We start from the raw sequence: 115,343 nt of genomic DNA, 5'->3' as shown, positions 1-115,343 counted from the left end.
ACATTTCAATAAATCTCCAAGTGCAGGTAATGAGGCCATTGCAAGCGCCAAATGGCCATTTTTGGTTTTGTATATTCCATATGGTGCACCTAAATAGGCATTTGCATTATTTTTTAAAGATCGTTCTGGTAATGCACCACCATCGTTCATGAATGTGGTTATGGTTTCAAACTGAAAATCGTATGCAGATTCCATCATGCTTACTTGTATCAAAGCGCCTTCGTTTTTGATTGCCTTGCGATACAAACAGGCCAAAAGTCCTTGCGCTAAATGCGCACCGGCCAACATATCTACAATGGATAAGCCCATGGCCATTGGGCCAGTATCGGCGTTGCCTGATAATGAGGTTAATCCCGTTACAGATTGCAAGAGTAAATCTTGCCCAGGTTTATTTTTCCATTCGCCATTGTTGCCATACCCAGATATTTCGCCATAGATGATGGTTGGATTTAATGCCGAAACCGATGCATAATCAAAACCCAATCGATCCATCACGCCAGGGCGGAAATTATGAGTCATCACATCTGCTTTTTTTAGCAGTTCGCGCACCATTTCGCAATCTTCCTCATTTTTTAAATCGACTTCGAAACTTTCTTTATTGCGGTTTATGGCATGAAAAACAGAAGATTCGCCATTCATAATGAGGTTGGAAGTGTACAGCGTGCGACAAATATCACCTACTCCTTGCCTTTCAATTTTAATAACCCGAGCACCCATATCGGCGAGGCGTAAGCTTGCCGAGGGACCTGAAAGGAACTGACTGAAATCTATCACTAAATAATCTTCTAGCGGGCGCATTATTTTATTTCCTTTAAAATCATTTTCAATTTATTCCGAACTCTTGACTAATCTCCTGATTGTTGAAACCCAATTTTGGGGCGGGTTTGGGCGATGTTAACTTATTGCCGTTTAACCTAATCGGGCTCGCCGTTGTCTTCATCGATTTTCCATTACCTAAATCAATCTGTTGTTCTATATCTAAAGCTTTATAGGCCTTTAACTCGGTGGCTTGTTGATAATTTAAAACTTCCGCACACCAAATGCCATTCGGCTCCAAGATATTTAGCCAATAGGCCGTATTTTCTGTTTTAAATGTCTCTGCAAAACGCAAAATGAGCTGATCGCGATTGTCGAATGCTGCATTTGTATGCTTATACAAATCGGCAATGTTGCAGGCCATCAAACTGCTGATGCTTTCTAAATTGCCCATAGCCAAGGCTAGGTAGCCATTTTTGGTTTCGTACATGCCATAAGGGGCACTCAAATAGGCATGAGCGCTTCCCCTCGCCGAACTGCGTTCAGGTAATTTTCCTCCATCATTAAGATAGGTTGTAAGCACTTCAAATTGCACATCAAGAATGGATTCGAGCAAACTCACTTCTACCAAAACACTTTTTTGGGTTCTGGCTCTTTTAATCAATCCTGCCATTAGTCCTTGGGCCAAATGATTTCCGCACATGATATCAGAAACAGATAATCCAAACGGAACCGGACCATCTACATCAGCACCAGACAGATAGGTTAATCCAGAAACGGACTGAACAAGTAAATCTTGACCAGGTTTGTTTTTCCAAGGGCCTTTTGTGCCATAGCCCGTTACCATGCCATAAATGATCTGCGGATTTAGCGCTTTAACATTTTCATAATCCAAACCGATTTTTTCCATCACACCGGGTCTGAAATTATGGGTCATAATATCTGCCTTTGCAATCAGCTTTTTCAGCTTCGATAAATCCTCAGGATTTTTCAAATCGGCGGCATAACTTTCTTTATTTCTATTAATGGTGTGAAAGAGCAAGCTATCATCTTCTAAAAAGAGGTTTTTTATGGCCAATTGCCTACAGGCATCCCCGCCTTTTGGACGTTCAATTTTAATTACACGCGCACCCAAATCTGCAAGTTTTAGCCCTGCAGATGGCCCTGCCAAAAACTGGCAAAATTCTAAAACCAATACCCCTTCTAATGGTTTGCTCATGCTAAAATTAAACTTTTAGATTGTTTATATAATTTATTTAGATCTTCAAGAACTTCTTTTTCGCTGCCACCTTTCATCAAATAATCTCTCACCACATCGCCAGCATGATCCTGAAAAAACATAGATCCGTGGTAACGTGGGCGAAGGAAAGCCCTTTCTAATGCAGGTAATGTATTTGCAAAATAATTTTGACTTTGCCTATTCACTTCTTCATCTTTCCAAGCCACTAGGTGCCCTGGCTGTCCGCCACTTTCGAAAAACAGACCTTTTTGGCAACTTGCAGCGCCTACATATTCAGCGTATTGCACCGCAGTGTCCAATGCAGTGCATTTGGATGAAATGGCCAAACCCGTTCCACCCAAAGTACTTTTTAAATTGGTTTTGCCATCCAATGAAATCATATCGTGAAAGTGTAAGGCCTTGCGCGCGTAGCCATTTCTAGAATAATTAGAGTAGCCATAGGCGAAAGGGCAATATGCAATTTCGTCGCTTAAGGTCATGGCTTCATAAATCTGAATGGGGTTGCGATGAAAGTTTGCCTCGTCCATTTTGCTGGCCAGCTGGCGGTACATTTGAAGTGCTCTGACGCCAATTTGACTGGAAATTACAACTTCATTATCCTGACATGGATCTTCACCTAAAGAACAGCACAGCGTATAAAAATTCATTAAAACATCGATGGGGATGCCTGCAAAAGCGACTAAACCCTGATCGGATAAAGCGAGTAGATCCTCGAAAGATTTTGGGAGCGCTAAGCCTTTTTCCTCAAATAAATCTGGGCGGGAGGATGCTACCGGAGTGGCTGCATCAATTGGTAATGCCCATTGTTGATGATCGAAATGATAACTTTGGTAAGATGCGCCTACCGAATTTTCTTCTTGATCTTTCAGATAATCAGCCGATAAGTATTGATTTAAAGGAACAATTGAATTGGTTTTTGAAGCAAACCCTGCCCAAGGATGATCGATTACCAATAAATCAAACCGCTCAGCCAACTCTTGAATGGAAAAATCTGCGAATTGTTGCAAACTTCGTTTTTCCCAAGTGATTTGCACATGCGGGTTAATTTCGGAAAATCTTTGTGCGGTAGCCACCATGGGCACAAAGCCACGCGTGTGGTTCCAAGTAATTCCTTTTAAGTTAATTGTCTTCTTCAACGGATTAATTTTAATGTTTCATGTTAGTATTTCATTCCTTTAACTTTTGCAGTTATACCCGCGTTGTTACCCTCAAATGGGCATAAATAAAAACTATAGCTATAATTTTTTGATGGTATTTGATATTTTGGTAAGGGTGCGGCAACATCGCTCCAGCTGTCATTTCCACCAACGCCCATCTGAATTAAATCTACATTTACAGTTAGGTAACCTGCGTCTTTCAGCTTATTGGTATGCTTGGCCTGTTGAATGTTTTCTTCTGTGTAAGGCCATGCGCTCATACTCAACAATGCATCTGCAACAAATAGTAAACCTGCTTTTTTTGTGGGATTGGAAAAGTACATCCATCTTACATCGGTACGGTTGCCATTTTCTTGAGGTACAGCGTAATTTTCCATAAAATCAACAATTGGTTTGCTAAAAATCCCGACATCCGTACCGTAATTTTTATCGATGTAGTTTTCCATTGGTCCCCTTCCATACCAACTGACCTTATCTAAACTTCTCAAAATACCCATTTGCATGCCTACTTTAGGGATATTGGGTAAACCAGGCTTTACCGTTAATTCATAATCTACTTTAATGTTGCCGGTACTTGAAATTGTATATCGAACTTGGACGGTTGCACTATCTTGAACGAAGCTGTATTTACTAACGATGACTGTACCTGAGCCAATTGCATTATCCAATTTAACTACGGAGGTGCCTAAAAACTTCAAATCGTTTTGATACCATTGTTTTAATTTCTTGTTCGATTTCCAACCTCTTTTATCGTTATCGGTTAAAGGGCGAGTAAAATGTGGCAACAAGGGAGCGAAAACTTGTTCAACCCCTTTCCATTTATATGAGGTAAGCGCTCCATTTTCTTTACTAATTTTAATCTCGAAGCTTTGGCCAGAAAATACTTCGAATGCTGCATTGGATGTAGATTTGGGAGGTGATATTTTAGCGGAAGACTCACCCTGCACCAAGCCGGTTAAAACAAACTGATTACTGGCCAACTCGAAGCCTTTAGGAGCCCAAAGTTCATCTTTTGCCAATACAAAATGAATGTCAGCCAAATATTCTGAACCGCTTAGCATTTTTGGTAAATAAGACCCAATGTTCAATACGGTATCTTTCCCTGCCGGAAGATTAATTTTAGGTAGCGATTTTTTGCTGATTACCAATCCATCTTTACGTACAATTAAGTACACCTCGTAGTTGTTTAGGTTTTTAACGGAATGTCGATTGATCATCTGAATCATCCCCTTTTTTGCATCTGTTAATGTACTTTCGGCACCTTGATACACGCGTTTGCACTCATACATGGCACCTTTTGGTGTTCCATCAGAATTTACTACGCCTTTGATGGTGAAATTATCAAAATATTTTTCTCCAAAATCGCCGCCATAGGCATAAAATGGAATACCTGCGCTATCGGTTTTTAAAATGCCTTGATCTTTAAATTCCCAAATGGCCCCTCCAATTATTCGTGGTGTAGAGCGGAAAACATCCCAAAAGTCTTTCATATTCCCCACCGAATTGCCCATGGCATGTGCATATTCTACAAAGAATATTGGGCGATGATCTCCATTTGCTTGCTCTGCCAACATTTTTGGGGTGTAGATACTTGGGTACATTCGGCTCACAATATCGATATAGGGCTCATCTTGTGGGTTTTGCAAACGGTGAGAATGATCGTTTGGTTTTAGGTAAGCTGGATTACTCGGATCCATATATCCTTCTAAACGTGGATTTCCCATTGCAGGCTCATAATGTCCTGGGCGGGTAATATCGAAATCGTGGATCCAAGCCGACATGGCTGCATGGTTTGGCCCTCTTCCACTTTCGTTGCCCAAACTCCAAATGATGATGCTCGGATGGTTTTTATCACGCATCACCATTCGGCTGCTGCGTTCTAAATAAGCGGCTGTCCATGTTGGATCGTTGCTTAATTTGCCACCCAAACCATGCGTTTCTAAATTGGCTTCATCGATAACCAAAATGCCAAACTCATCGCATAAATCGTATAAGTAGGGATCCATCGGGTAATGACTGGTGCGGATGCAATTGAAATTGAAGCGCTTTATGGTCAAAATATCTTGCAGAATATCCTCACGACTTAGTGCCTTGCCTTTGGTTGGGTGATGATCTGGGCGGTTAATTCCATATAGGTAGGTTTCCTTTCCATTGATTAATAACTTTCCATTGGTTTTGGAAAACTCAATACTTCTAAAGCCCACTTTACAGGTTTTAACTTCTAAAGTTCTGCCTAAACTATCTTCTAAAGAAATGGTTAAAGTATAAAGATTTGGCACTTCATCACTCCATTTTAAAGGATTTTTAATTTTTGCTTCGAGCAAACCAAATTTAACGTTATCTAATCGTGGCCAAATCTCGTTTATGATGCTTTCGGCACTACGTTCCAATGGCTTTGCAAGAACGTCTTTCCCCGATTGATTAAACAATGAAGCCTTGATTTTATAGCCTTTAATTTCCTTACCTGTTAGGTTTTCAATTCGCGGGCGGATGCTTAGAGTAGCATCCTGATAATCATCATCTAATCTGGTTTGCACAAAAAAATCTGCAATCCGCAGTTTAGGCTCGGCCAAGAGCATTACTTCGCGGTGGATACCGCTCAAGCGCCAATGATCTTGATCTTCTAGGAAGCTTCCGTCCGTCCAACGCATTACCTGAACCGATAAAATATTTTCTCCGTCCTGTAAATATGGTGTAATGTTAAATTCAGAGGAGAGGAAACTATCTTCTGCATAACCCAAAAACTTACCGTTTAACCAAACTTTGTATCCCGAACTTACGCCGCCAAAATGCAGGGTGATGTTCAGGTCTTTCCATTGGTTTGGAATAGAAAAAGTACGTTGATAACTTCCAACGCCATTATAATCCATTGGTGGATTTGGCGGATTAACAGGACGAAAGGGATAAACGGCACTTTTATAAATGGGTTTATCGTAGCCTTTCATTTCCCAATTTGAGGGTACCTCAATCTTTTTCCATCCACTAACGCGTGCTTTGTAGAAATCTTTAGGCGCATCAGCAGGTTTGAGTGCAAAGGAGAAATCCCAATCGCCATTTAACGAAAGCATTCGTGTTGACAAGTCTCTATTACCTGTTTTTGCATTTTCGATGCTGGTGAAAGAATAAGCCGTTGCTCTGGATGCATCCCGATTAATGCCACTAACCAATGGATCTTCCCATGGTTCTTTGTGGTATATTTCTGGAACCTTTTGAACGGCTGTAGGCGTTTTATCTACCAGTTGGGCGGAAACATGTGTGCTGAACAAGAAAAATACAATCCCTAACGCCAAAAATTGAATAGGTTTAATGGCGATTGGGCGACCACTCCCCTCATTAGAAAACTGTTTAAGTTCCCTCGCTTTAGTTGCGCTATGAAAATTCAATCTCCTCATCATTTCTTTACGTTAATAATTATAGATGAGGAACTTAAACCTTTTGCGGTGGCTGTGAGCTTTATGGTGCCTTCTTTTTCTTTTGCTTGTACAATCGCCAAACACAGACCGTGGAAAGCCTTGCGATAATTCGCTTTGAATGGCTCTAAGCTCGCCTGAAAACCATTATCAACGCCAGCAATGAAACCACTTCCTTCTATCTTAAAATTAACTAATTGGTCGGCATTGGGCACAAGATTACCCACAGCATCTAATACCCGAACGGTAACAAAAGATAAATCCTTTCCATCTGCCTTAATGTGATTTCGATCGGCAATTAATTGAATTTTGGCTGCTGGGCCAGCGGTTTTCACTTCAGTAACCAAAACCTCTTTCCCACCTTTGCGAGAGATTGCTTTTACCGTTCCTGGTTCATAATTAACATCCCATTGAACATGTAAATCTTCTCCTTGCTTGCTTTTTTTACCGAGCGATTTTCCATTCAAATAGAGCTCTACTTCATCGGCATTGTTGTAATACGCCCAAACCTGAACGGTTTTACCTTTTTCCCAATTCCAGTGCGGCAAAATGTGCAACACCGGCTTGTTCGTCCATTCACTTTGATATAGATAATAAGAATCTTTCGGGAAACCCGCTAAATCGACAATACCAAAATAAGAACTTCTTGCAGGCCATGGATATGGCAAAGGTTCACCTAAATAATCAAATCCCGTCCAAACAAAAATTCCAGATACATGATTGTATTTTTTTGCTTCCTTTAAAGTTTCTTCATGTGTAGATCCCCAATAGGCAGAAACATTATCGTACGCTGAAGCCGACCATTCTGCGTTGCCTTCCACAAACTTGGTTTTTCCATCGCGAGGCCATTTTCTGATGGTATCGGCGGTATCATAGAAACCTCTCGTTTCCAACGCTGAAGTCGTTTCGGTGGCTAAGAACTTAACATCAGGATAGTTTTTTGGAAAGTCTTTATAAAGTTTGTGGTTATAGTTTAGTCCGTAAACGTCCAAAGCATTGGCCTGATAAATAAAGTTTTTCTTTGCATTGGTTTCTGTCAATGCCGAAATAACTGGTCGACTTTGATCTAGATTTTTCACAATCGAAACAAGTTGTTTGGTTAGGGCAATGCCTGTGCTGTCAAACTGTTCGCGGATTTCGTTCCCGATGCTCCATAAAATAATAGAAGGATGGTTGCGATCGCGCTTAACCATATCTTCCAAATCTCTCTTATGCCATTCGGCGAAAGCTAGGTGATAATCATTTTTGGTCTTCTTCTTCGCCCACATGTCAAAAGCTTCGTCCATAACCAAGAAACCCATTTTATCACATAAGTCTAAAAACTCTGGAGCGGGTGGGTTGTGTGCGGTTCTAATGGCATTAACGCCCATTCCCTTCATAATTTCGAGCTGACGTTCCATTGCCCTAACGTTAATTGCAGCGCCTAAAGCACCTAAATCGTGGTGGAGACAAACCCCTTGAATTTTTAAATGTTCATCGTTTAAATAGAAGCCATATTTCGCATTAAACTGGGCATCTCGAATGCCGAATAAAGTCTCCTTTTCATCGATAACAAGCTTATTTTGAACAATTTGGGTAATTAACTTATACTGAGTAGGATTCGCTACTGACCAGAGCTTGGCTTTATCGATATGAACATCAGCAAAAACTGTTTTACCGCTGGTGTCTAAATCAAATTGTGGTGATTCTTTTTTGAGCACCAATTTTCCCTTAGCATCGTAAATGGTATTTATTACGATTATCTTCTGATGGCTTGCCCTTGCATTCATCAATCTGTTGCTGATTGAAAGCATGGCCGTACCTGTTCCTTCAGCAATATTCATCACCGTTGACTGCACATTCGTACCCCATTGCGCAACTGCTATTTTGGCGGTGGAGGTTAACCAAACATTTCTATAAATGCCTGATCCAGAATACCAACGCGAATCGGGTTGAGCAGAATTATCCACCTTAACGGCGATGGTATTTTTTCCTTGCTTTAGGTATTTACTAACTTCGTAAGAAAAGGAACTATAGCCGTATGGTCTTTTACCCAAATAGTAGCCGTTTATCCAAACTTCGCTGTTCTTGTAAATGCCATCAAATTCGATGTGAATTAATCTATCTTTAAAGTTAGCGGGTGCGATGAAGTTCTTTCTGTACCATCCAATTCCGGTTGGCAAGCCGCCACCTTCTGGCTTGGCGGGATTCTTTTCATCAAATTTCCCTTCTATACTCCAATCGTGGGGCAAGGTTAATTTTCGCCAAGTCAAATCGTTAAATGCAGGTTTTTGTGCACCAGATTTCTCTCCTAAAAAGAATTTCCAATCTTTGTTGAAGCTTAATCTGGTTCTAGGCTCGGCAACATTAATGGCTTTAGGATTTCGCTTTGCGTGCAATGTATAGTCGAAAGTAACCATCTTAACTTTTCCAACTGCCACAATAAAGGGCGAAGCCAGAAACGCCAAAAGCGCCATAACCAGAATTTTATATATCAATTTGAATCTGTTCATTTATTTGCTGGTATCTGCTTTAAAAACTACTTTACTCTTGCCTAAATCTTTCGAGGTTGCCACGGCAATACCCCGCTGATCTTGCTTATTTACAGCACAATAGAAATGATAAACTATGCCGTTGTGCTTCAGCACGAATGATTTATGGGCATATAACTCATCGTATTTTTCGGATGATTCTATCAAACTTTCACCGTTCCAATCTGTCCAGTTAACCAAATCTTTGGAAACAGCAAAACGATTAAATGCACCCTTGCGGTCTTGCCAAAATGCACCAAAGTAAAACATTACATAGTTGCCGTTGATTTTTTGGATTACTGCATCACCTGTTATGCCGACCGGATGTTGAACAACAGGATTTTTTTGATAGCGCTTCCACTCTACCATATTATCTGATACGGCCATGCCTATGCGTTCGTACCATCTTGTTTTTTTATTGTTGACTAACGAATCGCCTACGGCATTGTAATACATCACAAAACGATGGCCTGTTAAATTTTCTTTGTCTTCTATTACTGTGCTTTTGAAAAGCTTGTTTCTATTTTCCCACCACCTTACATCGGCATCGGCTGACGTTAAAACAGGTTTTGGCAACCTTGTCCATTCTTGTACCGAAGAGGGCTCTTTTTTGGTGTATGCCATTCCGATGGATAAAGGTTCAGTTTCATACCCTTTTTCCTTGCCTCCAAAATAAGACATCCAATATTTCCCATCAAATTGAGCAAGCGCATAGTTACCGCCCCATTCTGTATTTTGTAGCGCATTGTATCCTGCTTTTTGATTATCGTCCCAAAGTCCTGCATCACTGAAGGATAGCAGCTTGCCCTGATTTACCCAATGCAATAGATCACTACTTTTAGCCAAGCATGTTTCGTAGCCACGTCCGCTGTAAACAAAGTAAGTCATATACCAAAATTTGCCTTTTCTGAAAACTGTTGGGCAATCCATTTTATGTTCAACATCCTCAGGTACCATCACCAAACCATATTTAAAAGGCGTTTTTACTTGCTCGTAAATCGCATTCATTTCTGCTTGAGGTACTGACTTGGCTTTTTGGGCACTTAGGTTTAATGTAAAACAGGAGAGTAAAATGCACAGGCCAATACATTTTTTTACGGGTGCTGTCAATAGTGTGGTATAGCCCTCCACTACTTGAAGAAAGTCGTTAAGCGGCTTGCCAAAGGTCAAATTTGAATGTATTATCCGCTTTCTCATTGGTATTGAACATTAAATTTGTAATAGCCAGAGCCGATGGACAATTTTGCCTTGCCATTTTCATTACCTAGCTTGGTGAAAGATGCATTTTGCGCTTCGGTGATTGTTCCTTTTGCAAGGGCTGGGAAATAAACTAGTGCGTTGGTATTTGCGGGAATATTAACTTCCAAAATAAAGACCTTACTGCCTTTCTGCCAAGTTGATGAAATTTCACCATAAGGCGAATCATAACGCACATTTGCAGATGTTAAATCGCCCACCACTTCTGGCTGGATGATGATTTGCTTAAAGGCAGTAGAATTATCTGCTTGACGAATGCCACCAACACCGCTGTAAAACCATTCCATTAAATGCCCGAGCATAAAATGATTGTTTGAAACGCTTGGCAGAGCCGCCCAACTTTCGGTTAATGCGGTTGCGCCTTTGGCAATTTGCATTCCATAACCTGGAACATCCGAACGGCTATTCATGTCGAAAATTACCTCAGAGTAACCTGCATCTTCCAATACCCGCAAAACATATCTATAGCCAATATCGCCAGCAGTTAAACCGTTATGGTTAGCGCTAATGTTCTTCACCAAATTCGCAATAACCTCATTTTTATCTTGTTCTGCTACTAAACCCATGTAAACGGCCATTGCATTGGCTGTTTGACTTCCTGTGGCATATTGTTTGGTTTTTTGGTCAAAGAATTTATCATTGAACGATTGCCGAACTTTAATGGCTAAGGTGGCATATTCCTGCGCATCAGCCTTTTTTCCCAATTGTAAGGCAATTTCTTCCATAATTTTTAAATCATAAAAATAGATTGCTGTGCCTGTTACACCCATTGGGGTAAGTTGAGAAACACCCGGTGCTTTCGGCCCTAAATCGTACCAGTCGCCCAATCCCTGTGTTAAAATATGGTTATTGGCTTTGGTTTTTAAATAGCTGATGTAGCGTTGCATCATGGGATAATAGGTCATGATTGCATCTTGATCGCCATACCATTGATACAAATACCAGGACATCAAAATACTGCTGCTGCCCCATTCTGGCGAATCTCGAAACATATCTCCACCCCATTCAAACTTCACATATTCTGGTGCAATTTCGGGGATTAAACCGCTTTCAGTTTGCGAGTTTTGCATATCACGCAGCACCTTTTTAAACAAAGGGGCCACATCATAATTGTACCTTACCGAACTGCCCATGAGGTGCAATTCTTCTAACCAACCGAGCTTTTCTCGGTGTGGGCAATCGGTAAACACGCTTACCATATTGCTTTTAATGGCCCAATTAATTAACGAGAAAGTTTTGTTGAATAATTCGCTTGAGCTGGTAAAGTTGCCTACTGTTTTTGCGGCGTTGCGCATGTGGAGGCTTCTGAGTTCTTGAATCACAGGGGAGTTGGAACTTTCCTGCCCCATTGGGACGGCTCCTTTTACTTGTAGATACCTAAAACCCGTGTACGTAAAACGTGGACGCCAGCTTTCTATCCCATTTCCTTTTAATATGTAGGTAAAGTATGATGGACTACCCATATTCTTCTGTGTTACGCTTCCATCTTCTTTCAGCAATTCTGCTGGTGTGATGCGAACGGTATCGCCTTTCTTTCCCTTAACGGATAAGGCCATAATTGCAGAAGCATTTTGGCCAAAGTCGTAAACCCAATCACCATTAGCCAATTTCCGAATCGCTTTTGGCTCAAAGTTTTCGAATATTTTAACCGGCTCGGCACTTTGTGCCTGTACCTTTGGACCATCCACTAGCAAGGCGGATTTCCAATGCTGATCGTTAAAACCTGACATGTTCCAACCATTTTGCTCTAAATTGCCATTGTAATCTTCACCACCATAAATACTTGAAAAAGTAATCGGTGATGGTGCCACTTTCCAGCTTTGATTACTCACAATGTTGGCCACTGAGCCGTCTTGATATTCTATCGCCAACCTGCAAATCATTTTTTGATAACCAAATGCAACCTTTAATTTCCGATAGCGACCCGTAACGGACGGAATGTTGTAAAATCCATTGCCAAGCATTACACCGATGGCGTTTGCTCCTTTTTTGATTTGCTTGGTTAAATCAAAAGCAACGTACAAGGCTTCTTTATCATATTTTGTCCAACCTGGATCTAAAAAATGATTACCGATTTTTTCGCCATTTAAACTCAATTCGAAATGCCCCAAGCCAGACATAAAAATAGTGGCCTTTTTTATCATTTTGGATACCCTAAACCCTTTTCTGAACATTGGCAAAATAGGGTTGTATTTATGTGTATCCTTCTGACCGTCAACAGGAAGGACATTGATGTTGGAATCGGCAATTTTTTCAAACGCTATCCATTTTGCACCCTTCCAATCTTCTTTATTTAATAAACCCATTTGCCAGAAAGAAATTTCGCTTTTGGCTGCAATTCCATGACTGCTCCAACTCTCTACCCGCCAATAATAGGTTTTAAGGGATGATAGTTTTGAACCTGAATATTTAATTTGAATGGATTGATCTGAATTAACTTTTTTCGAATCCCAAACCGTACCGAAACCTTTTTTTATGCTATTCAAATCGTCGGACACCAATATCCGATAGGCAGTTTGTACCACGTTGTTTTGATTGGATTGAATTTTCCAACTCAAAATTGGCGAAACATGATCGATGCCTATTGGGTTTGTTCTATAATCGCAGGTTAAATCAACAATTTTTAGTTGTTGCGCAAAAACAGGAATGCTCAAGAGGTAAAGCCCAAAGAAGATTACAAGTTTGCTCATTTTACACATAGCCTCAGGCTAATTAAATCGCTTTGCGATTATAGGTTAATTTTATACTTGGTTATTAGCACTTATAGTTAGAAACAAATGCATTTTATTTCTAAATTAAGCTTTCTTAGCGAAGCCAAGAAAACACACAAGCACTAATTCAAATATAAATGTTTTTTTTAAATATGAAAACTTTAATATTGCATTAATATTTGCGAGGGCTTCTAAACAAAAAATAAGAAAGCATTTTGTATGTTTGAATTTGTAAAAAAAACGATACAGCACCAACTAACCAAATGAAAGAAAAAGAATCAAAGTATCAAGCGCCTGCTTTAGATAAAGGCTTAGATATATTAGAGTATTTATCGGCCCAATCTATCCCTCTTTCGCAAACTGAAATTGCCATCGGAATTGATAAAAGTCCGAATGAAATTTACAGAATGTTGATGAGCTTAGAAAGTCGTGGATACATTTTAAGAGATGAAGTTTCTGGTAAGTATCGTTTATCGTTAAAGCTGTTTTATCTGTCGCACAGGCACTCCCCAATTGATGAGTTGCGTAAAGCAGCGCAATTTCCGTTGGAAGAGCTTGCAAACACCATTCGCCAATCTTGCCACCTCAGTATTTTGTACATGAATCAAGTAATGGTGATTATTCATGCAAAAAGTCCGGGGCCAATTGCGTTATCTATCGAGGAAGGCAATTTATTCCCTTTGCCCCTAACGGCGTCTGGTAAAGTTTTGCTTGCTTACATGCCAGAGAGTGAAAGAACCAATACCTTAAGAAACAACGCCATTTTTAAAAAATATTCCAAACCACAGCAAGACGATTTTTTAAGTTCATTAATTAACATACAACAAACAGGCGCCTATTTAAAAAATAGTGATTCAGTTTCTGGCGTAACAGATATCTCTGTACCGATTGGGATTGATAACAACAATGGAATCATCGCCTGTTTAACCATTTCTATGCTGAGCGCGCTAAATGTCAATGAGCCAATCGAAAACGATGTCATTTTAGCTGAAGCAAACAAATGCGTAAAGAAAATTGAACAACGTATTGGGGTTTAATGTACAGGCCCGATCAATTATAGTTTAACGTCTTCTGTATTCAAGATATAAATCAATACCAAAATAGGTTGTAGGCCCAAGTTTTTGAATCACTCTATACCATAAAGCGAAATCCCTTAAACCTTAGGCGGTGTATTTTATGCTATAATTTTTCCCTTTTTCAATTTTTACTTCATAAAAGCCTTTAGTAAGTGCTTTAATCTCTACACCTTTGGCAATAGGCTTGGTTTTGCTTTGAATTTTTAAAGTCCCTGTGCCTGTGGCAGATGACACTCTAATTTCCTTTTTACTGCAATAGATTGAAATGTCGCCATTGGAAGTGGGTACTTTACCTTCCATCCACTCTAAGCCGCCCAAATTGGGCTCTATGGTATAGCTTTCGTAGCCGGGCGCGGTAGGTTTTACGCCCAAATAATATTTACCCAAGAGGTAAATCGGGCTTGCACCCCAGGCATGGCAAAGGCTCTTGCCAAAAGGACGACCATACATAGCTAAATGTTCTGCCCCTTTCTTATCTGGATTGTATTCTTCCCAAAAAGAGGTGGCACCCAAGGCGAGCATTCCACCCCAATAAGTTTTCATTTCTTTTAGAACGTAGCTTTGTTCGCCCATGGCGCACAAGGCTTCTAACTCGTAAAAGCGCATGTAGGGCGTGGTAATTTTAGCGATGTTGTTGTTTAATAGCACATTCTTTTTTACGGCTAACTTTTGCTCTGGTGTAAAGTAATCGAAGAAAATCCCGAACATATTTGCATAACGCGTTACATTATCGGTTTGCTGGTTATTAATTCTACTGTGTACCAAGGCACTTTTATTCTGGTTCCAGTATAACTCAAAAATCTTGTCTTTTAATGCTTTGGCTTGCTGATTGTATTTGCTTGCCCCTTCTGCATCGTTAGCGAGTTTGGCACATAAAGCCATGGTTTCTAAACTGCGTGCGTACAGCAATTGCTCAAAACTTACCTCTCCATCTTTACTCAATTTATCCGCCCAATCAATAAAAATCCAATCTCCAGGCATCCATTCCAACAATCCATTCTTGTTTTTACGGCCATCGATGTAAGCCATGAGCGATTGCATTCTCGGATATATATCCTGCACAAATTTTTGGTCGCCAGTGTATTTGTAGTAGTCGTAAATCCCTAAAAACCAGTAGAAGGAATAATCCATTATGGTATTGATGTGTGCGGTTACCGGGTCTTTACCACGTTGGGCGAGTAAGGTTCTTTTAACCGTGGGTGCATCAAAAAACGAATAATAATTCATCAAATAGCTCTGGTAGGCATCTCCACTCCATACCCAACGATCGCGTTTTATGCCATCTATAAAAAACTCTCTGGTGTTCAGGTGGAAGGTATATTTTGCCACATCGTAAATTTTATTCAGCTCGGTGTCCGATGATCTAAAACTACCACGCTCGGTAACAGGTGCGTATTCATACAACATCGAGATGGAATCTGCCGAAACGCCATTTTCTGGCTGAAAATTTACATATCGGAATGCCTTGGAGAGTGGCATCACCGAATCTCTTTTGGCAGATAAGTCGATATCCAGCGCATCTAAAGTTTCGCACTTCTCAGTAGATAGCGCTTCTTCTCTTGATTCTCCGTAGTAAATATTCAATTTCCCTTTTCCTTTTAAACCATGAATTTTGATGAATCCGAAAGTTTCTTTCCCAAAATCGGAAAGGTAGCCATTGTTAATGTTCGCTTTATTAATGGCCGAAAGTGGCACCGTTGGTAGTTTAAATTGCGATGGCAAGATTTGAGGATCGGTCATATTCCAAGAACCTGCGGATAGGAATGTTGTGCCCGATTTATCAGAAGTTTTACCGCTGGCATCAATCCATTCTTTGTCTTCAAAAGTGCTTAGCCAAGTTTCATCCGAAACGATTGTTTTACCTTGAACAAAAATTGCCGGTACATGGGCTTGGTTATACACCTTTAAGCTTAATTTATGTTTTCCTGCTGGAATTTGAATGGTTTTGGGGAAGCCAGAAATGGCCTGTCCATCAATTTTAACATTGTATGTACCCTCAACAAACAGTTTAACCGCTTCGGCCTGAGCGAGATTAAATTCTTTATGAAAATCTACCAAAACATAGTGGCTATCCATCTTCCAGAAAACAGGAAAGAAAGATCCTCGCTCCGTTCGCCTATTTTGCATCACATTGCTCATGTAAATATCAAAGTCGCCAGGATACCAAATCCATGATGCCTTTTGGGCAAAAGTTGGAAATGCAGAATACAGGAAAACTGAGATTAAAAGTATTTTTTCTAGCTTTTTCATATTGATGGGTATGATTTAGTTATAATTGATGTGTAATGTCATCGATTGAACTTAGTTTATAAATTAATTTTAATGGCCATTGAAGATTAGGTAAAGCACAATCATCACCACTGCTAGCGCTATCCAAGAAACCCAAACCCTTGTTGTGGGCTTTTCAATGTTGGATTGATGTTCTTCGTTAATGGTGTAAATGCTTGGTGTTCTATCCAATACTGAAATAAGTACGGCAATAAGCATCAATACCGAAAAAATGATGAAAGAAAGTATTAAATAATGTGGCCAAAAAGGATAATTACTTGGTGCCAAAATCCACAGATAAGTTACACCTGTTCCTAAACTTAATATGGAGCCGATTGATAGCGTGAAGTTTACGGCCTTTCTGGTGGTTCTTTTCCAAAAAACAGTTAACAAAAATACAACTGAAAGCGGTGGTGCAATAAAGCCTAAAACGGATTGAAATACATCAAATAAATTTAAGCCTTTGATGTTATCGATCGCCAAAACAACGATTACTGCAAACACACAACCTGCTACAACAGCCCATCTGCCAATGCGTATAATTTGTTTGTTGCCGGCTTGTGGGTTAATTTTCTTCACATAAATATCCATTGTAAAAACGGTGCTTAATGAGTTTAGTGATGAACCGATTGTACCAACCAAAACTGCAATGAGTACAACGATAACCAAACCATTCATTCCTGGCGGAAATAGGCTGGTAACCATCGTCATGTAGGCTTCATTAGGGTCTTTCAAATTTGGAAAAAGCACGTAGCAAATAATTCCTGTACCGATAAACAAGGGCAGGGAAAGTATTTTTAACCAGCCAATAAAGCTTACACCCAATTGACCTTGCTCTAAATTCTTAGCCCCTAAAACGGACTGAACCATAGATTGATCGGTACAGAAAAAGGCAACTGCGGCAACAGGATAGCCCAATAATATGGCGTACCACGGGTATTTTGGATCGCTGGCGGGTTGAATTAAGTTCCAAAAATGAGGTGGTGTTTTGGCATACAGTGCAGAAATACCACCTACTTTATGCAAACCCAGAAACATCAGGGCGAGTGAAACGGCAATCAGCAAAATCATCTGAAAAACGTTTACCTTAGCTATGGTTTTTAAGCCACCGAAAAAAGTAAATAAACCTGCAAAGGCCACCAATACCGTTACCGATTGCCACATCGGGATGCCCAAGATTTGTCGAACTAAAAAGCCGCCTGCAAATAAACCTAAGGATAGCCAGGAGATTAAAATTTTGACCAAGGCATACCAAGCCAGAATGTTTTGAGTAGAGTCGCCGTAACGATTGCCCATAAATTCAGGCATCGTGCTTACTTTGGCAGCGAGGTATTTTGGTGCAAAAACAATTGCAAGCAAAAATAAAAATACGAAGGCATACCAATCAAAATTTACTGCGACAATACCAGTGCTGTAGCCAATGCTGGCAAAGGCCAGAAGCATTGACGGACCAACGTTTGTGCCCCACATGTTAAAGCCAATGCTCGACCAATTCAAAGATTTGTTTGCGAGAAACAAGCTCTCATCTTTATTCTTCTTGTTCGAAAAACTAGATCGGTAACCAATAATGACTAAAATGATGAGGTACGCGATTACGATGAGGTAATCTAATCCAGTTAATCGTTCTACAATGTTTCCCATTAATTTATTTGGTTAGTAATTTGTTGGCTAGATTGCCTTTATTATATTTTTTCCTTTTCCCTCTCACTGTTCTTCAACCCAGCTACCGTCAGTCCACACACCACACTTACGAAAGGCCGAAAGCCTTCAGTTGATGGTACGTGCGGACACGTACCATGGCCACAAAGTGAAGATCATCCGCCTCGGCACGTGTCACCACGTACCGAAAATCATGCTTAAACCACTGTTTGGTAACTCGCCTATCAACCAGCCGTTATAAGCCGATCGACTCCCTCGTGATGTTATTAACCTTCAAAATCTCATCAATTTTTACAGGTAAACCTGTTTCCATTGATTTATCCATTGCCTGTAAAAGTGCAACCGTACCAATTCCCTCTTTCAAATCTGGGTAAGCGGTAAATCTATTATTGATGCTATCGGCAAAATAATCCAGATAGTTTTGGTACTCGCCTGCATGGTGACTTTGCCCTTCGAAACGGAAATAATGTTTTAGTGTCGCATCGCCCCAAGTAATTATTTTCTCTTCGCCTGTTTTGGTGGTTACAGAATAACGCAATTCATGGTAATCGGCCTGACTGGCGCCTTCGGTTCCGCGGAGAATACAACTCATGCCACTATCTCGACTTGCAGGTTGGGTTGGTCCTGTATATGCGCCACTTACTCTAGCAATTTTGCCATCTTTAGCTTTGAAAATGAAATGCATGGTATCTTGATTTTTCAATCCGGCTTTTAAACCGTTGCTGCTTAACATCCCATAACCCATTACCTCTTCAATGTCAGGCATATACCAACGAACAAAATCAACAGGGTGACTTAAGCCGCCATACAACCATTTGAACGATTGTTTCAGCGACCAACCTTTTTCTAAAAACCAGCGATGATCGGCATGGTAATAACTTTCGATGGTAATCAGTTCACCAATCAAACCTTTATCAAAATCCTTTTTTTGGCGCATGGCAGGCTCAAAGAAGCGTGAGCTTTGACCCACGAAAATTTTTTTTCTCGATTTTTTTGCTAACTCAAGGAGTTCGTTTGCTTGCGCTAAATCATCGATAAAAGGTTTGGTACAAACCACATGTTTGCCATGTTGCAAAGCCAGTTTAATGTGTTCGAAATGCAAATGATCTGGTGTGTAAATCGCAATCATATCGATTTTATCACTCCTAAGCATATCTTCGTAATTGGTTGTCCAATTTTGGAAATCGAACTCCAAGGCACGTTCTTCACACAGCTTTTTATTGGCATCGCAAATTTGAATGAGCTTAAATTTCTTGCTCGCCAATGATGCAGAAATGGTGCTTCTGCCCTCTCCTAAACCTAAAATCCCTAATCTTAACATGATGTTATTTTTCTAAGCGTTATTGTTGTTGTTATGGAGCATTGCAGCGAAAAACTATTTTTATTTTCGGAATGCTGGATAACAGATTTTTTATCTATTCTATCGGTTTAAAGAACACCCAAACCTCGTCTTTTTTTGTGCCCTCAATCCCCTCTTGGTATTTTTTCATTATGGCATTCCAATCATCCACTCTTGGGTTATTCTGGGTGGTTTTTGGATTCAAATCATCCAACTTTTTTCCTTTAGGTATGCTGATAATCAACATCAATTGCCTGTCTTTCTTAAAAATGGCTAAACGCTGAAATTCTGCATTGCAAAAACCCTTTGAAATTTCGGGCCATTTTTCAAACTGTGTTGCATGGTACTCCAAATATTCTTGCTGCATTTTTTCATCTTTCACCAAATTGGCCGACAGTATGATGTTATCCCATTGCTCAACTGCTTTGTCTCCACAGATTTTCGCTCTATTGAAATCGTAAAAAATATGGTCGTAAAGCTTGATTTCAGATGCGTTAAAACGTTTCAACGTTTGCTGCAAGCTTTCTACTTTTAAGCCGGAGGTGTATATAACCAATCGATTGCTCCATATGTAGAGCTCACTTTTCAGGAGGTTATTTTCTTTTGCGAAACTTTCTAACACCTTGCTTTCTGGCAGATTATCTGATTTAAAAATCAATTCGAACACTACTGATTGATCCTTTGCCTGATTAATTGCTCGTTTGGAATGAACCGCCCTTTCGTTCAACAAATATTTAAAGCTCTTTTGCAGGCCAGCGTTTTCTTTAATTTTTAGATTAACCTTCGGACCATTATTCTCCCATAAATTATCAGGTCCATTGGCATTTTGAAGATACTTTTCTGCTGGTGTCCAATTGTTTTTGATGGTGAAATCAGACGATCCTTCATCGGTGTATAGATAAAACCAATGATCTGGAAGATGAGCAAACGGCGCCTTGTAAATGCTATCAATCGTATTTTCTGTTATAAAAGATGCTGGCTGTGCAGATAAGGTGTAAATACCCGCCACATCATACATGTGCTTACCGTAATGGTGAATTTTGTTTGCGCTGATGATATTGTTCTTCATCGCATTTTGTGTTTTGGTCCAGCCCCAACCCATACTGATGCCCGTGTAAGAAACATCACTAATTTCATTATGCAAAATTTTTATTCCCCTAACGTAGCCTGCACCTATGCCCACTGCTCCCCAATCTTCATTCGTAACATCGGTAATGAGGTTATTTTCAATCGCATTGTTGGAAGAGATTTCTCTTTCATCGGATGGATTGTAGGGTATGTGAACTTCAGTCGCTTCATCAGAGAAAGTGCCAATCAAAATGGCCGATCCGCCGATGTCTTTAAACAAGTTACCTTCAATTTGATTGTCAAATGTACCTTTGTGATAATCTAAACCCGTTGATGCAAGGTGCATAAAGCGGCAGGATTTGAATGAGGTGTAATTTGCGTAGTTTACTTCAACCGCCGAGGCCGGTCTGCCCACCCAAGCCTGATTTTCTAAGGTTGGTTTATCTGCTGTGCCTGGGCTTGTTAATTTATAGGCATCGAGCATATACATGCCCGCTTGGTGAGGCACATGGCCCTGTTGAGCGGGTCGTAACCAAGTCGAATGCTCAAAAGCAAGCCCTTTAATGTTTACGTAAGCTACCTGACGATCGATTGTGCCTTCAATTTTTAATAGGTTTTCTAAAACCGGGGCAACCACATCAGCCTTCAACATGTTTTCTGTTGTCTTTGGCCAATAATAAAGTTTATGGTTTTGCAAATCTTCGTACCATTCTCCTGCCTCGTTTAAGAATTGAATGGCATTGGTGAGATAAAAAGCCGAATTACCTGTTTTTTCAGATATCCATGGTGCTGGCCAAGGGTGTTCTGATTGGATTCTACTTTCGGGCTGCATGAAAGCGAGTTCAGCTGTGTTTCCAACAACTTTAACCGATTTAACACGCAGATTGGCAATTGCCCACCATTGATGGATGAGCATTTCCATACCTTTAATCTTTTCCAAATTGATATTTTGTTGGAGCGGTATTTTACAAGTTTGCTTTGCACTATTCCATGCAATAATCCGCCCCATCGCATCGCCATTATAATTTTTTGCCCTTGTTGCCTTGTTTCCATTAATCCAAAGCTGGCGGAATACCAAATCACGCCCATCAAAGTTTGGCACATCTGCAACCCAAACTTTCCCAATTGCGTTTTTGGGCAAGCCAGGTATAGCACGGGTGAGTTTCCTCCATCTTTTAATTTGCACACCACCACTTAAAATTACATTCTCCCTAGCGATAATTTCTGTAGGGCTATCTTTCGTACCAGAATCTTCTGGCCGAAGCACAACAGATTCATTCAATTGATAAACACCTTGTGCCATAAATATCTTAATTCCACCTTTTATAGATGGATCGTTCAAACGCCTTAACTCTCTGGCTTTTCTAATGGCAGAATGGAGTGTGGCCAAAGGCTTTTCTTTTGTGCCTATGTTCTGGTCTGAACCTTTTAAGGATACATAAATATCTACTGCAGAAGCATGAAAATAAAATAAGCACAAAAAAACGACCAGTGATGAAATGGCTTTAAACTTTCTAAATGGTGAGGCGTGTTTCTTATTGTTTCGTGGGGACATGAACCAAGGCAAGGGAACAACGAACCAAGCCAACGGAAACACGAACCAAGGCAATGATAAAAATTGAACCAATAGTGAAACTGGTCTAAACTTGTTGAATTGTTCGGACGTGAAGAAGTATGTCCTATGGTTTCGTGGGGACACGAACCAAGGCAAGGGAACGACAAACCAAGGCAAGGGAACAACGAACCAAGCCAACGGAAACACGAACCAAGGCAACGATAAAAATTGAACCAATAATGAAACTGGTCTAAACTTGTTGAATTGTTCGGACGTGAAGAAGTATGCCCTATCGCCTCGTGGAGATGCAATCCATGACAAGTAAGAAATCAACCAAGGCGAACGAAACATCTGCATATCAGAATAGTGCTTAAATCCAATCATCTTATTTGGCTTGAAAAACAGACTTTAAGTATGTTGTATTTGCACTAAAATTGTACTTTACATTGGTTGGCTGCTTTGCATCACGACTTCTTTCTACCACAAGCCATCCCTTCCACCCCATATCATCAAGCGTGTCTTTTACTTTGTTGAGATCTATTTTCGTGTCGTTTTGCAACCAAACGCCGTCCTCGTTCGTGGCGTGAATCTGAATGATGTTCTTCCTCCCCAAAATTCGAAGCTCTTGGTGCAAATCTCTACCATTTTTGATGGCGTTTGAAAAATTAAAATAACTTTTAACATGCTTACTACCAATATCTTCCAACAACTGGCGTTCAGCTGTGGCATCTAGGGCAGTTTCAATTCCTATGACAATACCCGCTTTAGCGGCCATTTTACCAACAACCTTTAATCTTTGTACAATTGGTTCGCGCAGTTCTGGGTTTTTAATCAAATCTCCTTGAACACCCAATGGTAGAAAAACAACTTTAACATTCATGGCTTTTGCCGTGTCTAAGCAATCTTGTACCATTTTTTGATAAGTTGGTCGTTTAGCAAACGATTGGGCATAAAAGCCGGTCATGGCCAGGGCGCAAATTTCGAGGTTTAACTCTTTTGCCTTATCCAAATATTCCTGCCGAACTTTTGGGTCGGCAAGTTTATTATCAAAAGTCTCTCGATCGCCCAATCCGCCCATATCAATTTCTAATCCATCGGCACCAATTTCCTTTGCAAGTGGTAAAGCACTAAGTTTCTGACGCTTTAAAATCATCAAATCAATCACCGCTACTTTGTATCGATTCGTCAATTCAGATGCCATAAGCAATTGATTTGGAATTATTAAAGCACCCGTTAAAAGCGCTGCGTTACCAATAAAGGTTCTTCGATTTTGTAGTTCCATATGGTTTATTTGCTTTTGCTTAAGGGAAACAACTTTTCCAAATTCTCAAATCCCATTAATGCATGTTTAGGTAATTTTTCCCCTTGATTTCCGAAAACATAAAGGGCATTTTCTTTTTCGATGGTTACTTTGCTTTCATCGTATTCACCAGTTTTATCCTTAACCGATGCGCCATTAAGCTTGAAGTTTTTAACCAGAAAATCATACAAAGCAATTCGTTTATTGATGCCAAAATCATGTTTATCTTCGGGAAGGTGGACGTTTTCGACCTTCGTTTTTGCACCGTAATAGCCATAAACTTTCTGAAGATAAGGGAAATCATGCTCGGGTGTTTGTGCAGTCCAATCGCTTCCATCAGAAACCAATAACTGCGGTCGAGGGGCAGTCATGGCCGCTAATTCTACATTGTCGGTTCCACCCACACACTGATGGATGGGCATACCGCTTTCGCACGGACAACCTCCATAAAAGTAAGATGACATGGCCACTACAGGTGCGCTTAACTTTATTCGATTGTCCATTGCAGTCATTAAAATACAATGACTTCCTGCTCCGGATCCACCACTGATCCCAACTCTGCTCGTATCTGTTTCTTTCAAAGAGGTGAAGTAATCTAAAATCCGTATTCCACCTAAAGTTTGAACCGTTTGGGCTAAACTGCGTCTGTGGTCTTCGTATTTAAATTGAAGCATCGATTCGCCCCAGGCAAATAAATCATAACTGAATGCCATTGCGCCCATTCTGGCAATTGTAGCACATCGTATTTGGCAATCTGGCCTGTAACGTTGTTTTTCCCAATGTCCATCAGGACTTAAAACAACAGGTATTTTACCTTTGATATTCAAGGGTTTATACAGCGAACCATTAATCCAAACACCTGGAAGAATTTCCAAAGCAATGTTTTCAACCGAATAGCCATCAAAAATTCTTTTGGCTGTTATTATGGGTTTTGCATTTGGTTTTGCAGGTAATGGCGACAGTAGCAATGCTTTGTATAACTCTGGTTTAATTTCAGCCTTCCGTTTTTCCCAGCTTTCTTGATCGTGGTATTTGGTCGCCAAAGCATCCAAATACGACCAACCGTCCTGAACATCCCAGCGGTAGTATTCGTACTCTTTAAGCTTGTACACCCCTGGCTTTTCCTTATTCACTTTCATGTCTAAGGGCATTAGTACATTGGTTAGCGTTTCATCTATTTTTGTCCTAAAGCGCCATTCTGCATAGTTTACCCATTTATCTTTTACCTGCGCATCAGTATATTTAATCTGTACTTTGTATCGATTCTGTATTTCTTTTAAAACATCGATCAAAGGCTTTTTGTAGAGGTCATCACTATTTTGATGTTGGGCAAATCCATTTTGGAAAAATACCATCAAACTCAAAATCATCAGGACTTTTTTTAATCTCCCGATAAACTCAATCTTTAAGACTGATGCAAGCAATTGGATTGATAAGTGATTTCGGCTCATGGTTCTTCGCTTTTAGTTTCGGTAAGGATTGGAGCCGTGTAGCCGTTTAATTTTGGCCAAACACCATTTTTAATACTCTTTAACTTTAATTTAGATGGATCTACAACCACGTGCTTAATTTTTTCCCTGCGCCAGGTGTAAATGAAATGGAGCATCCCATCAGCAGTTTGAATAACGGCCGGATAAGAATATTGGCTAATGGGCGAATCTTCTAGTATCAAGGCTGCATACCACTGTTTCCCATCTTTTGAAATGGCAACATTTAAGGGCGTTCTGGCACCTTTCGCCAAATCGCCGGAAGGTAAAACATGGTTGTACACCAATACGTGTCGACCATCTTTCATGGTTACAGCATCTGTACCCGAATTGTTATTGGGTAAAGTGGTTTTGGTTAATGGCGACCAAGTTTCTCCATTATCTTCTGACCAGGATTCTGCTAGTGCCCTGTTTGCGGTTCTGGCTAAAATTTGAAGTTTACCGTTTCCATGCTGTAAAATACTAGGTTGTATCGCTTTAATTCCATTTTCTGGCAAAGGCCCGATGGTCCGCCATGTTTTGCCATTATCGTTTGTTACTTCAAAATGAATTTTCCACCCATCGCCTTCTCTACTTGATGGCGCAAAGAGATTTCCATTGCTTAATAAAACAGGCTTATTTTTTACCGGCCCAATGTTGTCATTGGGCAATTTGTTGGCTTCAGACCACGTGATGCCGCCATCTTTAGAAGTTTTCATTAATCCCCACCACTCGGATGGTTTTGGCCCAACTTTATAAAACAGCAATAAATCTCCGTTGGGAACTTGGTACAAAACCGGATTCCATGTAGGCAATCGTTTACCATCCGGCTGAATTCCATTTGCCACAGAAACGGGGGCTAACCATTTCCCTTGAACAAATCGACTCAAGTAAATTTCTACATCTGGATTTCTTTCTTTGGTTCCTCCAAAAAATGCAGCTACTAAACCTGTTGGCGTTTCGGCAATGGTAGCAGAATGACACGACGGAAAAGGTGCTTGATCGTATAGAAATTCTTGCTTCACAATTCCCTTTTGCCATTTTTCTACCTGGGCATGGGCGTAAATTGTTACTGCTAAAACAAATCCTAAGGTGATGTATATTTTTCTCTTAAACATAATACTCAGTTAATCAATATCTTATAATTCTTTCACGGCAACGTATCCCTTAATGCTCCTCTACCAAAAAGGAATAATTCCCCGATCCTAGCTCATAAATGGCTCTATTATTTTCCATTTTTATAAATTTTAAATCTTTAACAGACCTTATTTTTTCGGAAACATCGCCCTTATTATTTGCGGGGATATAAACGATAGCGGTTGTATTTGGCGGAACTGTGATTTCCCAATTAAACTGCTTGAATGTTTTTGTATAACTGCTGCTTATGGTGCCGTAAACCGAGTTGTAACTCGCTCTTACGGCATTCAAACTGCTAATCATTTCAGGTTTCATGATGATTTGTTTGAAGGCATTGTTTTGGGATTTAATTCCGGCAAGATTTTCATAATACCAGATTAATAAATCGCCCAACATCATCACGTGATTTTGAGAATTCATTTTGGGGTCAGCAGTGTTTCCATTCCAAAGTTCCCAAATGGTAGTCGCCCCGTTTTCAATCATATAGCCCCAGCTTGGATAGCTTTTCTGAGTTGCAATGGTGTAAGCGAGGTCTGGTCTTCCGTAATCGTTTAAGCAACGCATTAGCCATTGAATGCCCACTAAACCATTGCTTAAATGCCCTTTATTGGTCACCTCAACCGTGTAGGTTATATTGTCGAAAACGGCTTTTACGTGATCTTTTGGCACCATTCCGAAGTACAGCGGAATAATATTATCGGTTAATGCATTGGAAGCATAATACCCTTTATCGTTATAATATTTCTCGTTGAAAGCCCCCTTAATTTTTTGTCCCAGCATTTCGTAGTTCTTCACATCCTCTTGATTACCAAGGGCTTCTGCAAACTGAATCATTAATTGGGTGAAGTGGTAGTAATATGCTGTAGATATGAGTTCTGATGGATATTTTTTATCGGCACTTTTACCTCTACCAAACTCAATCGTTATGGGCGGCATACACCAATCTCCGTAACTGTCTTTGGTTAAAATATAATCTTTCATGTAGCGATCTTGCATGTAAGCAAGCCACTTCTTCATAGCTGGATAATTGTCTTTAACGGCAGTAAGATTGCCAGTTTGCTTATAAACCATTTCTGTAACCAGAAGCATTGCACCTGGCCAAGTCATGTTATCGCTGTAATAACGCCAAAATGCTGGTGCAACATCAGGGATTGCCCCATCTTCTTTCTGAGCATTTCTAATGTCTTGTAACCACTTGGTGTAAAACCTAGCGTTATCAAATACGAAACTTTCGCCATAAGCAACGGCACCTCTATCGCCCAACCAAGGCATACGCTCGTTTCGCTGTGGGCAATCAATCGGAATACCTTTATAACTTCCGGCAATTCCCCACCAGGCATTTTTAAAAATTTGGTTGGTTAAAGCATCAGAAGTTTCGAACGTCCCGACGGTTTGGATGTTATCGTAAATCATTTTGCCTGTAAAATCGTTCAGACTTGGTTGATAGCTGTAGCCAGAAAGTTCTACATATCTAAATCCTCGGTATGCGAAGGTGGGTTCCCAAGTTTCTGTTTCGCCTCCCTTCAACGTGTATAAATCTGTACATTTCGCATTTCGAAGATTGGCTGTAAAAAGCTCACCATTGGCTTGAAGCGATTCTGCAAAACGCATTTTTATCTGTTTTCCTCGTACACCTTTTACCTTAATTTGTAGCCAACCAACCATATTTTGCCCCATATCCAGGATATATCGACCGCCAGATGCTTTTGTGATGCTTATCGGCTTGAGTGTTTTCATCACCCGCATATTCTCGTTCATTTGTGCCTCTATGGTACCTGCTGGTTCCTGAACATATTCTGCTTTAGCCCAAAGTTTGTCATCAAATCCAATTTTGTTCCAACCTAGTGCTTCTTTGGTGGCATCATATTCTTCACCATCATATTCGTTATTGGTTCTGATTGGACCATCGGCTGTGCCTTTCCAACTGTCATCTGTATCGATGTTGGCTGTTGATCCATCGCTATATACGAGGTGAATATTCATCAGCATTTTTGGAAAACCAAATGTTTTGATTTTATAAGGCTTTTCATTTTGGCGCATAGCGAAAAAGCGACCATTGCCTAAAACTGCGCCGACTGCATTTTTCCCGTTCTGAATATAGGCTGTCACATCATAAGTGTTGTATTTTACGTTCTTGGTATAATCGGTTGGTGATGGTGATAATACATCTTCTCCCACCTTTTTTCCGTTAAGATAAAGTTGGTACAAGCCTAAGCCGATGATAGATACCATTGCAGATTTTATGGTTTTAGTGCTTTGGAATTCCTTTCTAAAATATCTGGCCGATAAGCGTGAATCGGTTTTTATGTTATCCCAAGGAAATGCCCGATCAAATCCAATCCATCCTTTTGGCCAATCTTTGTAGTAGAGCAAACCCATTGAAAATGAGTTGTTTTCAGACCATTCGCTTTGTCCGGCGGTCGTCCAAACCTTCGTTTTCCAAAAAACTTGATCACGACTTGCCAATGCTTTTCCATTATACTCGATGTTGATAGACACATTAGAATTTACTTTTCCAGAATCCCAGAAATCTCCATTATTGGCGTCTAATTTCTCTAAAGATGAAGCAACCAACACCTGATAAGCAGTTTGCATTACATTTCGTTCTTCCGAAATAATATGCCACGACAAATGTGGTTTTTGCACATCTATCCCCACAGGATTTTCAAGCATCTCGCAAGTGGTTTTCTGCAAAGAAACTTGCGCCCCTGCCCGTGCAAAGCTCAATAGGCAAATGCAAATAATCGATATGTATATTTTAATGTTCATTCAATGCAATTATTTTACTCCTGTTCATAAATCCTAATCGTTTGCTAGGGATAATACTTCTTTTTCTATTTTCTCCCCCTCATCTCAATTATTCTGCTGACTATCAGTCAAACCTAAACCCTCATCTGTGTAAATCTGCGGGTAAATAATTCTTCCTATGCGCTCTCCATAATACCTAAACTATCCTCATCTGCGTAAATCTGCGGGCAAATACTGCTGTCTCCCCTTAGCAGCTTACCTATCCTCATCTGTGTCAATCTGCGGGTAAATACTGCTGTCTCCCCCTTACCAGCTAACTATCCTCATCTGCGTAAATCTGCGGGGAAATACTGCTGTCTCCCCTTAGCAGCTTAACTATCCTTCTCTGTGTAAATCTGCGGGTAAATACTGCTGTCTCCCCCTTACCAGCTAAACTATCCTCATCTGTGTCAATCTGCGGGTAAATACTGCTGTCTCCCCATGCTAGCTTACCTATCTTAATCTGCGTAAATCTGCGGAGAAATATTGCTGTCTCCCCCTTACCAGCTAAACTATCCTCATCTGTGTCAATCTGCGGGTAAATATTGTTATCGTCCACTTAGCAGCTTACCTATCCTCATCTGTGTAAATCTGCGGGTAAATAATTCTTCCTATGCGCTCTCCATAATAGCTTTACTATCCTAATCTGCGTAAATCTGCGGGGAAATATTGTTCTCTCCCCATGCTAGCTTACCTATCCTCATCTGTGTAAATCAGCGGGCAAATATTGGTCTCTCCCCACCTACCGCCCCGTAAAATCAAAATAAAGCGTCATTTGCAATGCCCTACTCGGTTCCTTTTCAAAATCATAAAACACATGCTTCATACCCATTGGGCCAGTTGTTTCTGGTTTCTGTGTTTTTGTTCCAATTGCAGAAATCCCATTCATAAATGAAATATCACCATCTGGAAAAGTAGGACTCATATTATCATATTCTGTATCTTTCGATTTTTTTGGGGTAAACAGTCTCAAAAAGACATCCTCCTGATCCGTCACCACTTTGAACGATTGTTGCTTACCGATAAATTCGCACCAATACAGGTTTGAGTAATAGCCTTTAAACTCGGGATATTGCCATGGTGGCTCGCCTGTTGCCGAGTTGTTATAATCCTTTTTCCAAATGCCGAATTGTGTGCCTTTCATTCTGTTTTTCCAAACCCGGTAAGGACCATTGCCCTTATATTCAACCGATTGTATTTCAGTTTCTGGATAAGAAAAATTCAAACCCACGAAGGTGGCGAAGTAGCTAGATGGAAAATATTTGACGTCCATTTTGAGCCAACCTGAAGGATAAATTGTCCACTGCAAAGCATTAAAGCTCTCTTTTTTATCAAATTTAGATTCAATAATTAAGTTATCGCCATCCATTTTAGTGGAGAAGTTTTTAAAATTATTTACACTTTCTTGTACAATTGGGCCATTTGAAAAAGGGATAATCCCCCTGAGGTTTCTAACCTGTTGCAACAAACCTGTTGTTCGATCAAATGTATAATCGATGCCATTTGCCGACACATGATAACCTTGAGCATCTTGCTTTAAAGTTACCTTTGACGAAGCTGTTTTTTTTACGAGCTTTTCAGCATCTTCTTTAGGCAGTTTGATGGGGAAAGTCCAGGTGTAAATCTCCCGCCCTTCGGGGCCTTTTGCACTTAAATAAAAAACATCAAAATTCCTCCAATCTGAAGGGAGGCTGATTTGCAATTTGCCCTTTTCAAAAGGTTTTATATTTGGAGCATCGGCTTTACCAGCTTTAAACTCATCATCTGCAGAACCATGTAATTTTTTGAGTTTCCATTCAAATGTACACTGATTAAGATTGGTAAAAGCATAGCGATTTTCCAATACAAATGAACCATCGAAGCCTGCGGTAAACTCTCTTTTCTCGATAAAAACAGGACTCCATACCTCTTTTATGGTAAAAAAACTGCCTTCTTTTTCATGGTATGGCCCAACAATTCCATCTGGCCCGTGATTTCCATCTGTATCTAATATTCCATTTTTATCGGTACGCACCACTGCCTGATCGGCAAAATCCCACAGAAAGCCGCCTGCCGATTGAGGGTTGTTCCACATGGCATTCCAGTAATCTTCAATGCCAGCCCCATGACCACCATCCCACATGCCATGCAAAAATTCAGTTGGCATTAATATGTTATGACCATGGTCGTAATTGCCGATGCCATAGTTAAATTCGCGGTAATGAGTGGTTTCAAATCCCCCGAAAACTTCCCAAGGATGAATTAATGGACGTTTCTGAATGTCTTCTTCCGAAAAAAGATGATCCAATTCTCGGTTATGACCACCCTCGTTTCCATTTGCCCAAAAGATAATCGATGGATGATTTTCATCATTGAGCATCATTTCTTTCATCAGTTTTATACCTATTGCGGTATCGTAGGTTCCATGCCAACCAGCCAATTCATCCATAACGAATAAGCCGATTGAATCGCAAACATCTAGAAAGTGCCCATCTGGGGGGTAATGCGACATCCGAACCGCATTCATATTCATTTCTTTCATCAGCAGCACATCTGCGATGCTAATTTTCTTGCTCGTCGTTCTACCAGAGGTGGGGTAAAAAGAATGGCGATTAACCCCTTTGAATTTTATTTTCACGCCATTTACATAAACGCCATCACGCTCTTTCACCTCTATAGTTCTGAAGCCAATGTTTTTGGAGATTTGATGTATTGCCTTACCATTTTTGATTAACGTAAAGCTTGCTTTGTAGAGATTTGGAAACTCTGAAGACCATAATTTTGGGCTGGTAAACTGATGGTTAAAGGCTAATTTTTGGTTGGATTTTTCAATTGGCGTGGTAATTTTTTTTCCTAATCGTTTCCCATTTGCGTCCAAAAGTTCAACCAATAATTGATCGGCATCGCCGGTGTAGGTAAGTTGAGCGTTGAATTTTCCGTCTGCTTTAGCATCAATTTGAATTCTATCGATATGAGTTTGAGGTAAAGATTCGAGATAAACCGGTCGGAAAATGCCCCCGAAAATCCAAAAATCCGCTTTCCTTTCCGCTTCATTAACTGATGGATTGGCAGAGTGTTTAGAAACTTGAACTTCAAGTAAGTTTTCTTCACCCAATGTAATCAGCTTAGAAATATCATACCGAAATACATAAAATGAACCCTGATGAATTTCACCTGCCAGTTTACCGTTAATTTTGACTTCGGTATCTGTCATCGACCCTTCGAAAACGATGTTAATTTTACGATTTTTCCAATCGGCGGGAACCTTAAATTTGTATTTGTACAGGCCCTGTTCCTTGCCCTTATTTACCTCTTTATCAAAGCCATAATTATATTTTCCGTATCTTTGCAATTCCCAATTTGAAGGCACAGGGATGGTTGACCATTTACCTGAATTTGCGCCTTCCGTGCAATAGAAATCCCAATTAACGGTGTCGTCGTTTCCAGTTCCGGATAGATATAATTTCTCCGTTTGCTGGGCTTTTAAGGCTCCAAACATCAACATTAAAGAAATAAAGCATGCGAATCTGATTTTCATTAATTGGCTTTAAATTGATTGGTTAAGGGATTATTGGTTCTAAAAGGCAGTGCTGGCAAACCGTTACTGTAAAAATTGCCTGATGGATTTTCCGTCCAATTGTATCGAACCGCTTTTGGATTCTTAATTTCCTTTGAAGAAACCAGAACTTTACCATCTTTTACAAAGGCATCTGCATTTACAAATTCCCCATCATCACCTGCAATGGTAAAGCCGGTTAGGGCGGATGAATTGGCCGATTGCAAATGATCGAAACTTAACCATGCTTTTCCATCTGTAAAGTTTACATTTCTATAAATCGGACCAGAATATTCGATTTTTTTATGATATGTTTTGGCTAATGCCCATAGCGCTAATCTTCTACCTACTTCCCATTTGTAAGTGGGGTGCAAATCCTCGTTTGAATCTGTCAAGTCGTTTGTAGAAATCATTCCTGTGTTGGGCATGCTTAAAATTTGTGCTTGTGCTTCCCAGAATTCAGGTTCTGTATTCGCATCTACCACAACTTTTCCTGTAGTTTTAGAGTAGTTAAACGGTGCGATTTGAACATAGTAGAAAGGCAAATCTTCTGCTTTCCATGCTTTTCTCCAGCCGTTAATTAATACCTTCATTTTATAGGAATAGCTAATTTTCTCGTTCAGAAAGCAATTTGTTTCGCCTTGATACCAAAGGAAACCACGAATTTTGAATTTGGTTAAGGGCTCAATCATGGTTGGATAAAACTTGCCCGGATCGTTGCTGATTTTCTGATTTTTGAAATAACTTTCCTGCGCGAATGATTCTTCGGCAATCCATGGCTCAATGGCACTTCCTGGAATGGCCGATGAAATGATACCGATTGGAATACCTAATTTTTCTTGAACTTCTTTAGCGAAGAAATAGCCCACAGCCGAGAATGATCGCAAAGCTGAATCTTCGGCAAGCGCCCAACTTTTATGGATGGAATCGGGCTTACTTAATTGTTTACGATTAACTAAGAAAATCCTGATTTGGTTATTTTTGGCGCTAAGCACCTCATTGGATGGAAAGCCTAGTTTTTCATTTTTAGGCTTAGGAATTTTTGCCAACTTCCGCATTGCATACTCCATGTTTGATTGACCAGAGCACAACCAAACTTCACCAACCAAAATATTGGTTAATTCTATTCTGTTTGAGCCTAGAATAACCATTTTTTGCGGCTTTGCAGATGTTTTTAGGGGTGACAAAACTACCAACCAATTACCCTTTTCATCGGTGAGGGTTTGTTTTTTTTGGCCGGCAAATGAAACCTCAATTTTCTCGTTTGGTGAGGCAAAGCCCCAGATGTTAATGGGCTTATCTCTTTGCAAAACCATATCATTTGATAGGATTTGTGGCAATAGAATCTTCGCACTGGCTGAAAATGCAAACCACGATGTGAGCGTAAATAAAAGTAAAGTAGATAAATAACTTACTTTCAACCCCTTAAAAAGAAACATTGTGTTTTCATCGATTACATCCCTCATCTTAAAAGCCCCCTGTTTTTAAATATTTAATTTCATAAATCGCTTCATTTTTCTCAGCTTCCCCGGCGTTTTTTAAATCATAGGTTTGGTCGGCTGGGGTATCTACATCGGGAAAACGGCGCACATCTCCCGTACGGAAAACAATCCTTGATACTTCAGCAACTGGCTGAAATGCTAAGCTGGTTAAAACGTCTTTACCATTTACGGTTATGGTGTAAAAGCGGGTAAATGCATCTAATTTAATTTTGATGTCGTAGTTTTTACCGGCTTCATATTTCATAAAGTTTTTGTAGCGGGCACCAGCCTTTGCACTCAAAGTAGCCGAGCTATCAAAAGTTAAACGTACTGTTGCCATTCCCTTTTCATCTTGCAATTCAATTTCTAGCAAGCCGAAATTATTCTGCCTTGGCCTTACCGAAAATGCTGTGATTGTTTTTCTACCCGCTGGAAAAATTCGTTCTGCTTTAGCATAATCAAATGGATCTTTATCTTTTAAAACTAAAGCCCCATTTTCTACTTTTACAGGTGCCCAAAGCGGACTGTAAATATTCCATAATTCAAGTGCTTTATCTTTCGGAAGTTGCTCAAAATCATCGTTTGCATGCTGGGTGGCTTTCTCATTAACCGGAGCAGGGATGGAGGAAACCCAAACATCTTCTTTGTTCATACTGTAGGTTACCCACAGCTTTCCGTCAGTTGGCTTTCCATTGCCTTCTTCAATGCCACGCACATATTGCGGGCCGTATGATTTATAATTGCCACCATAGCGCATGGGTGTAATTTCTCCATGCACCAGCAATAAATTGGTATAATCTAAACCGTTCTTGCTTGTTGAAATGGCGAGAGGCCATCTATATTCGGATGGATTATAAACGGTTGCGTAGTTTCCATCAGGTGTTCTTTGTCCCCAAATTTTTGCATTGCTATTTACAAAACCTGGTGCGCGGGCGGCGTTTTCTGGCCAGCTTTTACCATTATCTGCACTAATGGCGGTTAAGGCATTTTTCCATAATCCAACTACCCTTCCATCAGGTAAATGGTAATAACTGAAGGCTTTATATTGTTTCTGCAAGGTTATTAGAGGATCTTTTCTATCTGCCTCTTCATTCCATTGCTGTGTCATTAACTTATTGGCCAATAGTTCTTTACAAGCCTCAACAAATGCTTTGCTTTTACTTTTAGTGAAGTATGGGTATTTGGTATTTTTTTCTGAGTAGCCAGGATTATAATGAATGAAGTAGATTGGTCCATATTTTCCATCTGCCTGAATTTCGCGTACTGCCCTGCCAATTCCATGACCATCATTGGGATCATCTTTAGCATCAAAACTAATTGCATAAAAGCCTAAAACCAACAACACATTTTTGGTTGACACATAAAAACCCATGCGTTGGTGCATTACAGCATCTAAATCTTTGGCAACATCTGTTCTCCCCTCCTTGGTTGTTCCATCGGGTATTCTATACACAGGAAAAACAACACCGGGCTTGGTCCATGTGTAACCATCTGCAGAAGATTGAACTAGGGTTTGCCCTGGCGGAATGCTTTCCCCTACTTTATCGCTTAAATATTCGAGATAAAATTTATGATTCCAATAGGCCAACATAGGTGCATGGTTATACGTCCAGCCAAAGTTTTCGGCCCATTCTGGATGTTCACGATTTGCCCTGAACGTTTGTATGTTGTGCACACCGATTACTGGTGTAAGTTGCCCATGATGGTAATCGGCATTCACTAAAGTTTTGCCTGTGTAGCGCACCGTATCTTGCGCCTGCGCGGTTAATGTCGCAAGTACAATTGATAGTGTGATATACAGTATTTGAAAGTTTTTCATGCTTTGATGTATCTTTAGGGCTTGCTATATTTCACTAATGCCTTTATTATTTTTCTTTTTACTTTAACAATTGTTCCATGCTTATGCCCTTTTGGTATGGAAACTGCTGAGGTTACATCTTTAAAGGTTTTAAAATCTGATGTTTGATAAGCCGAATAGATTTTTTGCCCATAGGCATCGAAATAAATCAGCCATTCGTTACCAACTTTTACAACCGTTGGGCCTTCTGTTAACTTCGGACTAAAAGCATCTGAAACATTGTTGTAAGGACCTAGTGCATCATTCGAAAAGGCAACTTTTAAATTTCTGTTAGGTCGGGTGTTGTCTTTCAAAATCAGTACATAATCTTTGGTGGCTCTTTTCACAATAACAGCATCAATTACGCTAAAGCCAGCATCCAGAAACAATTTAGGTTTCGAAAAAGTAACAAAATCTTTCGTGGTGATGCTATACATACGATGGTTATTATCCTCATCTTCAATGCCTTTTGCAAATCGAAAAGGTATGGTTGATGCCCAAATGATTACAAATACTTTCGTTTCATCATGGTAGAAAATTTCTGGTGCCCAAACATTTACCGTTGTGGGTTCATTTTCCATTACGGGGATAAATTGTTGTGCGCTCCAATGAATCAAGTCTTTTGAACGGGCATATCCAAACCCCTTATCTCCTTTCCAACTGCAAGTCCAAACGAGATGAAAAGTTCCGTCAGGGCCTTGAACAATGGATGGATCGCGTAGCACTTTTTGTGTACCCAACTCTGGCTTTAAAAAAGTTTTATTCAGATCTGTCCAGTGGTAGGCATCATAGCTGTACAGAAGCCTTAAACCCCCAGTTGCGGGTTCGTGAAAGGATGTAAATAGATAGGCCTGTTTAGAACAAGACATCAATCCGCACAATGCCAAGCCGATTACAGCGAGACGAAATGATGATGTGATTTTTGCTTCTGACATTGATCTATTTTTATGAATCCGTTAAGATGGATTTGCGTTATATTTTCTCCAATACCAAAACCCAGTCGTTACCATTTTGAGGTTCACCGGGTGGGTAGAATGCTTTTATGCCTTTATTTTCAAATTCTCCAATTGCGGTGTATTTTCCATCACGTGGGTTAAACCAACTTGCTTTTACATCATCACCATCTGTTTTTCCCAATTGAACACTAAAGTTCTTTCCATTGTAGGTGTACAATAGCGCAAATTCTTCACCTCGGGTTGCAATAACCCGATCATATTTTTCGCCGTTTTTACCGGCCACCAAAGTTTGATCGGGAACGCGATCGAAGTAAGATTGTGATAGAATTAATTTCTTGAGGAACTGCATTTGCTTTGCACCAGGTGCATTTAATGCGGTAATCCATTGATCTCTTGGCCCGTATGCTGGTTTTAAATCGGTCTTTTTATACATCTGCATCACCGAATTGTGTCCATAAGTATAGCCAAAGGCGCCTGCAAAAACCGACCAATACCCATATCGCCTCACATCTGCATCTGTCCAGCGGGGTTGCGTGGTATCGTGCAAACCTTGTGGAATATCTTCGTAAGATGGTTCTCCATCAATGGTGGGTTTAGTTGGCTTTAATTTATAATCGGACTCGATATATCTCCAGTTGTCTTCGCCAAAATGAAGTTTTTCTTTTTTTGAAGTGTCCTGATCGTAACGGCGATGACCGGATTGAATCATATCGAAATCGCACCATTTTGCCTGCTGAAACCATTGAGAAGAAGCGGTTCTTCCTCGTGGATGGAAAGTGATTAAATGATTGGGATCGTTGGCTCTTAGCGTTTCGCCAATGGTATTCCAAACATCCATTCCTTCACTTCCTTTTATATCGCCACCATTTAACCATATAATGTTCCAACGATCTTTATAACGCTTTGCTAAAAACTCCGCATAAGCTTTTGCCTGTGTTTTGTTTACTTTTTTCTCTTTTACGTTTGTGCCCCAAACCGGAACCAAAGCCATATAAAGCCCTTTTTCGGCGGCCACATCCACAATATAATCTACATGATCCCAGTAATCGTAAGCCAAAGAATCTTTTGGGTTATTTCCTGCGGTGAGCATGGGTTTTGAAACATCGGCCCGTACAACGGACGAATCTAGATAAACGTTTCTTGAAGGAACTTCATGGAGCAACATCACCTGTATTACATTGAAACCCTTTTGCTTGCGATCTTCGAGATAGGTATTGGCTTCTGCTCTATTCAATCGGCCAAATAAAAGCCAAGCGGTATCGCCCAACCAAAAGAATGGTTTTCCATCTCCCGTGGTTAAATACCGTCCATTTTCTGAAACCAAAAGGGTTTTATCGCCAAAATGTGTTTTCTGCTTACAAGCAAAAGCTAGAAAGGAAACCAGGGTGAGTAGGTATATTTTAACTTTAAAGTTCATTCTAAATTTTATTAATGATGATGACCTCGTCTCCAGAAGCAACTTTGGCAAATTTTACCATGTGCCCTGCGTTTATTTCTTCCTCCTTGATGGATTTTCCTGTTTTTGCATCCAATACTTGCACATAAAATTTTCCGCTCGATTGACTCAAATCAAGTGGAACGGCATCGGCCGAAGCGTTGTATAAAATATAGGATTGATTCTGATTTTCTAAACCGTATTGCTTTGCAGATTTACCTGCCGGACGGAATGGTTTCATATTGGAAGCAAGTTGTAAGGCTGCTGCTTTGAGTTGATTTACATTGGAAAGTGATCCGCCTGCCATCAAAATTGCCCATCCAAAAGCGTCATAACTATCTCCCGAGTACATCACTGCTTTATCTGGAAATTTAGTTTTGTATTCTGATACGGCGTGATAAACCTCATCAAAAGAGGTTTTTTTCGGCTTCAGCAAGCGGGCGTGTTGGCGCGGAGCCAAACTCAAACCGCCCTGAGGTGCATATGCTGTAGCATCGGCTTGATAATGCCAATATTTAATGTCAATCAAATCGACAACACTTGCCCGTTGTGTATCGGCTAAAATGGCATCTTGAACATCTTTAGTTACACTTAAACCAATAATGGGATGCTTGCCCGTTTCCTTTTCCCATTCTTTAATGGTATCAATCCAAAACTGAACAAAATGCAATGGCCCGGTAAACTCTGCGCCAATGAGTTGGATTACACCAGAGTTGCCCTCAAAATTATCTAAACATTTTCTGATGTAAGCGCTGTGTATGGCTTTGCGATGCTCGTTGGTTAAATCGTAAAACTGTTCGGCCATAAAAATGCGTTTGTCTCCGGCGTATGGAACAGGTTCTGGAAAGCCTGTGTTGTTGATGTTGTTTGCCGTACGCCACGGAAAATCGGCATAATGTGCGCCCGCCTCAATAATGTTATGTTGAAAATAGTTCTCGTGGATTAAAACCAAACCTTTTTGGTCGGCCAGATTTGCAAAGGTTTTTAAGCGATCCCAATACCAAAGGTTGTACTTGGTAATATCATACTTGCTCAAACCATCCCAAGCTTTATCTTGGCCGCTTCTAGCGTAAGGCAATTCATAAAAAGGTGCCCAAACTTCGCCATCCATTCTACGGATGCGTTCATGATCGTCTCGCCTTCTATCATACCAAAGGCCGTAATTGTGGTCTAAAATTTTAACGGAGCCATTTTTCATGCTGTCGGTAATTTCATCTAAATCATCCGTTAAGCCCTTTCCTGATCTTCCTGGAACGAAACGCGTAACATGAAACTTTGGATTTTTTAATCCATAAGGACGAGCACTGCCATTCCACCAAGGTACATCCTGACGGTCGCCCACAACCAATTCATTCCCCCGAACCAACCAGCCATTTTTGATGGTCATGGCATTGGCTAAAATAGGCTTTGCAATTTGATCTAATCCGATTTTATCGATGCTCTTTACCCCAGATGAAGCGGTTGGAATTGGATTTCTTTCCGTTGCAGCATCAATATATTCTGAAACAGTTAAGGCAGGTTTGTATGCCAGTTTTGTTAATTTCAGCGCAACATCTACAGGCGGTGAGCTGGATGCTTCCGTTTCAATTGGGAGCACAAATGCTCTGGAATCAGTTTCGCTGCCCAGCCTATCTTTTAATTGGGCATAGTATAAACTTCGGGGCTGAATTTGCTCGTTCGACATATCCCAATAGCCATTTCCTGCAAATTGAGCCCATGTACCAAATGCCCAATTCTGAGCGGTTGGGGGTTGAAAATTATCCACCCGAGCGGCACTACATTGCCAAAAAACACTGTTCGCTGCACTCCAGCCCGCTCCTTGTCCATCCTGACCTCGGTTTAAATAACTTAAGGCCTGCCCATCAATGTTTACGATATCAAATAAAACACCTGATGCCCAACTATCTATTGTACCGCTAAAACTAAAGGGTAAATAAGATTGGCACTGCACGAAAACGTTTGGCCCAGGTGCACAAAAACCGACTGCAAAATCGTGGTAAGCATATTCTGAATATAAGCGCTGAAAAAGCGTTTGCTGACCTGTAGTTAAAAAGGTGTAACGCCTTTCTCCTCCAATTTCTGAAATGGGTGCAAGCGATTTGCAGTCTTCAACGGTAATTCTTTTGGCCGATTCTAACACGTTTACCGCACTTCCTGCAAAGTGCTGAAATACCACCTGACGTACCCATGCATCTACCACATTTTCAAGGCAAATGGCTGTCCAACGGTGATATTCATCTTTAATATTTTCTTTATGATAATCAGATTCTAGGCTTAGATTCTCTACACCTGATTGTTTGATTCTACCTTCCCATTGATATTTTGAGATGGTAGCACCACCATATTGTGCATCTAAAGCAGTGGTAATGGGTGCATCAAGCACGATGGTTGTGCCATCTATCGCTACGATTGTCCTATCCCAATGCAAATCACGAGTGCCTGGTTTCCAGCCTAAGGCACTTTCGCCACCGCCAAATTCAACCGTTTTTAGGGTTTCAATCCATTCTTTTGTTGATGGTCTGTTGATGATGATTTGATCTCCAACCTTAAACCCAGCGCTATTTTTTAAGGATATTTTGTTTGAATTAACCGGAACATAGGTATTGCTGATGGAAATAGGTTTTTCTTCTAATCGATTGTTTTTACCCAAAATCCTGATTACCCCAATCCGATCTAATCCGGTCGCAAATATTTTTGTTCCATTTTCCCCAAATCCGCTTCCTCGAAGTACTACACCTGACGTGGAAATTTTTAATACCCCTGCGACTTCGTAAATGCCCTTTTCCAAAAGAACTGCTCCGCGCAAACCATCCCTTCCGATGGGTAATTTGGAAACATAGTTGATGGCCGATTGAATCCGGGTTGTTGCATCGCCCTTTTGTACGGGAACAACAACTTTTACCGTGGCATTTGGAATTGCTTTATCTCCTGCCATATATCCTGCATAAGAAAAGTCGAGGATTCTATTTCCCTGCGCATCGGGCGTGTAAGCCATTTTACCTGTTTTATCCTTAAAAATGGGTTTAGGAGGATCAACTGGCTTTGTTTTTTGCGCAAAAGAAAAGTTTATACCCAAAACTCCAATCAGCAAGATGGGTATTGCTTTCAGTATTGAGACTTTTAATATGTGGTTAGATTTTGGCATTTGTACTCTAATATTTTTACGACTCTAAATGTGTTGCTGGAAGCACCCAAATCAGGAATGATCTATCTCTCATTTGAGCTTCTCAGTCGATTAGGGTCTCACTTTATTCACATCTACTAAGCTATTCAAATAAACTTCGATATTTGCGTAGCCAGATTTGGAAATTTTCGCTGCATCTTTCGAATCTTTCGGGTTTAATCCATTTTTGCTTTCCCAAGCATCTGGTATTCCATCATTGTCCGAATCTAAATAAGGTTTGCCTTTATATTCTGGATAGCCACCCACTTGAGCAATATCTGAAATGATCCCTTTTTTGTAAGAATCGGCTGGCAAACGGCGTTTCACATAGCTTTGTTTAGCGGGCAGTTTTCCATCTTCAACATGTTCTATTTTTCCTGTGGCTACCTGTTGCACAATGCGTTGATCTACCGCATCGCGAATGGGTAAGGATGCGCCAGCATTAGCCAGCACATATTCGTATGCTTTCTTGGTCTCAATAATGGAGACTTTAGCCATTGGCAGAGGTTTATCTATCCGAATAGAATCCAATAATTTCTGTTTATCTCGTTTGCTTTCGGGTTGTACGCCCCCATCCCAATTGTTTCTGGTTACTCTTTCATTTCCATCGATAATATTTCCGGTAACGTAAGCCCGACCAAATTCGTTGGTAAACTTTTTATCTCTGCCTGATTCTGGCTTTAAAATTCGATAAGAAATTGGTTCGCCAACGGGTGTAATTGGCCCTGGTTTGTAGTAGTTGTTCACAAAACTGTAAAACGAAGCATTGTCTCCACCATCGGCACTTCTGTTCCACCAATTGAAGATGACGTTATTTACAAATCCGAAATCGCCATACATACCCACCGATGGATTACGACTGATGTTTGATGCCCAAAGGTTGCGCATAAAGGTCGAATTTAAACCGCCAATTGTACTTCCAAAGGCGTGATTATAGGTATCAAGCGCTTCAGAGAAAATAGAATTTTGGATGGTTACATTCACCGTTGGAAGCTTTACAGGTTTTGAGCCATCTTTGGCATCATAAACATGGCGATAAATAGACATGTTTTCGTCTAAACCCCAGCTTGCAGAAACGTGATCGATTATAATGTTACCAACCGGATTGCCTCCAATGGCATCATCTCTGCGGGTAACATCCGTAGCGCCACGGCGGAAACGCATGTAACGAATTACCACATCATGTGTGTTGATCCACACCGATTCGCCAGCAATGCAAACGCCATCGCCCGGCGCACTCTGGCCCGCAATGGTAATGTAAGGTGCGCGAATAATGAGCGGGGTTTTGAGCTGGATAATACCCGATACGTTGAAAACAATGATGCGGGCACCTCCCTGTTCACAAGCCTCACGGAGCGTTCCTTTTCCAGCATCATCTAAACTTGTAACAACGTAAACCTTACCGCCCCTACCTCCAAATGAATAGGCACCGCCGCCCTCTGCACCAGGGAAGGCAGCCATTTTGGCTTGAGGCAAATCACTTGGCTTAGCTGCCCATGGAATATAGGGCTTGCCATGCTTAGCTTCCTCATCTACAATGGATTTAACCCTCAAAAACTGAAGTTCAGATTGATCTTCTATGCTTTTTAAAAGAGAGTCTGCTTTCTTTTCCATAGCTTCTGGAATAATTGGGTATTGGGCAAGCACAAGGTTTGCCGAACCTAAAATCGCAATCAGAATTGCAAAAGAAACGTATTTTATCATTTAGTTTGGCTTAACTATGGATACTGGTACAACGCTATTCAAATACACTTCAATGTTCGAATAACCACTTTTGGTGATTTTGGTTGCATCTGATGGATCTTTTGGATTTAAACCATTTTTTATCTCGTAAGCATCTGGCATGCCATCATCATCAGAATCTTTGTAAGGCATACCCTTGTATTCTGGATAGCCGCCAACTTGCGAAATTTCTGTGATAATACCTTGCTTGTAAGAATCTTTTGGCAACCTACGGTGTTCAAATTGAAAAGTAGATGGTTTTGCATCTGGATGAACTTCGATCTTTCCTGTAGTCACTTGCTTCACAATTCGGGCATCAACAGGATCTCTTTTTGGTAAAGTTGCACCGGCATTTGCCAACACGTAATCTTTTGCTTGTAAAGTTGGTATGATGGTGAGTTTAGGCATTGGAAAAGGCTTGTTTGCTTTCATAGCTGCAAAGTATGGCTTTGCTTGCTCGTATGACATTAAGTTACCTTTCTTATCTTCTACCTGCACGCCGCCATCCCAATTGTTTTGAGTTACTTTTGCATTACCATCAATAATGTTTCCGGCTACATAAGCTCTGCCAAAAACCACGTATGGCAATTTGCTTCTACCAGATTCTGGCTTCAGAATGCGATACGAAATGGCATCTTTTAAATCGGTAACGGGACCTGGTTTGTAAAAATTATTGATGATGTTGTATTGAGCGGTATAATCGCCGCCGTCTGTTGAGCGATTGTTCCAATTGAAGACCACATTATTCGCAAAATTGAAAATACCATTCCATCCGATAGATGGATTTCGGGCACCATTATCTGCCCATAAATTTCTAACAAAGGCACAATTTTCTCCGCCTAGGGTAGAACCAAAAGCATGGTTCCAATAATCTAAAGCTTCAGAAAATATCGAATTTTGAATAGTGATGTTTACCGTTCCTAATTTTTCTTCGGTTTTACCTGTACTGTCGTTATACATATGGCGGTACATAGACATATTTTCATCTAAGCCCCAACTTGCAGAAACGTGGTCGATCATAATATTTCCAACCGGATTTCCGCCAATGGCATCATCACGACGCCCAACGAAAGTTTCACCACGTCTAAACCGCATAAAACGAACAATTACATCATGTGTGTTTAACCATACCGATTCTCCGGCAACACAAACGCCATCGCCCGGAGCGGTTTGCCCAGCAATGGTAATGTACGGTGCACGAATAATTAGCGGCGTTTTTAACCTAATGATACCCGACACGTTGAAAACCACAATTCTGGCTCCACCTTGCTCACATGCATCTCTTAAAGAACCTGGCCCCCTATCATTCAAATTTTTAACCACGATAACCCTACCGCCATGGCCGCCGAAACTATGCGCTCCACCACCTTCAGCACCTGGAAATGCCAATAGCTCAGATTGCGGCAAATCATTAGGCCTGCCAGCCCAGGGAATGTATGGCTTTCCCTGTTGGGCTTCTTTTGCTATAATGGGTTTAGCTTTTTCCCAAGCAATATCTGATTGATAATAAGCTTCTTTCATCATCGAATCGGAAGATTTTTTCACATCTGCGGGAATATTTGGATACTGTGCAAAAGAGTAACTTGCTGAGCATGCCAATACTGTTGTTAAAAACAGATTTAATGTAGTTCTTTTCATTTGTGTTTTGCTCGTTAGGAATGACAAAGATTTTAAGCAGCGATTTCTATGCGACATAAATCTACACATAAAAATAAAAGATTTTGGCTCACTTCTTTTGATATTCCTGGTTATTAATTTTGGTTAGAAAGTATATTATCTTTCAAATTTAATGGCTGAAAAAGGCTATTTATTCTAGAATTTTCTCCAGCTATTGTACAATGTTATCAATTCAAAAAATCAGCTGTAACATTGTAAATTCATTATCACAGCCATGTTACAAGATAGAAATAAAATTCATATATAAATGTAACATTCTTAAATAAAAAAAGGAAGCGATTTCTCGCTTCCTCTAAAACCAAATATAAAAATTAACCAGACGAATGAGCAAACGCCTTAGCTAAGCTCTTGAATACTATTGAAGCGGATCAAACGGCCCACCCCAAGTATTGTTTTGTTGTAAATTAATGTTGTTGTTTATAGCTGCCGTAGGAATGCCATAGAAATAGTTACCAGCTTGGAAATTAATGTTTTGCGTATCCAATACTTTTAAACTTACGGTGAAACTTGTCGTATACAAGTTATCTAACGAAGTAATGGCTGATGCTTCTCTAGTGCCAGCAATATAATCCGTTGCCAATGTACCACTTCTGTTTAATTGAACCACTATTGCATTTCTTCTGGTGCCATTCAGGGTAGATTCTAACAGCTTTCTTCTTCTCAAATCGAAGAATCTTTTCCCTTCAAAAGCAAACTCAATTTGTCTTTCTTTCATGATGGCATTGATTAAGTCAACGCGAGACATACCAGCAGCCAGGCCATATAAACCATCCGTGCCTGCTTCTAATCCTGCCCTTCTTCTAATGGCAATCAAATTGGCGTAAGGCTCATCAGATAAACCTAATTTGTTTAATTCGGCAGCACTTTCTGCTAAATTTAACAATACTTCTGCATAGCGAATCTCAATCCAGTCGGTGCCAATAAATGTACTTGGCGATGCTTTTGTTTCATCTACACCTTTACGTAAATAAAAGCCTGTGTTACTTGCAGCAGTTGGTTCTGTTGTTCTGTTGGTTGTACCAGAAGATGCGCTGAAATAATAATAGGTCCAAACCCTGGCACCATTCATTACACTACCCCAAGTTGCACCGTTGTAGGCTATCGTTGCGTTAAATCGTGGGTCTCTATTTTTGTAGAAGGTTGATAATGAATATGGATATTTAGTAGATGCGCCTGTTCCTGTAGCCGGTTTACCATCTAACATCGGGAAAGCTAAACTCATTTCGTAAGTTGGCGTATATGAACCACTTCCAGAAACCGACCGCGGTCTGGCTGAATTGTCGAATGTGTTGTTGTTTTGATTAATATCTACTGTAGAATTGTTATATCCAGTTACCAATACCGCTTCCGGGTTTAATGGCGCACCTGATGATGTTCCACCTTCGGTTGTCCACATGGTGTAATCAAATTTTGAATACAAGCCGAAACCATTGGCCGATAAGAGCGTTACTGCGGTTTTGTTTGCATCGTAAGCGGCTTGCCATCTGGCAGCATCGTTATTCGGGTTAAACTGTGGACTAGCGTAAGTTAGTAACACACGACCCATAAAGGCTGCCGCGGCACCAGAGGTAATTCTACCATAATCGGCTTGTTTAGGCCATTTTGCTGGTAAATATTTTACGCATGAATCTAAATCTCTTTTTACTTGAGCAAATACTTCGCTGGTTTTGGCACGAGGCGTTAAGGCCAATTGTTTGGCTTCATCGCCAACGGCATTAAGCGGCTCCAATATTAATGGCACACCACCGTACAATTTAGCCAATTCAAAATATCTGTAAGCCCTCCAGAAATAGGCTTGAGCGGCAAATCTGCGTTTCACCGCAAGATCAAGTGTTCCTGCATTTAAATCGCGCAGAAAAGTGTTGATTACCCGTATTTTACCATAGCTGTTGTTGGAGGCATTGGCAACTCCTAAATCGGTTACGCTTTCTATTGTAGCCGTTCCCAAAACGAAAACGTTGCTTCCCTGACCCTCTTCCGTTAAGTTGTAGGTTCCGGCTGAATGTATTGAACCGCCTGTTGTACCAAACCATCCCGGCTGATTTTGACTGTATAAATAATCACAGTTTAATTTTACCGTTGTTGAATCATTAAAAATCTGTTCAGCGGTAAAATTTCCTACATCTGATTTTTCTAAAACTTTTTTGCAATTGGTTAGCGATAAAACAGCTAAGCTAAGTGCAGTTATGACGAATATCTTTTTCATTTTTATAGGTATTAAAAGCCAATATTTAAACCAAACGACCATGTTTTTAGGGTTGGGTAACTGTATAAAGCTGTTTGAAGATCTCTGTATTTACCAGGGTATGGATTAATAAATTGTATCGGATTGGTTGCCACCGCGTAAATCCGAGCGCTGGCCATACCCACTTTGTTTGCAAACTTGGTTGGAATGTTGTAGCTCAAATTTAAACTTGTAACATTAAAACTTGTTGAACGCACCAACCAAAAATCGGTTGTAGTTTCAAAGTTTGTTCTGAAGAATGGATTTGGATAAGCCGCATTCGTGTTGGTTGGCGTCCAGTGATCTACCCAATATGAAGGACGGTTGTTGTAAATTGATGCACCTGTGCCTGCACTCGATTGGTTAGCTGGTTTTAAACCATCAATTGATGTCCAACCACCCCAAGACATACCCATAATTACATTCAATACTAAACCCTTATAACCCAGGCTAAAGTTTAAACCTAAAGCATTGTGGTTGTTTTGTCTGTCTTTGATAAAATACTGATCTTTCTTGTCTGTACTAATGATACCATCGCCGTTCACATCCTCATAGTTAATCATACCCGGTTGAAGTGCTTGACCGAATATTTTAACGTTTTGAGCACCGCCCGCTGCTGCAGCTCTTTGTGCGATAATGGCATCTGCGTCGGCTTGAGTTCTGATGATACCCAATGATTTATAGCCGAATATACCCAAATCTGACGATCTGCCTGTCACATCTTCAATAGTGCCTACAATTGCAGCAGATTGATCTACTTTTAGCATTTTGTTATCCATCCAAGTGTAAAACGGACTGAAGCTATAGGTAAAGTCTTTTCCGATTTTATCTCTCCACGCCAGTGAGAATTCGTAACCAAAAGTATTGGCGTTAGTGTAATTTTCTGTTGGTGTACTTGCACCAATTGTTGCCGGAACAGATGAACTTAGTGAGGTTAAAATATCTGTACCATGGTTCCAATAATATTCTCCTGTAAATGATAAGCGATTTTTTAAGAAAGCCATATCCACACCATAAGAAGTTTTAAGCTCTTTATTCCAAGTTACATCGGCATTAGGGATAGCTAAATTTGGTTTAATGGCGATGGTTCTATTATCGTTTCCATTAAAAACCGCTCCACCAGCACTACCTGTACCTAAGTTATAGTTGGCTAAATATTGGTAAGCTTTGGTGTTATCCACACCAGATAAACCGAATGATGCTCTGAATTTTAATAAATCGATCCATTTAAAGTTATCAGCAATGAAAGATTCCTTAGATGCCACCCATCCAACTGATGCTGCTGGGAAGTTACCCCAGTTATTGCCTGGCGCAAATCTCGAACTACCATCTCTTCTGAAAATAAATTGGAACAAATACTTCTGATCGTAATCGTAATTCAATCTAGAAATGAAAGATTGAAAACCAAAAGTGCTCACTGCTGATGATTGATTAGAACTTGATGCCCCTACCGCGAAGGATTGATAATCTAAAGCGCCAGCTACTAAACCTGTTGCCTCAGCATTTACACTTTCGCTATATTGTTCCCTTTGTTCAAATAAGGCTATGGCAGAAACGCTGTGTTTACCAAATGTGCGGTTGTAAGTTAAACCTCCATTTACCTGATAAGAATCTGCAAATGTAGGGGTTAAACGAACCTTATCGCCATTTAATACGTTGAAAGTACCCGTTAGTGCACCACCTGGGATGTGACTATTTGCACCTGTACCCGCATATTTGTAATAAACAAAGGATGTACCGAATTGCTTATTATTTGCTGCATTTAAGTTTTTATTAAATGTAGCGGTTGCCATTAAACCCTTAATGCCCGGTATTTCATAAGTAACCTTTGTTAAAATATTGGTTGAAGTATTGGTACCACCTGTGTAGTTGTTAGAATTTTGGATTTGGAAGAAGTTGATGTTATCATTACCCCCCGTATTACTGCCTCCAATTACAACTGGGTTGCCATTGATGAAATATTCTTGCCAAGGCTGAACGTTTTGTAAAGATGCTGCATCATTGTCCAAATTTTCAGATGTGCTGGTTAGTTTATACCAATAACTTCTAGAGTAACCTACATTGGTGTTTAGAGATAATGAGGTAACCAAACCTTTAGCTGGTTTTGCTTCAACCGAAGCCCTTAAACCATATTTGTGTGAGTTGATACCTTTAAAGTTACTGTTTTGGTTTACAAAATCGCCACCAATAAAATAAGTTACCTTATCTGTACCACCACTAATGTTTGCTGCTGTACGCCAAACGTAAGCCGGACCAAAAGCATCATCAAAATAATTATGACTGTTTCTCGAGAAGTAATCCAATTCATCTGGTGTGTACCAAGCTGCCGTTCTGGTATTTGCAGGTACGCCTGCCGTTACTAAGTAACCATCCGCATTGATAAATTTATCAACGGGTACACCAGGTACGGTTTGGATATAGGCAGATGCATTGGTATAATCGTTAGAAAAGGCCGCCAACTCGCTAGAGTTCATAAATTTAGGCATGATGGTAGCGGTTGAAACCCCTAATGAGTTACTGATGCTAAATTTTGGCGCACCGATTTTTCCTTTTTTAGTGCGAATCATAACCACCCCATTGGCACCTTGAATACCGAAAATGGCTGCTTCAGCATCTTTCAAAATCGTAACACTTTCTACCTCATTAATATCTAAATTATCGAAATCGGCTTGTGTTCTTATGATATCATCAATAACGAACAAAGGATTGGTGCCTTGTCCACCATCTTTAGCAAAAACCACAGGATTACGAATGGTGATTGTAGTTCCCTGTCCTGGTCTTTGTGCTCCACCAGAAACACTTAAACCTGGAGTTGTCCCTTTTAAGGCAGATGTAATGTTTAATGCTGGAATATCTTCTACCGTTTTTAAATCTGGTGATGACACCGACCCAGTTAAGGAAATTCTTTTTTGAGTACCGTAACCTACAATTACCACATCATCCAAGTTCTTGTTATCAGGAACCAATCTAATATTTATGGTTGATTGTGTGCCTACCGGTACTTGTTGTCTGATAAAACCAATGTAAGAAAACACCAAAACATCCGAATTGGATTTTACCTGTATGGTATAAACTCCATCGGCATTGGTACTTACGTTACTCGGAATCCCTTTGAGGCTAACGTTAACCCCTGGTATTCCGGAACCATCCGATTGATCTACAACTTTACCCGTAACCTTTCGGTCTTGTGCAAAGAGGACTGTACTTACCAGTAACATTACCAGTAAAGACAATGAAATTTTGCGTAAAAATTTTAAGTTCATATTTATTATTTGGTTAGTTTTTAATCGATTTTACTCCTATCTAATTCGGGGAAATTGCTAAAAGTTTGTTCGTAATTGGGATGACAATTCCGGTTGGGTGACTAGCAATTGCACTGAAAATTTTATGTTTTAAAAAAATTTTGTTCGTGTAGAAGAGGAAGCGCAGCAGTTTCATGCGAAAAACCTTTAGCGATTTTATGATAAAGATGGCTCATCTATCTAATTAGTTTGTTTATATGTTGGTTAGAAAGTATATTAAATACTTCTTTAATTTAAAAAATGATGCATCAAGAGCGCTCAGTTACCTTTTTACATACCTTGTTGCCAATGAAAGCAAAGGGGTACAAGCTCAATAAATCATTCCTTTAAAATCATTACAATATAAATATAAAATTCATATATAAATACAATATTCTTAAATAAAAAATGTTAAAAAAATTTGATGGAATATTAGGCCCATTTTCCACCAAATTTATAGGCTATTTCGATGGGGCGGCAGCTTTCCTTCGTTTTTCCCATTCTATCCCTTCTTTTTTCAAATCGTAACCTTGAGCAGATAAGTAATTGTTGATTCTACCTTTGTACTTGCCAAACCATGCATGTTTCTTATCTGATGATTCTGCATCAATGGCATGCTCTCTTGCTTCTACCAACCAAAGGTAAATTTGCTTTTTTTGAACTTCAGTTAAGGTTAAAATTTCTTCCTGATAAGCTTTGTAGGTAATTGGAAGAATATTGTAAGTCATGCCGTTTTTTACCAATTCGATTTGATCTTGAGTGAGTTTAGACTCCAGTTTACCGATGTATTTTTTATGGAGCTTTGCCAAACTCCCCTCTACCATTCGGTTTTCTTTTGCAATAGCCGAGTCTCTTTCTGCTTTATTGTCTTTGTTTCTTTCTTTGATGTCTTTTAATTTCAAATCGCGTTCGGCATAAACATCATTTAGGTTACTGTATTGGTCTCTAATGATGTTTCTAACTTGCTCTACCTTTTTCGCATCAGCTATACCAATATTTGCCACAATTTTATCGGCCCTTTCGGCGATGACTTTCGTATAGGCTAACTTTTCTTCTGCGGTTTTATCTTGCGCAAAGGTTGAGCTTAGTGTTGAGCACGTTAAAAAAAGAATGAATAGGGATAATTTCATTTTTTATGTTTTTAATTTGAATTGCTTTTTTTAAATAAATTAACATCTCCACAGAAATGTACTTTTAGGCCAAGTTCATCCATTGCTGCCGCTTTTATTCTGCAAGCTTCGTGTGCATTTGCTTCATAATGAGTGTACACCACCTGAATATGGTTGGCCTTATGTCTGGCCATCATTTGATCTCGACTAACCCCTCTCAAAACGGCGTGCATAATCGGCCATTCTGGTGTGGTCAAATTCCATCTTCTATTGGTTTCTTTCTCGGGCAATGCAACCACCTCACCTACGCCAATATCGCAATGTAGCTCATTTTCCATGATATACACCCGGCTCCAAACAATAAAGCCTGGTTTGCTTACCCCTTTTAATGAGCCCCCACCTAAACGAAAATACATAGCGGGCTGTCTATCGCTGCTTGCCCCTTCATAACCATTTATAAAATGGGCAGGTGGCGCGGCACCGGAAATTAAAAATAACCACACAAAATCGTCGATTCCCTCGCCTTTATAATGTTCACCCCAACGAATATCGTGTAAGGTGTTTTCGCCTGTCATGCCCAACTCATTCCATAAATGATAGGTTACAAGTGCATCTAAACCTGCACATTCATCAACCTCATTAAAATGTGGAAGCGCCTTTTTAGCATATAATTCTTTACCAGTTTTTGAATAAACAGGTGGGCGATCTTGATTATTTAATAAACCTTCAACCAAATCGCTGGCCACCGTTAAATCTTTCAAACCTTGTTGATATTGAATGCCAATGGTATCGCAACTAAAATCATTGGCAATGCGCAATGCAGAAATGTACATTTTGCATTGTTCTAGCGTTTGTTGCTTGGTGAGCTCAGTTTCATCATGGGTTCCCCAATTAAAAGTCATGCCTTTATTCAGCAACCAATCTAAAACGGCTTGGGCTTCGGTATCAGTTACCTGAAGCATTCCTGCATATAAAGCAGATTGACTTAAGCGTTCTTTAAAAAAACCAGTTTTGTGCAACAATTCATCTGGAATGATAGCATTGTACATTCCCATACAGCCTTCATCAAAAACACCCATAATTACTTTACGTGCCTTTAATTTACGGGCAAAGGTTCTGCCTAATTTTTCATCGGCTAAAGGAATTTTATTTAAGGAAAAACTTTTAACATGACTTTGATCGTAGGTGATTTTACCAAGCGAAAGCCATTCTTCTAAGCCTTTTGTAAAGAAATCATCTGTAAAATCTTCGCTCCAAAGGGTGCTGTATATAATTTCGGCTTTGGTTAAGCAACCGTTAAGATTTAACATACCCACCAAGCCAGGCCATTGGCCGCTCCAATTTGCAACAGTTAATATTGGGCCTTTGTGTGTAGTTAAGCCTGCAAGTACATGGTGAGAGTATTGCCAAACGCTTTCTGCAACAATAATGGGCAGGTGGGGATCAATCGTATTGAAAACATCCATACCCATTCTTTGCGAATCTATAAACCCGTGTTTTTTAATGGAATCGTATGGGTGAGCACGCTTAACACTGTAGCCCAATTTCTCGATGGCCTGTGTTAATTTATGCTCCATTTGCACCTGCGCCTCCCAGCAATTTTGATTGGCTGAAAGTCGAAGATCTCCACTAGAAACGAATACAATTTGCGTTGGATTAGTGCGACTCATAATTCATTAATAAACAAATTATTTCTATATAAATAATTTGTCGGTTTATATTTTGGTTATTGCCTAACAGGCCATATACAAAACTCAGCAATCAAAAACGTTAATTACTAATAGTTTTTAGCAAATTAATATAGGATATTATCCTATTATACCCTAACTTTAAGCACTCAATAGTTATGATTTGCCAAACATAATGTTGTAGCCCCTAACCAAATATTTGTACTGAATCATGAAACCGCATTTTCATAAAGTTCCTGTCACGCTTCAAAGTTCATTTAGTATTCGCCATGATATTAAGCCAGATTTCGGCAACATTTGGCATTACCACCCAGAGTTGGAGTTGCACTATGTTATTAAGGGTGAAGGCGTGCGATTTATTGGCGACAACATCAGCAATTTTGAACCAGATGAAATGGTTTTGCTTGGCGAGAATTTACCACATACCTGGCGTTGCAAAGACGAATACTTTCAAGGAAATCCCGATTTAAATACTGAAGCCATGGTGATTCATTTTTTACCCGATTGCCTAGGTAAATATTTATTAAACCTGCCCGAAGCCTACTTAATTCCTAAATTATTTGAAAAGGCAAAAAGCGGAATGGTGATTAAGGGAAAGGCAAAAGATAAATTGGTTGATTTAATGAGAAATGCCGTTGATGCCACAAATCTCGATCGGATTATTATTCTTTTATCCATCCTTAAAACCCTAGCCGAAACCGATGAATATGATTCCATCGTAACCAGTAAAAATACGTTTTATCAATCTAACGAATCGGAAACCCTGCGGATTAACAAGATATGTAACTACACCTTAAGCAATTACAAAAAGGATATTACGCTGGATGAAGTTGCATCCCTAAGCAATTTAAGCGTGACCTCTTTTTGCAGGTATTTTAAATTAATGACGAAAAAAACCTTTTATGATTTTCTAATCGAAATTAGGGTAAGCCATGCGTGCAGATTTTTAATCGAAAACAAACTGCCAACTGAAATGATTTGCTTTGATTGTGGTTTTAACAATGTATCTAACTTTTACCGCCACTTTAAAAAAGTAACCGGAATGACTCCGTTAGATTATAAAAGAAAGTATCTGAATTAATAATCATTAGGTTAACTCTTCAACAGCAGTCTTGCCGCTTTGCATAGTTTTGTAATTCTTCAATTCCCTTAGATAAAAACCTGAATATTCAAATCGCTCCTTAAGGCCGCATAATCTTCAAATAATTGTTCTACTTCTTTAACAACAGTCGGCGTAAAAGCACCTACCTCCCGACGCGTAAAAGTAGAGATGTTTAGGCCCCTCTTTTGCAAGAAATATTTCGATACAATGGGATAAACGTTGTGCATCACATCCATGTTGTCAATTAGAAATTGTTGCACAAGCTGCACTTCTTCTGTTAAACTTTCATCGTTGTAATGATCGCAAAGCCAAACAATTAGCTCGGGAAAATAATTGCCTTGAATGCAAGATAAACCAGATGAGCCTGCCTTTAGTGATTCTACCGCATGAACAATGTAAGCATCATACAATCCAAAGGCATAATTTTCAGTCAACTTAAGTTTTTGCTTAATCTGTGCTAAATCCAAACAGGTATCTTTGTGGTAAATTACGCGTCCGGTTGAAACAAAACTTTCAAGTTGCGTTGGTTTTAACACCCTTTTGTAGGGCACAGGGCATTCATAAAAACCGATTGGAATTTCATTCGTTTGATTTAATAAATTGAAAACCCGATCATTAAACACATCATCGCTCTCCTTTTCATCGGCAAGCAAGCTCGTAATGGCAATAACGGCTTCCACACCTTCATCGCTAACGGCTTTTACAAAATCGGCTTGCTTTGAAATTGCGCCACCAAAAGTACCCGTAGCCACCACAGGAACTGCACCATTAACCACTTTGATCACGTGCCTAATGGCTTGGATGCGCTCCTGATCTGTGAGTTCGAACATTTCGCTCGACAAACAATTCGCAAACAAACCCGACGAACCTGCTTGTAAATAAATTTCTGTTAGCTGTGTTAATGCTGGATAATCTATATTTCCGTTGCTTAAAAAAGGCGTAAGCATAACCGGGATGAACCCTTTTTGTGAGTTTTCCATTTGTAAATGATGGGATAAATTTTAGTTAAATGACTATCTGAATGTGCCTAGAATGAAGCTAATTCGCTGTTTTAAGTTTTCTATTTTTAATTTTTGTCAGAAAAATTCCGGTTAAAAATATGGTTAAGGTGCCCACCACGATAATCATATTTTTGTGCAAGGGATTTCTAAAAACTTCGTATTCTGGAGGCAGAAGCGAAGAAAAAGTCATCCATATAATCACGGCAATACCAATTATGGTTGCGGTGATGGCCTCATGGTTTTTGGTTTGCCTACTGATGATGCCCAATAGAAACATGCCCAACATCCCTGCGGCAAAAATGCCCGAAAGTTCCCACCAAACGTCTAAAATACTTTTCACGCCAATCATCGCGATGCCAGCAATCATCCCAAGTAAGCCAAATACAATGGTTGCCAAGTGTAACAGTGACAGATTTTGCTTTTCGGTTACATCGGGCTTAATGTATCTTTTATAAATATCAACTGAAAAAACAGTTGCTGAAGCATTCATTCCAGAGCTTATGGTGCTCATTGCCGCAGATAAAATAGCTGAAACAATTAAGCCAACCAAGCCTATCGGAATCTTCGTGACCATGAAATGGGGCATAATTTTATCGCCATAATCTGCTGGTTGTAAGGTTCTTTCTAAATTTAACACTTGTGTGGCCGAGCTGTTAATCGGCAATCGCTCTAAAGCCACCTGATGTTTGATGGATTGCACCAAATCTGGATTCACATCATAGTACGCATACAAACAAGATCCTATAATAAAAAACAGTAAGGATGCAGGTACATATAAATACACACAAAGCCAAATGGATTTTGATGCAGCTTTACTCGATGAAGCCGTGTGGTACCGTTGGATGTAGTTTTGATCCATCCCAAAATTGTTTAGGTTGATGAAAAAACCATACAGCAACACTACCCAAAAGGATGAATTTATAAAATCGAATTTAAAACTACCCAAGCTAAATTTGTGTGCAGACTGACCAATGTCAACAATTTTTGAGACCCCACCTGGCATATTGGTAACAATGAGGTAAAGGATAAGCAAGGCACCAAATGTTTTAACAACGGCTTGCACTACTTCTGTCCATATTACCGCTTCAATTCCTCCTAAAACGGTGTAAATAATGATACAGATGCCCATTACAATCATAATCATCTGCATGGAATATCCTGTGAGGGCTTGCAAACTTAGTGCGATACCAAAAAAGATAGATCCCATTCTGGCCAATTGAGTAAGCAGAAAACAGATTACGGCATATACCCTAGCCCATGCTCCAAATCGTTTTTCTAAATGGGTATAAGCAGAAATTTCACCTGTATTTCTATAAAATGGCACAAAGTATTTTGAGGCAATCCACGCGGCTAGTGGCATCGAGATGCTAAAAACAAATGCATTCCAATTTCCACCGAAAGCTTTTCCAGGTACGCCAAGAAAGGTGTTGCTGCTTAAAAATGTTGCGTAAATAGATAATCCTATTGCCCATCCGGGAATGAGGCCCGAAGCTTTTGTAAATTGCTCGGAATTTTTATTTTTTCTAGAAAAATAAACGCCAACCAATATCATTCCAACAAGGTAAATGAAGATAATCGCAAGATCGAGAATAGGAAGACCTTTCATTAGTTGTTGGCTCGTGTATTAATTTGGTTAAAACAAATATGCATGTCTAAATTGCAGCATTCATATAAGATTTTGGCTACATATTATACCATCTTATCTTATTGAACATCCAAAGCATCTATGGTTAAACCTCTACTGTTTTCTGCAATGATGCTTAGTTTGTAAGTTCCGGCATTAATCATACTTCCAGTGTTGGTATTTAGATAATTCCATTTACCCGCTTTGGTTGGGGTGAAAATTGCCTTTTCAGTTTTCATTAGCGTTCCATCTGCCACTCTAAATTCGATCATAGCGGTTAAATTCTGTTCAAAAGGATTGTGGTACTTTAACGTAAGTGAATAAGTGTCCGCCACGCCTACCGATAAGCTAAATTCTAGCGCATCTCCAAAGGTACTCTTGAAAGTTACCCTTGGCTTTCCCATTAAATCTTCCTTTACAATATTATTCCCTTTTAGAGTAGCATCTGTGGCTTTGTAAGTTGTGAGTGTTTTTAAATCGTAAGCGGGTTGCAAATTGCTTGGTGGAATAACGACCACTGTTGCAACATCCTTATCTACAAGCACTTGATCGCCTTTTTGATGCCTTTTCCGATAAACCTCGAAAGTTTTGCCCAATCCATTTGAGATTTGAGTTTTCGTATCTTCATAACTTTTTGGAATCGTGGCATTATTCGTATCTAAAGCAATAAACACATCTGCTTCTTGGTTCATCTTGAATGAAACTTCGCCATGTTTAGCACGCATTTGAATCCATTCTGCACCATAAAAATTGGTAGGTAATGCGGTAAATTCTGCCAAACCATTTTGATATTGCCTATCCCCTATATCCATCCAGCTGCTCACTTTATATTCATCACTTTGCGCTGCGTTTATGATGGAGTTGCGCTGCGTGCCAATCTTAATGTTTTGGTTTAGCGTACTAATTGCAATTGCTGATATAATGGCCTGCCCTGCTTTTACTTGCGGAAAGGAAATCACCAACTCACCCGCTTTGCTGTACACCTTTACAGTTTTTTTCAATACCTTGTTGGTACCCACTTCCTTCCAAATGTCCAAATCTTGAATGACGGTCTTGTTGTTTATGGCTACATCAAATAAACGCATTTTCTCTGCGTTTAAACCGCCTCCAAGGCCCAACCAAGGCTCGGTAAAATACAATTCTACCATGTATTCTCCATCTGCGGGAATCGGGAAATGAAACTTTAATTGATCTCTTCCATACCGAAACGATTGCATTAATTTCCAGTCTGAAGTGCCATCGATGGGAGCAAAAGTTCGCCGTTGACTGGCAAAGAAAGTTGGAACCCCTGGAAATGTCGAAGTCCAAGAGCTAGAGCCGTAGTTTTTGTTTTCGGGGTTTAGCTGTTGATCTGCCGACCAAACCTCTCCATATTCATCCGTGTAGTCTGGGCCTCCACAATTTAATCGATACAAGTAGTTTCGATTATTTTGGGCCTCAAGTATATTGGTTTGATGAACTAAACGACCAAAATTTGGTGCTTTTGGTAGGCCATTCAACACAACAACATCTTTGGCAACCGCTTTTCCGTTTACATAACCAATTGCATAGAGTACATTGTATTGAATATCAGGCTTATCCCATTGAAAATGACTCCCAATGCCCTTTTTGGTTTTCTTGCCCAGAGATTTACCATCCATGTCATTAAAAAGCTCCACCTCATCACAATTAGAATACACCACAACGCTGTCTTTTATTCCTGTAGTTGACCATCGATTTGGCCATGTATGAGAAACGATATAAACCATAGGTGCGGATTGTTTGGGCGCAAAATTGCTCCTAAACATATAATATACATCAGTTGGTTCCTCCCAAGGCGTAATCATGCCCTTATAATTTACAGGTCCTACCCGGTCTAAATCCCTCAATCCCTCGCCACCCTGCACCCGCCCTGGGTTATCATGTGAGCTGTAGAGCCAAAAAAAGTGTCCTGCCGTTTCATTTTTAACAGAATCGGCTAAACGCACTTTGGTTTCCATCAAATCAGCCATACTGTTTTCTGTGTAACCTTTTTCTGTTGCAGTCAAGCTATGGAGATCGAGCGTACGCCAGGCCCCGTACTCGCCTACCAGAACCTGTCTTTTTAAATCCTCACCATAAGTTAACGGATTGCCGCCATAAGTTCCCGTCCAGTTTTGTGGTACATCCCAATCGGTACCTTTACCGCCGTTACAGGTGGTTACCTTCCGTTGCGATGAGGCCGTTGGATCTAGTTTTCTGATTAATTCGGTGCATTCTTTTGCAAAATCTTCTGGTAGAGTACTCTCATTTTCTAAACCCCATAACACCACCGCCGGACTATTTCTGCGCTCTTTAACCCAATCGGTTAATAGTGATTTGAAATTCTTTCTAAATTCTGGTGTATCGTACCAAATGTGCGCCGCCATTTGCGTCCAACAGAGGATGCCCATCTGGTCCCAATAATCAGAATACAGCAAATTATGGGGTTGATGCGCATCGCGAAAGGCGTTAAAACCTGTTGATTTAACTTGCATTACACGCGATCGGATTTGTTCGTTGCTAAAGGCATGGCTCTGCCCAATTAAATGTTCATACTCTGCAATGCCATTTATAAAAACCGGTTTTCCATTTAAAAGAAACACCTTCTGACTGGCTTTATCGCCTATGGGCCAACTAATCCAACGTATTCCGTAAGGCGTTTTTAGCTCATCAACCAATTTCCCCTGCTCTAAAATGGTGGTTTTTAGGGTGTACAAGTATGGGTTTTCTAACGACCAAAGTTTGGGATTGTTAATTTTAGGCGTTTGCTTGGTAAATACCTTTTCCTCTCCTGCGGATAAGGTTTCTGCCTGTTTGAGTTCAAGAATCAGTTTTCCTTCACGATCCAACAATTGGCTACGCACCACAATGTTTTTGCTTTTGGAACTGTAATTTTTTAATGTGGTTTCGATTTTCAACACAGCAGATTGAGCCGAAATTTTATCGTCATTCCAAATGTGTACGCCAAAAGGCTCAATTCTGGTTTCATTTGTCACCATTAAATGAACCGGTCTGAAAATACCCATCGGTTGAGAGCCTTCGGAAAAACCTCTTTCGGTAGAGCATCCCCCATCAACCCAAGGCAAATCTTGAATATTTGCAGGATGGTCGGCCCGTACCGCCAACACATTCTCTTGATTGTTAACTTTTATCGCGGCTGTAACATCTAAGGTAAAAGTGGTGCGCCCGCCGGCATGACAACCCACCTTTTTGCCATTGAGCCAGATGGTTGCGTAAGAACCAACGCCTTCAAAATACAGGAAAAAGCGTTTTCCAAGCCTTTTTTCATTACTTTTAAAGGTTTTTCTATACCAAGCGTAGCCATGTTTATTGCCATGAAGTTTGCGTTGGTAGCCTTCGTACTGATCCCAGTTGTGGGGTACGTTCACGGTTTTCCATTTCGAAACATTATATTTTTCGGCTTGAAAGCCATCAAAAGCATGGATGCTACTTTCATCGGCTGTGGTTTGCCAATTTGCATTTAACAAAATATCCTTTCTTACAGAAGTTTGAGCCGACAGATTTTTGAATGGTGCCAGGCAAAGCAAAGTGAAAAAAACGCTTAAAAAATTCCTCATAATACTTTCAAATCGCTACTCACCTTATAAATGCCCCCTACTTTGGTATCGATGCTAATGGCTTGGTTTTTATACTTAATTTTACATACACCACCTGCTTTTGATTTCACCTCTAGTCCAGTTAATCTTCCTTTATCCCAATTGATGTTCAGCTCAAAACCACCTCTTGCACACAAACCTTTGATTTCGCCAAAGGGTAAATCGCTTGGTAAGGCAGGCAAAAGATCCAAATAGCCTTGGTGACTTTGTACAATCATTTCTGCAAGGCCTGCCGAGCCACCAAAATTCCCATCAATTTGAAAAGGCGGATGGGCATCGAATAAGTTTAGATAAGATCCTGAACCATTTCCGGCGGGCTTCATCAATAATTTAACCAATTTCATGGCATGATCACCATCTTTAAATCTGGCCCAAAAATTTATTTTCCAAGCCAAACTCCAGCCCGTTGCATCATCACCCCGATATATTAAAGATTGCTTTGCCGCTTGCATCATTTTAGCATCTCCATCCCAAGTGATGTCATTTCCAGGGAAAACACCCCACAAATGCGACACGTGGCGATGCTTGTTGGTGGTATCGTCTATATCCTGCAACCATTCTTGCAACTGACCAAACTTGCCGATTTGGTTGGGTGCGAGCTGTTGCAGTTTGGTAATTAAGTTTTTCCTGAACGCTTCATCTTTACCTAGCACTTTTGAGGCTTCGATACAATTTTTAAAAAGCGATCTGATGATTTGATGATCCATTGTTGGCCCTGCAACCAAACCACCATTTTCTGGCGAATTGGATGGTGTGCTAATTAACCAACCTGTTTTTGGGTCTTTAACCAGAAAATCCATAAAAAACATTGCGGCGCCTTTCATTAATGGATAGCCTTCCGTTTCTAAAAAAGCTTTGTCTTTAGTAAATAAATAATGTTCCCAAAGGTGTGTGCTTAGCCATCCTGCACCAGAAACCCAAATGCCATGATTTGAGGCATTTATAGGTGCTGTAGCATTCCATATATCGGTATTGTGGTGTAAAACCCAGCCTCGGGCATTGTAATAGTCTTTGGCCGTTTCTTGCCCAGACCTAGATAAACCCTCAATTTTTTTGAAAAGCGGATCGTTTAGGGCCGATAAATTTAAAACCTCAGTAGGCCAATAATTCATTTCCAAGTTGATGTTGGTGGTGTATTTGCTGCCCCAGGGCGGGCTGAGCAAATCATTCCAAATGCCTTGTAAATTAGCGGGTTGGGTGCCCGGTCGGGAACTGGAGATTAACAAATAACGCCCATACTGCATATACAAGCCAGCAAAGGCGGCGTCATGTGAAGTGGCAAACTTTTCCAATCGTTCATCAGTTGGCAAATTTTCATTTTCTGATGCACCAAAATTTACGCTAAAGCTATTGTAATACGATTGATATTCTTTAATATGATCGGCTTTAACAACTGCGTAGCTTTTGTCTTTCAATCCAACCAATGCCTTAACATTTGCAAGATCAGGATTACCCGAAACATCTTTTGCATCGATAAAATTCGTTCCGGCGGTTAAATAGAGCGTTACTTCATCGGCCCGGTTGATGCTGATTTTCTGATTAACGATGCTTACCGTGCCACCTTTAAGCACAGCAGTTAATCTCGCTACACCTTTTAATGCGCCATCTTTTACCTCGACATTAAGAGCCAAGCTATGATTATCAGAGACCTGGACAACAGATTTTCGGTGGACACTAGCAAGTTCAGCATCAAAACTAATGGAAGCCAACTTATTCGATGACAAACGGATGACAATAGCTTGGTTGGGTGCACTTGCAAAATATTCTCGCACGTAGGTTACGCCGCCCAAATCAAATGAAGTTTGAGCAATGGCCGTGCTTAAATCCAAACTTCGTTTGTAATTGGATATGGGCAATTTGGGTTGCTTGAAATACAGCTTAACATCGCCAAAAGGCTGGTAACTGGCTTGGTATTGTGCCACTTCTGGCGGATCTTCGTTTTGAATTTTATATTTCCAAGCCTTCACCAAAGAAATGCCCTGATCGATGCTTTGCCCCTCAGGATAAATACCGATTTTCTTTGTTTTGTCTTTATAGCCAGCAAGGCCACCTTTATCAAAGTAGTTTAAAACCTGAATGGCAATCGTATTTAATCCCTTTTTAAGCAGTTTTGCAGGAATGGTGTATTTTCTTGGTTCGTTGCCATCTGTATTGCCAACCAATTGTCCGTTGATATAAGTAAAATCCTGATCTCGGATTCGGTTCAAATCCAGCACTAGATTTTTGCCCAGCCAGCTTTCTGGAACATCGAAAGTGGTTCTAAACCAAACAGCGCCATCCAAATTGGCTAAGCCTACAGCTTCCCAACCCTCATACGAAGGAACCTGAATCGTTTTCCAGTCTCGATCATCGTATTGCGCTAAAGCCGCATTTCCTACCATCCCCTTACGCGAATGCATCTCCTCGACCCATTTTTTACGATCTCCAGTTTCACTCAAAAGACCCATAAATTGTTGCTGAGCAAGATCTTCGGCTTCTTTTTGTTTCCCTTCGAAGAGTAATTTTCTAATTTGAGGCAGATAAGCGGAGGCACCTTTTTTGTTATAATTTCTCGGTTTACCGCTCCAAAGCGTTTCTTCGTTAAACTGAATATGATCTACACTTGGCCCCGCAAAAATCATAGCGCCCAAACGCCCATTTCCAATCGGAAGTGCATCTGTCCACTTTTGTGCTGGCTTATTGTACCACAAATGGTTGTTTTGGGCTAAGGCCGTTGCACAAGCCAAACCCAACAGAAATAAAAGAGAAAAATACTTCGAAGTTAGGTTTGGCATAGTGTATATTACATTTAAATATTATTGACCTTTATCTCCAGAAATGACATCGATATTCTCAAAAACATCTTTCTCCTTGCGGATGCCTACTCTCGTGTTTCTGAAATTATTGTTGCCGATGGCGATGTTCTTGGTACCTGCGCCACTTAAACGCATATAAATAGAAGTACCAATTACTGGGAACGCATTGTATAAAAACAAATCGCTTACATTTTTTAAATCTACAATCGGAACGTTTGGATGTGGTTTATAGCTTTTAAAGCCATTGATGGTTAAGTTATTAACCCTTGTAGCGGTAATGGATGGTCCAGTTTCAGTATTCACCTGTACATTTTGAAACTCAATTTTATTAGAAAAAGCAATATTGAAACCGGTTTTAGCTTCCATATTTATATTTGTAAAGGTGATGTTCTCAATAGGCATTTCCTCTAGCCCATTCAAATATCCAGCCTGATTTACCTGTCCGGTGATGTTACTAAAATGAATATTTCTAAATTTTGGCGTACGCTCTGATACCTTTTCTACATTGGTTTTGGCATACTGCATATCCAATACAATCGCTTGTAAACCAATGTTTTTCATTACAATATTGTCAACACGAATCTCCTCTACTATGCCACCTCTACCCCGTGCCGTTTTTATGCGGATGCCCCGATCGGTACCATCAAAAACACAGTTAGAGATTACAATCTTTCTTACATCACCGCTCATCTCACTGCCTATAACCACGCCTCCATGCCCAGAAAGCATGGTGCAATTGGTAATCGTATAATTTTCTGCCGGAACAGCCATTTTTCTTCCCGGTTCATCCTTACCCGATTTTATGGTAATGCAATCGTCCCCTACACTGATGTGGCAATCTGAAATGTGCACATTTTTACAAGATTCTGGATTGATTCCATCCGTATTTGGCGACGGTGGGTTGTTAATCGTTACCGCATGGATGGTTACATTTTCGCAAAATTCGGGGTTAATGGTCCAAAATGGCGAGTTACGAATGCTGATGCCATCTATCAAAACATTTTTGCAAAACATAGGCTGTATAAACGGCGGACGAAGAAATCCACGTTTCATTTGCTTGGCATCATCAGGTAAAAGAATATTTTGATTTTGTTGATCGAAGGTTAACTGCCACTTGCTTCTCGGTTGATCTTCTTTATAGCCCTCTACAAAATTCCACCATTTTTCACCATGTCCATCTATCAAGCCACGCCCCATAATGGCAATGTTTTCAGCTTCGTACGCATAAAACAGTGGCGAGAAGCTCGTTACATCCACGCCTTCGTACCTGCTCTTAACCATAGGTAAATAATCATCAAAATTATCGCTAAAATGAAGTTCGGCGCCTGCATCAATTAAAATGGTAATGTTACTTTTAAGCTGAATGGGGCCCGTTAAATATTTACCGGATGGAAAATAAATGGTTCCGCCGCCCACCTTCACGGCGGCATCTATTGCTTTTTTAATGGCCTGGGTTGCCAGTTTACTACTGTCGTTCTTGGCACCAAATTTCAGCACATTAAAGTAAGACTGTGCGCCTGCATTTAAATGGGACAATAGCAACACGCAAAAGGCGACAAAAATTTTAATGCCAATGGGCAATTTGGGAGATTTCATGTAAGCTTAAAAAAGATGATTACTAATTCATTGGAACACGAACAGGCTTCAGTTCTTTTGCTTGATAAATCTGTTTGCCATCAACATAAATTAGGAAACCCTTACCCTTGTTGTACTTTTTACCAGTCTTGTCCCAAATCAAAGTTATCGTTTTATCATGATAAGATAAATGATCTAATGCAAACCAGTCCCATTTTCCTTTCGGAATTAATGGAAAAAGCTCTAAAATATTGTCGGCACGAGGTTTAAAACCAATTAAATCGTTAATAATTAAATCGTTAAAAGTAGAATGATTGTAAAAACTGCTCCTCGGATTGTCGCCTTTTAGCCATTCTCCAGTTTTTTCGTCTTGATATTCACCAATATAAGGTTTGCCATTTTTAATATGCGATGCGGCATATTGATGAAGTTCTTGATAAAAGATTTCTGATGTCATTTTACCGTGATTTTTGTAGTTAACCAATAAATTCGACAATCCCTTTAGAGTTTGGGCGCTTGCAAATGGCCATAAAGCTCCATCCCATTCGCAACTGTGGCCACTTCCACGTGTTCTAAAAGTTGGGTTTCTACGTTCGGCCGTGGTTAAGCCCCATGGCGCTTTGAACCCTGCGGTATCCAATAATTGATTCCAAGCTTTGGCGTATTTAGGGGCATCATCTGGCAAATTAAATTCCCAGGGAATAAAACCAATTGCCTCCCGAACATTTGCCAAGCCACCTTTTTGAAGCTTCGTTTCAAAAAAAGCTGATTTTGAGTTCCATAAACTATCCTGAACCAATTGTTTAAGCTGATTGGATTTAACCTGATATTTCTGTGTGAGCGTTTCATCTTTCAAAAGGCCAGCGATATTGGCTAACGCGATGGCATTTCCATACATGTAGCTGTTGATGGTTGGACGCATATTTTGATCCTTCCTTGATCCACTAATCGATTCTTCCATACCATCTTTAACATCGTTTTGCCAAAATAAGCCCGTTTTTAATTGACGCTCTTTTTCCCATTTGGCATAATCAGCATCGAGGGCAGGTAAAATTTCTTTTAAAAATTCTAAATCAGGTTTTACCAAATAATTTTGATACACGGCATCATCTACCCAACTGCTAAATTGGTGGAAACGTTGTTTGCTTTGACCCACATCGGCATGGTACAGCCAAAATTTAATGTAATCCTTTGAGTAACTGGTGTTTTTAAGCCACCTGCCTTCGTAAATGTGGTGACCAAGCGCACAACTAATGGAATTGTATTTTCCTGCGTGTTTTACAGGCTCAATAAACTCCGTAAAAATGAAGCCTTCAGGTGTTTTAACCAAGTGTTTTCTAAAAGTCCACCAGCGGTAGTAGTAATTTTGCTCTAAAGTGGTGTCTGGACATTCAAATAAGGGGATATTTTCTGAGAGCCAATCAAATGCTTGACCATTGGGCACAAAATTTTTAACGGATTCAGTATCAATAGCATTGAAATAGCTTACATATTTATTGAGTTTCTCGGTACCTAAAATTGATTTCTGTTGTGCAAACCCTTGTAAACCAACAACCAGGCAAACCAGCATTGCTGTAAATTTTATCTTTCTCATCATCATTCGAATAACCAATCTATATCTTTCCCTCTACCATCTAAACCTGCATTAAAAATGCGGAGTTCCTGCTGATCATCTATAAAACCCAATACCAAGCAAGCGCCTTTACCCAATGTTAAGGTGTGTGTGCCCGCCGCAAAAGAGTAAGCATGAACATTTACAGGCGCAAAGCCATTTACAACTATGGCGTTGGAAATTTTAATTTCTGATTGACCATAATTATTCGCACTGGCATCAATTTCCAATTGTGGGGGTAAAAGTGTTTTAGCATCTTTTTGGTTGAAATAGCCCACCAAAAGTTTAACCGGTGTTTTGGTTGAAAATCGAATTTCGGTACCTTGTTTGATTTGATTTTCACGAGTTAATTTTAATCCTTTAAGGCCGATAAGTTGTTCGGCAAGTTCTTTAACCACAGCCATTGTATCTGCAAATACCTGAATACCTTTATCTAAACGATAACTTTCGATGTTTGGAGATAAAATCTTCACCTCAGCATTTTTATATGGAATAATTTTAGCCGTCGTTGCAGCGTTAGCGTGCTTCAGCGAATCGATGCTCTGCTTAAAATGATTCAATTCTTTTGTAAAAACTGGCAACATTTCTTTCCAATGGATAAAGGTTTGATCTACCCCCCTCATCGGGATTTTGCGTTGCTTGGTTTGCATACTGTTTGCGTACAAATATTCGTTTTCGGTTAGTTTTACCAATTCAGAATAGTGTTTTACACTGCTTTCTAAAAGCGGCAATGCTTTTTCCAAATCGGCAACATCATTTGAGTATTTGTAACGCAAAACCCATAAGGCAGATTTAACTTTCTCTGCATAAAAATTAGCCATTGCATTGTAGCAATACATATCGTTTTTAAGTTTTCTGAATTCAGCTGTATCACGGGTAGCAGAAACCTGATTAATAGCAGCTAAGGCATTTTTTCCATGCGCTACCACCTCTTTAGCAATCTGCACAGGGGTTTCACCCACGTGCCCCTGTTTCTTCCATTCACGTTCAGCATAATCTATAATCATCTCGCCTTCAGGCGCTTCCGATTCGTACATTAAGGTAAAAACACCATATCGAAATGGGTTAATGAATTGAGTCATTAACATTCCTAAGGTAAGCGTTTGGCGATTGCCATCGGTAATGCCGTAGCGCCTTAACAATTTAGGAGAAATCTCTCCCGATTCTTCGTAGGCATTTAAAATGGCTTTGCCACCTGTTAAATCTGTTCCGTATTTTTTGGCTAATGCTTCTCCCCAATAATCAATTTCGCTTGGTCGATTTCTGTTGGCATTCCAGGCGTAGCGTGCCCATTCCTTATACCAAATCCAGTCCCGATCAATTTGCAGTTCGCGGGTTTGAGCCTTATCAGCAGTGTAAGGCCAATCCCAATAGCTGGCTTGTGGGTATAAATGTAGCCCTCTGGCCCCGTAAATTTTATCCATGGCCTGTACAGATTTTTGAATAAAATCTGCCGAACCATACCGAAAAGGTTCCAAATTGGCTAAAATATGCACGTTAGATATGTTCATAGTACCAATAGAAGCCAGTTTTCTATTCAGTTCTGCCCAAGCGCCACGCGGTGTGTATGTGGTTAAGGCTTCGCCGTTAAATTTATTTTCGGTGTAAAGATTTTTGTAAAAGGGTAATGCTGCTTTCATCACAGCAGGGGCATCGGTATCGTGCGCCCTCAAAACAATTGGGGCTTCACCCTGAATTCCGGCAGCCTTTAATCCATCCTTCACCCCTGGAATAATCGTTTTGGTAAACCAATCGATATCATCCTGTCCAACGCCTTCCATCGCTTCGCCTAATGCTACCATTAAACCCACATTTGGATATTTTTCTACAAAAGCAGCGATAGATTTTCTGGTATAATCTGCAATAACAGGCACTATAGGGCGATTGCGATCTTGTGTTTTCATTCCGAATTTATCGGCAAAAGGCTTTGGAATAAGGATGTTGTAGAACATCTGAATCACCCAAATGCCCCGTTTATCAGCCTCTGTAGTTAAGAAACGGAATATTTCTTCGTTCTTTTTAAAGGTTGCATCATCAACTTCAACCGCATAAGGATAATCTTTTAGCTTAACGAGCGAAGAAAAAGGATGTCCATTCCATAGATAAAGGGAATTGTACCGGTTCTCAACCATCATATCTAAATACTTAATCCACAATTGCTTATCATACAACCAAGGGAAGGTTTCTGGCGTATAGGGATATTCGTAAACGTCGTGTCCCGGTAAATAATCGGTTTTTTGTAGGCCAATACACGTGCCACGCATCACCATTTGAGGATGGTCTGTTAGCGAAATTTTTGTTGGGATTTTCCCTTGAGCGGTAATCTGATCTGCAAGTTCGATACAGGCATAAAGTGCGCCAGATGCATCTGCACCAATCACAAATAAATCATTATGACTACCGTACGCAATTACAAAACCCTCTTTACCGGCATTTTGCGCCTTATTTTTTAAAGAATCGGATAAAATCGTTTTGAAAACCTCATCAGAATAAACACCAACAACAATTTTATTGCCCTTCGGCAAACGATTCATTTGTATAAGCTTGGCGTTTACACCAATAGTCAACAAAGCCGTACGTAATTTTTCTGAACCAAATTTAACCCTCGAACTAGGCGCTGAAGAAATATAAATATTTTGTGCTTTGGCGGCCGACCTGCCCGAAGCAATGGCAAGGCTTGGAATTAAAAGTATGCTGAAAATAAAAAGCAGAAAATTTCTCATCAATTTTGGCTCTGAGTAAAACCCTTTTTAAAAGGGATTTGGCGGTACATTTGGTTAAAATATTATTTAAATATAAAAATAACATTCAAATATAAGTATTATCGCAGATTGTTTGTGTAAAATTTCTGCAAGGCATTGTATATAATGATTGTAAAATCAGTTATGACAAGATTAGCCAATGATTAGATAAAAAATGAAAGTTTTTGTCCATCAATATATGCTTAATTTGCAAAACATAAGTTTAACTAACATGGATAAATTTGGATCCCTGGCTTCGATAATTTCCATACTTTTAAATAAATATCCCTAATTTAAACCTACATTATACAATATGTTTTCACTAAAAAACAAAAAGGCTGTGGTTACAGGCGGTGGTAGTGGCATCGGCAAAGCCATTGCAACCGTATTGGCCAAGCAGGGCGCCGAAGTTCACATCATCGAAATCGGAAAAGAACAGGCCGCTACGGCACTGGCAGAAATTCAGGCCAATGGAAACCAAGCCTTTAGCTATGCTTGCGATGTTGCCAATCACGAAGATGTAATTCGGGTTTTTGATGAAATTGGAAAAATAAACATCTTAATAAATAATGCAGGTATTGCCCATATTGGTAAAGCCGATACCACCCAAGAGGCTGATTTTGATCGAGTTATGCGGGTAAACGTGAAGGGCGTTTACAATTGTTTATATGCCGCCATACCCAAACTCCGTTTATCGGGAGGTGGTGTTATCGTAAACATGGCATCCATTGCGGCATTAATCGGTCTGCCCGATCGCTTTGCCTATAGCACGGCCAAAGGTGCGGTAAAGGCCATGACCATGAGCGTGGCTAAAGATTATATTGGCGAAAACATTCGTTGCAATTCCATTTCTCCGGCAAGGGTGCACACGCCTTTTGTTGATGGCTTTTTGCAAAAAAACTATCCAGATAACATTCCAGAAATGTTCGAGAAACTGTCTAAAACACAACCCATTGGCAGAATGGCACAACCAGAAGAAATTGGCGCACTGGCCTTATATTTATGCAGTGATGAAGCTTCATTCATCACCGGTTGCGACTACCCTATTGACGGTGGTTTTACCACGTTAAACAACTAACCCTAAATTAATTGAGATAAAATAGATAAAAAATGAAGTTAATACGATTTGGCGAAGCAGGATTTGAAAAACCTGGCGTAATCATCGGAGATGAATATTACGATGTTTCGGCTTTGGTAAGCGATTACGATGAAGCTTTTTTTGGTGGCGACGCCCTGCACAAACTTTCGGAAGACATTAAAACCACCAATTTGCCGAAGGTAGATCGCGGTGTGCGCTTAGGACCTGCACTTGCTCGTCCATCAAAAATAATTTGCGTGGGTTTAAATTACAAAGATCATGCAGCAGAAACCAATGCAGCCATCCCTACTGAACCGATCTTATTTTTTAAGGCAACATCGGCTATTGTAGGTCCGAATGATGATTTGATTATCCCAAAAAACAGCAAAAAAACCGATTGGGAAGTTGAATTGGCGATTGTAATTGGTAAAAAAGCGAGTTACGTGACTGAAGAAAATGCTTTAGAACACATTGCAGGATACGTTTTGCACAACGATTACAGCGAGCGAGCGTTTCAGCTGGAAAGAAACGGACAATGGGTTAAAGGCAAAAGTTGCGATACATTTGCGCCTATTGGGCCATTTATTGCCACTCAAGACGAAATTAGCGATGTGCACAATCTTCGCCTGTGGCTGACTGTAAATGGCAAAACCCTGCAAAATGGAAACACCTCAAATTTAATATTCAATGTACCGTTCATGGTTTCGTATATCAGTCAATTTATGACGCTTTTACCTGGCGACGTGATTACCACAGGCACACCAGCGGGTGTTGGATTGGGTCAAAAACCAGAGCCTTGGTACTTAAAAGATGGCGATGTGGTAGAACTGGGTATTGATGGATTGGGCAGCAGCAAACAACACGTTAAAGCCTATACCGAAGCCTAATGAAAAGATATTGCCTAACACTTGATTTGATTGATGATGCACAACTGATTGAACAATACAAGCAATATCATCAATCGGTTTGGCCGGAAATTAAACAAAGTATTAAAGCATCTGGTATAGAAGATTTGGAGATTTATTTACTTGGTAATCGGCTATTTATGATTATGGATGTAAATGAAAACTTCTCTTTTGAAAAGAAAGCAGCCACAGATTTGGCGAATGCTAAAGTGCAGGAATGGGAAGCATTGATGTGGAAATTTCAGCAAGCTTTGCCAAACAGTAAACCGGGCGAAAAATGGCAAATTATGGATCAGATTTTCAAACTCAACACCTAAATGATGATTGATACCCACGTACATTTTTGGAATTATGATGCCGTGAGAGACAGTTGGATTACGGAAGAGATGCAGGCCATCCGTAAGGATTTTGCGCCAAAAGATTTGATCCAACCGTTTAGCGATCTTAAAATTGAAGGTTGTATTGCGGTGCAAGCCAATCAAAGCGAAGCAGAAAACCATTTTTTGCTATCCTTAGCCGAACAAAGTGAGTTGATAAAAGGAATAGTTGGCTGGATTGATTTGCGAATCCTTGATTTGGAAGAACGCCTGCACTATTGGAGCGCTTTTAAATTAATTAAGGGCTGGCGACATGTTTTACAGGCTGAAAACGATGAATTTATTTTGAATCCAGAATTTATTGCAGGGCTACAGAAGCTGAAACAATTCAATTATACCTACGATTTATTGGTATATCATAGCCAATTGCCCAGCCTAATTAAAATGGTCGATCAAGTGCCTAACCAAGCCTTTGTGTTAGATCATTGTGGCAAACCGAACATAAAAAGTGGCGAGATACAGGAATGGGCAGCGAACATTAAAACTTTAGCACAAAATCCAAATGTGCATTGCAAGCTATCAGGGCTGTTGGCAGAGGCCGATTGGGCAAAGTGGACAGAAAACGAAATGTTTAAGATTTTCGATGTGATTTTCGAAAACTTTGGTACTGAACGAGTGCTTTATGGAAGCGATTGGCCAGTCATGTTAATCAGCAGGCCTTACGCGGATTGGTTCTACTTGGTGAATAAATATGCCGCTCAATTTACAACCGAAGAAAGAACTTCAGTATTTAGTGGCAATGCAAAGCGCTTCTATCAATTATAAAACACTACAACTAGCCTATAGAGCAGGATGGGAAAGAAAATATAAAACTTTAATTTTCGGCTTTTAACCAAATTTCCATACATCATTTTCATTATGAGCAAAAAAATCACCTTTCCTTACCATCCCCAATACCCATCTGTGGCCGATTTAAGAAGCAAAGCCAAAAGCAGAATCCCTAAATTTGCCTTTGATTATTTAGATGGTGGATGTAATGAAGGCTTAAATTTGGCTCGAAACGAGAACGATTTTGATGATATTTACCTGAAACCCAACTATTTGCGGGTGGGCGGAGAGATTGATATGTCGGTAGAATTATTTGGACGCCAATACAGTGCGCCCTTTGGCATTTCGCCGATTGGTTTGCAGGGTTTAATGTGGCCCAATGCACCAGAAATTTTGGCAAAAGCAGCCGCCAAGCATGATATTCCCTATATATTGAGTACGGTATCAACCAGCAGCATTGAGCGAATTGCGGAGGTGTCTGATGGGAAAGCTTGGTTTCAACTGTATCACCCTACCGAAAACCGATTGAGAGACGATATCTTAAATCGTTTGAAATCAGTTGAATGTCCGGTGTTGGTAGTTTTGGTTGATGTACCCTCTTTCGGTTTGCGGTACAGGGAAATTAAAAGCGGCTTATCCATCCCTCCTAAAATGTCGATTAAAAATATTTTGCAAGCTGTTGCGCGCCCGTTGTGGGGAATTAAAACCTTGCAACACGGCATCCCCTCTTTTGCTACCCTAAAACCTTATATGGAAAAAGGCTTGGATATGAGTCAGTTGGGGCAATTTATGAACCGAACATTTACAGGTAAGGTGGATATTGAAAAAGTTTCTGCAATTAGAGAAATTTGGAAAGGTCCGTTGGTGTTAAAAGGGATTACAACTGATGAAGATATGCAGGCTGCCATTCAGATTGGTGTAGATGGGGTAATTGTGTCTAACCATGGCGGTAGGCAAATAGATGCCGGCGAATCGTCCATTAAGTCATTAATTAAGCTGGCAGGGAATCCGCAATATCGTTCTAAATTAAAGATTATGTTGGATGGTGGCATTCGTTCTGGAGTGGATTTAGCTCGTGCACATGCCGTTGGCTCTGAATTTAACTTTATGGGCAGACCATTTATGTATGGCGTTGGCGCGCTAGGCGATGAAGGTGGAGATCATACCATCAACATGTTTAAGGCGCACCTGTACCAAGCCATGCAACAAGTAACCATCGAGAAACCAGCCCAGTTTGCGGAGCGATTATTAATTCCATAAATTGGAGATTGATCCATGCAGGTGATTGAGCGGGGAATTTCTGTTTGATCAATCTTACTTTTGACTTGCTTCATGTCTCCACGAATCAATAAAACAGTCTAAATCACAGTACATGCATACACGTACCGTGGCGGTTGAAATACCTCTGTTCAAGGATTTCTCCACTACCGTTCCTTGCCTTGGTTCATGTCTCCACGAATCAATAAAAACAGGCCAAATAACGGTACGTGCAGACACGTACCATGGCGGTTGAAATACCAAAGTTCAAGGATTTCTCCACTACCGTTCCTTGCCTTGGTTCATATCTCCACGAATCAATAAAAACAGTCCAAATAACGTTCCGTGCAGACACGTACGGTGGCGGTTGTAACCACAAAAGCCCAAGGAATTCTCCACTACCATTCCTTGCCTTGGTTCGTGTCTTCACGAATCAATAAAAACAGGCCAAATAACGGTACGTGCAGACACGTACGGTGGCGGTTGTAACCACAAAAGCCCAAGGAATTCTCCACTACCATTCCTTGCCTTGGTTCGTGTCTTCACGAATCAATAAAAACAGGCTAAATAATGGTACGTGCAGACACGTACCATGGCGGTTGAAATACCAAAGCTCAAGTATTTCTCCACTACCATTCCTTGCCTTGGTTCGTGTATGCACGAATCAATAAAACAGTCCAAATAACGTTCCGTGCAGACACGTACGGTGGCGGTTGAGAGATCTTTGAAATTAGCAAAGTCCAAGAATTTCTTCCCTACGGCCGAAATCACAGTTTTTTACCCTGTAATAGCGCTGTAATTTGTAATCCAGCAAAATTCTCCTAACCAATTTTTAATCAATTTTCTTTAGCCTTGGCGCAGTAACAAATTTATACGTTGTAGTGGTTTTATAGCTTTCTCCTGGCTTTAAAACGGTTGATGCAAAGTTGGGGTGGTTGGGTGCATCCGGAAAATGTTGGGTTTCTAAGCAAAAGGCAGAGCGATGCGGATACGCCTTGCCACCCTTTCCATCATGATCTACCCCGGTTAAGAAGTTACCGCTATAAAATTGCAGACCGGGCTCTGTGGTGTAAACCTCCAAAGTAATTCCTGTAATCGGACTTGTAACAGTCGCTACGGGCGTTATCGCATCATGTTGATTGAGCACAAAGTTATGATCATAACCCTTCCCAAACTTCAACTGTTCATCCTTTTCGTTGATAGATTTACCAATGGCTTTTACTTGGTTAAAATCGAATGCAGTACCCGCAACCGATTGTATTTTACCTGTGGGAATTAATGTAGAATCGACTAGCGTATAAGCATTTGCATCAATCATTAATTGGTGATCTAGGATGGTTTTGTTTCCTTCGCCACTCAAATTAAAGTAGGCATGATTGGTTAAATTCACGACGGTGGTTTTATCCGTAGTTGCCGTATAATCCATTTGCAGGGCATTGTCATCGCGTAGGCTATACACCACCTTTACCACGAGCTTACCAGGATATCCCGCTTCACCATCCATCGAAACATAGTTGAGTTCTAACTTGTGTCCATCAATCTGTTTGGCCTCCCAAACCTTTCCAAAAAAACCATCGCTACCGCCGTGTAGGGTATTCACCCCATCGTTGAGCTGCAAATTATAGGTTTTTCCATCTAGCGTGAATTTTCCTTTTCCAATTCTATTGCCATAACGACCAATCAAGGCACCAAAAAATGGCTCTCCTTTTTTACGGTAGGCAGCTAAGCTGTCGTAGCCCAAAACCACATCCGTTAGTTTGTTATCGCGATTTGGCACCAATAGAGACACAATCCGTCCGCCGTAATTGCTAATGGAAACGGAGCTGCCTTGTTTATTTTTAAGGGTATAAAGTTTTACCGCTTTGCCATCAATGGTACTTTCGTATGCGGAAGAATCACCTTTTAAAGCATGGTATTCGTCCTGATTGTTTTTCGATTGGCATCCAGAAAAGGCAATAGCCAAGCAAATACTCGCCACAGGCCATGCTTTTAGAAACATTTTTTTCATAAAGATTTATTTTTGGTTAAGCTAAAGTAGTCAAAATAAATTAACGTTATTGTAACGTTTATAAATAATATTGGCCTATCATTGAGCAGATTATTCAACATCAAAAAAATCATCTAATTTAGAGCCTCAGTATGCAAAAGTTAACCACAAAGCCAAAGGCTTTCCTTTTCGATTTAAATGGCACCATGATTAACGACATGGAGTACCACACAAAAGCTTGGTATTCTATCATGAATGATGAATTGGGCGCCAACCTATCGTACGAACAGGTAAAGCAAGAAATGTATGGCAAAAACCATGAAGTTTTAGAACGTGTTTTCGGGAAAAATGCGTTCAGTTTGGAAGAAATGGATCGGCTATCTTTGGATAAAGAAAAAAGGTATCAGGCAGGCTATATTCCTCATTTGGCGCTGATTGATGGCTTAGAACTCTTTTTAGCTCGTGCAAAGGAAGCCAAAATTTTGATGGCCATTGGTTCTGCCGCTATTCCTTTTAACATTGATTTTGTGGTAGATGGACTCAACATTCGCCGTTATTTGAGCGCCATTGTGAGTGCAGATGATGTGGTGATGAGCAAGCCCGATGCGGAAACGTTTACCAAGGCCGCTCAACTTTTAAAGGTACTGCCTGAAGATTGTATTGTTTTTGAAGATGCGCCCAAGGGTGTAGAGGCGGCAAACCGTGCAGGGATGCCTTGCGTGGTACTCACCACCACCCACAAGGAGGATGAATTTGCAGATTATCCGAATATTGTGGGCTTCATCAGCGATTACAATGATTCTATTTTAAACGCTTTATTTTAAATTATGGGAAAGTATATCAATCAAAACCCAGTTCTTGTTGCCGTAGATTGCATTATTTTTGGCTACGATGGCGATCAGTTAAAACTCTTAGTAATCAAACGAGCCATAGAACCTGTTAAAGATCAGTGGAGTTTAATGGGTGGTTTTATTCGGGCCGATGAAGATTTAGATGGTGCTGCGCAAAGAATCTTGCTGGAACTTACTGGCTTACACGATGTTTATCTGGAGCAACTCCACGCTTATGGAAGTCCAGATCGAGACCCTATTGAACGCACCGTTTCGGTGGTGTATTTCGCTCTAATCGACATCAACAAATACAGCAAGCAAATTAACGATCAATACCATGCAGAATGGTTTAAACTGAAAGAGGTTCCTCAGTTGATCTTTGACCACAACCTAATGGTTAAAGCGGCAATGGATAAAATTCGTTATCAAGCTGCGCTCCACCCCATTTTATTCGAACTGCTGCCCAAAAAGTTCACTATACCGCAACTACAGGCTTTATATGAGCAGGTTTACGACACACCAATAGACAATAGAAACTTTATCCGCAAAATAACCGCCAGCGGGATGCTGATTAAACAACCTGAAAAGGATAAATCGAGCTCCAGACGTGGTGCCTTTTATTTTAAGTTGGACAAAAACAAGCACAAGGCACAATTTCAATCGTTTTTAAACTTTATTCCGAAGGCCAAATAAGCTAAACTCGATGCTTTTCTTGGTATTTTGCTTAATTATTTTTAGAAAAATGCAACTTTCCAAATTGGATATAATTTTTAAAATCAAGCACTTACAGAGTTAGATTAATGATGCAGTAAAAAACATTAAAAACATTTAGCAAAAAATGTTGGCACGAATGATTTTAATTTCTATATTTGCACCTCCTTAAACAAGAGGAAATGATTCCGTAGCTCAGCTGGTAGAGCATTACACTTTTAATGTAGTGGTCCTGGGTTCGAATCCCAGCGGGATCACAGACAATCCTCCAACGAAAGTTGGGGGATTTTTTGTTTTATGTCCTACCGCTTAATCCACACGCTGTTTTTGTGTTCGAATCCACTAGGGATAAGTAAAGCTATCCGAGTATAATGGCTTGGTTCATAACAAAAATAAGCTTATTTTTGTTATGTGCCCACAGTCTTTGAAATCTTCGGATACAGATTCTTTTTCTACAGTAATGAAAACAATGAGCCAATACATGTACATGTAGAAAAAGGTGATGCAGAGGCTAAGATTTGGATGAGTCCAATTTTAGAACAATATGCATACGGCTTCAAACCGCAAGAGCGTAAAGAAATTATAAGATTGAAAAGAACATAGTGATGAAATAATTAAACGCTGGAATGAGCACTTCAAAAAATAAAAATACAGACAGTATTGTAAATAAAAGGTCTTCAGATCCGTTTGATAAGTTGATTTTTGAAAAGGGAATTCGCATTCAGCAATTTATCATTAGCAAGGAATTAAATTTAATAGTTTTGCTTTTGACAAATAGTGCAGTAATTAAAGTTGCCTTAAAGCACTTCCCTAGAATAAAAAATGCGAGTAAGAAAGAATTGGAAACAGCTGAATTAAGGGGTAATGGTATTGGTATCCGCTGGCGATTAATAGATGAAGATATTTCGTTAAAAGGGTTAATTAAGGAGGTAGCCATGAATGAGGCACTCAATCGACTACAGTCGAAAGACAATCAAGAACTTGCATTTGTATAATAGATTATTTTGCCTTTAAGCTATTATTTGCTAACAATCTTTGATAAAAGTATTTGGTAGTTCGACTAGCTGGGATCACAGTAAAGACTATTAAAATGTATAAAACCCTGCAATCGCACGATTAGCGGGGTTTTTGCTTTTAGAGAATTGCCAAAAATCACATGATTTGGAGTATCCAAAAAAATTGGGGTATATCATTTTGAGCATAAATTTTCGATTAAATTCTGCCCATTGATTGCCCAAATGATCTGAATTTTGCCTGCGTTGTAGAAGTGTAGGATATTGATGTTTCGAATTATATGGTAGGTAAGCTCTTCGCTTATTAAGATGCCTGTCCTTGCCCTTTTCTGAGCTTTCCATTGAATGAATTAAGAACACTCAAACCCATTCAACTCCAAGATAAAAAAAGCAGGCCAATTTTTACATAACTTGGCTTGTAATAATTCTATTTTTTCGCACACGCGACACGCGTGCGCCAGCTTATGGATGAGCGATGGGTAGAGATAGATTAGAGTTCTAAGCTATTAAATTCTTTATGGTTTCGTTCAGCTCGTAAAACTTTATCAGGTCAATTTTTTGTGCCTTTGCTGTCGAGATTGCTGGTTTGGTAAAATCGCTGGTGGTAACAAGCTGTACTTTGTCTGCCTTAAATAGTTGACTTGAGCCCATTAGTTCCCTTACTTCAGCTGATCCGACATGGTTTTTCTTAGCATATCGCTTAGCCTGTATGACAGTTAGAAAACTGTCTCCCAAAACAGGTGGCGGTGTCCAGACTAGAACATCAGCTCCATCATCTCTAGATGTTTTAGTTAATTCTGTTTTATAGCCACTCAGTTTATAAATATATTCAACCAATTCTTCAAATCTTCTTGGACTGATCCTGTAAACGTACTCGTATTGAAATTTTAGCAATTCTAAAATTTCCAAATTGGTGTCTGCCGTAATTACTTTATTCTCCGAATTATTTATACCTAATAGATGTTCAAGTATATATGATTTGCTTGTAAAAATTAAGTCTTCCAGGGAAGAAATATAAATTAACTCATTTTTGTTCACAACTTCTGATACATCAAAATTTAAAACGAGTTCATTAATCAAGGAACAGAGAAGTTTGTCCATTTTGTCAAATATCTCCGCCTTCGTTAAGCTGGGATTGTTCCCTTGTACATCGGAATTTTTAATCAAAAGTACATTGGATGTATAGGCATTCAAGTTAGTTATCGCATAAGTAGTATTTGTTGCTTGGAACTTTTGCTCATTTTCAAATGGAAGATTTCCAATTACGATGTACTTTTTGTTTCGGGTATTTAAAGATACAGCTAGTTCGGGTAAGAGACCTGAGAAAAGCCCTCCTCCCAAACTTCCCACTAAAAAGTATATGCTGTCGGATTTGGTCAGACGCAGGAAAAGCTCATTATCCTCCTTAAAAACCTTTATGGAAGCATCAGTTTTGCCTTTTGTACCTTTTCCAAAGGTTGTAAAAGTTCCTATCTGAAATTTATTTTTTAAAGAAATCGTATTTAAATCATCAATCTCAGAATCAAAATAGAATATCTTTTCGCTATCAAACTTTTGACGGATTAACTCCTTTGCAATCTCGGCGCCACCTCCCCCAAAGCAGAGTATCCTGTATTCTTTAAGTGTTTCATTAATCATTGTTATGGCATTCAATCGGTATTAGCAAGGGTGTATCAGAAGGAAAGGTGTTCAATTAGGTGAAACTTTGGTGATCATTATTTTTTCAAGCGTAACCAAATCTGGAATAGTTAGCCTGAACCATTCTCCTCTTACACGTTTTTGGTAAAATTTTTTGTGTAATTCTTTTTCTATCTGCTGACCACAGCACCATAGGGCAATCAGATGGACAGTCGGTTCTTTAGAATGGAGGGTTCTTTCTCTATAAATTGGGTCGATGCATTTGCCGATTTTGATTAGGCCAGTATCGGTATTGACCATCAAATACACGTATTCTTTACCTCTTTCAATAGGGTTATCTGATGTGTTATCGAAAAAATCCCTATAGAATTCCTTTGGATCGATGAAATCCAGCTTAATGACCCCCCGTTTTGCCGAACTCATCATTACTGTGTGACGTCCTTTGAAAACCTTAAGCTCTAAGCTAGAAACTGTACAGAATTTTAACTTTTCTAAAAAACCACGTAGTTTCTTTTGGAAAGTATTGAATGCTCCTATCGCGTCGACTCCAGGATAGTCTTTTGCCAACATATCGCAAAAACGGAATAACAGTTCGTAGTATTGTTTGTCATAAATATCGAGTTGTAAAATATCCCCTCGAAGTTCCCTTTCTCCATTGATATAAAAAATTTCCATCGTGACTCCCTGCTCATCATCGTATAATTTGGTTCCATAGCAGTGTTTATCAATTCCTGCGATGACATTGGTTATCGGGCCGTTGTCTTCCAGGTCGAGTTTGTAAATGTCTTCAGGGCCTAAAGTGAAACAGCATTTATAAAAATTATCGTCTTCAATTTGTAGAGTTTGCATAGCGTTAGTTTAGGGATAAAGATAAGATATTATTATTCTTGAAATAGCGCCTTTGTCCCTTCCATAACAGATTTTGTTTTTGATTGCAAAGGTAAAGCTGATCTGCCCGTTTAGCGTCAAATGGTATATTAACCTTAATAGCTAAAGTCTTCGCTTACTGGTTTTTTAAGAAAGTACCTTATAAAATTTAGTTTTAAAAGGTAAAATTGCATTTCTTTAATAAATTCCGAGATACGCTGCTTTTCCACACTATCAAGAGGCATCAAGCATGTGCCTTAATTAATTCAACTTTTCAACTGACATACTGATCCAATAAATCCCCATCTGTCCCCTATTACCCATTACGCCTTTTGGCAACAAATTTTTAGGGCAACTTAAAACGGAAGTATCTACCCCTTTTACAAATGCAGTTAAGGCTTCAAGTTTATTTTCTGAAAATGGAAGTATCGTGTAGTCCCAACTGGAATAAAAAGACAACATCCACATAAATTCTTCATCGATTTTTCCATCGATTAAATATTGATTTAAAATGGAATACGAATCAAATACGGTTGCATTATCGAGATCCTCAATTCCTGTATAACAACTGGGCTCCACCTGAGCATACCAATTTAAAAATATCAGCCGCTTTAAGGTTTCAAGCTTTATTGGTTCTTCATCACTCCTAAAAAAGAGGTTAAGATACGATTTATGAATATTCCGATATTGCTCGAATATCCCTTCTCTGGAAAGTTTTTCGGTTACCAATTCCATCGTTCCTGTTTGAGATTCGGCATAATCCCAAATCTTAATTTCTCTGTCTGATAAAATATTAATTTCTGTTCTCATAAAATCACTCCAATTCATGCTTCTTGGTAAATAGGTCTGTGCGTAAATCTTAGTTTCAGCACGTTAAAGCCTAATTTGGCTATCTGTAGAAGTTACACAGTTCAAAGTTTTAAAAACTTATGTAACCAACAGCTACCTCTTTCGTTTAAATTTTAAAGGACTGACAACTTCTTATTATAATGTTATTCACTTTTAGTGAGAAAACCAAGGCTACATCTGTCCATCATTCAACCAAAGCAAAAATAAAGAATCTCAAACTTTTTCCCGCTCCCACTCGTTCCTCCTATAAATCAAATTATTATGAAAACCCCTCGGCTTCTTATGTTCTTTTACCTAATAATCGCTTTTCAAACGGTTTTTGCTCAAAATCAATCGCCTTATGTGTACAAAAAGCCTTCTGCCAATGGCATAGGAAAGGTTTACATGGGGAGAGAGATTGCGCATGTGATGAGTTTTGAGGGTGTGGATTGGCTAGAACGCAATAGCCGTACGCAGGAAGAAAATACCAATATGGCCTTGGCTGCTCTGCCACTAAAAAGCAATAGTGTGGTGGCCGATATTGGCGCAGGTTCGGGGTTTTACACCTTTCGGGTGGCTCAGCGCATTCCAAAGGGCAAAATATTCGCGGTAGAAATTCAGGATGATGCGATTGCGTACTTGAAGAAGAAAGCAACAGATGATCGACTTGCCAATGTGCAAGTGATTAAAGGCAGCGAAAAAGCACCGAATTTGCCCGATCAGTCGATCGATTTGGCTTTTATGGTGGATGTTTACCATGAATTGGAATACCCCGCAGAATATCTAAAGTCATTAAAACGTGCGCTCAAACCCAATGGTCAACTGCTGTTACTCGAATACAAGGAGGAAGACCCAACGGTGGCCATAAAACCAGAACATAAAATGAGCGTAAAGCAGGTGAAAAAAGAAATGCAAGCTGCTGGCTTTAAGTTGGTGAAGAATGGAAGCTTCTTACCGCTGCAACATTTCCTGCTGTTTGAGAAAATAGGCGATTAAAACCATGGGGCTTTAATTGGCTATTGATTGAGTGAATTTGTGATTATGGATTGTCTCTGCTTCAGCAGGCAAGCAATTATCAACTCTTCTGCCAAGCCTTGTCGGTATTCTGAGCGCTATTTCTACCGAAAGCCAAAATACCGGTGCTTTTGATGATCGAATCTAAGTGGAGTTACACCCCAATTTACTCCGCTAGGGGTAGTGAAATGAAAAATTTAGAACCCTCATTTACAATACTTTCAAATCCGATTTTACCGCCCATACGCTCTATAAATTCTTTACATAAAACTAAACCCAATCCAACGCCTTTTTCGTTATTCGTCCCGTAGGTCGCGCCCGCCTTTATTGAAAAAATATTAGCCTGATCGCTTGGTGCAATCCCCCTCCCATTATCGGTTATGGTAATTTCACAGGCATTGTATACCACCTCGGCAGCTATACTAATCGTACCACCGTTCGGTGTAAACTTCACGGCATTGTTAATGAGGTTTCGTACCACAATTTGTAGCATATCTACATCGGCCACTACCCTTAAATGGGAAGGGATGGTGTTAGAAAATGTAATGCCCTTTTTTGTGGCAAACACCGTTCCCATCTCTATAGTACTTTCTAGCACTTGCAGTACATTTATTGCCTCCAACTGTACTACAGATCCACCCATTTGAGATTTTGACCAGTTTAACAAATTAGAAAGCATGGTTATGGTATGGTTGGTAGCACTCTCCAAAGATTGCTGAATCGAACGCTGATCTTCGACATTTAGCACGTTTTTATTTAAGAGGCTAAGGTAACTTTGAATATTTACTAAAGGTGCCCTCACGTCGTGAGATATGATCGACATCAAATTGTCTTTTTCCAAACTGCGTTGTTCTAGCTCCTCTTTCTGACGCAAAATTTCCTCCTTGCTGCTTTCTATCGCAACTGCTTTGCGCTGAGCGTCCATGCGCTCTAAATCGTAACTGCGCCTAATAAACCTAACAATGATATAGATCACAAAAACAGGCAATGGAAAAGCGGTCATTCGATCGATAAATTGCCCCTGCACGGTAGCAAAAGGGTATTTAATCAATTCAGGATAATAGTAGCCAAGCGTATGTATGGCAAAAAACCACAATAAATAGATTGCCAACCATTTCAAATGTTGTTCATAAGGCGAAATAACCAATAAAACCAACAAATAGGCAGGCCAAATGATGTCGGTTGAGCCATTAATGCCAGCAATTGCGAAATAATTAATTCCGAAAGCCAACAATCCCATTAATCCGAAAAGGGTATTGTTGTGTGGTTTATCCTTAAACCTAGAGTAGTAATATTGTTGAAAGATGAATAAACTAATGCCTAAAGCAGAAACAGAACCGACGTATAAACCCGCAAACAAATTGTAAGGTGCATAAATTAAAGCTAGCGCAATTAGGCCAATGCTAACAGAATGAAATACCCGCCTTTCTAAAGAAAATTGATTTGGATTACCAATTAGTGTAAACCAAATGTTTGTTTTCCCATTTGTATCTGGAGGAAAAAGAAAATTCAAATTAGTGATTTTCGCCATATTGTTTTGAAGGAATAAATAAGCCCAATTCCATATTTACATGGGAGAAGTAGCCTATTACTTTCCCTACCTTATCGGTGTTCTGAATGCCAAGCAAAGGGTATTAAGGGCCAAAATTAGTGAATTAACCGTTAATCGGAATAAAACAATTTAAACTGAATGTAATGGATTCATTAAGGTTTAGCATTAATCCCTTCATCTTTAATTATTTGCATTAAATAGTTGCTTTGCGACAGACCAACGACACAGCATTTAACTTAAATCCGTTTTATCGTACATCATTTCATAATATTCTTTGGCCATGCGTGCGGATTCGAATTCAGGTATTACACCATCAATGGCTTTTAAAATCATGGCATTCCACTGTTCTGGCTGCTGGTAATAAGTTGGTAAAACCTTTTGTTCCAGTACATCCATTAAGTTGGCAGTTTCTTTTACATCGCGATCGGCTTCAGAAAGATCTTTCGATGCTGGCTCGATAATAAAACAGTTTTCACCGTCCAAGGCAAATTCAGGAATCCAACCATCTGGTATAGAGAGATTAATTGCAGCATTCATCACGGCAGTCATACCACTCGTGCCCGAAGCTTCCCGATACATTTTTGGATTGTTTAACCAAACATCTGTTCCTTTTTTGAGTAAATCTGATAATCCAAGTTCGTAACCTACGAGTACGGCGCAATTGGCGAAAGACTTCGTTTTACTTATAATATCATTGAAAATTTTGTTTGCTCCTGTATCTTCAGGATAGGGTTTTCCAGCCCAGATAATTTGTATGGGATGTTCGGTTTGTTTCAATAAAGCTAAAAATCGATCCCAATCGTGCATCAAAAGGTCGGCTCTTTTGTAGGCTGCAAATCGCCTTGCCCAAACCAAGGTTAACACATTTTCATCAAATAATTTACCGGTTTGGTTGGCCACTTCTTTGAACAGTAAGGATTTCATCTCCTTTTTTCGGGCGGTTATACCCTGCTGATCGCCCGTTTTGATGGACTCGGCTAATGTTGCGTCTTGCCAATAGTGTTGGTTTTGCGCATTGGTAATGGAGGTGATTTCGCAAATGCCATCGTAAGCGCCCCACATTTCTCTCGCCACCTCGCCATGTAACTTAGAAACGCCATTGGCTCTGCCAGAAAATTTAAGTGCGGCCAGGGTATAATTAAATTTATCGCCCTCAAGGCCAAGAATGTGTTTAACCTCATGATCTTGAAGGTGATAAAAAAACGACATCTCTTTCAAAAGTGCATAGTCGTGTTCTTCATTACCCGCTACCTCAGGCGTATGCGTGGTAAAAACCATCCGTTTTTTAATTTCTTCTAGATTTTGAAATTTAGAATACAGGTAGAAATTAAGCGGAACGGCATGCCCCTCGTTCATGTGGTAAATGTCGGGTGTAATGTTCAGTTGCTCTAAAAGTAATCCGCCGCCAATGCCTAGAATAATTGATTGTGCAATTCGGGTGGCTTCGTTAGGATCGTATAAGCGATGCGTAATGCTTTTGCTCACTTCATCATTCTCTGGCAAATCTGTACTCAGTAAAAATAAAGGTGCAGAACAAAAGGTTTCGGGTTTTAACAGATAAGCTTTCACTTTAACCGTAGTGCTGTGAACAGGAACTGAAAAAACAATTCCGGTATCTTCTAAAAAGGAATAGTCCTTTTCAATAAATGTAGAAACCATATTATTATCGCGATCGCGAACCTGATCGTAGTAGCCATATTTCCAAAGCATGCCGATGCCAATGAGGTTCTGTTTTAACTCATAAGCACTGCGCAAATGTGATCCAGACAGGAAGCCCAAGCCCCCACTGTAAATTTTTAAGGATTGATCGATTGCAAATTCCATAGAAAAATAAGCAACTGATGTATTGTATTTAGAATCGGGTGTGTACCCAAGAAGGTCGATAGTAGTCATGTGGCGATAATAAGGATTAAACAATTTTTTGGACGTTTATGTAACAGCTGAAGCTACACAATGTTTTACCCCTGAAAAACAAAATCTATTATCGAAATTTTGGAGGGACAGACAAGTTTTGAAAGATATTGTTTTAAATCTCGAAGACATTTACTTACACTCTAGTGTGTGTCCGTAAGTATTGGTGGTTATTGGCGATAAAAACGGGATGCCCAAATCTGCAGCTCTTAAAACCAACAGCAGTCCCATAAAAAACATAAACCAGGGCACCAGTTTTTGGGTATTAAAACGAATGTATTTTTTCAAGAATATGCCGCCCAGCGAAATCATCATCATTAATGGTGTGGTACCCAGGCCAAAAAGGAACATAAAAACCGCACCAGATTTTATGCTGCCCGTATTTAACGCAGTAGCCAAAGCGAGGTAAACCATGCCACAGGGAATTAATCCGTTAAGCATACCTGCAAACAAACCCCACACAGGCAAATTAAATACTTTACCCATCCATTTGCTAATCGGATTTAAGGTTTTTAGCTGAATTTTCTGAAAGCGAGACCTGTACGCTCTACTAAATTGAAGTGCCGTAAACACAATTAATACCAGCCCAATTACCAAGCTGAGTGTTTTTTGGTTGCTGAAAACTTTAATGCTTGTACCTAAAGCGCCAACCATCACCCCTAAAAGCGTATAAATCAACACCCTGCCAAACTGATAAAGCAGAAGCTGAAGTCCACTTTCTAACACATTCTGCTTTTTAAAAGGCATGCCCAGCATAATCGGACCGCACATAATAGCGCAATGCAAGCTTCCGAATAAACCCATAAAAAAAGCCAATGCTAGATAATCCATTACAGGGTGATGTTATTTTTAAATAGATAATCTTTTTTGCCAGCGCGCCATTGCAAATTTAGGAACCACATTCCCTTGGCCAATTTTGTTTTGTTTACCAAAATAAGATTTGCACTGCCAGTTGTATTCCCCTTTATTTTAACATCATCCATGCTGTTTGACGGACGCATCAGAACCAAATTATAACTTGCTTCTTCTTTAAGTTGAATGATGATTTGGTTTTTGGTAACCGTAACGATTGGCTGAGCATGATCGTTTAAAACATTCTGTTTGGCATCGTATTCTGCATTGTAATTGATCCCTTTTTCGTAATAATTTTCTTCAATTAAAGCATCCCGCCCATGGAGATGAAACATATACACCACCATGCACACAATAAACAACATGAATGTAAGCATGCCCAACAATATTTTTGTACCCCAGTTCATAGATGTAGCTTTTTGAATTTTGAATGATTGAAGTTTGAATGAGTGAATTTTGAATGATTGAATGAGTGAATTTTGAATGAGTGAATGATAGAGTTTTGAATGATTGAGTTTTGAATGATTGAATTTTGAATGAGTGAATGATAGAGTTTTGAGTGATTGAATTTTGAATGATTGAAGTTTGAATGAGTGAATGGTTGGATTTTTTTGCAAATGGCCTGTCTCATTCGCTAATTAGCTAATTCTCTCATTTTCTAATTAAATCATTCTATCATTCAGTCATTTTCTAATTCAGTCATTCTATAATTAGCTAATTCCCTTCCGGTGCGAAAAAACTCGTTGTAGCGGTGCTCAAAACTTCCCCGTTTACAACGATTTCGAACACGGCTTCGCTTTTATACTCTTTAATGGATTTATTTTTTCTGACTAAAAAAAAAGTTAGATGTGTTGATCCCTCCTTCGGCAATAGATCAGATTTTTGAATGAAATCAATTTCATCTGCGTTGTTTTTCGATCTGAAAGTGAATTTTAAGGGCTTATTGGTTTTATTGGTGAGTTCGGCATTATACAAATTGCTGATTTTATCTGCTCCACGATTTTGGTATAAAGTTCCACTGGCACGCAACACGGTAGTTTGTACATCTTCCCTTTTATAAATTAGAGAGGAGAAAACCATCAACACCACAAACAACACCGCAGCATAGCCGTACGATTTTAAGCTGATTTTATAGGGCTTCCTTTCATTAATGTAATCTTGATTGAAGAAACCGATGAGGTTTTTAGGCTTTCCGATTTTGAGCATCACTTCGTTGCAAGAATCGATACAGGCGGTGCAGTTTACGCATTCCAATTGTGTTCCCTGCCTAATGTCGATGCCTGTTGGACACACCTGCACGCACAATTCACAATCTATACAATCGCCATGCGGCGAGTTAGCACTTACCTCCTTTTGCAACCGACCGCGAGGCTCTCCTCTGGTAAAATCGTAAGCCACAACCAAACTCTGGTTATCCAACAAAACCCCTTGTAAACGTCCATAAGGACAAATTACCGTACAAACTACTTCGCGCACATAGGCAAATACGCCATAAAAAATAAAGGTGAAAAGCCAAATGGAGATAAAGCCAGACACATGACCAGAAACCGGTTCGGTGATGATTCGAATGAGCACGTCAGACCCAATCATGTATGCCAAAAAAGTATTGGCTATGGCAAAAGAAATGAGCAAAAATAGAAAGTGCTTTGCCCCCTTCTTTAAAATTTTCTCACCGTTCCATGGCGATTCATCTAATTTTCGTTGTTTATTGGCGTCGCCCTCAATCCAATATTCAATTCTTCTAAAAACCATTTCCATAAAAATAGTTTGCGGACATGCCCATCCACACCATAATCTTCCCAATACCACCGTAAAACAGACGATGAACATGATGAAAATGAGCATGGCTAGGGCAAAAAGATAGAAATCCTGCGGCGTAAAAATCAACCCAAAAAATACAAACTTGCGTTCTATAAAATTGAGGAGTACCCATTGCTCGCCATTCAGCTTTAAAAACGGACAGGCAAACAAAAATACCAACAGAATGTAACTTACCCATTTCCGCTTGGCGTACAATTTGCCAAATGGCTTTTTGGGGTAGAGAAAGGTTCTGCCTCGTTTCTTAGAATCGGCTTTATTTTTTAGCATCGTCTTCTTTCCTCACCGTATCTTTCGCAGTTTTCATTTCGTTATCTTTTGGATTTTTGGCTTCATATTTTTCACCTTGTGGCGCTTTTGCGCCTGCTGGCTTTGTGCCACTCAAAGACAGTACAAAATTGGCCACCGCGCTCATCTGCTTCGGATTTAAATTTTTCTCCCAGCTGATCATCCCCTTCTCTGGCACACCATATTTTATCGTTTTAAATACATTGCTAATCCCACCGCCATGCAACCAATATTCATCTGTTAAATTGGGTCCGATAATGCCCTGCCCTTTATCGCCATGGCAAACCACGCAGTTGGTATTAAAAATGGTTCTACCTTCTTGCAAAACGGCCAAGGTTTTATCCACCTTAACTGAACTTTCATCAATGGTGTTGGCCGATTTTTCTAAATAGGCGGCTTTATCAACCTGTGCCTTAGCAATTTCCTGTTCGTATTCTTGGTCTTGCAAATCGCCGTAGCCACCAATATGATAGTAAAACAGATAGCTCACCGCAAAAATCATGGTACCAAAAAACAGTACGTTAAACCAAGTTGGAACAGGATTATTTAGTTCTTTGATGCCATCATAAGCATGATCGATAACCAAATCTCCTTCTTCCTCAATGGGTCTTAAGCTTAAGAGCTTTGTCCAAATGGATGGTTTTTTAGGTTGTTGGCTCAACCAGATGTCGTAATCTAAAACGGGTTCCTTTACGGGCGCTACATAAGGTGTTGGGTTCACTTGTTCTTGATACATCACCTTAAAAGCATTGAGTAGCGTTATCGAAACAAAAAGCATAACCAACACAAAAAGTAAGAGAATTGCTAATAGCATTTCCGAACTGCTTAAACCTAAACTTGGTTCGCCAGTGGGTACAACAGCTACCGTTTTTTCATCCGCAGCAAAGCTTAGGATGCTGAGCAATAGAAATAAAACAGTTAGATTAATCTTCTTCATATACTTCAGTTTGGTTTTCTTCAATGGGCAAGGCGCTCATCACTTCGATGTGCTTTTGGTTTAATTTGATTAAGTAAATGCCCACGATTACAAAAAACACCATGAACATAAGTAGCGAAGTGATCAGGTAAATTTCACCTCCAGCTAAATCTTTGATTTGATTGAACATAATTATTGATTTGAGGGAATAGGTTCTTTATTGGCTTTGATATCGGTGCCCAAGCGTTGCAGGTAGGCAATAATGGCTACAATTTCTCTATCGCTTTTAACCTTAATGTTGTTTTGCTTTAAGTCGAGCGCAATTTTATCTGCCTGAATTTTTAAATCGTTATTGGCTTGCTGATCATAATCCACATCATAAGGAACGCCTAAAGTTTGCATGGCCCTAATTTTACTTGCTGTGGTGCTGGTATCTAATTTCTGCTCAACTAACCATGGGTATGGCGGCATTATACTGCCCGGCGACATCGATGTTGGATCCATTAAGTGATTAAAATGCCAAGCGTTTGAATATTTTCCGCCAACACGATGTAAATCTGGCCCAGTTCTTTTACTGCCCCACAAGAACGGATGATCGTAAACAAATTCCCCTGCTTTACTGTATTCTCCATAACGTTCAGTTTCGGAGCGGAACGGACGAACCGTTTGCGAATGGCAGTTTACACAACCTTCTCTGATGTATAAATCTCTGCCCTGCAACTCTAAAGCAGAATAAGGTTTCACACTGGCTATTGTTGGTACGTTAGATTGAATGGTAAAAGTTGGCATCATTTCTACCATCCCCCCAATTAGGATGATGATTAAAGAGAAAACCATAAATTTCATGGGCTTACGCTCTAACACTCTGTGCCAAGCCTTATCGGCAGGAGAAGCATCAACAATGATTTTGCTGAGCGGCATGGCTTCAGCGGGTTCATTCGCAACCAACTTGGCACTTAACATGGTTTTCGCTAAGTTGTATGTCATTGCGATAACGCCTATTAAATACAATGCCCCACCAATTGAACGCAATACGTGCATTGGGATGATTTGCAAAGTGGTTGCCAAAAAGTTTGGATATTTTAACAAACCTTCTGGTGTAAATTCCTTCCACATTAAGCCTTGTGTAAAACCTGCCCAATACATGGGTACGGCATAAAACAAAATCCCCAAAGTCCCGATCCAAAAATGAAAACCTGCTAGTTTTTTTGAATACAATTCGGTTTTATAAATACGTGGAATTAACCAATATAACACACCGAATGTTAAGAAACCGTTCCAACCTAGTGCGCCCACATGTACGTGTGCAACAATCCAATCGGTAAAATGGGCTACCCCGTTTATTTGTTTTAACGATAACAGCGGACCTTCAAAAGTAGCCATACCATAAGCGGTAAGCGCAACCACCATAAATTTAAGCGTAACATCTTCTCTTACTTTATCCCATGCGCCTCTTAACGTTAATAGGCCATTAATCATACCGCCCCAACTTGGTGCTATAAGCATGATAGAAAAAGCTACCCCTAAGGATTGTGCCCAACCCGGTAGGGAAGTGTACAGTAAGTGGTGTGGCCCAGCCCAGATGTAGATAAAAATAAGCGACCAAAAGTGTAGAATACTTAATTTATAAGAATAAACGGGTCTGCCAGCCATTTTAGGTAGGAAATAATACATCATACCCAAATATGGTGTGGTTAAGAAAAAAGCAACGGCGTTGTGCCCGTACCACCACTGCACCAAAGCATCTTGAACACCTGCATACACATAGTAACTTTTCATAAATGAAATTGGAAGCTCAAAAGAGTTTACAATGTGCAGAACGGCAATGGTTACGAAAGTGGCAATGTAAAACCAAATGGCTACATACAAATGCCGCTCTCTCCTTTTGATGATGGTACCAAACATATTTACCCCAAATACTACCCAAATCAAGGTAATGGCAATATCTATTGGCCATTCGAGTTCGGCATATTCATGCGAGGTGGTAAAACCTAAGGGCAAGGTAATTACGGCTGAAATGATGATGAGCTGCCAGCCCCAAAAATGTATTTTGCTCAGCACATCGCTAAACATTCTGGCTTTAAGCAAACGTTGCAGCGAATAATAAACACCCATAAAAATGGCATTGCCAACAAAGGCAAAAATTACCGCATTGGTGTGTAAAGGTCTAATCCTACCGAAGGTGGTGTACTGACTGCCCAAATTCATGGCGGGCTTAAACAGCTGCATGGCGATGAGCAAGCCAACAGTCATCCCAATGACGCCCCAAACCAATGTGGCAATTCCAAAGTTTCGAACAATTTTGTTATCGTAAGTAAATTTTTCTAACTGCATAATAGAAAATAGGGTTTGTTAATTTTATGTAATCAAAGGTATTGCGGTGGGCATTCTCAAAGGGTGACGGTGCTTAGCTGGAAAAGTGATCTTCTTCACTTTTTTCCTTTAAAACCTCATCATCAAACAGCATTCTGATCCCTGGGGTGTGGGTATCATCGTTCTGACCTGTTCGGTAAGCCCAAATAAAGGCAGCAAGAAAAATGAGCGCCATCAGAACGCTACATCCAACTAAAAAGTAAAGAATGTTCATATGAGTTTATTTTTACGTGCAAACCATCTGGTTGCCAAGGTGGTGAAAGAGATAATGGTAATCGTACTGATCGGCATCAATACCGCAGCAACCAATGGGTAAAGTGTACCTTGAACCGCAAAATAGATACCTACACAGTTGTATGCAATGGCTATCGCGAAGCTGATTTTTATAATTTTTAATCCATCTTTGCTTAATTGAATGAAGTTTGGCAATAAACCAAGCGCTTCACCTTTTAAAATGGCATCGCAACCGGGGGTAAAATTGTTGATGTTATCGGTTATGGCAATGCCAAAATCACTTTGCTTTAAGGCACCTGCATCATTTAAACCATCGCCAAGCATCATTACTTTTTTTCCGGCTTTTTGCAGTCGGTGTACTCTAGCTAATTTTTCATGCGGACTTTGCCTAAAAGTAATCTTTGTTGCTTTTGGAAAAATAGTTTGAAGCATCCAAAAATCTCGATCTGTATCTCCTGATAAAACCTGCAAACTAAATTTTCGCAATTTTAAAGCCAACTGGGCAAGGCCCGTACGCCATTGTTGCTTGATCTCGAAACAGCCTTTATAGCTTCGATCAATTACGATGTGTACACCGGTTTCTTTATCTACGCGAATACCCTTTGGAAGCAAGGATAAATGCCCTGCATAAACGTTGTGTCCATTCACTACAGCAGTTAAGCCTTTCCCTAAAACCTCTTTGTAATCGCTTAGCGAATAAAATTGATCTACATTTAAAAACTTCAAAATATGCCTGCTGAGTGGGTGCGCGGAGTTGCGAAGCAAAGACGCAATGATGATGCTTTCTTCTTGATTTAAGGTACCACTGAATTGAATTTCTGCATGTTCGCTGCTGGTTAAAGTACCTGTTTTATCAAAAATAATGGTGTCAGATTTGGCCAATTCTTCAACGGCATCTGTATTTTTTACATAAAAACCCTGCTTATCAAATACCGCTAAAATGGCGGATAACGTGAATGGCGTACTTAAAGCCAACACACATGGACAAGCGACAATAATCACCGCTGTAAATGCCGACCACGCTTTATGACTATCGCTTTGAAATAACCAATAAGCGGTTGCCGAAAATGCGATTGCAAAAACGCCAAGACTAAAATACTTGGCTACGCCATCATTAAAATTCTGTTTTTCGATTTTGTCTTTATAATGTTCGTTGTTCCATAAACCCGTTAGGTAGCTTTGCGAAACGGGCTTAACCACTTCCAGTTCTATTGCTTCGCTGGTTTGTCGGCCACCGGCATAAATAATTTCGCCCAAAACTTTGTGCACCGGTTCTGCTTCTCCTGTAACAAAGCTCATGTCCATCCAGGCATCGCCTTTCATTAAAATTGAATCGGCAGGCACCAATTCGCCATTTCTAATCCACAATCGATCTCCTATGTTGATTTCGTTTATAGAAACGGGTTTCTCTTTTCCATTTTGTAAAGTGGTTACAGCAATCGGAAAATAGGAACGATAATCGCGATCAAATGAAATGTGATGATAGGTGCGCTGTTTTAGCCATTTGCCCATCAGAAGCAAAAAAACCAATCCTGTTAAGGTATCGGCAAAGCCAGGGCCTAGGCTAAAAATTACCTCGAATGCTGTCCTTAAAAACAATACTGCAATAATTAAGGCCAGTGGAGTATCTAGGTTAATGTGTTTGTGTTTAAGGCTTGTAAATGCCGAGGTGAAATAGTCTCGGCCACAATAAAAGGCTGCAGGTATGCTAAAGGCTAAATTAAGCCAACCAAATAAGGCTTGAAACTGTTGCTCAAAACTCGATAAGCCAAAATATTCGGGAAAGCTAAAGAGCATTACATTGCCCATACAAAATCCGGCCACCGCAATTTTCAAAACCAAAGCTTTGTTGATGGCTCCGCTATGTTCTTTTACTACATCTTGCAGACTAATGGAAGGCTCGTAACCAATCTGATTAAGGATTTCTACCAGTTGACGTAAAGAAATTTCTTCGTGATTGAAGGTGATGGTGACTTGCTTTTTAAGAAAGTCTATCCGTGAACTAAAAATAGCGGGATTGATTTTATAAAGATGCTCCAATAACCAAATGCACGAACTGCAGTGGATGGCTGGAATGTAAAAGGTGATGATGCTTGAGCTTTCATGCCGATAATCAAGTAGTTGACTTACAATTTTCGGCTCATCGAGATACTCTAAACGATGATCTGCCTTGAATTGTTTACCTGGGCTATTGTTGTACACATAGTAGTTGCACAGATTATTTTCAGAAAGAATTTTGAAAACACCCAAACAACCTGCACAGCAAAAATCTTTATCTTCAATTTGGTATTTTACCTTGGGTAGATCTTCTCCACAGTGATAGCAAAGGGCTTGTGTTATGGTTTTATGCTGATCTTCCATTATAATTGGATTAAATTGATGAACTGAAAAGTTGGGTTTTAGGCTGTTTAAGCCAAAGCTTCTCATCGAAGGCCATGCAAATGTTCCTTAGAAAAGATTTGCCCCTGGCGGTGATTTTAATTTCCGTATCATCTACCGTAATTAATTCATCGACCAATAAAGGTTTCAACCGACCTTGTACTGCAGCAGGTATGCCTTTTTGATAGGAGGTTTTTTCTCTGCACATGATGTTTAAAATGTGGTTTCTAATTTCCAAGTCTTCATCCGTGAGCAGGTGTCCTTTTTCAATAGGAAGCTGACCCTGTTGGATTTTATCGAAATAAGCTTCAACTGTTTTTGGGTTTTGTGCGAAGGCCGTCCAAGCATCGCTTATTGATGATACACCTAAACCAATGAGCAAATGGGTATGCTGGTTGGTGTAGCCCATAAAATTTCTGTGCAGTTTTTGTGTGTTGATGGCTTCAAAAAGAGAATCCGTTTTCAAGGCAAAATGATCCATACCCACATCTCTGTATCCCGCTTCGGTAAGTAAGTTTCTACCCAGTTGGTAGAGCGCAAACTTTTCATCGCCAACAGGAATGTCTTTTTCGGTGTAATGTCTTTGTCCGGGTTTTAGCCAAGGCACGTGGGCATAGCTGTAAAAAGCAATCCGATCGGGTTTCATGGCAATGGACTCATTGATCGTTTCGTTTAAACCAGAAAGGGTTTGACCAGGTAGGCCATAAATTAAATCGTAGTTGATGGATGTGTAACCAATCTCTCTAGCCGTAGATGTAACGGTAGCTACCTCTTTTGGGGTTTGAAATCGATTAATCAAAAATTGAACTTTTGGATCAAAATCTTGAATGCCCAAACTTAACCTGCTGAAGCCGAGCGCATATAAAATTTTTAAATGTGCAGGCGTTGTATTTGCCGGATGGGCTTCAAAAGAAAGTTCTGCATCGGCGCTCAGTTCGGCATTTTGTAAAAGTATGGTGATTAACACTTCTAAATTTTCGGCACTAAAAAAAGTGGGGGTGCCACCGCCTAAGTGGAGTTCCTTAATCTTTGGTGTTTCGCCTAAAATGGCTACATACATTTTCCACTCTTGAAGCAGGGCATCAATATAAGGCTGCTCTACGCTGTGGTTCTTGGTTATCCGAGTGTTGCAACCACAATAGGTACATAGACTTTCGCAAAATGGGAGGTGGATGTATAAACTTATGCCCTCTTGTTTGTAATCTGCATAAGTTTTAATCACGTTTTGCTTCCAATCGTTTAGGTTAAAATTTTCATTGTCCCAATAAGGTACGGTTGGATAGCTCGTATAGCGGGGAACGGCAACATTGTACTTTTTAAGTAATGAGGCAGTTTCCATTATTTTATAGCTTTAACGGCCGCACAGTCATTTTGGCAACAACAGGCTTTACCCACACATTTACCTGCAGCCCATTGATCTAGGTTTTTGATTACCTGCTCCATTCTAACCTTAGCATCTGATGACCCTATAGCCAGTGGAACATTGGCAACCTTAATTCCTGCAAATCCCGCTGCCTTTAAATCAAGGTGGTCCGTTTCGGAAGAGGAAGTAGCGATGTATTTTATACCAAGTACTTTTAAGCCCTCAATCATGTCTTCGCTTAAATAATCGTTATTGAAAACTAAAAGGGCTTCTTTGCCTATCGCAAATGAAAGTGTATCAAGCGTTAAGCTATTCGCTATTATGGTTATATCGTGTTTTTTATAATTGGCAAGAACCAACCATTCCTTTTCATCAGGACTAATGTTGTAAGCTATAGCTTTCATATACAAAATTTATGAAAACAAAACTACGATGTGGTGCCGGCGCAGTAGATGAGAATGCTTAGAGAAAAAAATGATTTAAATCATTTTAATGTGATAATGTGATAATTAGCTAATGTGACAATTTGATAATTAGCTAATGTGACAATTTGATAATGGGATAATTACCCAATCCGCTAACTAATTTGATAATTAGCTAATGTGACAATTTGATAATGTGATAATTACCCAATCCGCTAACTAATTCGATAATTAGCTAATGTGACAATTTGATAATGTGATAATTACCCAGTCCGATAACTAATTCGATAATTCCTTCATTTGATAATTAGCTAATGTGACAATTTGATAATGTGATAATTACCCAGTCCGATAACTAATTCGTTAATTCCTTCATTCGCTAATTCACTAATTCTCTCATTCAATCATTCAATCATTCCCCAATTCACTAATTCCCTAATTCCTTTACTGCTTAACGTTCTTTAGTTTATCGATGGAGAGGATGTTAATGGCATTGCCTGTTTTATCAATTAGTTTTTCATCCTTGAAGTCTGCAAGCATTCTACTTACAGTTTCGCTGGCTGTGCCCACAAGTGCGGCGAGGTCATCTCTAGAAATCCGAATGGTACAGGTATCTGAGGCATCGTCACCGAATTTTGCCGCAACTTGCAATAAGGCTTCCGCTACGCGTTTTCGAACAGATGAATAGGCCAATTGCAACATTTGCTCCCCTTTATCGCGGATGTTACCCGATAGCAAAGCAATAAATGTTTTAGAAACCGCCTGATGATTGAGTAAATACTCCATAAAGTCGGCCTTTGGAATTTGAATAATTTCTGATTCTATTAATGTGGCAGAATTATCGGCATAAAGGGCTCCATTACAGAGACTTTCATAACCAAAAAAATCGCCATCATTATATAAATTGGATGAAAGCTCTCTCCCATCCTTAAAACGTTTATAAGTTTTAACTTGTCCGCTCACCAAATAATACAAATGAGTCGGTTCATCCCCTTCTACATAAAGAATTTGTTTTCCACCAACCGATTTCGATTTACCTTTTCGCCTAAGCTCTTCCAACACGGAATCACTATTGGTTGCATTGGTGCTGAAACTGGCAGATTGTTGTTTTTTTTTGAATCTGCTTTCTATGGCTTTGAATAGTTCAATATCATCGAAAGGCTTGGTGAGGTAATCGTCTGCACCCATTTCCATACCTTTTCTCATATCGGCCCGTTCGGTTTTTGCGGTTATGAAAATGAAAGGAATATTGGCTGTTTTTGGGTTTTTATTTAAAAGATAGAGCACGCCATAACCATCTAACTCGGGCATCATGATGTCGCAAAGAATTAAATCAGGTAAGTGTTTAATGGCTAAATCTACTCCAACTTTGCCATGTTTCGCCGTAAAAGTTTCGTATCCAGCCAAATCAAGCACTTCAGCGGTGCTTTCTCTAATGTCGTCGTTATCTTCAATAATTAGGACTTTTTTGTTCATAGGAAGTGATGATTATTTGAATAATCAGTTGGATTGAAAAGTTAAGGTAAATACGGTACCAAGATGTTGTTCGCTTTTGCAAGATACGGTTCCATTCATTAAACCGACGTAGCGTTTTACGATGTTGAGTCCGAGTCCGGTTCCAGGAATGTCACCAGTGTTGTGTGCTCTAAAAAACGGTTCAAAAAGATTATGTTGATCGGCCTCAGGTATGCCAATGCCATTGTCTTTTACTTCCAAAATCAGTCCATCATCTTTGATAATGGTATTAAACTGAATCAGAGTGTCTTCGCCAGAGTATTTTATGGAATTAGAAATGAGGTTGATGATGCAGTTTTTCAACAAATTTGGATCGAGAAAAACAGTGGCGGTAGTGCCAGTATGCTCGTAAATAATGTGTTGATTTTGCTTGGTCATCATCTGCATTTCTTCGGCAATTTCTTCTGCAAAACTGATGATGTTAAAGGCTTGTGCTGAAGGTTCTACACGCCCAGCCTCAAGTTTTTCTAAAGATAAAAAATCGTTTAATATCGTGGTTAAGTTGTTTATCGAATTTTTAATTTTCGAGGTATGCTTTTCCACACTGGATATATCTTGCTTGATGGTGTATTTATCTATAAGTGATGCCGATAGTTGAATGGAGCTTAGTGGGGTTCTAAATTCGTGAGACGCCATGGATACGAATCTGGTTTTGAGCTGATTAAGCTCCTTCTCCTTTTGAAAAAGTGCACTCATATTCTCCTTCGCCATTTCCAGCTCGGAAACTAATTTCACTAAATCTCGCGTGCGTTCCTTAATTTTAATTTCTAACTTTTCTGTATAGTTTTTGATCTGTTCTTCATCGGCCTTTTCTTTACTTAAATCGTGGATAAAACCCGTGAAAATTTTGCGGTCGCTAAACTTAATTTCGCTTACGCCCAACCTAAATGGAAATATGCTACCATCCTTCCGCTTACCAGAAACCTCCCGACCGATGCCGATGATATTCTTTTTGCCTGTGTGTTCATATCTGGAAAGATAATCGTTATGCCGCGATTGATCGGGTTCTGGCATCAGCACCGAAATGTTTTGGCCTACGAGTTCTGCTCTACTGTAGCCAAAAAGCGCTAGCGCTGCCGGATTTAGATGTTCTATAGTTCCCTTGTCATCAATGGTGATAATTCCATCAATGGCATTCTCAATAATTGCATCCAAAAATTTCGACCGATCCATTTTCATTTTAGTGTAGATTGGTAAATATAGAAATTTATCATCAGCACTATTTTTTATTCAACAACGATTTGATCAAGTTTACCTTTTAAAAGGGCCAATTCTTGTAATTGAATAGCTGCTTGATCGCTTATTTGGCTGAATAATGATTTGTAATAAGTTATCCCTTCAGCTAGTTGCGATTTAAAGTTATTTAATTGCTTCCTTTTCTTGTCGCTAAAGCTTTGAAATTGTTTTTTTATATCCTCTTGAAGATAATCGATATACAAATTAAGCTCTTTAATAAAAACATGCGGGCGCTCTACCCCTGCCAAAAGGTTTGTTCTACCATAAATATGTCCAACCATTTCATCAAAAGAGTACACATCAGAAAAGTAAGCTAAATTTGGCCCAGGGCAAATGGCAACGGCCTTATTCTCTTTTGGTTTTATCATATCGTATTTCAAGTAGTTCGATGAACATAAACCTTCGCAGAGGCAAACTTTCTCCGTAACCAAATCAAATTGCTTTTGATATTCAGCTTCTGACAATTCTGCTTCTTTTAAACTCTTGATTTTTAAATGTTGATATGCTCTAGATGCGGTACAAATGGCTTGCTCAGTAAATTCGGTATTGTTGCACAGGTATTTTTTGGTGCAAGGACTTCCCGGGCGACCCTTTTCAATACGTTCCATCCGTTGCTGCTCTACCGAACTATTTCTAAAATTATTAAACAGAACGCCTAGCGGTGACGCCCCACTCAAATAAAAATCGCTCGGCTCAGCGTTGGCTAAATGATTAAGCGTTTCTGAATCTACATTGGTTACCTCTGGCACTAACAGAAATGGGCTCCCCCAACCAGTGGCATCCAAATTATAATGCTCAAGCAAAAAATCATGCTCCTTGGCGGTACCAATTCCACCCTGCACACTAATGCGTTGTTTTGGCTTGTCTTCTATTGCATAACCTTTTGTTGCTAAGGCAGATTGATACATATCGAAAAGCTCTATAAGCATTTCCTCTTTTTTGATTTTGAATTCTTCTAAAATTGGTCCGAGCAGATAACCCTCTGTGGCAAAGGCATGTCCGCCACAATTTAAGCCAGATTCTATCCTAAACTCTGAAACCCAAAGACCCTTTTTGGCTAAAAATTTCGCTTGGATAAGTGCAGATCTAAAATCGCTCACCTTTAAGATGATTTTCTTTTTCAACTTCCCTGTGGCATCTGGAAAAAAATCTTCAAAATTTTCTATGTAGCTATACAATTTTGGATTCATCCCTGCCGATAAAATGACTGATGCGCACAAATCACTTTGGGCAAAACCACGCAATGCAGATAGGGCATCGGTATTTACATCGCCCGTATATTCATCATCTACATAGTTCATTTTATCTACTTTAGCCATAATATTTACATCAATTGAACCCAATTTAATGGCATTGCGTAAAACATGTTGTAAAGCAATTTTACTTTCACCTTCCGGATAGCTCATCATCAAATCGAAACCCTGCTTTAACGGCGACGATTTTGGTAAAAGCTCGAAATAGCGGTAAAGATCAGTTCCCTTTTCGAAAGGCTGTTGCTTTAAGGCTTTACATTGGGCTCCGATTAGCTCATGCATAAAATTCAAGTAAGCGGTAATTCTTTTTGCACGATAATCCTTTTCGGATTTTGTAATGGGACGAAAGGCATGGAAGTTCTTTTGCGAATGATATGCCCGCATCCGCTCAATCAACTCATCATCAACAATAGATACCACAGAAGATATTCCATAACGAGAAACTTTTAATGGGGTATCAATAGAATATCCCAAACCTAAAACTGGGATGTGAAAAGTGTGTGCCATACGTTGGAATTTTTTTGTTGCAAACCTATTTAAAGCGATTACCCTTTGATGAAACTTAGCTTACTTATAAAAGTGATTAAAATCACTTTTTACAGAAATTTGGTTTCTGCACTGCCTTTAGGAAGCCTATGGAGTATCTAAAAAATTGCATCAAAAAAGATTTTGAAAACAAGGAATGAGGTTTTTATCTTTAGCGCATGGATAAATTTTACCTCTCCGAAATAAACATCTACCCAATTAAGTCGCTTGGAGGCATTAGCGTGCAAAGTGCATTTATAGAAGACAAAGGCTTACAATATGATAGAAGATGGATGCTTGTTGATGAAGATGGCGAATTTATTACGCAAAGGAAGCATTTTCAATTGTCGCTGCTGCAAGTACAAATTTTAAATAATGTATTAACGGTCAGCCATAAAACAGATGCAAATCAAAACATTTCATTCGATTTAGAAGCGCAAACAGGGTCAAGCATTCCAGTAAAAATTTGGGATGATGATTCAACAGGAATTGAAGTAAGTCACGAAGTGAGCGAATGGTTTAGCCACTTTATGAACATGAAAGTGAAATTGGTGCGCATGCCCATTGATGAAAAAAGACTTGTTGAAACGCCTTTTGCCACGAATAATGAAGTGGTAAGCTTTGCAGATGGCTACCCTACTTTATTGATTGGCCAATCTGCCCTAGATGGCTTGAACGAAAAATTAGCAGAGCCTATCCTCATGGATCGCTTCCGCCCAAATTTGGTTTTTACTGGTGGAGCAGCTCACATTGAAGATCAGTTTGAAGTGTTTAAAATTGGTAAGGTGGAGTTCAAAGCCGTTAAACCTTGCTCCAGATGTGTATTAATTACCATAAATCAGCAAACAGGAAATAAAGGCCAAGAACCGTTAAAAACACTGGCAAATTACCGTAATGTAAACAATAAAATTATGTTTGGCCAAAATTTATTGCACAAAGGTTCTGGTCTAATCTCCGTGGGTGATGAAATCCATATCGAAACTTGGAAGTAAAAAAAATGCAGATACAAATTGTACCTGCACCGTACTGGGGATGTGAATTAACAAAGTGAAGCGTTAATTCTAGTGCAGATTTGTTCTACTTTATAAAGTTGAAAAATCCAAAATCTTTCCATCCCTAAACTTAAAGCCTATATAGCCAACACACTACAATGTAAACGAATATAAATGTAGTATAATTAATTGACTAAACACTAATTAATCATTAATATTTTTTTGGCTTTCTTTTACTTAAATGCTTTTACAACAGCTACAGTAACCATCAATTGACCAACGTGGCGCATTGTATGCTCAGCCGCATGAACGAGTAAGCCAATTACGGTTGAGGGTAAACCCGCCCGACCAATACCTCGAAAGTCTGTTAAGATACTCTCATTTGTATTTTTAATCTGACTTAATGCGGTATCAACTTGGGTATCAAAGCGATTAACCAGTTCCGCTACAGAATAACCCTCCACAGAATCAGTTCCCTCTTCTCTTAATTGTTCAAACTGGAATTCTGATAACGTTTCTGATCTTGCGTAAGTAAATACACGATCCAGTACACCACTTAAATGTTGCAAATGAAAACCTACGGATGCCATTCCTGCGGGCCTTATCCATAATGATTCCATAGGAAATTGATCCATGTACAATTGGAGTTCTTCTCTGGCCTGCAAAAGGGCATGCGCAACGGGTTGTAGCAAGGGGATAACATCAGGCAAAGGACCTCTTTGCCAAACTTCTAGTTTTTGCGCCATATTTATGAATGATTTAATCTTTCTAATTTAAAAATTTGAAAGGGATTAAAATCATCAACAAACTAAACCTTAAAAAGATTACAATAAAACGAAGCAATCCTGTCTAAAAGTTTGGAATTGCTAAGCAAGATTTGCAACCTTATCTCCCCCGAACTGTTCATCTATAACCGAGTATTGAGTAAGGAATGGATTAAAAGTCCCGAGTTCAAAACACGGGGTTGCATATCCTGACTGGCCGGATTTTAATCTTCCGTGCTTCCGGCTGCGTTGCCAGCCAAATCGCCTCCACCTTCTTCCTCATCGCTCTCTCCGGTTAATCCGCGTTGAACAGGGTTGTCTTCAAGACCACCATCATCATTAGATTGTTGTGTTGAATTTTCGTTTTCTTCTTCGTGAGCTAGATTTTCCCGCTCTTTTGGGTCGTTATTTGAATTTTGCATGATGTTTTATTTTAATTTAGAACAACCCGTCTTCAAAAATGGTTTCGAAAATCGTACAACTATCCAGCCTTCTCCAGTTCTTCTAGTAAAACATCTAAATTGTTTTTTTCTTCGAATACGGCACCGCTAGAAATGTTTTGAACCGAGGTAAGCAGGATTAGTGATTTAGAATCGGTATCAATGAATTGATTGAGTTCATTAATTTTTTCTGATGAAAGTTTAAACAGCATCACAGTTTTAATTTTTTTGTTTGGCATGGGAATAGATGATTGCATTTCAGTAGCTGGAAATATCTGCTCAAACAAATCGAGATGTGTACACCTCTTTAACTCAATTTTGAACTGTATAATCAATACTTAAAATGATGTGCAAAAATCAATAAAGCATCTATATTTTATAAGTTAATGAGGCTTTCCCTTGTACCAATTTTGAAAATCATTACAGTTTACCATCTTTCAATCGAGAAATATAGCCAGAAGGAGTTAAACCTGTTAGTTTTTTAAAAGCAACAAAAAAGGTGTTTCTGGATGAGAACCCAGCATCATTTGCTATGGCTTCTAGTGTGAACTGTTTCCAATCTCCGTCATCAAGCCTTGCTTTGGCGTACTCTATCCTCAACTTATTAATGTAACTGTTAAAATTAAGTTTAAAGTGATGATTAAAAAGTTCGGTTAGCTTATGGTTTGGGATGTCAATTAGCGAAGCAAAACCACTCAGAGTGAGTCCGGTTTGTCTAAAAACTTCAGTCTCATTAAGAAATGCTTCTACCCTTGCGGCCAAATGCGCATCTATCTTACGGATTTTAGGATCATTTTTTTCCAACTTTTCTGAAAATTCATTTTCTACTACGGCGGTTTCTAATCCCCGCTGATAAACCATTGGCTTAAAGCCATAGAGAAATTCTGGATGTAGAAAAAATAGGAAGCTGATTAGCAGAACACAAAAGCATAGGAAAAAAACAATTGTGCTGTTATGCATAATGAACCAAGCCCTGTTGAAGTTCTCCAATACAGAAAAATTCATTACAAGTATCCCCACAAAAAGAGCGGCGCATACGCTAGTAAACGCATAAAGCCATTTTATACTTTTTTCTCCAGCGGTTTTTGATTTTGATGCCTTCTTAATTTCCCAAAACTGAAAACCACAATAAATGCAGGCTGTAGCTGGAAAAGCAAACCAATGCAACGGACTTACAACATATTTGCTGGTACTTATGGCGAATTTTACATCTGTAGTAATATGATTTACAACCAATTGCTGCTCATGGTAACTTAATAAGTTATAGGGTAAAATTGAAATGATGGCGGGGATAATGAGGAGCAAATGCAGTAAGTCTGCTTTTTTAAAAGTAGCATAAGCAGAATTTAACGAGCCTCTAATGTATAAATACAAGCCTGGAGCGATTAAATAATAGAATGGCAAGCCTTTATTAAATAAAAATGGGTAATTTTTAATTTGGCCAGAATTAGTCAGCAAATAAATTAGCACAAACCAAGTTATGCCTGTTATTGAAATGGATAACCATAAGTTAAGGTATCTCTTATTTTTTCCATACAGGAATAGTTTAATGAGGATGAGCGAAAAGATGAAAATCGCACCAATAAGGGTTAGAAAAAAGGGATGCAAAACGAATAAATTTGGTTTCGGGAATACACAAAAATAATAATTCTGCTAGTATTATGGTTTTTGGCTAAAGCCTTTTATACTCCTAATTGGAGTTATGGTAGGATATTTCCAGAGAAGGAAAGTAAGAACAATAAGCCAAACTTAATTGATCGTAAGTGAAGGAAAGTAGATAGTACTTACAGCAATGCGGAAATAGTTGCTAACCCTCGAGTTGGAGAGAATTGTTTTTGCAGGCGGGAATGGATAGGGAATTTAATTTCTCCCAAAATGAATCGGGAGAAATTAACCTGTTTTTAAACCACGCGAACGTTTACTGCGTTGGGTCCTTTCTTACCATCCTTCACTTCATACTCCACTGTATCATTTTCTCTGATCTCATCGATCAATCCTGATGCGTGAACAAAAAGTTCTCCCCCGTTATCTTCCTTTATAAATCCAAAGCCCTTTTCTGTGTTAAAAAATTTTACTGTACCGTTTTTCATTTTAAGTGATCAATTTTAATTAGAGATTTTTTCAAGAAACTAAAATAGATATTTTGTTATTAAAAAGAAGTAAATAATTAAAGAAGTTGCTTTTATTCCTTAAGGTTGTTTTTAACAGGATGTGAAAAAAATTAAAAACAAATTTACCCTTGTGATGTTAATTTCACAATCCTTAATCAAATAGTCATGGGCGCACTCGCTACTTACGAAGAATACAAACAAGTTTTAGATAAACTTAGATCGCTAACCGAGCTTGAGCACAAAGAAATTGTAAACCTTTATGAAATCAATACCCTTCGTAACCTCGCTACTGCTTACGAACAGGTTAAGTATGATTTCACTTCGAATGTGCAAAATCAACCTGCTGATCAACAATCAAATGTTGGATTAAATCAACCATTTCAATTTTTCCTATAAACTCTGTTACCTTCTGCCGATACATCTCTTTAATGGATAAAGGCTTATGTTCGATTAGAGAGACCTTTGCAATCTGCCACCATAACAGGAATAATTCTAAACTAGGTTGAGATGCTTTAAAGCTGCAACAAAGTTTTAGTTTTGCATCAACAAATAAAATACTATGTCAAAAACAAAATTAACAATCAACAATAACGGTTCAGTTAAAATAGAGGGCGATTTTGAAATCGTTGATAGAAACGGTAACGCATACGGCTTGCAGGGTAGAACGGTGCTTTCTATCTGTCGTTGCGGACTTTCAAAAAACAAGCCCTTTTGTGATGGTGCGCACAATGGTCACTTCGAGCACGAAGCCATTGCTTTTGATCTTCCTCCTAAAAAAGTTTAATAAAAAGAATACTTTGATTTTGAGCCTCGTTAATTCGGGGCTTTTTGTTTTGTAGCGATTGTGAATTGGTTGGCGAATTTATAACGCTGGCATTAAACTCTGTTTTAAGAGGATTGAAAATCCTCAGCGCTTAAGTCGGGATTGCAAATCCCGACTAGCAAAGGAGCATAAATTGAGTTGGTCGAGCAATGTTTTTTCGACCATTGAACTGTGAATTTGTAATCCACTAAAGCTAACTGAACCAATTAATTAGAGGATTGGCTGTTGAGCTACTTTCATGGGGCAAACCTCAGTTTCATGAGGATTGAAAATCCTCAGCGCTTAAGTCGAGATTGCAAATCCCGACTAGCAAAGGAACATAAATTGAGTTGGTCGAGAAATGTTTTTTCGACCATTGAACTGTGGATTTGTAATCCACTAAAGCTAACTGAACCAATTAATTAGAGGATTGGCTGTTGAGCTACTTTCAGGGGGGCAAACCTCAGTTTTACGAGGATTAAAAATCCTCAGCGCTTAAGTCGAGATTGCAAATCCCGACTAGCAAAGGAGCATAAATTGAGTTGGTCGAGAAATGTTTTCTCGACCATTGAACTGTGAATTTGTAATCCACTAAAGCTAACTGAACCAATTAACTAGAGGATTGGCTGTTGAGCTACTTTCAGGGAGCAAACCTCAGTTTTAAGAGGATTGAAAATCCTCAGCGCTTAAGTCGAGATTGCAAATCCCGACTAGCAAAGGAGCATAAATTGAGTTGGTCGAGAAATGTTTTCTCGACCATTGAACTGTGGATTTCTAATCCACTAAAGCTAACTGAACCAATTAATTAGAGGATTGGCTGTTGAGTTACTTTCAGGGAGCAAACCTCAGTTTTAAGAGGATTGAAAATCCTCTGCGCTTAAGTCGGGATTGCAAATCCCGACTAGCAAAGGAGCATAAATTGAGTTGGTCGAGAAATGTTTTCTCGACCATTGAACTGTGAATTTGTAATCCACTAAAGCTAACTGAACCAATTAACTAGAGGATTGGCTGTTGAGCTACTTTCAGGGGGGCAAACCTCAGTTTTACGAGGATTAAAAATCCTCAGCGCTTAAGTCGAGATTGCAAATCCCGACTAGCAAAGGAGCATAAATTGAGTTGGTCGAGAAATGTTTTCTCGACCATTGAACTGTGGATTTGTAATCCACTAAAGCTAACTGAACCAATTAATTAGAGGATTGGCTGTTGAGCTACTTTCAGGGGGGCAAACCTGAGTTTTACGAGGATTAAAAATCCTCAGCGCTTAAGTCGGGATTGCAAATCCCGACTAGCAAAAGGGGGGCATTAGACTGCAATTGTTTTTCAAATGTTTATTTTATGTGTAAAATGGTTGGCGAGCCATCAATTAAAAATCAAAGTTCCAAATTCCACTTTCTCGTGCTGCAAGCATCTTTTTAGCTGTAACCTTCAAGCCGGTTTGATGCTTAATCAATCAAAAGTGCCGCCCTTATCTATTATTTCCGCCCATTCATCTATTCCTTTAATTTGAAACGCTTTTATTCTATATTTTTAATTAACAAGTATAAATATTATGAGTAGGCACAAGGGTATTGTTAAGCTATTTGATGAAAGATTTGGATGTGGTTTGATTACCTCCGCAGTCGGAGACGATATCTTATTGAACAAAAAATCAATCTCCGCAGGCCACAAATTAAGTACGGGCAGAATCGTTACTTTCCTTTTTGAAGCAAAATCCAGATATGCTTACAAAATTGTGGTTGAGCAGTAATCAAATTTCCCGCCAGTAACCCTTTTCTTTCCTCAAATCCTAGCAAATAATTTAGATGTATTGTCGTTTTGAAATGGCATAAAAGCTATTTTTGAATGATGGCAAACTTAAACAAAGAACTTACCGAGCACAACTCAAAAGTTGTGGTTTTGGATTTCATTAAAGCACTAAATGCCGAAGATTTCGATTTGGCAAGGCTACAACTTCACGATGATTTGATTTTTAAAGGCGTTATGAGCGAACGGAGCGGCGCTGATGCTTACATGGAAGACCTGAAAAAGTTGAAATTGAAATATGAAGTAAAAAAGATTTTTACGGATAATGAAGAGGTTTGCCTGTTTTATGACATTAACATCAACGGGAAAAAACTCTTTGGCAGTGGCTGGTATGTGTTGGAGAATGAGAAGATTAAATCATTTAAAGTGATTTTTGACCCCAGACCAGTTTTAGCTTAGCAAATTTGCTTTAGTTTTCTGATTTCAATTTCCTGCCCATTATTTAAACCAAACAGAAATTGAAGGTATTCGTCGGTTTCTGTAATGTTGATTTTCGAAACTTCCCCTGCTTTACCGGCTCCGTTATCTACCTCATCTCCTACCTTAACATCTAACAAGGTTGATGTGGGTATATTTTGATTTATGCTTATCATAATTTTAAATGGGTTGGTGTTGAATTGGCCTTTAGATTCCCGTCAGCCCATCATCAAAGGTAAAAAAATAACGCCCCAATTCTTGAGCTGAGGCGTTATTGGAATAACAAAAAAATCAATTAAGCTTTAAGTAAAGCGGGTTTTTCATGATAGGTTTTCCAAAGCAATTCTCCAAATAAGGTGTTCGACCAAGCAAACCAAGCTCTGGTGAAATTTGCGGGATCATCTTTATGGAATGATTCATGCATAAAACCTTTGCCTGCATGTGTTTTACGCAAAGTATCGATGCAATATTTAATTTCAGCATCATCTTTAGAAGTCAAAGCACGCATGGTTATGCTCATTGGCCAAATCATATCTTGGCCGGCATGTGGTCCGCCAATGCCTTCGGCAGCGGTACCTTTGAAGAAATATGGGTTATCTTTTGAAAGGGCAAATTTCCTGGTATTGATGTAAATGGGATCATCTAATTTGATGGCACCCAGATAGGGTAAGCTTAACAAACTCGGTACGTTAGAATCGTCCATTAAATACGCGCTACCAAAACCATCAACCTCAAAAGCGTAAATTTTGCCGTATTTTGGATGGTTTACAATGGCATATTTTTGTATGGCAGCATTTACTTCATCTGCCAAATTTAATAAGCTGCTTTCTAAAGCTTTATCGCTATGCAAGGCTTTAATCATTTCTGCTGCCTGCTTTAAGCTGGTTACGGCAAAGAAATTAGAAGGAATTAAGAAAGGGAAAATTGTTGCATCATCACTTGGGCGAAAGGCCGAACAGATTAAACCAACCGGATTAACGGGAAAACCGTAACCAGCCATTGGTAATGTATCAGTTGGCTGCGTGGTTTCCCTTTGGAAATGATACTGCCCTTTATTTGTTTTCCGTTGTTGATCTTTAAAGGTTTTAAATGTGGCTTCAATTCCCTTTTTCCAATCGGCATCAAATGGGGTTTTATCGCCCGTTTTTTTCCAATAGTGGTAAGCCAACCGAATTGGATAGCATAAAGAGTCTATTTCCCATTTGCGTTCGTGCACGCCTGGCTGCATTGCCGTTTTATCTGTTTTCCACTCACCTACTTTAGTTGCATCGCCGTAAAAAGCGTTGGCGTACGGATCTTTTAAAACGCACTGTGTTTGGTGGATGATTACACCAGCTACTAATTTTTTTAGCGGTGCATCTTCGTTCACAAATTGCAAATACGGCCATACCTGTGCCGAACTATCGCGAAGCCACATCGCATCAATATCACCTGTAATTACGTAGGTATCTGGGCGACCATTTTTTTCTGCATAATAAACAGTTGTATCTAGCGTATTTGGAAAGCAGTTTTCGAACAACCAATTTAACTCCGGATTTTTAACATTGGATTGAAAGGTTTTTATTGCTGCATCTACGGCCTTGCTTTCAAAATGTCTTTTGCCAGCCGCCACCCGAACAACAGGAAACTCTGGAGCTAAATCTGCAGCAAAGGAAAATTTCGATGCTACAACTCCAACACCCAGCAAACCTGTGTTTTGTATAAACTTTCTTCTTTTCATTATTTATGTGTATTTCTATTTGGTTCAACTTGTTAAGACTACGCTTTGGTTAATAGCCCTTATATTTTTACCAATCTGGCAACATAGCCACCGCCGGTAGTCATTTTGATGTTTAATTTGGTGTTTTTATTGACCTCAATGGTTTCTTGTTTAAAATCTTTGGCATTCTTATCGGCGTTAATTCCATCTTTCCAAACCATCATTTTATACTGTCCATCTCCTAAGAAAGATAAATCGAGATTCAGATCTCTTGCTGTCCAATCGGTCATAGCGCCAATATACCAATCGCTATTTTTGGCCTGCCTAGCTACGGCAACATAATCGCCTACTTTGGCTTGTAAAGGAACGGTTTGTTTCCAAACGGATGGTACTTCTTTTAAAAATTGCATTGCCTCAGGCTCTTTGTAGTAATGGGTCGGAATATCGCAAAGCATCTGCAATGGACTTTCAAACACCACATACATCGCCAATTGGTTACAGCGCGTACCCATTGTCATCGGTTCCGATGGAACAGCAGCAAAATCATTCTTCTGTACATTTAACATCCCCCCGGGAGTAAAATCCATCGGACCTGCCGCCATTCTGATAAATGGAATGGTGGTGGTATGATCTGGCGTGATGGCCGCTCCGAATTTACTGATTTCGTTCCCTAAAACACCTTCAGAAGTCATCACATTAGGGTAAGTTCTGTTCCAACCGGTAGGTTTAAAGGCGCCATGAAAATCGACCATCAGCTTTCTTTTCGCCGCTGCTTTTGATACCTTTTCATAGTAATTTACCATATCTTGATCGTCGCGCTGCATAAAATCTACCTTTATGCCTGTAATGCCCCATTTTTGGAAGTTATCCAAAGCTTGATCCATTTGCTTATCCAGCACCAGCCAGCTCGTCCACAGCAGCAAATCTACATTTTTGCTTTTGGCATATTTGGCCAGTTCTTCTACATCAATACCTGGCGATTGCTTCATTAAATCTCTTGTGTCGCACCAACCTTCATCCAATAAAACGTATTCAATATGATTTTTTGCGGCAAAATCGATGTAGTATTTGTAGGTATCGTTGTTGATGCCAGCAACAAAATCTACGCCATATAAATTGTTGTAGTGCCACCAATCCCACTGCACCTTACCTGGTTTAACCCAAGAAAAATCGCCTGTTGCAGGCCTTGCAAGTTGATAAACCAATTGGTTACTCAAAATATCTTTATCGGCAGTGTTAATCATTAAAACCCGCCAAGGGAATGATTTTGGACCATTAACATCAGCAATATAGCTATCGTATTGGCTTACCCGCTCATCACGATCGCTGGTTATTTTTTTAGTTTTAGGATGATGCGGAAACACAGCGTTAATTTTGCCTTTGCCTGCACCTTTAATCCACATGCCTGCATAATCCCATAAATCAGATTCAGTTAAAACAATCTTGGTTCCATCTACATCAAACAGCGTTGGCAAACTCGCCAATTTTGTAGAATCTATATCGCTGACATTAAAAGCTTTGTAATCGCGCTCATTATGAGAGAAAAATTGATCTTCTTTTGGAAAAAGCGATTTCGCCCCACCTGCGAATTGAAACGCAGCTTTTTCTGCTAATATTTGGTAACTGCCTTTCAAATCGGATAGCCAGTGCCAAGCCACGCCATTGTTAAAAGCCCTCCACTCCAGCGATAAACCGTTCGAAAACTTTAAAGTAAGTGCATTGTAATGGTTATCGATGGTTTCTGATTTAACCCAAACTACCGGTTTTAAAACTTCGTTAACAGATGATGTTGCTGTTTTAGAAACCTTCCATCCTCCCTTACTTTTGTTTGTGCTTAATTCAATTGCAGATTCTTGTATCAAATTTTTGCCTTGTTGTTGAACACTGTAAGTAATTTCTTTCCCTACGTTCAAATTAATTACAATGGCCGCATCGGGCGACTTAAGCTGATATTTCTGAGCCTTAGCTGAAAACTGGACTGCAATTAAAATTAAAAATGTGAAGATCAGGGTTAATTTCATTTATGTATGTGTGGGATGTTGTGTTTTATGTCGGTGATTTATTGTGAATGTTTGAGCTTTTAAAGCGATGGTGATTTAAATTTTCTCAATGAGCATCTGGTTAGTAAAACTTAAAAGCAATTATGTTTGATAAAAAAACATTGTAACTCGAAAGTAGTAAAACGTTTAACTAAACCAAAAACATTTCGACTTTAATTTTACATCTACCAGTATTTTTACAGATGCTGATGTTAAATTGTTGGATGATTTAGGCTGGTAATGATTAATAAAATCGCTAAAATGAGCTGTAAAAACCACCTTATTACTGAGCTTCTCAACAAAGTTGAAATTATAGATAAATAAGATAAATTACTATTAATCAAATATATTATAGATTTTGAATAAAGTATTTAATAATATTATAAAATCTCAGCGAATTAAACAGGCTGATTCGATGAGCGATGTGGATGCTCAAGCAAGTCAATATGCCTTCGTCTTAAACACTTCGCAATATTGCCCTGGCACAACTCAAAAAAATCAGCCCCTCCTTTTGAACCCTATCCCCCATCTATTCCAATGTTAAATCGAGATTCGCATCTATCACTGAATACTTGCAACCTGATACTTACTACTCATTTCTTGATACTCAATACTCGCTACTTGATACTTGATACTCATTTCTTGCTACTTGATACTCATTACTTGATACTTGATACTCATTACTTGATACTCAATACTCAATACTCGCTACTCAAAACCTAATCCCCCCCACAAAACATTTTTTCACCCCAACCATGAGAAAACCAAATTATGATTGTATATTTAAATAAGTTGACCCTCAGCATTTTAAGCAGTAACTAAGCTTAGCTTTGCAAATTGGCCATCTAAATTAACACGCATTCTTTTTAATTAACCAAATCTCTATTGTAATGACTTCTGTTACTGAACAAGGCTCTAAAAGAATATTATCTATCGATGTTCTTAGAGGATTAGTAATGCTTATTATGGCATTAGACCATACACGTGATTTCTTTCACATCGAAGCCATGACTGGCGACCCTCTAAACCCCGATACAACGACTGGAATGTTATATTTCACGCGGTTCATTACGCATTTTTGTGCGCCAACTTTTGTCTTTCTATCGGGCTTATCGGCTTATTTATCTGCACAAAATAAAACTCCAGCACAGGCCAGTAAGTTTTTATTTAAACGAGGCATCTGGCTTATTGTAGTAGAGATTGTACTCATTACCTTGGGCATAACCTTCAATCCATTTTACAATGCCATTGTTCTACAGGTGATTTGGGCAATCGGATTCAGCATGATTTTCTTAGCCTTATTCAGTAGAATTTCTTACAAAACTGTTTTAGTTACAGGTTTCCTATTGGTATTTGGACATAACCTATTTGATTTATTTCCAGCACCTAGCAATATCTATAGTGATGTATTACTAAAGGTATTTTTCACCGCTTCGGGTACCATATTTCCAATTGGAAAAGAACACATCATTGCCGATTTATATGCAGTACTGCCGTGGACAGGAATCATGTTTTTGGGTTATGGTGCTGGCAAATGGTTTAAAAGAGAATATGATGTTAAAAAGCGAAAAATCAATTTGTTAAACTTTGGTGCGGCTGCGCTTGTATTGTTCGTTGCACTCAGAATTGCTGGTGTTTACGGCGATCCTATTCCCCGAAAAGAATATCATGATGTGTTCAAAAATTTATTGTCTTTTTTCAATGTTAGCAAGTACCCTCCATCCTTGCAATACACCAGCTTAATCATTGGTGTTGGTTTAATACTGCTCGCGGTTTGCGAAAAATTTAAGAATAAATTATCAAAGGTTTTTGCTACATATGGAAGCGTGCCCTTCTTCTACTATGTAATTCATTTTTACCTTTTGCACAGCATTTTGGTTGTTGCTTTTTTTGCATCGGGCTACACCAAGAAAGATATCATCAACATGCCATTTATGTTTCGGCCAAACACATTCGGATTTGATTTGTGGGGCGTTTATCTCATTTGGATCGTTGTTATTTTGGCCTTATACTATCCTTGTAAATGGTTCAAAAAATATAAAGAAACACATTCGAAATGGTGGCTTAGTTATCTGTAAATCAAATAACTATAAAATTTAATTTGAAATTACATGGTAGGCGACTGTTCGTAAATCGTCCAGTATTGATCTTTGCTATTTGTTTTCTTCGCCAGAATGATATTGGAGTTGGTACTTCCTTTCTTATCTTCTGGAGTTAAATAAAGATCGGTTCCTTTTAATTTTATTAAGTAAGCCCTTTCAACTGGAATAAACTCATATTGTTGATTGGCATCGCCAAGCACTAGGGGTTGTTCTTCAAGATTAATCTTTGCATCAACCTCCTTCTTTGGCTGGAATGTTTTATTGGTAAAAAGATTTCTGAGTTGATAGGTATTTCCATCTATGTTTCTAAAATCCCAAGTCATACACTTCCAGTTTTGAGGGTCGTAAGCGACTAATGGTGTACCATTCTTGCCACTTGCATCTTTAACCCGCAAAAGCATTCCAGTTTGCACATTTTTAATGGCGAAATTTCCTTTGATAACCTGAGCTTGTACAAATCCGGCAAACCAAAACACCAAGCTTAAAATTAGGATTGATTTTTTCATAACCCAAATATAACCAATTTGTTAAATAAGGGTAATTCAAGTTAGGTCATTGTTACCAATACCTCTTTCGGAACCAAAAAGCAAGATTAACCAAAGCAATAAGCGCAGGTACCTCAACCAATGGTCCAATCACCCCTGCAAAAGCCTGACCAGAATTAATTCCAAAAACACCAATCGAAACCGCAATAGCAAGTTCAAAGTTGTTTCCGGTAGCGGTAAAGGCTATAGATGTACTTTTGGAGTAATCAGCACCAAAATACTTGCCAACAAAGAAGCTCACAACAAACATAATGGAAAAGTAAAACAGAAGCGGAATAGAAATTCTAAATACATCTAGTGGAATTTTCACCAAAGTTTCTCCTTTCAAGCTAAACATAATGATGATGGTAAAGAGCAAAGCGATTAATGTAAGCGGCGAGATGACGGTTATAAACTTCTGCTCGAACCATTCTTCGCTTTTAAGCTTAATCATCACCACTCTACTTACAAAACCCATCGCAAAGGGAATTCCCAAATAAATACCGACACTCTTGGCAATTTGCAAGATAGATATGTCTATTTCCAAACCTTTCAAGCCAAAATATGGAGGCAAAACAGTGATAAAAATATACGCGTAAACACTGTAAAGTAGAACCTGAAAAACACTATTTAAAGCAATCAAGCCAGCCGCATACTCTCTGTTGCCATCGGCAAGATCGTTCCAAACCACCACCATGGCAATACATCTGGCAAGACCGATTAAAATTAAACCAACCATGTATTCTGGATAGTCACCTAAAAAAATAATGGCAAGCAGAAACATCAATACCGGACCAGCTATCCAATTTAAAAGCAAAGAGGCAATCAAAATCTTAGAATCTTTAAAAACTTGTCCAAGATTTTCATAT

General features: G+C 39.5%; 81 protein-coding genes and 1 tRNA gene (2 of these 82 running past the window's edge). 19 read left to right on the top strand and 63 right to left on the bottom strand.

The genetic code is table 11. The features are described from left to right. The 7 genes in view from DHW03_RS03025 to DHW03_RS02995 are tightly spaced (at most 25 nt apart) and all read right to left on the bottom strand, a layout consistent with a single transcriptional unit that may run on beyond the window. Positions 1-798 carry the 5' portion of a CaiB/BaiF CoA transferase family protein gene (locus DHW03_RS03025; RefSeq protein ID WP_109924253.1) on the bottom strand. The gene continues 366 nt to the left of window position 1, outside the view, so 798 of the gene's 1,164 nt are visible here — the first part of the coding sequence; it begins with the start codon at positions 796-798; the stop codon falls past the left edge of the window. A gap of 25 nt (positions 799-823) precedes the next feature. After that, positions 824-1,975, bottom strand: coding sequence for a CaiB/BaiF CoA transferase family protein (locus DHW03_RS03020; protein WP_109924252.1), 1,152 nt, complete (start codon positions 1,973-1,975; stop codon positions 824-826). Continuing rightward, positions 1,972-3,132 (bottom strand): ABC transporter substrate-binding protein, encoded by a 1,161-nt coding sequence (locus DHW03_RS03015; RefSeq protein ID WP_109924251.1) that lies wholly within the window; start codon positions 3,130-3,132, stop codon positions 1,972-1,974. Before DHW03_RS03015 ends, DHW03_RS03020 begins: the two co-directional genes overlap by 4 nt. Before the next feature lie 23 nt (positions 3,133-3,155). Next, positions 3,156-6,548, bottom strand: a complete 3,393-nt coding sequence (locus DHW03_RS03010; RefSeq protein ID WP_240618456.1) for a glycoside hydrolase family 2 TIM barrel-domain containing protein — start codon at positions 6,546-6,548, stop codon at positions 3,156-3,158. Then, entirely contained in the window at positions 6,545-9,055 is a 2,511-nt protein-coding gene (locus tag DHW03_RS03005) for a glycoside hydrolase family 2 TIM barrel-domain containing protein (RefSeq protein WP_240618455.1), read from the bottom strand. The genes DHW03_RS03010 and DHW03_RS03005 overlap by 4 nt, the downstream gene beginning before the upstream one ends. Beyond that, positions 9,056-10,270: a glycoside hydrolase family protein gene (locus tag DHW03_RS03000; protein ID WP_240618454.1), complete on the bottom strand. Its 1,215-nt coding sequence runs from the start codon at positions 10,268-10,270 to the stop codon at positions 9,056-9,058. Then, entirely contained in the window at positions 10,267-13,020 is a 2,754-nt protein-coding gene (locus DHW03_RS02995; RefSeq protein ID WP_109924249.1) for a family 78 glycoside hydrolase catalytic domain, read from the bottom strand. The genes DHW03_RS03000 and DHW03_RS02995 overlap by 4 nt, the downstream gene beginning before the upstream one ends. Before the next feature lie 284 nt (positions 13,021-13,304). Between DHW03_RS02995 and DHW03_RS02990 the strand changes: the two genes are divergently transcribed. Continuing rightward, on the top strand, positions 13,305-14,078 hold the full coding sequence (locus DHW03_RS02990; protein WP_109924248.1) for an IclR family transcriptional regulator: 774 nt from the start codon (positions 13,305-13,307) through the stop codon (positions 14,076-14,078). A gap of 123 nt (positions 14,079-14,201) precedes the next feature. On the opposite strand, the gene DHW03_RS02985 is transcribed toward DHW03_RS02990, so the two are convergent. The 20 genes from DHW03_RS02985 to DHW03_RS02885 all read right to left on the bottom strand — a co-directional run bounded on the left by DHW03_RS02985 (position 14,202) and on the right by DHW03_RS02885 (position 52,786). Next, the gene (locus DHW03_RS02985) at positions 14,202-16,367 is read right to left on the bottom strand and encodes an alpha-L-rhamnosidase-related protein (RefSeq protein WP_109924247.1); all 2,166 of its coding nucleotides are present in this window, start codon (positions 16,365-16,367) and stop codon (positions 14,202-14,204) included. Positions 16,368-16,436: 69 nt separating this feature from the next. Then, a complete protein-coding gene (locus DHW03_RS02980) occupies positions 16,437-18,026 on the bottom strand; it encodes a sodium:solute symporter family transporter (protein WP_109924246.1) in 1,590 nt (529 codons plus the stop codon). Positions 18,027-18,279: 253 nt separating this feature from the next. Then, complete coding sequence (locus DHW03_RS02975; RefSeq protein ID WP_109924245.1) at positions 18,280-19,365, bottom strand: Gfo/Idh/MocA family protein; 1,086 nt, start codon at positions 19,363-19,365, stop codon at positions 18,280-18,282. A gap of 94 nt (positions 19,366-19,459) precedes the next feature. Next, positions 19,460-22,390 (bottom strand): right-handed parallel beta-helix repeat-containing protein, encoded by a 2,931-nt coding sequence (locus DHW03_RS02970; RefSeq protein WP_240618453.1) that lies wholly within the window; start codon positions 22,388-22,390, stop codon positions 19,460-19,462. A gap of 1 nt (position 22,391) precedes the next feature. After that, on the bottom strand, positions 22,392-23,288 hold the full coding sequence (locus tag DHW03_RS02965; RefSeq protein WP_109924243.1) for a sugar phosphate isomerase/epimerase family protein: 897 nt from the start codon (positions 23,286-23,288) through the stop codon (positions 22,392-22,394). A 5-nt stretch (positions 23,289-23,293) separates the two neighbouring features. Further along, a complete protein-coding gene (locus DHW03_RS02960) occupies positions 23,294-24,757 on the bottom strand; it encodes an acetylxylan esterase (protein ID WP_240618452.1) in 1,464 nt (487 codons plus the stop codon). Further along, positions 24,754-25,890 (bottom strand): sialidase family protein, encoded by a 1,137-nt coding sequence (locus DHW03_RS02955; protein ID WP_109924241.1) that lies wholly within the window; start codon positions 25,888-25,890, stop codon positions 24,754-24,756. The genes DHW03_RS02960 and DHW03_RS02955 overlap by 4 nt, the downstream gene beginning before the upstream one ends. Positions 25,891-25,939: 49 nt before the next feature. Continuing rightward, positions 25,940-28,678, bottom strand: coding sequence for an alpha-L-rhamnosidase (locus DHW03_RS02950; protein WP_109924240.1), 2,739 nt, complete (start codon positions 28,676-28,678; stop codon positions 25,940-25,942). A 760-nt stretch (positions 28,679-29,438) separates the two neighbouring features. Beyond that, the gene (locus DHW03_RS02940) at positions 29,439-32,213 is read right to left on the bottom strand and encodes a glycoside hydrolase family 2 protein (RefSeq protein ID WP_109924238.1); all 2,775 of its coding nucleotides are present in this window, start codon (positions 32,211-32,213) and stop codon (positions 29,439-29,441) included. Further along, positions 32,213-33,697 (bottom strand): sialate O-acetylesterase, encoded by a 1,485-nt coding sequence (locus tag DHW03_RS02935; RefSeq protein ID WP_240618451.1) that lies wholly within the window; start codon positions 33,695-33,697, stop codon positions 32,213-32,215. The genes DHW03_RS02940 and DHW03_RS02935 overlap by 1 nt, the downstream gene beginning before the upstream one ends. Before the next feature lies 1 nt (position 33,698). After that, positions 33,699-35,531, bottom strand: a complete 1,833-nt coding sequence (locus DHW03_RS02930; RefSeq protein WP_109924237.1) for a sialidase/neuraminidase family protein — start codon at positions 35,529-35,531, stop codon at positions 33,699-33,701. Between the two features lie 14 nt (positions 35,532-35,545). Next, complete coding sequence (locus DHW03_RS02925) at positions 35,546-36,484, bottom strand: glycoside hydrolase family 43 protein (RefSeq protein WP_109924236.1); 939 nt, start codon at positions 36,482-36,484, stop codon at positions 35,546-35,548. 37 nt (positions 36,485-36,521) lie between these two features. Beyond that, positions 36,522-37,922 carry a glycoside hydrolase family 140 protein gene (locus tag DHW03_RS02920; RefSeq protein ID WP_109924235.1) on the bottom strand — a complete coding sequence of 467 codons (1,401 nt, stop codon included), beginning with the start codon at positions 37,920-37,922 and terminating at the stop codon, positions 36,522-36,524. A gap of 1 nt (position 37,923) precedes the next feature. Then, positions 37,924-41,085, bottom strand: a complete 3,162-nt coding sequence (locus DHW03_RS02915; RefSeq protein ID WP_109924234.1) for a DUF6298 domain-containing protein — start codon at positions 41,083-41,085, stop codon at positions 37,924-37,926. Positions 41,086-41,175: 90 nt separating this feature from the next. Next, positions 41,176-42,807, bottom strand: a complete 1,632-nt coding sequence (locus tag DHW03_RS02910) for a pectate lyase family protein (RefSeq protein ID WP_109924233.1) — start codon at positions 42,805-42,807, stop codon at positions 41,176-41,178. Beyond that, positions 42,808-44,463, bottom strand: a complete 1,656-nt coding sequence (locus tag DHW03_RS02905; protein WP_109924232.1) for a pectate lyase family protein — start codon at positions 44,461-44,463, stop codon at positions 42,808-42,810. 394 nt (positions 44,464-44,857) lie between these two features. Further along, positions 44,858-46,708 carry a RagB/SusD family nutrient uptake outer membrane protein gene (locus DHW03_RS02900; protein ID WP_109924987.1) on the bottom strand — a complete coding sequence of 617 codons (1,851 nt, stop codon included), beginning with the start codon at positions 46,706-46,708 and terminating at the stop codon, positions 44,858-44,860. Between the two features lie 11 nt (positions 46,709-46,719). Continuing rightward, complete coding sequence (locus tag DHW03_RS02895) at positions 46,720-49,989, bottom strand: SusC/RagA family TonB-linked outer membrane protein (protein WP_109924231.1); 3,270 nt, start codon at positions 49,987-49,989, stop codon at positions 46,720-46,722. Positions 49,990-50,468: 479 nt separating this feature from the next. Next, positions 50,469-51,137, bottom strand: a complete 669-nt coding sequence (locus tag DHW03_RS02890) for a DUF3826 domain-containing protein (protein ID WP_109924230.1) — start codon at positions 51,135-51,137, stop codon at positions 50,469-50,471. A gap of 11 nt (positions 51,138-51,148) precedes the next feature. After that, positions 51,149-52,786, bottom strand: coding sequence for a fucose isomerase (locus DHW03_RS02885; protein ID WP_109924229.1), 1,638 nt, complete (start codon positions 52,784-52,786; stop codon positions 51,149-51,151). 229 nt (positions 52,787-53,015) lie between these two features. On the opposite strand from DHW03_RS02885, the gene DHW03_RS02880 reads away from it, so the two are divergent. Next, complete coding sequence (locus DHW03_RS02880; RefSeq protein WP_109924228.1) at positions 53,016-53,885, top strand: AraC family transcriptional regulator; 870 nt, start codon at positions 53,016-53,018, stop codon at positions 53,883-53,885. A 68-nt stretch (positions 53,886-53,953) separates the two neighbouring features. On the opposite strand, the gene DHW03_RS02875 is transcribed toward DHW03_RS02880, so the two are convergent. The 7 genes from DHW03_RS02875 to DHW03_RS02845 all read right to left on the bottom strand — a co-directional run bounded on the left by DHW03_RS02875 (position 53,954) and on the right by DHW03_RS02845 (position 68,853). Next, complete coding sequence (locus tag DHW03_RS02875) at positions 53,954-54,886, bottom strand: dihydrodipicolinate synthase family protein (protein WP_109924227.1); 933 nt, start codon at positions 54,884-54,886, stop codon at positions 53,954-53,956. A gap of 58 nt (positions 54,887-54,944) precedes the next feature. Then, the gene (locus DHW03_RS02870; protein ID WP_109924226.1) at positions 54,945-56,513 is read right to left on the bottom strand and encodes a sodium:solute symporter; all 1,569 of its coding nucleotides are present in this window, start codon (positions 56,511-56,513) and stop codon (positions 54,945-54,947) included. 98 nt (positions 56,514-56,611) lie between these two features. Beyond that, complete coding sequence (locus DHW03_RS02865; RefSeq protein ID WP_109924225.1) at positions 56,612-60,109, bottom strand: malectin domain-containing carbohydrate-binding protein; 3,498 nt, start codon at positions 60,107-60,109, stop codon at positions 56,612-56,614. Next, entirely contained in the window at positions 60,106-62,922 is a 2,817-nt protein-coding gene (locus tag DHW03_RS02860) for a glycoside hydrolase family 95 protein (RefSeq protein WP_109924224.1), read from the bottom strand. Before DHW03_RS02860 ends, DHW03_RS02865 begins: the two co-directional genes overlap by 4 nt. Positions 62,923-62,943: 21 nt before the next feature. Next, on the bottom strand, positions 62,944-64,539 hold the full coding sequence (locus tag DHW03_RS02855; protein WP_109924223.1) for a glycoside hydrolase family 28 protein: 1,596 nt from the start codon (positions 64,537-64,539) through the stop codon (positions 62,944-62,946). A gap of 22 nt (positions 64,540-64,561) precedes the next feature. Beyond that, the gene (locus DHW03_RS02850) at positions 64,562-66,112 is read right to left on the bottom strand and encodes an MGH1-like glycoside hydrolase domain-containing protein (RefSeq protein WP_165825347.1); all 1,551 of its coding nucleotides are present in this window, start codon (positions 66,110-66,112) and stop codon (positions 64,562-64,564) included. 2 nt (positions 66,113-66,114) lie between these two features. Next, the gene (locus DHW03_RS02845) at positions 66,115-68,853 is read right to left on the bottom strand and encodes an alpha-d-galacturonidase (RefSeq protein WP_109924222.1); all 2,739 of its coding nucleotides are present in this window, start codon (positions 68,851-68,853) and stop codon (positions 66,115-66,117) included. 331 nt (positions 68,854-69,184) lie between these two features. Between DHW03_RS02845 and DHW03_RS02840 the strand changes: the two genes are divergently transcribed. The 5 genes from DHW03_RS02840 (at position 69,185) to DHW03_RS02820 (ending at position 73,259) form a co-directional block, all read left to right on the top strand. After that, positions 69,185-69,949 carry an SDR family NAD(P)-dependent oxidoreductase gene (locus DHW03_RS02840; RefSeq protein ID WP_109924221.1) on the top strand — a complete coding sequence of 255 codons (765 nt, stop codon included), beginning with the start codon at positions 69,185-69,187 and terminating at the stop codon, positions 69,947-69,949. Positions 69,950-69,981: 32 nt separating this feature from the next. Then, positions 69,982-70,836 (top strand): fumarylacetoacetate hydrolase family protein, encoded by an 855-nt coding sequence (locus DHW03_RS02835; RefSeq protein WP_109924220.1) that lies wholly within the window; start codon positions 69,982-69,984, stop codon positions 70,834-70,836. Next, on the top strand, positions 70,836-71,171 hold the full coding sequence (locus DHW03_RS02830) for an L-rhamnose mutarotase (protein ID WP_109924219.1): 336 nt from the start codon (positions 70,836-70,838) through the stop codon (positions 71,169-71,171). Before DHW03_RS02835 ends, DHW03_RS02830 begins: the two co-directional genes overlap by 1 nt. After that, positions 71,172-71,996, top strand: a complete 825-nt coding sequence (locus DHW03_RS02825) for an amidohydrolase family protein (protein WP_240618450.1) — start codon at positions 71,172-71,174, stop codon at positions 71,994-71,996. A gap of 93 nt (positions 71,997-72,089) precedes the next feature. After that, entirely contained in the window at positions 72,090-73,259 is a 1,170-nt protein-coding gene (locus DHW03_RS02820; RefSeq protein WP_109924218.1) for an alpha-hydroxy acid oxidase, read from the top strand. Positions 73,260-74,088: 829 nt separating this feature from the next. Here DHW03_RS02820 and DHW03_RS02815 read toward each other — a convergent pair. Then, positions 74,089-75,264, bottom strand: a complete 1,176-nt coding sequence (locus DHW03_RS02815; RefSeq protein ID WP_109924217.1) for an aldose epimerase family protein — start codon at positions 75,262-75,264, stop codon at positions 74,089-74,091. Between the two features lie 131 nt (positions 75,265-75,395). Between DHW03_RS02815 and DHW03_RS02810 the strand changes: the two genes are divergently transcribed. The 5 genes from DHW03_RS02810 (at position 75,396) to DHW03_RS02790 (ending at position 77,779) form a co-directional block, all read left to right on the top strand. Then, positions 75,396-76,067, top strand: coding sequence for an HAD family hydrolase (locus tag DHW03_RS02810; RefSeq protein ID WP_109924216.1), 672 nt, complete (start codon positions 75,396-75,398; stop codon positions 76,065-76,067). A 3-nt stretch (positions 76,068-76,070) separates the two neighbouring features. Further along, positions 76,071-76,766 carry an NUDIX hydrolase gene (locus DHW03_RS02805; protein WP_109924215.1) on the top strand — a complete coding sequence of 232 codons (696 nt, stop codon included), beginning with the start codon at positions 76,071-76,073 and terminating at the stop codon, positions 76,764-76,766. A 202-nt stretch (positions 76,767-76,968) separates the two neighbouring features. Continuing rightward, a tRNA-Lys gene (locus DHW03_RS02800) sits at positions 76,969-77,041 on the top strand. Between the two features lie 154 nt (positions 77,042-77,195). Then, positions 77,196-77,387: a DUF4160 domain-containing protein gene (locus DHW03_RS02795; RefSeq protein WP_109924214.1), complete on the top strand. Its 192-nt coding sequence runs from the start codon at positions 77,196-77,198 to the stop codon at positions 77,385-77,387. A 23-nt stretch (positions 77,388-77,410) separates the two neighbouring features. Continuing rightward, positions 77,411-77,779, top strand: coding sequence for a DUF2442 domain-containing protein (locus DHW03_RS02790; RefSeq protein ID WP_109924213.1), 369 nt, complete (start codon positions 77,411-77,413; stop codon positions 77,777-77,779). Positions 77,780-78,295: 516 nt separating this feature from the next. On the opposite strand, the gene DHW03_RS02780 is transcribed toward DHW03_RS02790, so the two are convergent. The 3 genes from DHW03_RS02780 to DHW03_RS02770 all read right to left on the bottom strand — a co-directional run bounded on the left by DHW03_RS02780 (position 78,296) and on the right by DHW03_RS02770 (position 81,112). Next, a complete protein-coding gene (locus DHW03_RS02780; RefSeq protein WP_109924211.1) occupies positions 78,296-79,435 on the bottom strand; it encodes a restriction endonuclease in 1,140 nt (379 codons plus the stop codon). A 51-nt stretch (positions 79,436-79,486) separates the two neighbouring features. After that, positions 79,487-80,284: a GIY-YIG nuclease family protein gene (locus DHW03_RS02775; RefSeq protein WP_109924210.1), complete on the bottom strand. Its 798-nt coding sequence runs from the start codon at positions 80,282-80,284 to the stop codon at positions 79,487-79,489. A gap of 279 nt (positions 80,285-80,563) precedes the next feature. After that, on the bottom strand, positions 80,564-81,112 hold the full coding sequence (locus DHW03_RS02770; RefSeq protein ID WP_133248491.1) for a hypothetical protein: 549 nt from the start codon (positions 81,110-81,112) through the stop codon (positions 80,564-80,566). 321 nt (positions 81,113-81,433) lie between these two features. Between DHW03_RS02770 and DHW03_RS02765 the strand changes: the two genes are divergently transcribed. Further along, positions 81,434-82,126: a class I SAM-dependent methyltransferase gene (locus DHW03_RS02765; protein ID WP_240618449.1), complete on the top strand. Its 693-nt coding sequence runs from the start codon at positions 81,434-81,436 to the stop codon at positions 82,124-82,126. Between the two features lie 184 nt (positions 82,127-82,310). Here DHW03_RS02765 and DHW03_RS02760 read toward each other — a convergent pair whose 3' ends face one another. The 15 genes from DHW03_RS02760 to DHW03_RS02690 all read right to left on the bottom strand — a co-directional run bounded on the left by DHW03_RS02760 (position 82,311) and on the right by DHW03_RS02690 (position 100,763). Continuing rightward, positions 82,311-83,675 (bottom strand): sensor histidine kinase, encoded by a 1,365-nt coding sequence (locus tag DHW03_RS02760; protein WP_109924207.1) that lies wholly within the window; start codon positions 83,673-83,675, stop codon positions 82,311-82,313. A gap of 252 nt (positions 83,676-83,927) precedes the next feature. Then, the gene (glgP, locus tag DHW03_RS02755; protein WP_109924206.1) at positions 83,928-85,589 is read right to left on the bottom strand and encodes an alpha-glucan family phosphorylase; all 1,662 of its coding nucleotides are present in this window, start codon (positions 85,587-85,589) and stop codon (positions 83,928-83,930) included. Positions 85,590-85,739: 150 nt separating this feature from the next. Continuing rightward, positions 85,740-86,438: a sulfite exporter TauE/SafE family protein gene (locus DHW03_RS02750; RefSeq protein WP_109924205.1), complete on the bottom strand. Its 699-nt coding sequence runs from the start codon at positions 86,436-86,438 to the stop codon at positions 85,740-85,742. After that, a complete protein-coding gene (locus tag DHW03_RS02745) occupies positions 86,438-86,866 on the bottom strand; it encodes a FixH family protein (protein ID WP_109924204.1) in 429 nt (142 codons plus the stop codon). Before DHW03_RS02745 ends, DHW03_RS02750 begins: the two co-directional genes overlap by 1 nt. 307 nt (positions 86,867-87,173) lie before the next feature. Then, positions 87,174-88,547 carry a cytochrome c oxidase accessory protein CcoG gene (ccoG, locus tag DHW03_RS02740; protein WP_109924203.1) on the bottom strand — a complete coding sequence of 458 codons (1,374 nt, stop codon included), beginning with the start codon at positions 88,545-88,547 and terminating at the stop codon, positions 87,174-87,176. Beyond that, positions 88,534-89,502, bottom strand: coding sequence for a cbb3-type cytochrome c oxidase N-terminal domain-containing protein (locus DHW03_RS02735; RefSeq protein ID WP_240618448.1), 969 nt, complete (start codon positions 89,500-89,502; stop codon positions 88,534-88,536). The genes ccoG and DHW03_RS02735 overlap by 14 nt, the downstream gene beginning before the upstream one ends. Then, a complete protein-coding gene (locus tag DHW03_RS02730) occupies positions 89,489-89,671 on the bottom strand; it encodes a hypothetical protein (protein ID WP_109924202.1) in 183 nt (60 codons plus the stop codon). The genes DHW03_RS02735 and DHW03_RS02730 overlap by 14 nt, the downstream gene beginning before the upstream one ends. A 2-nt stretch (positions 89,672-89,673) precedes the next feature. Beyond that, entirely contained in the window at positions 89,674-91,815 is a 2,142-nt protein-coding gene (gene ccoN / locus DHW03_RS02725) for a cytochrome-c oxidase, cbb3-type subunit I (RefSeq protein ID WP_109924201.1), read from the bottom strand. 73 nt (positions 91,816-91,888) lie between these two features. Next, positions 91,889-92,068 carry a cbb3-type cytochrome oxidase assembly protein CcoS gene (gene ccoS / locus DHW03_RS02720; RefSeq protein ID WP_109924200.1) on the bottom strand — a complete coding sequence of 60 codons (180 nt, stop codon included), beginning with the start codon at positions 92,066-92,068 and terminating at the stop codon, positions 91,889-91,891. Continuing rightward, positions 92,065-94,449, bottom strand: a complete 2,385-nt coding sequence (locus DHW03_RS02715; RefSeq protein ID WP_109924983.1) for a heavy metal translocating P-type ATPase — start codon at positions 94,447-94,449, stop codon at positions 92,065-92,067. The genes ccoS and DHW03_RS02715 overlap by 4 nt, the downstream gene beginning before the upstream one ends. A 10-nt stretch (positions 94,450-94,459) precedes the next feature. Next, positions 94,460-95,806, bottom strand: a complete 1,347-nt coding sequence (hemN, locus tag DHW03_RS02710; RefSeq protein ID WP_109924199.1) for an oxygen-independent coproporphyrinogen III oxidase — start codon at positions 95,804-95,806, stop codon at positions 94,460-94,462. Beyond that, positions 95,806-96,234, bottom strand: a complete 429-nt coding sequence (locus tag DHW03_RS02705) for a Rossmann-fold NAD(P)-binding domain-containing protein (RefSeq protein ID WP_109924198.1) — start codon at positions 96,232-96,234, stop codon at positions 95,806-95,808. Before DHW03_RS02705 ends, hemN begins: the two co-directional genes overlap by 1 nt. A 462-nt stretch (positions 96,235-96,696) precedes the next feature. Beyond that, positions 96,697-97,728: a response regulator gene (locus DHW03_RS02700; RefSeq protein ID WP_109924197.1), complete on the bottom strand. Its 1,032-nt coding sequence runs from the start codon at positions 97,726-97,728 to the stop codon at positions 96,697-96,699. Positions 97,729-97,752: 24 nt separating this feature from the next. Beyond that, the gene (locus DHW03_RS02695) at positions 97,753-98,940 is read right to left on the bottom strand and encodes a PAS domain-containing sensor histidine kinase (protein WP_109924982.1); all 1,188 of its coding nucleotides are present in this window, start codon (positions 98,938-98,940) and stop codon (positions 97,753-97,755) included. Positions 98,941-98,993: 53 nt separating this feature from the next. Beyond that, complete coding sequence (locus DHW03_RS02690; RefSeq protein WP_109924196.1) at positions 98,994-100,763, bottom strand: hypothetical protein; 1,770 nt, start codon at positions 100,761-100,763, stop codon at positions 98,994-98,996. A gap of 197 nt (positions 100,764-100,960) precedes the next feature. Here DHW03_RS02690 and DHW03_RS02685 point away from each other — a divergent pair, with 197 nt between their 5' ends. Next, entirely contained in the window at positions 100,961-101,773 is an 813-nt protein-coding gene (locus tag DHW03_RS02685; protein ID WP_109924195.1) for an MOSC domain-containing protein, read from the top strand. Between the two features lie 233 nt (positions 101,774-102,006). Here DHW03_RS02685 and DHW03_RS02680 read toward each other — a convergent pair whose 3' ends face one another. The 5 genes from DHW03_RS02680 to DHW03_RS02660 form a co-directional block, all read right to left on the bottom strand. Beyond that, positions 102,007-102,519, bottom strand: a complete 513-nt coding sequence (locus tag DHW03_RS02680; protein ID WP_109924194.1) for a DinB family protein — start codon at positions 102,517-102,519, stop codon at positions 102,007-102,009. 242 nt (positions 102,520-102,761) lie between these two features. Continuing rightward, the gene (locus DHW03_RS02675; RefSeq protein WP_109924193.1) at positions 102,762-102,959 is read right to left on the bottom strand and encodes a hypothetical protein; all 198 of its coding nucleotides are present in this window, start codon (positions 102,957-102,959) and stop codon (positions 102,762-102,764) included. A gap of 59 nt (positions 102,960-103,018) precedes the next feature. Further along, positions 103,019-103,216, bottom strand: coding sequence for a hypothetical protein (locus DHW03_RS02670; RefSeq protein ID WP_133248490.1), 198 nt, complete (start codon positions 103,214-103,216; stop codon positions 103,019-103,021). A gap of 181 nt (positions 103,217-103,397) precedes the next feature. Next, positions 103,398-104,585 carry a helix-turn-helix domain-containing protein gene (locus tag DHW03_RS02665; protein ID WP_109924191.1) on the bottom strand — a complete coding sequence of 396 codons (1,188 nt, stop codon included), beginning with the start codon at positions 104,583-104,585 and terminating at the stop codon, positions 103,398-103,400. A gap of 293 nt (positions 104,586-104,878) precedes the next feature. Next, positions 104,879-105,067: a cold-shock protein gene (locus DHW03_RS02660; protein ID WP_109924190.1), complete on the bottom strand. Its 189-nt coding sequence runs from the start codon at positions 105,065-105,067 to the stop codon at positions 104,879-104,881. A 186-nt stretch (positions 105,068-105,253) separates the two neighbouring features. On the opposite strand from DHW03_RS02660, the gene DHW03_RS02655 reads away from it, so the two are divergent. The 4 genes from DHW03_RS02655 to DHW03_RS02640 all read left to right on the top strand — a co-directional run bounded on the left by DHW03_RS02655 (position 105,254) and on the right by DHW03_RS02640 (position 108,092). Then, positions 105,254-105,484, top strand: coding sequence for a hypothetical protein (locus DHW03_RS02655; RefSeq protein WP_109924189.1), 231 nt, complete (start codon positions 105,254-105,256; stop codon positions 105,482-105,484). Positions 105,485-105,647: 163 nt separating this feature from the next. Further along, positions 105,648-105,872, top strand: a complete 225-nt coding sequence (locus tag DHW03_RS02650; RefSeq protein WP_109924188.1) for a CDGSH iron-sulfur domain-containing protein — start codon at positions 105,648-105,650, stop codon at positions 105,870-105,872. A gap of 1,567 nt (positions 105,873-107,439) precedes the next feature. Further along, entirely contained in the window at positions 107,440-107,637 is a 198-nt protein-coding gene (locus DHW03_RS02645; protein ID WP_109924187.1) for a cold-shock protein, read from the top strand. 95 nt (positions 107,638-107,732) lie between these two features. Continuing rightward, the gene (locus DHW03_RS02640; protein WP_240618447.1) at positions 107,733-108,092 is read left to right on the top strand and encodes a nuclear transport factor 2 family protein; all 360 of its coding nucleotides are present in this window, start codon (positions 107,733-107,735) and stop codon (positions 108,090-108,092) included. Here DHW03_RS02640 and DHW03_RS02635 read toward each other — a convergent pair. From DHW03_RS02635 to DHW03_RS02625, 3 genes are all read right to left on the bottom strand, one after another. Continuing rightward, complete coding sequence (locus DHW03_RS02635) at positions 108,089-108,286, bottom strand: hypothetical protein (protein ID WP_109924186.1); 198 nt, start codon at positions 108,284-108,286, stop codon at positions 108,089-108,091. The two genes, DHW03_RS02640 and DHW03_RS02635, sit on opposite strands and share 4 nt — an antisense overlap. A 119-nt stretch (positions 108,287-108,405) precedes the next feature. Further along, entirely contained in the window at positions 108,406-109,830 is a 1,425-nt protein-coding gene (locus DHW03_RS02630) for a glycoside hydrolase family 125 protein (protein WP_109924185.1), read from the bottom strand. A 59-nt stretch (positions 109,831-109,889) separates the two neighbouring features. Then, a complete protein-coding gene (locus DHW03_RS02625; RefSeq protein WP_109924184.1) occupies positions 109,890-111,830 on the bottom strand; it encodes a glycoside hydrolase family 97 protein in 1,941 nt (646 codons plus the stop codon). A 908-nt stretch (positions 111,831-112,738) separates the two neighbouring features. On the opposite strand from DHW03_RS02625, the gene DHW03_RS02620 reads away from it, so the two are divergent. Then, positions 112,739-113,926: a DUF1624 domain-containing protein gene (locus DHW03_RS02620; protein ID WP_109924183.1), complete on the top strand. Its 1,188-nt coding sequence runs from the start codon at positions 112,739-112,741 to the stop codon at positions 113,924-113,926. Positions 113,927-113,955: 29 nt separating this feature from the next. Here DHW03_RS02620 and DHW03_RS02615 read toward each other — a convergent pair whose 3' ends face one another. Continuing rightward, the gene (locus DHW03_RS02615; protein WP_109924182.1) at positions 113,956-114,456 is read right to left on the bottom strand and encodes an RICIN domain-containing protein; all 501 of its coding nucleotides are present in this window, start codon (positions 114,454-114,456) and stop codon (positions 113,956-113,958) included. Positions 114,457-114,508: 52 nt separating this feature from the next. After that, positions 114,509-115,343 carry the 3' portion of an ACR3 family arsenite efflux transporter gene (gene arsB / locus DHW03_RS02610; protein ID WP_109924181.1) on the bottom strand. The gene runs 224 nt beyond the window's last position, so the window shows 835 of its 1,059 coding nt (coding positions 225-1,059); its start codon lies beyond the right edge, outside the window; it ends in the stop codon at positions 114,509-114,511.

Origin of the sequence: Pedobacter yonginensis, from assembly GCF_003173595.1 — a bacterium.
Classification (GTDB): Bacteria; Bacteroidota; Bacteroidia; order Sphingobacteriales; family Sphingobacteriaceae; genus Pedobacter; species Pedobacter yonginense.
The sequence above is the reverse complement of the archived record's forward strand: the minus strand, read 5'-3'. Positions and strand labels throughout refer to the sequence as shown.

Coding starts and splice junctions, on each gene's coding strand:
- DHW03_RS02875 (WP_109924227.1), bottom strand. CDS start 54,886: ATGGAAAACTCACAAAAAGGGTTCATCCCGGTTATGCTTACGCCTTTT.
- DHW03_RS02675 (WP_109924193.1), bottom strand. CDS start 102,959: ATGCAAAATTCAAATAACGACCCAAAAGAGCGGGAAAATCTAGCTCAC.
- DHW03_RS02885 (WP_109924229.1), bottom strand. CDS start 52,786: ATGAGTCGCACTAATCCAACGCAAATTGTATTCGTTTCTAGTGGAGAT.
- DHW03_RS02975 (WP_109924245.1), bottom strand. CDS start 19,365: ATGTTAAGATTAGGGATTTTAGGTTTAGGAGAGGGCAGAAGCACCATT.
- DHW03_RS02645 (WP_109924187.1), top strand. CDS start 107,440: ATGAGTAGGCACAAGGGTATTGTTAAGCTATTTGATGAAAGATTTGGA.
- DHW03_RS02935 (WP_240618451.1), bottom strand. CDS start 33,697: ATGAGGGATGTAATCGATGAAAACACAATGTTTCTTTTTAAGGGGTTG.
- DHW03_RS02970 (WP_240618453.1), bottom strand. CDS start 22,390: ATGATTGGATTTAAGCACTATTCTGATATGCAGATGTTTCGTTCGCCT.
- DHW03_RS02880 (WP_109924228.1), top strand. CDS start 53,016: ATGAAACCGCATTTTCATAAAGTTCCTGTCACGCTTCAAAGTTCATTT.
- DHW03_RS02865 (WP_109924225.1), bottom strand. CDS start 60,109: ATGAGGAATTTTTTAAGCGTTTTTTTCACTTTGCTTTGCCTGGCACCA.
- DHW03_RS02895 (WP_109924231.1), bottom strand. CDS start 49,989: ATGAACTTAAAATTTTTACGCAAAATTTCATTGTCTTTACTGGTAATG.
- hemN (WP_109924199.1), bottom strand. CDS start 95,806: ATGGAAACTGCCTCATTACTTAAAAAGTACAATGTTGCCGTTCCCCGC.
- DHW03_RS02920 (WP_109924235.1), bottom strand. CDS start 37,922: ATGAACTTTAAAGTTAAAATATACCTACTCACCCTGGTTTCCTTTCTA.
- DHW03_RS02685 (WP_109924195.1), top strand. CDS start 100,961: ATGGATAAATTTTACCTCTCCGAAATAAACATCTACCCAATTAAGTCG.
- DHW03_RS02615 (WP_109924182.1), bottom strand. CDS start 114,456: ATGAAAAAATCAATCCTAATTTTAAGCTTGGTGTTTTGGTTTGCCGGA.
- DHW03_RS02630 (WP_109924185.1), bottom strand. CDS start 109,830: ATGAAAAGAAGAAAGTTTATACAAAACACAGGTTTGCTGGGTGTTGGA.
- DHW03_RS02905 (WP_109924232.1), bottom strand. CDS start 44,463: ATGAAAAGAACTACATTAAATCTGTTTTTAACAACAGTATTGGCATGC.
- DHW03_RS02870 (WP_109924226.1), bottom strand. CDS start 56,513: ATGAAAGGTCTTCCTATTCTCGATCTTGCGATTATCTTCATTTACCTT.
- DHW03_RS02805 (WP_109924215.1), top strand. CDS start 76,071: ATGGGAAAGTATATCAATCAAAACCCAGTTCTTGTTGCCGTAGATTGC.
- DHW03_RS02655 (WP_109924189.1), top strand. CDS start 105,254: ATGGGCGCACTCGCTACTTACGAAGAATACAAACAAGTTTTAGATAAA.
- DHW03_RS02775 (WP_109924210.1), bottom strand. CDS start 80,284: ATGCAAACTCTACAAATTGAAGACGATAATTTTTATAAATGCTGTTTC.
- DHW03_RS02660 (WP_109924190.1), bottom strand. CDS start 105,067: ATGAAAAACGGTACAGTAAAATTTTTTAACACAGAAAAGGGCTTTGGA.
- DHW03_RS02840 (WP_109924221.1), top strand. CDS start 69,185: ATGTTTTCACTAAAAAACAAAAAGGCTGTGGTTACAGGCGGTGGTAGT.
- DHW03_RS02850 (WP_165825347.1), bottom strand. CDS start 66,112: ATGAGAAAGATAAAATTTACAGCAATGCTGGTTTGCCTGGTTGTTGGT.
- DHW03_RS02670 (WP_133248490.1), bottom strand. CDS start 103,216: ATGCCAAACAAAAAAATTAAAACTGTGATGCTGTTTAAACTTTCATCA.
- glgP (WP_109924206.1), bottom strand. CDS start 85,589: ATGACTACTATCGACCTTCTTGGGTACACACCCGATTCTAAATACAAT.
- DHW03_RS02635 (WP_109924186.1), bottom strand. CDS start 108,286: ATGATAAGCATAAATCAAAATATACCCACATCAACCTTGTTAGATGTT.
- ccoS (WP_109924200.1), bottom strand. CDS start 92,068: ATGAACATTCTTTACTTTTTAGTTGGATGTAGCGTTCTGATGGCGCTC.
- DHW03_RS02810 (WP_109924216.1), top strand. CDS start 75,396: ATGCAAAAGTTAACCACAAAGCCAAAGGCTTTCCTTTTCGATTTAAAT.
- DHW03_RS02780 (WP_109924211.1), bottom strand. CDS start 79,435: ATGATTAATGAAACACTTAAAGAATACAGGATACTCTGCTTTGGGGGA.
- DHW03_RS02830 (WP_109924219.1), top strand. CDS start 70,836: ATGAAAAGATATTGCCTAACACTTGATTTGATTGATGATGCACAACTG.
- DHW03_RS02930 (WP_109924237.1), bottom strand. CDS start 35,531: ATGAAAAACTTTCAAATACTGTATATCACACTATCAATTGTACTTGCG.
- DHW03_RS02925 (WP_109924236.1), bottom strand. CDS start 36,484: ATGTCAGAAGCAAAAATCACATCATCATTTCGTCTCGCTGTAATCGGC.
- DHW03_RS02690 (WP_109924196.1), bottom strand. CDS start 100,763: ATGGCACACACTTTTCACATCCCAGTTTTAGGTTTGGGATATTCTATT.
- DHW03_RS02855 (WP_109924223.1), bottom strand. CDS start 64,539: ATGAAATCTCCCAAATTGCCCATTGGCATTAAAATTTTTGTCGCCTTT.
- DHW03_RS02620 (WP_109924183.1), top strand. CDS start 112,739: ATGACTTCTGTTACTGAACAAGGCTCTAAAAGAATATTATCTATCGAT.
- DHW03_RS02760 (WP_109924207.1), bottom strand. CDS start 83,675: ATGGCGAAAATCACTAATTTGAATTTTCTTTTTCCTCCAGATACAAAT.
- DHW03_RS02730 (WP_109924202.1), bottom strand. CDS start 89,671: ATGTTCAATCAAATCAAAGATTTAGCTGGAGGTGAAATTTACCTGATC.
- DHW03_RS02770 (WP_133248491.1), bottom strand. CDS start 81,112: ATGAGAACAGAAATTAATATTTTATCAGACAGAGAAATTAAGATTTGG.
- DHW03_RS02825 (WP_240618450.1), top strand. CDS start 71,172: ATGATGATTGATACCCACGTACATTTTTGGAATTATGATGCCGTGAGA.
- DHW03_RS02835 (WP_109924220.1), top strand. CDS start 69,982: ATGAAGTTAATACGATTTGGCGAAGCAGGATTTGAAAAACCTGGCGTA.
- DHW03_RS02960 (WP_240618452.1), bottom strand. CDS start 24,757: ATGAGCCGAAATCACTTATCAATCCAATTGCTTGCATCAGTCTTAAAG.
- DHW03_RS02820 (WP_109924218.1), top strand. CDS start 72,090: ATGAGCAAAAAAATCACCTTTCCTTACCATCCCCAATACCCATCTGTG.
- DHW03_RS02995 (WP_109924249.1), bottom strand. CDS start 13,020: ATGAGCAAACTTGTAATCTTCTTTGGGCTTTACCTCTTGAGCATTCCT.
- DHW03_RS02955 (WP_109924241.1), bottom strand. CDS start 25,890: ATGTTTAAGAGAAAAATATACATCACCTTAGGATTTGTTTTAGCAGTA.
- DHW03_RS02990 (WP_109924248.1), top strand. CDS start 13,305: ATGAAAGAAAAAGAATCAAAGTATCAAGCGCCTGCTTTAGATAAAGGC.
- DHW03_RS02695 (WP_109924982.1), bottom strand. CDS start 98,940: ATGGATCGGTCGAAATTTTTGGATGCAATTATTGAGAATGCCATTGAT.
- DHW03_RS03020 (WP_109924252.1), bottom strand. CDS start 1,975: ATGAGCAAACCATTAGAAGGGGTATTGGTTTTAGAATTTTGCCAGTTT.
- DHW03_RS03000 (WP_240618454.1), bottom strand. CDS start 10,270: ATGAGAAAGCGGATAATACATTCAAATTTGACCTTTGGCAAGCCGCTT.
- DHW03_RS02715 (WP_109924983.1), bottom strand. CDS start 94,449: ATGGAAGATCAGCATAAAACCATAACACAAGCCCTTTGCTATCACTGT.
- DHW03_RS02765 (WP_240618449.1), top strand. CDS start 81,434: ATGTTCTTTTACCTAATAATCGCTTTTCAAACGGTTTTTGCTCAAAAT.
- DHW03_RS02950 (WP_109924240.1), bottom strand. CDS start 28,678: ATGAACATTAAAATATACATATCGATTATTTGCATTTGCCTATTGAGC.
- DHW03_RS02980 (WP_109924246.1), bottom strand. CDS start 18,026: ATGGGAAACATTGTAGAACGATTAACTGGATTAGATTACCTCATCGTA.
- DHW03_RS02940 (WP_109924238.1), bottom strand. CDS start 32,213: ATGAAAATCAGATTCGCATGCTTTATTTCTTTAATGTTGATGTTTGGA.
- DHW03_RS02985 (WP_109924247.1), bottom strand. CDS start 16,367: ATGAAAAAGCTAGAAAAAATACTTTTAATCTCAGTTTTCCTGTATTCT.
- DHW03_RS02680 (WP_109924194.1), bottom strand. CDS start 102,519: ATGGCGCAAAAACTAGAAGTTTGGCAAAGAGGTCCTTTGCCTGATGTT.
- DHW03_RS02705 (WP_109924198.1), bottom strand. CDS start 96,234: ATGAAAGCTATAGCTTACAACATTAGTCCTGATGAAAAGGAATGGTTG.
- DHW03_RS02790 (WP_109924213.1), top strand. CDS start 77,411: ATGAGCACTTCAAAAAATAAAAATACAGACAGTATTGTAAATAAAAGG.
- DHW03_RS02845 (WP_109924222.1), bottom strand. CDS start 68,853: ATGAGAAATTTTCTGCTTTTTATTTTCAGCATACTTTTAATTCCAAGC.
- DHW03_RS02750 (WP_109924205.1), bottom strand. CDS start 86,438: ATGGATTATCTAGCATTGGCTTTTTTTATGGGTTTATTCGGAAGCTTG.
- DHW03_RS02625 (WP_109924184.1), bottom strand. CDS start 111,830: ATGAAATTAACCCTGATCTTCACATTTTTAATTTTAATTGCAGTCCAG.
- DHW03_RS03005 (WP_240618455.1), bottom strand. CDS start 9,055: ATGAACAGATTCAAATTGATATATAAAATTCTGGTTATGGCGCTTTTG.
- DHW03_RS02910 (WP_109924233.1), bottom strand. CDS start 42,807: ATGATAAAATACGTTTCTTTTGCAATTCTGATTGCGATTTTAGGTTCG.
- DHW03_RS02700 (WP_109924197.1), bottom strand. CDS start 97,728: ATGAACAAAAAAGTCCTAATTATTGAAGATAACGACGACATTAGAGAA.
- DHW03_RS02860 (WP_109924224.1), bottom strand. CDS start 62,922: ATGCCAAACCTAACTTCGAAGTATTTTTCTCTTTTATTTCTGTTGGGT.
- DHW03_RS02965 (WP_109924243.1), bottom strand. CDS start 23,288: ATGGAACTACAAAATCGAAGAACCTTTATTGGTAACGCAGCGCTTTTA.
- DHW03_RS02735 (WP_240618448.1), bottom strand. CDS start 89,502: ATGAAGAAGATTAATCTAACTGTTTTATTTCTATTGCTCAGCATCCTA.
- DHW03_RS02640 (WP_240618447.1), top strand. CDS start 107,733: ATGATGGCAAACTTAAACAAAGAACTTACCGAGCACAACTCAAAAGTT.
- DHW03_RS02890 (WP_109924230.1), bottom strand. CDS start 51,137: ATGAAATTATCCCTATTCATTCTTTTTTTAACGTGCTCAACACTAAGC.
- DHW03_RS02915 (WP_109924234.1), bottom strand. CDS start 41,085: ATGCCAAAATCTAACCACATATTAAAAGTCTCAATACTGAAAGCAATA.
- DHW03_RS02900 (WP_109924987.1), bottom strand. CDS start 46,708: ATGAAAAAGATATTCGTCATAACTGCACTTAGCTTAGCTGTTTTATCG.
- ccoG (WP_109924203.1), bottom strand. CDS start 88,547: ATGCTAAAAAATAAAGCCGATTCTAAGAAACGAGGCAGAACCTTTCTC.
- DHW03_RS03010 (WP_240618456.1), bottom strand. CDS start 6,548: ATGATGAGGAGATTGAATTTTCATAGCGCAACTAAAGCGAGGGAACTT.
- ccoN (WP_109924201.1), bottom strand. CDS start 91,815: ATGCAGTTAGAAAAATTTACTTACGATAACAAAATTGTTCGAAACTTT.
- DHW03_RS02745 (WP_109924204.1), bottom strand. CDS start 86,866: ATGAACTGGGGTACAAAAATATTGTTGGGCATGCTTACATTCATGTTG.
- DHW03_RS02650 (WP_109924188.1), top strand. CDS start 105,648: ATGTCAAAAACAAAATTAACAATCAACAATAACGGTTCAGTTAAAATA.
- DHW03_RS02815 (WP_109924217.1), bottom strand. CDS start 75,264: ATGAAAAAAATGTTTCTAAAAGCATGGCCTGTGGCGAGTATTTGCTTG.